The 111,569-nt window shown below is 44.3% G+C and carries 131 protein-coding genes, 1 tRNA gene and 1 pseudogene (2 of these 133 cut by a window edge); 33 read left to right on the top strand and 100 right to left on the bottom strand.

The annotated features are described in order from the left end of the window. The 5 genes from NL930_RS02755 to NL930_RS02735 all read left to right on the top strand — a co-directional run. On the top strand, nt 1-417 hold the 3' portion of the coding sequence (locus NL930_RS02755; protein ID WP_254377018.1) for a PhoU domain-containing protein. It extends 252 nt beyond the left edge of the window; the window shows 417 of its 669 coding nt (coding positions 253-669); its start codon lies beyond the left edge, outside the window; the stop codon is at nt 415-417. A 67-nt stretch (nt 418-484) separates the two neighbouring features. Beyond that, nucleotides 485-1,156, top strand: coding sequence for a response regulator transcription factor (locus NL930_RS02750; protein WP_039673360.1), 672 nt, complete (start codon nt 485-487; stop codon nt 1,154-1,156). Next, on the top strand, nt 1,156-2,550 hold the full coding sequence (locus NL930_RS02745) for an ATP-binding protein (RefSeq protein ID WP_354672761.1): 1,395 nt from the start codon (nt 1,156-1,158) through the stop codon (nt 2,548-2,550). The genes NL930_RS02750 and NL930_RS02745 overlap by 1 nt, the downstream gene beginning before the upstream one ends. 30 nt (nt 2,551-2,580) lie before the next feature. Next, nucleotides 2,581-2,997 (top strand): acyl-CoA thioesterase, encoded by a 417-nt coding sequence (locus NL930_RS02740; RefSeq protein WP_039673364.1) that lies wholly within the window; start codon nt 2,581-2,583, stop codon nt 2,995-2,997. Nucleotides 2,998-3,022: 25 nt separating this feature from the next. Next, nucleotides 3,023-3,433: a low affinity iron permease family protein gene (locus NL930_RS02735; RefSeq protein ID WP_039673366.1), complete on the top strand. Its 411-nt coding sequence runs from the start codon at nt 3,023-3,025 to the stop codon at nt 3,431-3,433. A 27-nt stretch (nt 3,434-3,460) separates the two neighbouring features. Here NL930_RS02735 and NL930_RS02730 read toward each other — a convergent pair whose 3' ends face one another. The 4 genes from NL930_RS02730 to NL930_RS02715 form a co-directional block, all read right to left on the bottom strand. Further along, a complete protein-coding gene (locus NL930_RS02730) occupies nt 3,461-4,051 on the bottom strand; it encodes a GDYXXLXY domain-containing protein (protein WP_254377020.1) in 591 nt (196 codons plus the stop codon). Continuing rightward, nucleotides 4,048-5,376 carry a DUF2157 domain-containing protein gene (locus NL930_RS02725; protein WP_254377021.1) on the bottom strand — a complete coding sequence of 443 codons (1,329 nt, stop codon included), beginning with the start codon at nt 5,374-5,376 and terminating at the stop codon, nt 4,048-4,050. Before NL930_RS02725 ends, NL930_RS02730 begins: the two co-directional genes overlap by 4 nt. A 192-nt stretch (nt 5,377-5,568) precedes the next feature. Next, a complete protein-coding gene (gene queC, locus NL930_RS02720) occupies nt 5,569-6,237 on the bottom strand; it encodes a 7-cyano-7-deazaguanine synthase QueC (RefSeq protein WP_254377022.1) in 669 nt (222 codons plus the stop codon). Further along, nucleotides 6,237-6,815 carry a 7-carboxy-7-deazaguanine synthase QueE gene (locus NL930_RS02715; protein ID WP_039673372.1) on the bottom strand — a complete coding sequence of 193 codons (579 nt, stop codon included), beginning with the start codon at nt 6,813-6,815 and terminating at the stop codon, nt 6,237-6,239. Before NL930_RS02715 ends, queC begins: the two co-directional genes overlap by 1 nt. A 123-nt stretch (nt 6,816-6,938) precedes the next feature. Here NL930_RS02715 and NL930_RS02710 point away from each other — a divergent pair, with 123 nt between their 5' ends. Further along, entirely contained in the window at nt 6,939-7,481 is a 543-nt protein-coding gene (locus NL930_RS02710; protein ID WP_039673373.1) for a 6-carboxytetrahydropterin synthase, read from the top strand. Here NL930_RS02710 and NL930_RS02705 read toward each other — a convergent pair. From NL930_RS02705 to NL930_RS02690, 4 genes are read right to left on the bottom strand one after another with little or no spacing between them, the layout of a single operon-like run. Beyond that, the gene (locus NL930_RS02705) at nt 7,478-8,176 is read right to left on the bottom strand and encodes a dUTP diphosphatase (protein WP_041962332.1); all 699 of its coding nucleotides are present in this window, start codon (nt 8,174-8,176) and stop codon (nt 7,478-7,480) included. The genes NL930_RS02710 and NL930_RS02705 overlap by 4 nt on opposite strands. Before the next feature lie 23 nt (nt 8,177-8,199). Further along, on the bottom strand, nt 8,200-8,973 hold the full coding sequence (locus NL930_RS02700) for a patatin-like phospholipase family protein (RefSeq protein ID WP_041962333.1): 774 nt from the start codon (nt 8,971-8,973) through the stop codon (nt 8,200-8,202). Beyond that, on the bottom strand, nt 8,958-9,731 hold the full coding sequence (locus NL930_RS02695) for a UDP-2,3-diacylglucosamine diphosphatase (protein WP_254377023.1): 774 nt from the start codon (nt 9,729-9,731) through the stop codon (nt 8,958-8,960). Before NL930_RS02695 ends, NL930_RS02700 begins: the two co-directional genes overlap by 16 nt. Continuing rightward, the gene (locus NL930_RS02690) at nt 9,728-11,125 is read right to left on the bottom strand and encodes a PhoH family protein (protein ID WP_254377024.1); all 1,398 of its coding nucleotides are present in this window, start codon (nt 11,123-11,125) and stop codon (nt 9,728-9,730) included. Before NL930_RS02690 ends, NL930_RS02695 begins: the two co-directional genes overlap by 4 nt. A 150-nt stretch (nt 11,126-11,275) precedes the next feature. Here NL930_RS02690 and NL930_RS02685 point away from each other — a divergent pair, with 150 nt between their 5' ends. The 4 genes from NL930_RS02685 to NL930_RS02670 all read left to right on the top strand — a co-directional run bounded on the left by NL930_RS02685 (nt 11,276) and on the right by NL930_RS02670 (nt 15,632). After that, nucleotides 11,276-12,160 carry an AraC family transcriptional regulator gene (locus NL930_RS02685; protein ID WP_254377025.1) on the top strand — a complete coding sequence of 295 codons (885 nt, stop codon included), beginning with the start codon at nt 11,276-11,278 and terminating at the stop codon, nt 12,158-12,160. 87 nt (nt 12,161-12,247) lie between these two features. Continuing rightward, nucleotides 12,248-13,420, top strand: coding sequence for an MFS transporter (locus tag NL930_RS02680; protein WP_254377026.1), 1,173 nt, complete (start codon nt 12,248-12,250; stop codon nt 13,418-13,420). A 228-nt stretch (nt 13,421-13,648) separates the two neighbouring features. After that, nucleotides 13,649-15,166: an MFS transporter gene (locus NL930_RS02675; RefSeq protein ID WP_254377027.1), complete on the top strand. Its 1,518-nt coding sequence runs from the start codon at nt 13,649-13,651 to the stop codon at nt 15,164-15,166. A 40-nt stretch (nt 15,167-15,206) separates the two neighbouring features. Further along, nucleotides 15,207-15,632: a bacteriohemerythrin gene (locus tag NL930_RS02670; protein ID WP_254377028.1), complete on the top strand. Its 426-nt coding sequence runs from the start codon at nt 15,207-15,209 to the stop codon at nt 15,630-15,632. Here the strand turns inward: NL930_RS02670 and NL930_RS02665 are convergent. After that, nucleotides 15,629-16,300, bottom strand: coding sequence for a rhodanese-like domain-containing protein (locus NL930_RS02665; protein WP_254377029.1), 672 nt, complete (start codon nt 16,298-16,300; stop codon nt 15,629-15,631). The two genes, NL930_RS02670 and NL930_RS02665, sit on opposite strands and share 4 nt — an antisense overlap. A gap of 95 nt (nt 16,301-16,395) precedes the next feature. On the opposite strand from NL930_RS02665, the gene NL930_RS02660 reads away from it, so the two are divergent. Next, a complete protein-coding gene (locus NL930_RS02660; RefSeq protein ID WP_254377030.1) occupies nt 16,396-16,806 on the top strand; it encodes a pyridoxamine 5'-phosphate oxidase family protein in 411 nt (136 codons plus the stop codon). Nucleotides 16,807-16,868: 62 nt separating this feature from the next. Here NL930_RS02660 and sstT read toward each other — a convergent pair whose 3' ends face one another. Next, nucleotides 16,869-18,077: a serine/threonine transporter SstT gene (gene sstT / locus NL930_RS02655; RefSeq protein ID WP_254377031.1), complete on the bottom strand. Its 1,209-nt coding sequence runs from the start codon at nt 18,075-18,077 to the stop codon at nt 16,869-16,871. A 95-nt stretch (nt 18,078-18,172) separates the two neighbouring features. Then, on the bottom strand, nt 18,173-18,676 hold the full coding sequence (gene luxS / locus NL930_RS02650) for an S-ribosylhomocysteine lyase (protein WP_254377032.1): 504 nt from the start codon (nt 18,674-18,676) through the stop codon (nt 18,173-18,175). Nucleotides 18,677-18,759: 83 nt separating this feature from the next. Here luxS and NL930_RS02645 point away from each other — a divergent pair, with 83 nt between their 5' ends. From NL930_RS02645 to NL930_RS02635, 3 genes are read left to right on the top strand one after another with little or no spacing between them, the layout of a single operon-like run. Next, nucleotides 18,760-20,583 (top strand): Na/Pi symporter, encoded by a 1,824-nt coding sequence (locus NL930_RS02645; RefSeq protein ID WP_254377033.1) that lies wholly within the window; start codon nt 18,760-18,762, stop codon nt 20,581-20,583. After that, nucleotides 20,580-20,819, top strand: coding sequence for a hypothetical protein (locus NL930_RS02640; RefSeq protein WP_254377034.1), 240 nt, complete (start codon nt 20,580-20,582; stop codon nt 20,817-20,819). Before NL930_RS02645 ends, NL930_RS02640 begins: the two co-directional genes overlap by 4 nt. Further along, nucleotides 20,812-21,573 (top strand): hypothetical protein, encoded by a 762-nt coding sequence (locus NL930_RS02635; RefSeq protein ID WP_254377035.1) that lies wholly within the window; start codon nt 20,812-20,814, stop codon nt 21,571-21,573. The genes NL930_RS02640 and NL930_RS02635 overlap by 8 nt, the downstream gene beginning before the upstream one ends. Before the next feature lie 9 nt (nt 21,574-21,582). On the opposite strand, the gene NL930_RS02630 is transcribed toward NL930_RS02635, so the two are convergent. Next, nucleotides 21,583-22,326: a ferredoxin-thioredoxin reductase catalytic domain-containing protein gene (locus NL930_RS02630; RefSeq protein ID WP_254377036.1), complete on the bottom strand. Its 744-nt coding sequence runs from the start codon at nt 22,324-22,326 to the stop codon at nt 21,583-21,585. A 178-nt stretch (nt 22,327-22,504) separates the two neighbouring features. Here NL930_RS02630 and NL930_RS02625 point away from each other — a divergent pair, with 178 nt between their 5' ends. Continuing rightward, nucleotides 22,505-22,699 (top strand): hypothetical protein, encoded by a 195-nt coding sequence (locus NL930_RS02625; RefSeq protein ID WP_039673401.1) that lies wholly within the window; start codon nt 22,505-22,507, stop codon nt 22,697-22,699. Nucleotides 22,700-22,756: 57 nt separating this feature from the next. Here NL930_RS02625 and nifJ read toward each other — a convergent pair whose 3' ends face one another. Together nifJ and NL930_RS02615 are read right to left on the bottom strand one after the other, a co-directional pair. Then, complete coding sequence (gene nifJ / locus NL930_RS02620) at nt 22,757-26,323, bottom strand: pyruvate:ferredoxin (flavodoxin) oxidoreductase (RefSeq protein ID WP_254377037.1); 3,567 nt, start codon at nt 26,321-26,323, stop codon at nt 22,757-22,759. Nucleotides 26,324-26,541: 218 nt separating this feature from the next. After that, nucleotides 26,542-27,186 carry an HAD family hydrolase gene (locus NL930_RS02615; RefSeq protein ID WP_039673405.1) on the bottom strand — a complete coding sequence of 215 codons (645 nt, stop codon included), beginning with the start codon at nt 27,184-27,186 and terminating at the stop codon, nt 26,542-26,544. Nucleotides 27,187-27,248: 62 nt separating this feature from the next. On the opposite strand from NL930_RS02615, the gene NL930_RS02610 reads away from it, so the two are divergent. Next, the gene (locus NL930_RS02610) at nt 27,249-28,043 is read left to right on the top strand and encodes a DUF4197 domain-containing protein (RefSeq protein ID WP_254377038.1); all 795 of its coding nucleotides are present in this window, start codon (nt 27,249-27,251) and stop codon (nt 28,041-28,043) included. Between the two features lie 7 nt (nt 28,044-28,050). On the opposite strand, the gene NL930_RS02605 is transcribed toward NL930_RS02610, so the two are convergent. The 3 genes from NL930_RS02605 to NL930_RS02595 form a co-directional block, all read right to left on the bottom strand. Continuing rightward, entirely contained in the window at nt 28,051-28,851 is an 801-nt protein-coding gene (locus tag NL930_RS02605) for a mechanosensitive ion channel family protein (RefSeq protein ID WP_254377039.1), read from the bottom strand. A 24-nt stretch (nt 28,852-28,875) separates the two neighbouring features. Beyond that, the gene (locus tag NL930_RS02600) at nt 28,876-29,886 is read right to left on the bottom strand and encodes an OmpA family protein (protein ID WP_254377040.1); all 1,011 of its coding nucleotides are present in this window, start codon (nt 29,884-29,886) and stop codon (nt 28,876-28,878) included. A gap of 85 nt (nt 29,887-29,971) precedes the next feature. After that, nucleotides 29,972-31,465: a peptide-binding protein gene (locus NL930_RS02595; RefSeq protein WP_254377041.1), complete on the bottom strand. Its 1,494-nt coding sequence runs from the start codon at nt 31,463-31,465 to the stop codon at nt 29,972-29,974. A 332-nt stretch (nt 31,466-31,797) separates the two neighbouring features. On the opposite strand from NL930_RS02595, the gene NL930_RS02590 reads away from it, so the two are divergent. The 4 genes from NL930_RS02590 (at nt 31,798) to NL930_RS02575 (ending at nt 34,243) form a co-directional block, all read left to right on the top strand. Next, nucleotides 31,798-32,373 (top strand): DNA-3-methyladenine glycosylase I, encoded by a 576-nt coding sequence (locus NL930_RS02590; protein ID WP_254377042.1) that lies wholly within the window; start codon nt 31,798-31,800, stop codon nt 32,371-32,373. After that, nucleotides 32,363-32,722 carry an MmcQ/YjbR family DNA-binding protein gene (locus tag NL930_RS02585; protein WP_254377043.1) on the top strand — a complete coding sequence of 120 codons (360 nt, stop codon included), beginning with the start codon at nt 32,363-32,365 and terminating at the stop codon, nt 32,720-32,722. Before NL930_RS02590 ends, NL930_RS02585 begins: the two co-directional genes overlap by 11 nt. Nucleotides 32,723-32,730: 8 nt before the next feature. Further along, a complete protein-coding gene (locus NL930_RS02580; RefSeq protein ID WP_039673416.1) occupies nt 32,731-33,021 on the top strand; it encodes a YciI family protein in 291 nt (96 codons plus the stop codon). Between the two features lie 76 nt (nt 33,022-33,097). Beyond that, on the top strand, nt 33,098-34,243 hold the full coding sequence (locus tag NL930_RS02575; protein WP_254377044.1) for an iron-containing alcohol dehydrogenase: 1,146 nt from the start codon (nt 33,098-33,100) through the stop codon (nt 34,241-34,243). Nucleotide 34,244: 1 nt separating this feature from the next. On the opposite strand, the gene NL930_RS02570 is transcribed toward NL930_RS02575, so the two are convergent. The 3 genes from NL930_RS02570 to purT form a co-directional block, all read right to left on the bottom strand. Next, nucleotides 34,245-34,727, bottom strand: coding sequence for a DUF523 domain-containing protein (locus NL930_RS02570; RefSeq protein ID WP_254377045.1), 483 nt, complete (start codon nt 34,725-34,727; stop codon nt 34,245-34,247). Continuing rightward, nucleotides 34,724-36,124: a chloride channel protein gene (locus NL930_RS02565; RefSeq protein ID WP_041962358.1), complete on the bottom strand. Its 1,401-nt coding sequence runs from the start codon at nt 36,122-36,124 to the stop codon at nt 34,724-34,726. Before NL930_RS02565 ends, NL930_RS02570 begins: the two co-directional genes overlap by 4 nt. 70 nt (nt 36,125-36,194) lie before the next feature. Beyond that, entirely contained in the window at nt 36,195-37,355 is a 1,161-nt protein-coding gene (purT, locus tag NL930_RS02560) for a formate-dependent phosphoribosylglycinamide formyltransferase (protein ID WP_254377046.1), read from the bottom strand. Between the two features lie 131 nt (nt 37,356-37,486). Between purT and NL930_RS02555 the strand changes: the two genes are divergently transcribed. Beyond that, a complete protein-coding gene (locus tag NL930_RS02555) occupies nt 37,487-37,771 on the top strand; it encodes a hypothetical protein (protein WP_254377047.1) in 285 nt (94 codons plus the stop codon). 31 nt (nt 37,772-37,802) lie between these two features. On the opposite strand, the gene NL930_RS02550 is transcribed toward NL930_RS02555, so the two are convergent. From NL930_RS02550 to NL930_RS02445, 22 genes are all read right to left on the bottom strand, one after another. Beyond that, on the bottom strand, nt 37,803-39,305 hold the full coding sequence (locus NL930_RS02550) for a tetratricopeptide repeat protein (protein ID WP_254377048.1): 1,503 nt from the start codon (nt 39,303-39,305) through the stop codon (nt 37,803-37,805). A gap of 146 nt (nt 39,306-39,451) precedes the next feature. Then, complete coding sequence (gene rpsI / locus NL930_RS02545) at nt 39,452-39,841, bottom strand: 30S ribosomal protein S9 (protein ID WP_060825289.1); 390 nt, start codon at nt 39,839-39,841, stop codon at nt 39,452-39,454. A gap of 1 nt (nt 39,842) precedes the next feature. Continuing rightward, nucleotides 39,843-40,271, bottom strand: a complete 429-nt coding sequence (gene rplM / locus NL930_RS02540) for a 50S ribosomal protein L13 (RefSeq protein WP_254377049.1) — start codon at nt 40,269-40,271, stop codon at nt 39,843-39,845. A gap of 81 nt (nt 40,272-40,352) precedes the next feature. Then, nucleotides 40,353-43,073: a RecB-like helicase gene (locus NL930_RS02535; protein WP_254377050.1), complete on the bottom strand. Its 2,721-nt coding sequence runs from the start codon at nt 43,071-43,073 to the stop codon at nt 40,353-40,355. After that, complete coding sequence (locus NL930_RS02530; protein WP_254377051.1) at nt 43,070-45,418, bottom strand: PD-(D/E)XK nuclease family protein; 2,349 nt, start codon at nt 45,416-45,418, stop codon at nt 43,070-43,072. Before NL930_RS02530 ends, NL930_RS02535 begins: the two co-directional genes overlap by 4 nt. A gap of 131 nt (nt 45,419-45,549) precedes the next feature. Further along, on the bottom strand, nt 45,550-46,044 hold the full coding sequence (locus tag NL930_RS02525) for a FixH family protein (RefSeq protein ID WP_254377052.1): 495 nt from the start codon (nt 46,042-46,044) through the stop codon (nt 45,550-45,552). Next, nucleotides 46,037-46,609 (bottom strand): TPM domain-containing protein, encoded by a 573-nt coding sequence (locus NL930_RS02520; RefSeq protein ID WP_231563857.1) that lies wholly within the window; start codon nt 46,607-46,609, stop codon nt 46,037-46,039. The genes NL930_RS02525 and NL930_RS02520 overlap by 8 nt, the downstream gene beginning before the upstream one ends. A 152-nt stretch (nt 46,610-46,761) precedes the next feature. Continuing rightward, nucleotides 46,762-46,974, bottom strand: coding sequence for a DUF4006 family protein (locus NL930_RS02515; RefSeq protein WP_039673444.1), 213 nt, complete (start codon nt 46,972-46,974; stop codon nt 46,762-46,764). Between the two features lie 10 nt (nt 46,975-46,984). Then, entirely contained in the window at nt 46,985-47,833 is an 849-nt protein-coding gene (locus tag NL930_RS02510; RefSeq protein ID WP_039673446.1) for a c-type cytochrome, read from the bottom strand. Between the two features lie 13 nt (nt 47,834-47,846). Further along, a complete protein-coding gene (locus NL930_RS02505; protein ID WP_373027981.1) occupies nt 47,847-48,071 on the bottom strand; it encodes a cytochrome c oxidase, cbb3-type, CcoQ subunit in 225 nt (74 codons plus the stop codon). Nucleotide 48,072: 1 nt separating this feature from the next. Continuing rightward, on the bottom strand, nt 48,073-48,738 hold the full coding sequence (gene ccoO, locus NL930_RS02500) for a cytochrome-c oxidase, cbb3-type subunit II (RefSeq protein WP_039673450.1): 666 nt from the start codon (nt 48,736-48,738) through the stop codon (nt 48,073-48,075). 15 nt (nt 48,739-48,753) lie between these two features. After that, nucleotides 48,754-50,220 carry a cytochrome-c oxidase, cbb3-type subunit I gene (gene ccoN / locus NL930_RS02495; RefSeq protein ID WP_039673452.1) on the bottom strand — a complete coding sequence of 489 codons (1,467 nt, stop codon included), beginning with the start codon at nt 50,218-50,220 and terminating at the stop codon, nt 48,754-48,756. Nucleotides 50,221-50,388: 168 nt separating this feature from the next. Beyond that, nucleotides 50,389-51,060, bottom strand: coding sequence for a response regulator transcription factor (locus tag NL930_RS02490; protein ID WP_039673454.1), 672 nt, complete (start codon nt 51,058-51,060; stop codon nt 50,389-50,391). Next, nucleotides 51,057-52,292 carry a PAS domain S-box protein gene (locus tag NL930_RS02485; protein ID WP_254377053.1) on the bottom strand — a complete coding sequence of 412 codons (1,236 nt, stop codon included), beginning with the start codon at nt 52,290-52,292 and terminating at the stop codon, nt 51,057-51,059. Before NL930_RS02485 ends, NL930_RS02490 begins: the two co-directional genes overlap by 4 nt. Next, the gene (locus NL930_RS02480) at nt 52,289-52,942 is read right to left on the bottom strand and encodes a sulfite exporter TauE/SafE family protein (RefSeq protein WP_280937468.1); all 654 of its coding nucleotides are present in this window, start codon (nt 52,940-52,942) and stop codon (nt 52,289-52,291) included. The genes NL930_RS02485 and NL930_RS02480 overlap by 4 nt, the downstream gene beginning before the upstream one ends. 43 nt (nt 52,943-52,985) lie before the next feature. Beyond that, nucleotides 52,986-54,116, bottom strand: coding sequence for a glutamine-hydrolyzing carbamoyl-phosphate synthase small subunit (gene carA, locus NL930_RS02475; RefSeq protein ID WP_254377054.1), 1,131 nt, complete (start codon nt 54,114-54,116; stop codon nt 52,986-52,988). Beyond that, nucleotides 54,113-54,667 carry a DUF507 family protein gene (locus NL930_RS02470; RefSeq protein WP_254377055.1) on the bottom strand — a complete coding sequence of 185 codons (555 nt, stop codon included), beginning with the start codon at nt 54,665-54,667 and terminating at the stop codon, nt 54,113-54,115. Before NL930_RS02470 ends, carA begins: the two co-directional genes overlap by 4 nt. A gap of 82 nt (nt 54,668-54,749) precedes the next feature. Then, complete coding sequence (locus tag NL930_RS02465) at nt 54,750-55,277, bottom strand: MotE family protein (RefSeq protein WP_254377056.1); 528 nt, start codon at nt 55,275-55,277, stop codon at nt 54,750-54,752. Beyond that, a complete protein-coding gene (locus NL930_RS02460) occupies nt 55,274-55,708 on the bottom strand; it encodes a flagellar export protein FliJ (RefSeq protein WP_041962375.1) in 435 nt (144 codons plus the stop codon). Before NL930_RS02460 ends, NL930_RS02465 begins: the two co-directional genes overlap by 4 nt. 20 nt (nt 55,709-55,728) lie before the next feature. Further along, nucleotides 55,729-56,976: an adenylosuccinate synthase gene (locus NL930_RS02455; protein WP_039673466.1), complete on the bottom strand. Its 1,248-nt coding sequence runs from the start codon at nt 56,974-56,976 to the stop codon at nt 55,729-55,731. Further along, the gene (locus NL930_RS02450) at nt 56,977-57,831 is read right to left on the bottom strand and encodes an ATP phosphoribosyltransferase regulatory subunit (RefSeq protein WP_254377057.1); all 855 of its coding nucleotides are present in this window, start codon (nt 57,829-57,831) and stop codon (nt 56,977-56,979) included. It abuts the gene before it with no gap. Nucleotides 57,832-57,834: 3 nt separating this feature from the next. After that, nucleotides 57,835-58,947 carry an alanine--glyoxylate aminotransferase family protein gene (locus tag NL930_RS02445; RefSeq protein WP_254377058.1) on the bottom strand — a complete coding sequence of 371 codons (1,113 nt, stop codon included), beginning with the start codon at nt 58,945-58,947 and terminating at the stop codon, nt 57,835-57,837. Between the two features lie 257 nt (nt 58,948-59,204). Here NL930_RS02445 and NL930_RS02440 point away from each other — a divergent pair, with 257 nt between their 5' ends. Beyond that, nucleotides 59,205-61,088, top strand: coding sequence for a methyl-accepting chemotaxis protein (locus tag NL930_RS02440; protein ID WP_254377059.1), 1,884 nt, complete (start codon nt 59,205-59,207; stop codon nt 61,086-61,088). Between the two features lie 126 nt (nt 61,089-61,214). Here NL930_RS02440 and NL930_RS02435 read toward each other — a convergent pair whose 3' ends face one another. From NL930_RS02435 to rpsJ, 38 genes and pseudogenes are all read right to left on the bottom strand, one after another. Beyond that, nucleotides 61,215-61,871 (bottom strand): HAD family hydrolase, encoded by a 657-nt coding sequence (locus tag NL930_RS02435; RefSeq protein WP_039673474.1) that lies wholly within the window; start codon nt 61,869-61,871, stop codon nt 61,215-61,217. Further along, nucleotides 61,849-63,843: a transketolase gene (gene tkt / locus NL930_RS02430; protein ID WP_254377060.1), complete on the bottom strand. Its 1,995-nt coding sequence runs from the start codon at nt 63,841-63,843 to the stop codon at nt 61,849-61,851. The genes NL930_RS02435 and tkt overlap by 23 nt, the downstream gene beginning before the upstream one ends. Before the next feature lie 8 nt (nt 63,844-63,851). Beyond that, complete coding sequence (locus tag NL930_RS02425) at nt 63,852-64,661, bottom strand: polyprenyl synthetase family protein (protein ID WP_173636949.1); 810 nt, start codon at nt 64,659-64,661, stop codon at nt 63,852-63,854. Between the two features lie 61 nt (nt 64,662-64,722). Next, the gene (locus tag NL930_RS02420; protein WP_254377061.1) at nt 64,723-65,802 is read right to left on the bottom strand and encodes a PDZ domain-containing protein; all 1,080 of its coding nucleotides are present in this window, start codon (nt 65,800-65,802) and stop codon (nt 64,723-64,725) included. A gap of 10 nt (nt 65,803-65,812) precedes the next feature. Further along, nucleotides 65,813-66,130, bottom strand: a complete 318-nt coding sequence (locus NL930_RS02415) for a YbaB/EbfC family nucleoid-associated protein (protein WP_039673480.1) — start codon at nt 66,128-66,130, stop codon at nt 65,813-65,815. Then, nucleotides 66,130-66,495: an aspartate 1-decarboxylase gene (gene panD / locus NL930_RS02410; protein WP_254377062.1), complete on the bottom strand. Its 366-nt coding sequence runs from the start codon at nt 66,493-66,495 to the stop codon at nt 66,130-66,132. The genes NL930_RS02415 and panD overlap by 1 nt, the downstream gene beginning before the upstream one ends. A gap of 40 nt (nt 66,496-66,535) precedes the next feature. Continuing rightward, the gene (locus NL930_RS02405) at nt 66,536-67,849 is read right to left on the bottom strand and encodes a UDP-N-acetylmuramoyl-L-alanyl-D-glutamate--2,6-diaminopimelate ligase (protein ID WP_254377063.1); all 1,314 of its coding nucleotides are present in this window, start codon (nt 67,847-67,849) and stop codon (nt 66,536-66,538) included. A 10-nt stretch (nt 67,850-67,859) separates the two neighbouring features. Beyond that, complete coding sequence (locus tag NL930_RS02400) at nt 67,860-68,423, bottom strand: tetratricopeptide repeat protein (protein ID WP_254377064.1); 564 nt, start codon at nt 68,421-68,423, stop codon at nt 67,860-67,862. A gap of 7 nt (nt 68,424-68,430) precedes the next feature. Then, nucleotides 68,431-68,703, bottom strand: coding sequence for a NifU family protein (locus tag NL930_RS02395; protein WP_039673487.1), 273 nt, complete (start codon nt 68,701-68,703; stop codon nt 68,431-68,433). A gap of 144 nt (nt 68,704-68,847) precedes the next feature. Next, nucleotides 68,848-69,198: a 50S ribosomal protein L17 gene (gene rplQ, locus NL930_RS02390; RefSeq protein ID WP_039673488.1), complete on the bottom strand. Its 351-nt coding sequence runs from the start codon at nt 69,196-69,198 to the stop codon at nt 68,848-68,850. 3 nt (nt 69,199-69,201) lie between these two features. Continuing rightward, nucleotides 69,202-70,215, bottom strand: coding sequence for a DNA-directed RNA polymerase subunit alpha (locus NL930_RS02385; RefSeq protein WP_039673490.1), 1,014 nt, complete (start codon nt 70,213-70,215; stop codon nt 69,202-69,204). A 15-nt stretch (nt 70,216-70,230) separates the two neighbouring features. Beyond that, the gene (gene rpsD / locus NL930_RS02380) at nt 70,231-70,857 is read right to left on the bottom strand and encodes a 30S ribosomal protein S4 (protein WP_039673492.1); all 627 of its coding nucleotides are present in this window, start codon (nt 70,855-70,857) and stop codon (nt 70,231-70,233) included. 72 nt (nt 70,858-70,929) lie between these two features. Then, complete coding sequence (gene rpsK, locus NL930_RS02375; RefSeq protein ID WP_039673494.1) at nt 70,930-71,322, bottom strand: 30S ribosomal protein S11; 393 nt, start codon at nt 71,320-71,322, stop codon at nt 70,930-70,932. Nucleotides 71,323-71,343: 21 nt separating this feature from the next. Continuing rightward, nucleotides 71,344-71,712: a 30S ribosomal protein S13 gene (gene rpsM / locus NL930_RS02370; protein ID WP_012857708.1), complete on the bottom strand. Its 369-nt coding sequence runs from the start codon at nt 71,710-71,712 to the stop codon at nt 71,344-71,346. Between the two features lie 2 nt (nt 71,713-71,714). After that, the gene (rpmJ, locus tag NL930_RS02365) at nt 71,715-71,828 is read right to left on the bottom strand and encodes a 50S ribosomal protein L36 (protein ID WP_060825270.1); all 114 of its coding nucleotides are present in this window, start codon (nt 71,826-71,828) and stop codon (nt 71,715-71,717) included. A gap of 161 nt (nt 71,829-71,989) precedes the next feature. After that, nucleotides 71,990-72,208: a translation initiation factor IF-1 gene (gene infA / locus NL930_RS02360; protein ID WP_012857710.1), complete on the bottom strand. Its 219-nt coding sequence runs from the start codon at nt 72,206-72,208 to the stop codon at nt 71,990-71,992. Between the two features lie 18 nt (nt 72,209-72,226). Then, entirely contained in the window at nt 72,227-72,985 is a 759-nt protein-coding gene (gene map, locus NL930_RS02355; protein WP_254377065.1) for a type I methionyl aminopeptidase, read from the bottom strand. 4 nt (nt 72,986-72,989) lie between these two features. Beyond that, nucleotides 72,990-74,252 (bottom strand): preprotein translocase subunit SecY, encoded by a 1,263-nt coding sequence (gene secY / locus NL930_RS02350; protein WP_039673501.1) that lies wholly within the window; start codon nt 74,250-74,252, stop codon nt 72,990-72,992. After that, nucleotides 74,249-74,653, bottom strand: coding sequence for a 50S ribosomal protein L15 (rplO, locus tag NL930_RS02345; protein WP_039673503.1), 405 nt, complete (start codon nt 74,651-74,653; stop codon nt 74,249-74,251). Before rplO ends, secY begins: the two co-directional genes overlap by 4 nt. 20 nt (nt 74,654-74,673) lie before the next feature. Further along, nucleotides 74,674-75,117, bottom strand: coding sequence for a 30S ribosomal protein S5 (gene rpsE / locus NL930_RS02340; RefSeq protein WP_012857714.1), 444 nt, complete (start codon nt 75,115-75,117; stop codon nt 74,674-74,676). A gap of 25 nt (nt 75,118-75,142) precedes the next feature. After that, a complete protein-coding gene (gene rplR / locus NL930_RS02335) occupies nt 75,143-75,499 on the bottom strand; it encodes a 50S ribosomal protein L18 (RefSeq protein ID WP_039673505.1) in 357 nt (118 codons plus the stop codon). Nucleotides 75,500-75,509: 10 nt separating this feature from the next. Continuing rightward, nucleotides 75,510-76,046 (bottom strand): 50S ribosomal protein L6, encoded by a 537-nt coding sequence (rplF, locus tag NL930_RS02330; RefSeq protein WP_254377066.1) that lies wholly within the window; start codon nt 76,044-76,046, stop codon nt 75,510-75,512. 73 nt (nt 76,047-76,119) lie between these two features. Then, complete coding sequence (rpsH, locus tag NL930_RS02325) at nt 76,120-76,515, bottom strand: 30S ribosomal protein S8 (protein WP_039673509.1); 396 nt, start codon at nt 76,513-76,515, stop codon at nt 76,120-76,122. Nucleotides 76,516-76,526: 11 nt separating this feature from the next. Then, nucleotides 76,527-76,712 (bottom strand): type Z 30S ribosomal protein S14, encoded by a 186-nt coding sequence (locus tag NL930_RS02320; protein ID WP_012857718.1) that lies wholly within the window; start codon nt 76,710-76,712, stop codon nt 76,527-76,529. 1 nt (nt 76,713) lies between these two features. Further along, a complete protein-coding gene (gene rplE / locus NL930_RS02315) occupies nt 76,714-77,262 on the bottom strand; it encodes a 50S ribosomal protein L5 (protein WP_039673511.1) in 549 nt (182 codons plus the stop codon). Continuing rightward, nucleotides 77,262-77,498, bottom strand: a complete 237-nt coding sequence (gene rplX / locus NL930_RS02310) for a 50S ribosomal protein L24 (protein WP_039673513.1) — start codon at nt 77,496-77,498, stop codon at nt 77,262-77,264. The genes rplE and rplX overlap by 1 nt, the downstream gene beginning before the upstream one ends. Continuing rightward, complete coding sequence (rplN, locus tag NL930_RS02305) at nt 77,498-77,866, bottom strand: 50S ribosomal protein L14 (RefSeq protein ID WP_012857721.1); 369 nt, start codon at nt 77,864-77,866, stop codon at nt 77,498-77,500. Before rplN ends, rplX begins: the two co-directional genes overlap by 1 nt. Then, nucleotides 77,866-78,117 carry a 30S ribosomal protein S17 gene (gene rpsQ, locus NL930_RS02300; protein ID WP_012857722.1) on the bottom strand — a complete coding sequence of 84 codons (252 nt, stop codon included), beginning with the start codon at nt 78,115-78,117 and terminating at the stop codon, nt 77,866-77,868. The genes rplN and rpsQ overlap by 1 nt, the downstream gene beginning before the upstream one ends. A 9-nt stretch (nt 78,118-78,126) precedes the next feature. After that, nucleotides 78,127-78,315 carry a 50S ribosomal protein L29 gene (rpmC, locus tag NL930_RS02295; protein ID WP_039673516.1) on the bottom strand — a complete coding sequence of 63 codons (189 nt, stop codon included), beginning with the start codon at nt 78,313-78,315 and terminating at the stop codon, nt 78,127-78,129. After that, on the bottom strand, nt 78,302-78,727 hold the full coding sequence (gene rplP / locus NL930_RS02290; RefSeq protein WP_039673518.1) for a 50S ribosomal protein L16: 426 nt from the start codon (nt 78,725-78,727) through the stop codon (nt 78,302-78,304). Before rplP ends, rpmC begins: the two co-directional genes overlap by 14 nt. Further along, nucleotides 78,727-79,440, bottom strand: a complete 714-nt coding sequence (rpsC, locus tag NL930_RS02285; RefSeq protein ID WP_039673520.1) for a 30S ribosomal protein S3 — start codon at nt 79,438-79,440, stop codon at nt 78,727-78,729. The genes rplP and rpsC overlap by 1 nt, the downstream gene beginning before the upstream one ends. A gap of 4 nt (nt 79,441-79,444) precedes the next feature. Further along, a pseudogene (gene rplV / locus NL930_RS02280) lies at nt 79,445-79,774 on the bottom strand (50S ribosomal protein L22); the annotation flags it as partial. A gap of 8 nt (nt 79,775-79,782) precedes the next feature. Then, on the bottom strand, nt 79,783-80,064 hold the full coding sequence (gene rpsS / locus NL930_RS02275; RefSeq protein ID WP_039673524.1) for a 30S ribosomal protein S19: 282 nt from the start codon (nt 80,062-80,064) through the stop codon (nt 79,783-79,785). Next, nucleotides 80,065-80,895 (bottom strand): 50S ribosomal protein L2, encoded by an 831-nt coding sequence (gene rplB / locus NL930_RS02270; RefSeq protein WP_039673526.1) that lies wholly within the window; start codon nt 80,893-80,895, stop codon nt 80,065-80,067. Nucleotides 80,896-80,897: 2 nt separating this feature from the next. Beyond that, the gene (locus tag NL930_RS02265; RefSeq protein ID WP_039673528.1) at nt 80,898-81,179 is read right to left on the bottom strand and encodes a 50S ribosomal protein L23; all 282 of its coding nucleotides are present in this window, start codon (nt 81,177-81,179) and stop codon (nt 80,898-80,900) included. 2 nt (nt 81,180-81,181) lie between these two features. Next, the gene (gene rplD, locus NL930_RS02260) at nt 81,182-81,796 is read right to left on the bottom strand and encodes a 50S ribosomal protein L4 (RefSeq protein WP_039673530.1); all 615 of its coding nucleotides are present in this window, start codon (nt 81,794-81,796) and stop codon (nt 81,182-81,184) included. Continuing rightward, a complete protein-coding gene (gene rplC, locus NL930_RS02255) occupies nt 81,793-82,371 on the bottom strand; it encodes a 50S ribosomal protein L3 (RefSeq protein ID WP_039673532.1) in 579 nt (192 codons plus the stop codon). Before rplC ends, rplD begins: the two co-directional genes overlap by 4 nt. Before the next feature lie 9 nt (nt 82,372-82,380). After that, entirely contained in the window at nt 82,381-82,692 is a 312-nt protein-coding gene (gene rpsJ / locus NL930_RS02250; protein ID WP_012857732.1) for a 30S ribosomal protein S10, read from the bottom strand. 171 nt (nt 82,693-82,863) lie between these two features. On the opposite strand from rpsJ, the gene NL930_RS02245 reads away from it, so the two are divergent. Beyond that, the gene (locus tag NL930_RS02245) at nt 82,864-83,943 is read left to right on the top strand and encodes an ATP-binding protein (protein ID WP_254377067.1); all 1,080 of its coding nucleotides are present in this window, start codon (nt 82,864-82,866) and stop codon (nt 83,941-83,943) included. Here the strand turns inward: NL930_RS02245 and NL930_RS02240 are convergent. Beyond that, nucleotides 83,929-85,179 carry a SpoIIE family protein phosphatase gene (locus tag NL930_RS02240; RefSeq protein ID WP_254377068.1) on the bottom strand — a complete coding sequence of 417 codons (1,251 nt, stop codon included), beginning with the start codon at nt 85,177-85,179 and terminating at the stop codon, nt 83,929-83,931. The two genes, NL930_RS02245 and NL930_RS02240, sit on opposite strands and share 15 nt — an antisense overlap. A gap of 90 nt (nt 85,180-85,269) precedes the next feature. On the opposite strand from NL930_RS02240, the gene NL930_RS02235 reads away from it, so the two are divergent. From NL930_RS02235 to feoB, 3 genes are all read left to right on the top strand, one after another. Beyond that, nucleotides 85,270-85,818, top strand: coding sequence for a ribonuclease HII (locus tag NL930_RS02235; protein ID WP_041962393.1), 549 nt, complete (start codon nt 85,270-85,272; stop codon nt 85,816-85,818). Nucleotides 85,819-85,945: 127 nt separating this feature from the next. After that, a complete protein-coding gene (locus tag NL930_RS02230) occupies nt 85,946-86,176 on the top strand; it encodes a FeoA family protein (protein ID WP_039673540.1) in 231 nt (76 codons plus the stop codon). After that, complete coding sequence (feoB, locus tag NL930_RS02225; protein WP_254377069.1) at nt 86,173-88,449, top strand: ferrous iron transport protein B; 2,277 nt, start codon at nt 86,173-86,175, stop codon at nt 88,447-88,449. The genes NL930_RS02230 and feoB overlap by 4 nt, the downstream gene beginning before the upstream one ends. A gap of 42 nt (nt 88,450-88,491) precedes the next feature. Here the strand turns inward: feoB and aroC are convergent, their stop codons facing one another. From aroC to NL930_RS02205, 4 genes are read right to left on the bottom strand one after another with little or no spacing between them, the layout of a single operon-like run. After that, complete coding sequence (gene aroC / locus NL930_RS02220; protein WP_254377070.1) at nt 88,492-89,571, bottom strand: chorismate synthase; 1,080 nt, start codon at nt 89,569-89,571, stop codon at nt 88,492-88,494. Beyond that, a complete protein-coding gene (rnc, locus tag NL930_RS02215; RefSeq protein WP_039673546.1) occupies nt 89,568-90,251 on the bottom strand; it encodes a ribonuclease III in 684 nt (227 codons plus the stop codon). The genes aroC and rnc overlap by 4 nt, the downstream gene beginning before the upstream one ends. Beyond that, on the bottom strand, nt 90,236-90,685 hold the full coding sequence (gene rnhA, locus NL930_RS02210) for a ribonuclease HI (RefSeq protein ID WP_254377071.1): 450 nt from the start codon (nt 90,683-90,685) through the stop codon (nt 90,236-90,238). Before rnhA ends, rnc begins: the two co-directional genes overlap by 16 nt. Further along, nucleotides 90,660-91,706, bottom strand: coding sequence for a tetratricopeptide repeat protein (locus tag NL930_RS02205; RefSeq protein ID WP_254377072.1), 1,047 nt, complete (start codon nt 91,704-91,706; stop codon nt 90,660-90,662). The genes rnhA and NL930_RS02205 overlap by 26 nt, the downstream gene beginning before the upstream one ends. 107 nt (nt 91,707-91,813) lie before the next feature. On the opposite strand from NL930_RS02205, the gene dnaG reads away from it, so the two are divergent. From dnaG to NL930_RS02180, 5 genes are all read left to right on the top strand, one after another. After that, nucleotides 91,814-93,475 (top strand): DNA primase, encoded by a 1,662-nt coding sequence (dnaG, locus tag NL930_RS02200; RefSeq protein ID WP_039673552.1) that lies wholly within the window; start codon nt 91,814-91,816, stop codon nt 93,473-93,475. Beyond that, entirely contained in the window at nt 93,453-94,436 is a 984-nt protein-coding gene (locus tag NL930_RS02195; protein WP_254377073.1) for an argininosuccinate synthase domain-containing protein, read from the top strand. The genes dnaG and NL930_RS02195 overlap by 23 nt, the downstream gene beginning before the upstream one ends. Nucleotides 94,437-94,497: 61 nt before the next feature. Further along, nucleotides 94,498-94,878, top strand: coding sequence for a response regulator (locus NL930_RS02190; RefSeq protein WP_039673556.1), 381 nt, complete (start codon nt 94,498-94,500; stop codon nt 94,876-94,878). A 1-nt stretch (nt 94,879) separates the two neighbouring features. Next, the gene (locus tag NL930_RS02185) at nt 94,880-95,476 is read left to right on the top strand and encodes a chemotaxis protein CheC (protein WP_254377074.1); all 597 of its coding nucleotides are present in this window, start codon (nt 94,880-94,882) and stop codon (nt 95,474-95,476) included. Nucleotides 95,477-95,479: 3 nt separating this feature from the next. Beyond that, nucleotides 95,480-96,502, top strand: coding sequence for a diguanylate cyclase domain-containing protein (locus NL930_RS02180; protein ID WP_254377075.1), 1,023 nt, complete (start codon nt 95,480-95,482; stop codon nt 96,500-96,502). Here NL930_RS02180 and NL930_RS02175 read toward each other — a convergent pair. The 11 genes from NL930_RS02175 to NL930_RS02125 all read right to left on the bottom strand — a co-directional run bounded on the left by NL930_RS02175 (nt 96,499) and on the right by NL930_RS02125 (nt 107,824). After that, the gene (locus tag NL930_RS02175; protein WP_254377076.1) at nt 96,499-97,785 is read right to left on the bottom strand and encodes a response regulator; all 1,287 of its coding nucleotides are present in this window, start codon (nt 97,783-97,785) and stop codon (nt 96,499-96,501) included. The genes NL930_RS02180 and NL930_RS02175 overlap by 4 nt on opposite strands. Next, complete coding sequence (locus tag NL930_RS02170; RefSeq protein WP_060825253.1) at nt 97,778-99,310, bottom strand: ATP-binding protein; 1,533 nt, start codon at nt 99,308-99,310, stop codon at nt 97,778-97,780. Before NL930_RS02170 ends, NL930_RS02175 begins: the two co-directional genes overlap by 8 nt. Before the next feature lie 4 nt (nt 99,311-99,314). Continuing rightward, nucleotides 99,315-100,340, bottom strand: a complete 1,026-nt coding sequence (locus NL930_RS02165; RefSeq protein WP_060825252.1) for a chemotaxis response regulator protein-glutamate methylesterase — start codon at nt 100,338-100,340, stop codon at nt 99,315-99,317. Then, nucleotides 100,333-100,803 carry a chemotaxis protein CheD gene (locus NL930_RS02160; RefSeq protein ID WP_039673567.1) on the bottom strand — a complete coding sequence of 157 codons (471 nt, stop codon included), beginning with the start codon at nt 100,801-100,803 and terminating at the stop codon, nt 100,333-100,335. The genes NL930_RS02165 and NL930_RS02160 overlap by 8 nt, the downstream gene beginning before the upstream one ends. Then, nucleotides 100,803-101,693, bottom strand: a complete 891-nt coding sequence (locus NL930_RS02155; protein ID WP_254377077.1) for a sensor histidine kinase KdpD — start codon at nt 101,691-101,693, stop codon at nt 100,803-100,805. Before NL930_RS02155 ends, NL930_RS02160 begins: the two co-directional genes overlap by 1 nt. A gap of 4 nt (nt 101,694-101,697) precedes the next feature. Then, complete coding sequence (locus NL930_RS02150) at nt 101,698-102,519, bottom strand: protein-glutamate O-methyltransferase CheR (RefSeq protein ID WP_041962407.1); 822 nt, start codon at nt 102,517-102,519, stop codon at nt 101,698-101,700. Further along, entirely contained in the window at nt 102,519-104,576 is a 2,058-nt protein-coding gene (locus NL930_RS02145; RefSeq protein WP_060825250.1) for a chemotaxis protein CheA, read from the bottom strand. Before NL930_RS02145 ends, NL930_RS02150 begins: the two co-directional genes overlap by 1 nt. Then, nucleotides 104,569-104,838, bottom strand: coding sequence for a hypothetical protein (locus NL930_RS02140; RefSeq protein ID WP_039673572.1), 270 nt, complete (start codon nt 104,836-104,838; stop codon nt 104,569-104,571). The genes NL930_RS02145 and NL930_RS02140 overlap by 8 nt, the downstream gene beginning before the upstream one ends. 89 nt (nt 104,839-104,927) lie before the next feature. Further along, entirely contained in the window at nt 104,928-106,925 is a 1,998-nt protein-coding gene (locus NL930_RS02135) for a methyl-accepting chemotaxis protein (protein ID WP_254377078.1), read from the bottom strand. 19 nt (nt 106,926-106,944) lie between these two features. Next, entirely contained in the window at nt 106,945-107,436 is a 492-nt protein-coding gene (locus NL930_RS02130) for a chemotaxis protein CheW (RefSeq protein ID WP_041962410.1), read from the bottom strand. 1 nt (nt 107,437) lies between these two features. Next, complete coding sequence (locus NL930_RS02125) at nt 107,438-107,824, bottom strand: response regulator (RefSeq protein ID WP_039673578.1); 387 nt, start codon at nt 107,822-107,824, stop codon at nt 107,438-107,440. 161 nt (nt 107,825-107,985) lie between these two features. On the opposite strand from NL930_RS02125, the gene NL930_RS02120 reads away from it, so the two are divergent. Both NL930_RS02120 and NL930_RS02115 read left to right on the top strand, forming a co-directional pair. Beyond that, complete coding sequence (locus NL930_RS02120) at nt 107,986-108,516, top strand: J domain-containing protein (RefSeq protein WP_254377079.1); 531 nt, start codon at nt 107,986-107,988, stop codon at nt 108,514-108,516. 61 nt (nt 108,517-108,577) lie between these two features. Further along, nucleotides 108,578-108,653 (top strand) — tRNA-Ala (locus NL930_RS02115). A gap of 48 nt (nt 108,654-108,701) precedes the next feature. Here the strand turns inward: NL930_RS02115 and NL930_RS02110 are convergent. From NL930_RS02110 to NL930_RS02095, 4 genes are all read right to left on the bottom strand, one after another. Beyond that, the gene (locus tag NL930_RS02110) at nt 108,702-109,031 is read right to left on the bottom strand and encodes an STAS/SEC14 domain-containing protein (protein WP_254377342.1); all 330 of its coding nucleotides are present in this window, start codon (nt 109,029-109,031) and stop codon (nt 108,702-108,704) included. Nucleotides 109,032-109,269: 238 nt separating this feature from the next. After that, entirely contained in the window at nt 109,270-109,395 is a 126-nt protein-coding gene (locus tag NL930_RS02105) for a hypothetical protein (protein ID WP_256497300.1), read from the bottom strand. A gap of 49 nt (nt 109,396-109,444) precedes the next feature. Beyond that, nucleotides 109,445-111,556: a heavy metal translocating P-type ATPase gene (locus NL930_RS02100; RefSeq protein WP_254377080.1), complete on the bottom strand. Its 2,112-nt coding sequence runs from the start codon at nt 111,554-111,556 to the stop codon at nt 109,445-109,447. Between the two features lie 5 nt (nt 111,557-111,561). Beyond that, on the bottom strand, nt 111,562-111,569 hold the final stretch of the coding sequence (locus tag NL930_RS02095) for a YtxH domain-containing protein (RefSeq protein WP_254377081.1). Its footprint extends 271 nt past the window's final position; 8 of the gene's 279 nt are visible here — the last part of the coding sequence; its start codon lies beyond the right edge, outside the window — the gene reads right to left on this strand; it ends in the stop codon at nt 111,562-111,564.

Below are 111,569 nucleotides of genomic sequence, written 5' to 3'. Positions count from 1 at the left end.
AAAATCACGAACGAATTGGTTAAAATCGCCGAAAATATTCGCAGCTTCAGCAAACGTATGATCGCTCATCTACAGGGCGAAATTCCCTTTACGACCCTCCACGAATACTCTATGCACCTTTGCAAAACGGCGATTCATGCGGTAACGCTTTCGATCGGAACATTAAGCGTCAGCGACCGCGAAGCCTTGGAAGAGACCTACCGCCGCGTCAAAGTCGAAGAGAGCAAAAGTGACGATCTTTACTCGATTTTGGAAAAAAATATTTTAAGCGACATCGCCAAATTGATCGACCAATCCGCCGATTTTATTCAGATTTTAAGTACGATGCGTAAATTAGAGCGTATGGCGGATCGCAGCGTGAGCATCGTACAACTGATGATTTTCGCACGCGTGGGCGGAGAGATGAAAACGTATTAAAAACATCGGGGCGCGCTTGGCGTGGTACGCACGCATCATGCCAAACGCGTAAACATTAAGAGGAACAATGAAACAAAGCATTTTGATTATTGAAGATGAAGAGGATTTACTAGAGCTTTTGGAGTACCATCTGCAAAAAGAAGGTTACGAAACGCTCGGATTTTTAAACACGAAAAACGTCGAAAAGTGTCTGAACGAAGAGCCGATCGACTTATTAATCGTCGATCGCAACCTTCCGGGAATCGAAGGTAGCGAATTTGTCGAGAGCCTACGCAAAAAAGGTTTTACCCAAGCCGTCATTTTCGTAACCGCCAAAAACAGCGATACAAACGTCGAAGAAGGATTTTTACGCGGCGGTGACGACTACGTCACCAAACCTTACAATATGAAAGAACTCCTCCTGCGCATCAAAGCGGTTTTAGCGCGGACTTCTCCGCAAAACAACGCTCTTTTGTCGTACCGCGATTTGGTCTTGGATTTGAACGCCCACACGCTTCATGTCGATGCCAAAGCCGTAGAACTCACCAAACTCGAATTTGATCTTTTGCGCACGCTCATCGAAAACAAAAGTTCGGTTTTAAGTCGCGAATTTTTGTTAGAGCACGTCTGGAAAAACGACGACTTTTTCCAAGATAAAACGGTCAACGTCGCCATCAACCGCCTCAAACAAAAGATTGACCCCACCAAAGAAAAAGAGTATATCAAATCGATTTGGGGCGTAGGATACAGTTTATGCTAATGCTTCATCAACACATCATTCGCTCGTTTATCGCCTTGTTTATCGCAACCTTGCTTCTGTGCGGCATCGTGAGTTACGTCGCGATTCAAAACGACAATATGGAACATTACCAAAGCCGCTTGGAATCGCACATCCAAATTTTGGTGCGCGAACTCCCCGAGATGGACGACCTCAACGCTTTTGCCAAACGTTTTAAAGAGGCGACGCAGATTCGCTTTACGCTCATCGACGCCAAAGGCGCGGTCATCGCCGACAGCGACCACGACAAAGAGACGATGGACAACCACCTTCACCGCGAAGAAATACTCAAATCCGAAAAGATGCCCTTTGGAACCTCTTCACGTTTTTCGGACACGCTGGGTAGCACCCTTTTGTACGTCGCTCACCGTTTTTCGATGCACGATCAAACCTATTTTTTACGCCTTGCGATCAACATCGATACGATTATGCACAACTTTTACGCTTTATGGACAAAACTGACGCTCATCTTCGGCAGTGCGCTTCTTGCGGGACTTTACGGCGCGTATCTTTTCAGTAAAAAAATACGCCAAGAGATCGATAAAATCGTCGAAAACCTTCAACAAATCGCCGATAAAGAGTACCGCATTACGATTTCGTCGCACTTTAGTTTGGAATTTTTTGAAATTGCCAACTACTTGAAAAAACTGGCCGCAAAACTGGAAAAACGCGCCAAACAAAAACGCAAATACACCGCCAAAATCAAGCTCATTTCCCAACAACGAAGCGACGTCATCTCCGCCATCAGCCACGAATTTAAAAACCCCATCGCCTCTATCGTCGGCTATGCACAAACGCTGCTTGACGATCCCAACGCGAACATGCAAATTAAAGAGCGCTTTTTAGGCAAAATCGCACAAAACGCGCAAAAAATTTCCACGATGATCGACCGCTTGACGCTGACGACCAAATTTGAAAACGGCGATTTTACCGCGCAAAACAGTACGTTCGACATCGTAAAAGTCCTCAACGACGTCGCGCAAAGCTTTCGCGAAAAAAACCCTTCGCGCAACATCGTTTGCGCTTTACCCGAAACCTATAGCATCTACGCGGACCGCACGATGATGGAGATCGTCGTCTCCAATCTCATCGACAACGCGCTCAAATATTCCGACGATACGATCAGCCTGAGCATTGAAGAAGACGTCTTACATGTCAAAGATCAGGGCATCGGCATCAAAGAAGAAGAGATCGAAAAAATTACCCATAAGTTTTACCGCTCCAACTCGCATTCATGGGACAATTCGATGGGGCTTGGACTCGCCCTCGTGAGTTACATCTTAAAATTGCACAACACCTCTTTGGAGATACAAAGTAGCTTAGGCGTCGGATCTGATTTTTCGTTTAAATTGCCTTCAAACAATTCTGTATTATGATACGCTCGAATTTGTTTATAAAGGTCAATGATGTACAACATGGGAGAACCCCGTATTAAAATCGTCGCGATGCCCAAAGATACCAATCCCGCCGGCAATATCTTCGGCGGATGGATTATGTCGCAAATCGACATTGCCGGCAGTCTTGCCGCACGCGATCTCAACGTCTCTCGCGTCGTCACGGTCGCAGTCAACTCCTTGGAGTTTAAAGAAGCGGTGAAAGTCGGCGATATTTTGAGCTGTTACGCTAAAATCATTAGGGTCGGCACGACGTCCATCACGACGCAAGTCGAAGTCAACTCCGAACGCTCGATCGAGGGCACGCGCCGCTGCTTACATGTTACGAGTGCCGTTATCACCTACGTCAACGTGGATAACGAAGGCAACAAAAAACCCATTCCGCACACCGCCAACGAACTTTTAGCTTTAGGAATCGAACAAAAATAATCCCCGAACGCGACAAGGAGGGACGATGAATTCGCATACATGGTACTCGCAATTTACGAAGTATATTGCTAAACTCACGGGAAAATCCGCGACGTTTGCGCTCTCGATCCTTCTTATCGTCGTTTGGCTTGTGAGCGGTCCTTTTTTTCACTACAGCGATACATGGCAACTCGCCATCAATACCTCGACGACGATCATTACGTTTATTATGGTTTTCGTGATTCAAAACACGCAAAACCGCGACACCGAGGCGATGCAAGTGAAACTTGACGAGCTGATTCGCGTTACCAAAGGCGCGCACAACGCCCTACTGGACTTGGAAGAGCTCGAAGAAGACCAAATCGACGCGTTTCGCAAACACTATGAAATGCTCGCACAAAAAGCACGGCAAGCACTTCAAAAAGGAAACATCGACACCGATACGCTTGACGAATAGGCTTACATGTCAAGACGCTTCGGGCGTTTAACGCGAACGAGCTTCTTCGTGTCGGCGCATCCATTCGACCAAAGGCTCGCCTTCTATCCAGAGATTTTCAATCACCGCTTTTCCGTTTAAAACGCGCAAAGAAGCTTTCACGTTTACGTTCACGTCGCGCATTCTCAAAATACGCTCGGCTTTGGGCGCTCTATCTTCTCGCAGGTAAAAACGATCAAACGGGAGTGAAAAATAGACCGTATTTGAGACATCGGCTTTTTGCGTCGCCATCGCAGAATACACGTTCACTTCCAAAAAATTTCCGCTTACGGGTCTTGAAAAACGCACCTCTTTGATGCGATCGCCCTCTTGCGAGTGCTCTAACATCGCATAGGCTTTGGAAAGATGCTCCTGCGGTGTCGTGTCGCCGGCGGGTGCTTTGTTCGCATTTTCAAAACGAAGCGTCACGTAACGCCCCCGAAACGCATCGTAAGGATCTAAGGGCAAAACGTTGAAAAAGTAGACTTCGCCTTCCTTTAAAATGCGCTCGTAACTCCAAATACTCCATCCGATCACGCCCAGTTGCACCGCGCATATGAAACCAAAAAGAATCCCTAAAAGGCGTTGCATTCGTTTCATGCCACACCCCTAAAACGGCGTTTCAAAAAGGCATTGAGGCTTAAAAAAAGAATGCCCGTGACGATAAACGCCATGCCTTTGGCAACCAGATCAAAGTTAGCATTGAAAAAATGAATCCAGATCACCAAGGCAATCACGATCATCCCTTGATTGACCAGTCCGAGCGTCGCCTCTTTGATCCCGCAGTAAATCATCCACCCTGCCCCTAAAATTACCGAAGCATTCACAAAGAGCATCGCACTATAGGGCATCGTGTGTAACAGGTTGTACCCTAACACGATGATAGGCGCGGCGCACACAAGCATTTCCGAGGGAAGCTTTTGCTCTTTGCGAATAAACAAAATCAACAGTACGCCAAAAAACAGCATGAGCAACAATCCCAAAAGGCTGTTGTAGCGCGTAGGCTCTAAGTCAAATCTTAAGAGCCATGTGCCGGCATTGAAAGAGACATGCGCCAACACAAGCACCAAAGCTCCTAGTTTACCCATACGCTCAAAAGGACGTTGCCATGATTTTTCTCCCCAAAAAAAATACATCTTCCCCAAAAGATAATAGATAGCAAAGAAAAGAGCAAAGAGCATACTGAGCATACGAACATTTTGCTCGGGATAGGTTGCCAGAAGCATTTCAACGGAACCTACCGCCAGAACGCACACGGCAAGTGCCCAACCAAGCAGAAGCGTTGCATAGGCATTTCTTTCTTTGCGGTACCGTAGCGCATAAAAACCCAACCAACTCAGAGCAAGCAAGGCAAGCATCCACGGGCTTAAAAAGGAGTGCTCCGAAGAAAACACTTCACGCATTTCATCCCGGCTTCCAAGCCATACGAACGTCCATAAAATCATCTGAAAAAATGCCGCGCCCGAAGAGGGAAGCACCCACGCAATTCCCAAAGAGAGTACAAGCCAGACGCTTAGAAAATCAAGCATCGAGCCGCCCAAATGATACGTCTGCCCGATGATCGCAAGCGAAGCCCCCGTCATCAAAAACCAAAAGACGCCGCTTCCCTCGCGCAGTGCCGCGTCACTTGCACGGTAACGCCTTACCCAAAATGCAAACGCTTGCGCGCCTACCAAAAGCAAAACCGCCAAAAGCGTTCGCTCCAAATGTCCAAGCTCATCCCAGTTATACGCAAAAATGGAGATGATCCCCAGTCCCACAAGGACAAATCCCAAAAGGCTAAACGCCGTACCCGAAGAGCGCGAAGAGGCTTTTTCACCTGCATAACGCTGTAAAAGTGCTTGCGCACTCCCCTCGCTAACAAGCCCCTCTTCAACCCACGAAGGAAGCTCTTTTGCAAGCCATCGGTAAGTTTCTTTGCTCATAAAAATCCTTACATGTAAAGATCAATCAACGATAAAATCTCTAAAATCGCTTGAGGTTCCACGGCGATAGACTACCGCGTCATCGCATCGCTATGAATTCTTTTTCTCGGTTTGGTATATGTCCTCAATCTTTAGGCACACTACTTTTTCCAGTTCATGCACCCTCGCTTGGTAACGCTTACATGTAAAGCTTTATCGGCCTTTGCAAAACGCCTCAAACCCTTGTTTTCGTAGCACGCACGCGGGGCATTCGCCGCAACCGTAACCCCATGCGTGTTTGTGCATATGCACGCCGTTGTAGCACGTATGCGACTCGTCAATCACCAAGTCCAAAACGCCCTCAACCTCTGAGAGTTCAAACGTTTGGGCTTTGGTGAGGTGCATAAGCGGATAGTGAAACGTGATGTTAGCCTCACTGCCAAGGTTAAGCGCAAGTTCCAACGCTTTGACAAACGGCTCTCTGCAATCGGGATAGCCTGAATAATCGGTCTGATTGACGCCGATGACCAAATGCTCGATGCCTTGTTTTTGGGCAAACGCATGCGCTAGCGTAAAGAAAATGGCGTTGCGGTTGGGCACGAACGAGGCGGGAAGATTGGTGTGCGTTTTGTGATGCGCGCTAATGTCTTGCGTCGCATCGATCAACGCCGAGTCGTTGAGCTGTGAAAAAGCATCTAAACTCAGTACCGTATTTTTAACATGTAAGATTTCGGCGATCTTTTGCGCCTGCGCGATTTCGACACGGTGCTTTTGCCCGTAGTCAAACGTAATCGTCTCAACGTAATCAAAACGATTTTTCGCCCATCCAAGGCAGGTCGTGCTGTCTTGTCCTCCGCTAAAAACGACCAAAGCTTTTTTCATTACTCGACTCCTAAAAATTTGTGCAACTGCGCACTAAACGTAAATTGAGGGTGTTGCATCACAAACTCAAGGCAAAAACGAACGTTTGACATGTCAGGCGCGTGCGGCTTATTTTGCGGTTGAATGAACATCGCTTTATCGCTTTGAAACGCCGCAATTTTTTCCACCGAAGCGTCCTTGTCGACCACAAACTTGATCTCGTCGTAACCGCTTAGAGCGATCGCGTCCCAATCTTTCGGGCTGTACGTGATCCAATCGGCATCGGCGATATGCGCGAAATTATACCCGTTCGTCTCGACGCCGACGCGGTACATGTGAGAATGCAACACGGCGATAAAATCGCGAAGGTCGTATAAACTCGGCTCGCCTCCGGTAATAATGACGTTTTTGGAAGGATACGCGGCGATGCGCTCCAAAACCGCCTCGAACGTCAAACGCTCGTACGCACCTTTATGAAGCTCCTCGTCGCAAAAAGAACACGCCAAATTGCACCCGTGCAAGCGAATAAAAACGCAAGGCACGCCGACTTGCGCACCCTCGCCCTGAATAGAATAAAATATTTCAACGACGTTTAACATACCGTTCTTTCTCTCATTTTGATACTTTTATCATAGTCTATTTTCACTAAAAAGCACGTCAAAAATTTTCTTTATATCTCTTTTTGGGTATCATTTCTTACTTTAAAATAAGGTGACATGTTTATGCTATGGCAAATCAGTAAAGAGTTTGATTTTTGTTACGGACACCGTGTTTGGTCGCAGCAGCTCGATTCGGAGTTTGCGCTTACGGGGTGTTTGGCGTGCCGTCATTTGCACGGACACCAAGGGAAAATCGTCGTTTACCTTCAAAGTACGAAGCTTCAAGACGGTATGGTGACCGACTTTCATCATCTCAATTGGTTTAAACGCTTTTTAGACGACACGCTCGATCATAAATTCATCATCGATATTCACGATCCTCTTTTTGAAACTTTATTGCCTCATTTTGCCGACAAGCAGCACCTCATCGAGCATGAAGCGGGCTATAAAATTCCCGATCTTACCCGCGTCAAAGACGAGCCCTCTTTTATCGTAGAGCTTTATGACGGTTATATTATCGTTGATTTCGTGCCGACGAGCGAAAATATTTCGACGTGGCTTTTAGGGATCGTTTCGCAAAAAATGAGCCGTTTAGGAGTGGAAGTTTCCCATATCGAATTTTTGGAAACTCCCAAAAGTAGAAGTATCGTTTACAATCAGGCTTAAGCTTTCGCGTAAGCCTTTTCAAGTCGTTTATAAAGGGCTTCCGTGCCCGGAACGTCTTGTGCGTCTAAAAAAGAGAGCATCACTTCGTTATCTTCCTTACCGTTCCACACTTTTTTATAGCTTCCCTCTTTGTAGCCGTGGTCTTGTCTAAATTGGTTCAAGACGTTTTTGGCGACGTAAAATTTGTACAGCACTTTGAGATTGATGCCGCATTTACGTGCCAACGCAAAATACTTGCGAAGCAACCCGTCGAATAAATCAACGTCAAATCCCGTCATCTCGTGGACGATGTTCTCGATGTCGTTGATCAGCTCCATCGGGTCGGTCGAAGCGGTCAGCAAAGGCTCTTTCGTAAACGCTTCAAAACCTTGAACGTCGAGTACGTCATGGATCAGCTGATCCAAATCGCCTTTGAGATTGGTTTTATACTCTTCCAGCAATAAACTCATCACAAAATGCCAAATATCGACGATCTCAACCGTCACGTTATCCCAATCGGTCTCTTTGTTGATGTTCTTCCAATGTTTCCAACTAAAACTATCGATGAGCTCCGCGCACTCCATGTAAATACATCGTTTCCAGTTAATCAGGCGGTTGTGTTTGGTATATCCGTTTTCCCAGCCGATGCCGTTGGTCTCATCGTTCAGTTTTTGCTGGAGGGAGAACATTTGAAATAAATACTCTTTGCTTGTCATCTCTTTTCCTTCTCTTAAAAACGTTAGATTATACTTTGTTGCTCCATAAAAGTCAAAATGGATTCGCTTCCGACGCGGTACCCTAGCTCAAAACAACGCATCATTTCGCTAAAAGTAAACAATCCAAAGTTCGAAAGCGAAGGGTCGCTCACGTAAAGATCGCTTTTAGCGATTTGCGCTTGAACCGGTGCCGTAAACGCTAAAAAGAGTGCTCTTTTCAAAATCGAATGCAAATCGTGTTTGGCTTTCGCGTCGATCGGATGAAGGTTAACGCCGATAATCGGATACTCCAATTCCAAAAGAGGCGAGATCGGAAGGTTGTCCATAAAGCCTCCGTCGATTAACATGTAATTCTCGTACGCAATCGGACGAAAGATCGGAAAAAGTGCGGAACTTGCAACGGCAAGCTTGGTCGCCTCGCCTTTGGAAAAGCAGACTTTGTTGCCGCTAAGCAGATCGACGCAGGTAATAAACATCGCTACAGGCATATCTTCCAGCCGCTCAATCGGTGCGATTTCACGTAAAATCGCCGCTTTTTCGTCAATCCGCAAAAGGCCTTTGCGAAAATAGTTGAAACCGAAAACAGCTCGTAAGGCATCGCTTTTAAACAAGCGTATCAGATCAAACGCGCTCATCCCAGAAGCGATTCCGACTCCGACGACCGCGCCGATACTCGTGCCTGAAATCGCGGCGATGTGAACGTCGTGACGCTCCAACGCCGCAATCACGCCCAGATGAAATGCGCCCCGTGCCGCACCGCCGGAAAGGGCTAAAGATACGCTTAGTGCCCCAGCCATCGAATAATCCTAAATTCGCCCTCATACGTCTCGACGATCGCCGTACACGACTCGACCCAATCGCCGCAATTGAGGTACTCGATACCGTCGATAGTGCGAATTTCGGCTTTGTGAATGTGCCCGCAAATAACCCCATCGTAACGGTGGCGTTTGGCATGCTCGCTTAAGATCGACTCAAAATCGGTAATGAACGAAACGGAACTTTTAACATGGTCTTTGACGTATTTGGAAAGCGACCAATGACGGTGGTAGCGCATTTTTTTACGGAACCAATTGAGGATTTGGTTAATGTTGAGCAGTAAATCATACCCCATATCGCCCAAAATCGCCAACCACCGTTTGGTCATCGTCACGCTGTCGAAAAAATCGCCGTGCGTGATGAAATAACGCTTTTGATTGAGCCCGATATACTCCGCTTCGTCGCAAATACGAATCGAATCGCCCAAGCCCAAAGGCAAAAACGAGCGCAAAAAGTCGTCGTGATTGCCCGTGATGTAGTAGACGTTCGTGCCTTTTCGGGCTTTTCTCAAAATTTTTTGAATCACGTCTGAATGCGATTGCGCCCATTTGAGTTTTCGCCTCATAGCCCAACCGTCGATAATGTCTCCGACCAAATAGAGATTTTCACACTGCGTGCGTCTGAAAAACTCCAACAATTCGCCTGCTTGCGAAAAACGCGTGCCCAAGTGAACATCGGAAATAAAGATAGAACGAAACGAGACAACCTCGTCTTCATGGGCAAACGAATATTTGGTCATTTGTGTTTATCGATATCTCCGAAAATTTCATCGGCAAAGTGCGAGAACTTCCCGCGTACCGATTTGTCTAGCTCGATGGCAAACAAAGAGATGTGCGTCTGCTCTTTTTTGGTTTGCTTCAAAAGCGACGTTAAGCCGTTATTGTACCGATTGAGGTACATGTTGTCGATTTGACGGTTGGAGCCGATGACGATGGCTTTACAGTTATTGTCCAAACGCGACAAGATGAGTTGCGTCGTGTTGTTGGAGCTGTTTTGCCACTCGTCTAAGATAACGATGGCATTGGAAAGCGTTCGTCCTCTCGCCTCTCCCGGCCAGAGCTTTTCGATGTTGTACTTGGTGATGAGCTCTTGCACCTTTTTCTCGATCGCCATTTGCGGCTCTTGCGTACTGTCGCGTCGCTTCATCTTCTTCTTGGCGATAAACTCTAACGTGTCGTACAATGCCATGTTGTAGATGCGAAACTTCTCGTCGTTGCCGGAAAGATAGCCGACATCCGCACCTTTATCGACGCTTTCGATGGAGTTGCGAACATAGACGATTTTTTCGTAACTGCCTTTGCTCACTAAGCGCATCGCCGCGACAAACGCCATCAACGTTTTACCGCTTCCCGCGCGTGCGTCGATGACGTGAATGTCGTACATGTTAGAAAGCAACGCTTTCATAAAAAACTTTTGTTTGAGGTTGATCGGTTTGACTTCCAAGCCCCTAAAATCGAGCTCTTCGTTTAACATGTGAATAATGCCGCCCGGAGAAATGATCGCATGGGCACTGTTTCCGTCCGTACTGATAAATTCGTAACTGTAATTGCCGCTTTTATGCTCGGGATCGTATTCGCCGATCAGCTTTTTATCGAGCGTGTTAAAGAGTGCCGAGTCCACGTTGAGCTGTTTGACGAACTCAAATTCGGGAACGTCGCTTCGATCTTCGCGTAAGGATTCGACCGTCACGTTGTGAAACAGTCCGAACATACGCGCGTAAACGTCTAAGGAGAGAAAAATGACTTTGTATTTTGTGTAATACTCTTTTGCCGCCGCGGCCGCTTCAACGATGCGCTTGTCGTTGGATTCGTTGAGAAACGTCGCGTTCATATCGGATTCGTAACTGTTTTTAGAGAAGAGATGAATAGCAATCGTATCTTCAAAACGCATCTTTACGACGCGAACGTCTTCGTTGCTATCGACTTCGACGACTTTACACGACGCGAGCATTCTCGCAAAACTTCGAGCTTGATAGCCCAGTTCGGTAAAGTTCTTTTTGAAGTCTTCCAGTTCGATCAGTACGGTTTCGGGGATAACGATGATGTTATTGCCGTTGTCGCACAACTCTTTAATGAAATTGGTATTGTGCAAGATAATGTTCGTATCGAGCACGTAAACTTTCTTGACTGACATCCGCTTCCTTTCGACACAATTGTATGCAAACATTATATCAACTTGGTAACAAAAGGGGTGCATTTTTAGTGAACAATGCTTGACATGTAAAAGGTAAAAATTTGCACCATCACCTCTTTTGAGTCGGGCTCTTTTTGAGTATAATGACGTATGGAAACACTTGAAGCCTTTTACCAACGCATCGCCAAACCACTGCCGCAAAACCTGGAAAACGGTATCGGGCACTTTAATGTCTTTACCAGACAAGAGTGCGCGCAAATTCCCTACAGTCGCAAGGATTATTTTAAGATCACTTTTCTAAAAGGCAAACACAAAGTGCATTATGCCGACAAGACCCTGCAAAGTGATCATTTTGCGCTGATGTTTTCTGACCCACTGGTGCCTTACAGTTGGGAGTCGCTCGATGGGAAAAAGTGCGGCTATTTTTGCATCTTTACCGAGGCGTTTTTTCACCATTACGGCGCACTGAGAAGTTACCCACTTTACCGTCCTGAGCATCCTAAACTTTTCTTATTAAACGAGGAAAGTGCCCACGAAGTGGAGACGATCTTTGAGAAGATGCTTTTGGAGATGAACTCAGACTATGCCTACAAAGACGATCTTTTGCGCGCCAAAACGCTGGAGCTCATCCACATAGCGCTTAAAATGCAACCCGCGGCCATCGCCGCCGAAGCGCAAAGCGATAAAAAGCGCAAAATCGATACACTCTTTAACGAACTCTTAGAGCGCCAGTTTCCCATCACCTCGCCCTATGAGAGGCTGGAGCTTAAAAATCCGAGCGATTTTGCGAGGCTTTTAAACATCCATCCCAATCACCTCAACCGAACGCTTAAAGAGCTCAGCGAGAAAACGACCACAGAGCGCATTGCCGAGCGCGTTTTGGAAGAGGCGAAGATCTTGCTCAAACACTCTTCGTGGAGTGTAAGCGACATTGCATACGCACTAGGCTATGAAGAGTCCGCACACTTCATCCACTTTTTCAAAAAGAAGCTCAATCAAACACCGCAAAATTACCGACAAACTCAAAATATTTGATTTGCGCAATCCTTTGTTTGAACCTAGCACCGAAGAAATGTGCTCTACTTGGTATGATTTCATCAGCATTCAACCAAGGAGAAAAGGATGATTTCACCCAAACAAATCTACGTGATGTCAGCGGTGGCTGGCATTAACGTTGCAACCATTTACTACAACCAACCCATCTTAAACACGATCGCTCAAGATTTACATGTAAGCGCACTGGCGGTGGGAAACTTGCCCACCTTTTCACAAATCGGCTACGGTTTAGGACTCTTTTTTGTAAGCCCTCTAGGCGATAAGATGGACCGTAAAAAACTGCTGTTGATCTCGCATCTACTTTTAGCGCTCTCTCTTGTGGGTCTTGGCATTGTGGAGAACCTCTACGCGCTGTATGCACTAAGCCTTCTTACGGGTCTTTTTGCGGTTTCCGCGCAGATCGTCATTCCAATGGCAGCGGCGATGAGCGGAAAAGACAAAGGCAGAGTCGTCGGTTCCATCTTTAGCGGCCTGCTCACAGGCATCTTGCTTGCTCGAACGCTCAGTGGTTATGTGACCGAGTGGTTTGGAAACTGGCATGGCATCTTTGCGCTCTCTTCGGTGTTGGTTTTTGCCTGCATGGTGGGCATCGCCAAAACATTGCCGAGTATCGAGCCACACTTTTCCCAAAGTTACGGCTCACTTTTGGCGTCATGCGTGTACCAGCTCAAACGCTTTGCTCTTTTACGTGCCAATGCGCTTCTTATTACCGTGTTATTTGGGGTATTTTGCTCTTTTTGGACGACGCTCACGTTTAAACTCTCGCTTGCACCGTTTAACTTTAACAGCGATGTCATCGGGCTTTTTGGAATTCTTGCTGTTGCGGGAGCACTGCTAGCGCCTTACATCGGAAAAATCGCCGATAAGATCAATCCAACCTTTACCAAAATTCTCTCCATAGCGATGATTGTTGTTAGCATCATCCTGATGAAAGTGTTTGAGGATTCACTTGCGGCGTTCATTATCGCTACGCTTTTGCTGGACATTGGTTTTCAAGCGGTGCAAATCAACAACCTCGCACAAATCTACACGCTGGATGAAAAAGCCCACAGCCGCATCAACACGGCATACATGAGCTCGATGTTTTTAGGTGGAGCACTTGGAACGGCTATTGGGGTTTACTGTTGGGAGCATGGCGGTTGGGCGTTGGTCAGCTTGCAACTGCTGAGCTTAAGTGTCATCGCTCTTGCCATCATTCTCTACAGTGCCCTTGATTCAAAACGCACCAAAACGCTCTAAACCTTTTTACATGTAAACACTCTCTCCCGCCAAGGATTCGTAACCTAAGCGAATCTTTGGTAGTATTTCTTGAGAAACTCTTGACACGCCTTTAAAGCAAAGCTCTAAAGACTACGTTAACACTGCGTTTTCTTCGGCAGAAAGCCCACGCACCTTTGGTGCTTTTCTTCTTACAAAATAAGTTTTGCAAGAAGGCTATGACACTTTTGAGAGACTAGGAAAATTACTATGCCTTATACCCACGAAAAAAGGTGGAAAGCCCTTGGGGTTCTCTGCCTTGCTATGTCGATCGTCACGTTGGACAACACCGTTCTTGACGTCGCATTACCCTCTATTTCAAACGACCTCTTGGCGAGCATGCGCGAACTTCAATGGATTGTCAACATCTACATTCTCGTCTTTGCGTCCATCTTAATCACCATCGGCGCTTTGGGCGATCAGTGGGGGCGCAAACGCTTTTTAAAAATCGGCATCACACTTTTTAACCTTGCTTCGTTGGGTGCGGGGCTTTCAAGCTCGACGGGAGAGCTTATCTTCTTTCGAGCCCTAAGCGGTTTGGGTGCGGCATTTATCATGCCCTCTACGCTTTCCATCATCACGCACATGTTTACAAACACCGACGAGCGCATGAAAGCCATCGGGCTTTGGTCGATGATCTTTGGGCTATCGCAAGGTTTAGGACCGCTGGTCGGCGGCATTATCATCGAATACGCGTCATGGCATTGGGTCTTTTTTATCAACCTCCCCATCGGGGTTACGGCATGGTATGCCGCAACGCGAATCCTGCCCGAATCGTCCAATCCCAACACAAAAGCCGACATCCTCGGTATGGTTTTGTGCATCTTCTTTTTGTTTGCGCTTACTTACGGCATCATCGAGGCGGGTGAGCGCGGCTGGAGCGATAAAAGCGTGTATATCAGCCTCTCATTCGGAGTGCTTTTTTGCGCTCTTTTTATCGTTTGGGAGAGACGTTGCACGCATGCGATGATCCCGTTTGAACTCTTTGAAAAACGCACCTTTACGATTCCCTCATTCGCCATTGCGCTCATCGTTTTCGGCATGGTCGGCTCCATGTTTTTCTTCTCCCAACTGTTTCAAACCGTACAAGGTTACAACGCTTTGGAAGCGGGACTCTTGCTAATGCCCATGACGCTGGGCGTGGCAATCGGCTCAAAGTCGGCTCCGCGTGCCGTCGCAACATACGGCATGCCTTTAAGTATCGGCGGCGGCATGATTATCTCAGGACTCGGTATGGCGATTTTTGTCGTCACAATCGACGTGCATATGCCGCTTTGGGCAATTTTAATCGGTTTTTTCGTTCACGGTTTGGGCATGGGACTCTCCATGCCGCCCTCCACCGACTCCATTATGGGCTCGATTCCTCCTCAAAAAGCGGGTGTGGGCAGTGCCTTAAACGACACGACCATCGAACTCTCCGCGGCGATGAGCATCGCCGTTTTGGGCAGTTACGTCAACCGCATTTACCTTTTACATGTCAAAGAGATTGAAGTCGACGCTTCACTTTCCAAAGCCCTTCAAACCTCTATCCAAACGGCACATCAAGCCATTAGCGCACTTTCCGATCTCGCCCTTCGCGAAAGCCTCTTTTTCCGCGTCGATCACGCTTTTATCGAGGGCATTTTTCATACGATGATAGTCGGATGTCTTTTTTCCATTTTGAGCGGGCTTTTAGCAATCTATCTTTTGCCTAAAAAGGCTTCTTCAAGAAAGGGAAAAACCGTTTAAAGCGTGCTACAATAGCACAAAAACTTTACGGGGAATCGTCGTGTTGATAGAATGGAGCGAAAAATTTAGCTTGCGTCACGCACTGTTAGATCGGCAACATCAAGAGCTTTTCGATCTGGCAAACGCCGTTCAAGCATTAACGCCCGAATCAGCGGACAAAGCGGAACTGGGCAGGCTTTTTAAAGAGTTTTTCGACTACATGGCAAAGCACTTCAAAGAAGAAGAGGCATACATGCAAAGCCTCGACTACCCGCTGTACGACAAACACAAGAAGTTTCACGAAACCATCATTGAGGGCATGACCAAAATCCTCAAAGAGAAAAAAAGCATCCCTGAACTTCAAAAAAGCATGAAAATGATCGCCAAAAAATGGCTGGTCGAGCATATCTTGGAAAACGATCTTAAGATCGAGAAGTGGCGTAAAAGCACTTGCGTGGAGGAAGAAGATTCCCACCACGCACTTTAAGGTTTGGTCGTACTAAAGCCAAAGAGTACCCAGTCTTGCAAACCGCCGCGATACCACAAAATTTTCTCTTTAGGATACCCTATCTTGATCAATTGATCGATCATCATACGTGATTGAGCGCACCACGAAGCGTTGCAAAAAATCAGAGCCGTTTTGGCATGCGAAAAGTCAAGCTTTCCTCCCCTTGAGGCAATACCGAGCAGTTTTTTGACACGCTCAAAATCTTCGGGAAAATCGGCATCGTACGCCACTTCGTCAAAAGGAATGTTCACGCTTGAAGGAATGCTCATCTGCTCAAACCAATCCCGTTTACGTGCGTCAACGAGCACATAACGACTCGGGTCTTTGGCTAATTTATGCTGAATAAAATCCAACACTTCCACTTCGCCGACGGTTACGATTTTGGGGTCTAACTGCATCGGCTGGATTTTTCCCACCGTCGTCACCACGCTCTTTTGGCACACGCTTGGCACATCTTTGCCCGCAAAATTTCCGCTGAAAATATCTTCAGGTGAGATATGCACGTTTAAACATTCGCGAGGAATGTTCCGCTCGATCGTGACGGATTTACCGTCGTGCGTCGTCTGAACACCCATATGTTCCAACACCTGAGGATTTTGCGCAAACGCGTACACGCCAAGCACGCTTAAAACCAACCATCGATACATTGCATCTCCTTTGAACGTTATGTGTTTATCATAATCGCCTTGCCATTTAAAAGCGAACAAAAAAATATGTTATACTTTTTTTCAAAGGAAAAATCATGCTTGATCCCAAAATAGAGGCGTTTCTTCGCGAACATCATCTGCTCACTCTTGCCACATCCCAAAACAACACTCCCTACTGCGCCAGCTGTTTTTACGCGTTTATCCAAGAGCCCGCCACGTTTGTCATCGCCACGGACGCACAAACCAGACACGGACGCGAGGCGTTGGAAAATGCGCATGTTGCAGGAACGGTAGCGTTAGAGACCAAGATCGTGGGGAAAATTCAAGGGGTGCAATTTACAGGTGTTTTTCAAAAAGCCAACGAGGCAGAGAAAAAAGCCTATTTGAAGCGCTTTCCTTATGCGATCGCGATGAATCCCGAGCTGTGGAGCATCGCTATTTCGTACCTAAAATTTACGGACAATACCTTAGGATTCGGTAAAAAGCTGGAGTTTTTTGCTTCGTAAAACGCAGGAAAAGTGGTTTACATGTAAAGCACTTGCGGGCAAAACCCGCAAGCACCTTTTTCTTACAAATTAATAGGTTCGTCCGAGCATGCCGCGGTAAACACGACGTCGGTTGAGCTGTTCAGTGCCGTCTCGGTCGAATCTTGAATGACGCCGATCAAAAAGCCGATAGCGACCACTTGCATCGCGATCTCATCGCTAATGCCAAAGAGTCCGCATGCCAAAGGAATCAAAAGCAACGATCCGCCCGCAACACCCGAAACACCCGCCGCGGCGATACTAGAAACGACACTCAACAATAAAGCCGTCGGAATATCGACCGAGATACCCAACGTATGGACCGTCGCCAACGTTAAAACCGTAATGGTCACCGCCGCTCCCGCCATATTTGCCGTTGCACCCAAAGGAATGGAAATGGAGTACGTATCTTCGTGAAGCCCTAGTTTTTTACATAATGCCATATTGACGGGAATATTCGCCGCGGAACTACGCGTAAAAAATGCCGTTACGCCGCTTTCTTTCAAGCATGTCAACACTAAAGGATACGGATTGCGTTTGGTTTTCACGTAAACGATCAGCGGATTCAGTACCAAAGCAACGAAAAGCATCGTTCCGACCAAAATAATCAGTAATTTACCGTAACCTAAAAGTGCCGTAAAGCCCGTTTCCGAAAACGTCTCCGCAACCAATCCTAAAATACCGAACGGCGCTAAACGAATAACCGCTTGAACGATCTTGGTCATGGCATCGCTGACGTCTTTCATAACCGCTTTCGTCTGAGCTCCGCTGTGATGAAGCGCGATACCTGCGGCAACTGCCCATGTTAACACGCCGATATAATTGCCCTTAGCGAGTGCGTTAACGGGATTGTCCACCATGCTGACCAAAAAGCCTTTGATGACCGCAATAATGCTTTGAGGCGGTGTTAAGCTCGCGTCAATGCCACTAGAGAGAACCAACGTTACGGGAAACGCAAAGCTGACGATCACCGCGATCAACGCCGACAAAAACGTACCGATCGCATAGAGGAAAATAATAGGCTTAATATTCGTCTGCGCCCCCACCTCTTTGGTTGCGATCGCCGTAGAGACGAGCACTAAAACTAAAACCGGAGCTACCGCTTTGAGCGCTCCGACGAAGAGTTTGCCCAAAATCGAAACGGCTTGTGCCGCCGTCGGAGAAATGAACGCGATGATAACGCCCAAAACCATACCTAAAAGAATGAGAACAATCAGATTGCCCTCTTTGTACCGCGCGACTAAACGCTCCATAAAAACCTTCCTTACTCATAAAATGTGTGTACTCTAAGTTTTTCTTTAAAAAAAGAGACTAATCATATAAAAAAGGTTCTTATGGATGTGTTAAATTACTGTATTTTCGACCTATCGAGCTTCAACGCTTCGTTGTCCATCACGCCGATGGACGTACTTAAAATCGTTGTGGCGATGTCGTGCGCTTCTTGCAAGGAGTGCATGGTGTACGTTCCGCATTGGTAAACGTTGAGTTCGGGAATATCATTTTCGCTCTTGACATGTAAGATGTCCTGCATCGACGCCGCCCATGCATCGACCACGCGTTGAGGTTCGGGCGTGCCGATCAAACTCATATAAAAACCGGTACGACACCCCATCGGCGAAATGTCGATGATCTCGACGCCCTCTCCATTGAGATGGTTGCGCATAAAGCCTGCAAACAGATGCTCGAGCGTGTGAATCCCACGTTCGGGAAGAATCGCTTGGTTGGGTTTGCAAAAACGAAGATCAAACACGGTGATGGCATCGCCGTGAGGCGTTTTCATCGTTTTAGCGACTCTGACCGCAGGGGCCGGCATTTTGACGTGATCTACACAAAAGCTATCGAGTAATGGCATTTGAAGTCCTTTTTTTGGGCAATTATACCGAAAAAAGTGTACAATAATTTAAGCTTCAACCCTTGACATGTAAAGGAAATTTCGTGAAACGCTGGCTACTTTTCGGTGCAATTATTCTGCTTTCCTATACATTTTTCCAAAGCAAAAACCTGCTTCTCATTGCCGCGGGCGTGGCGATTTTTCTTTTCGGAATGAAAAATCTAGAAGAAGGTTTTCGTTTTTTTATCGGCGGGATGCTCGATAAATTCCTTAAAACGATGAGCGATACGCTTTATAAAAATATTCTTTTCGGAACGATCATTACGACCTTAATGCAATCAAGCGGTTTGGTTGCCGTGATTGCCATCTCGTTTATCAGTGCCGGACTCATAGGGCTCGCACAAGGTATCGGCATTATTTTAGGAGCCAACATCGGCACGACGACGGGTATCTGGCTGATCGCGGGGCTGGGGTTAAAGATCAACATCGCGACCTACGCGCTTCCCATGCTGGTGTTTGGAATGCTCTTTATTTTTCAAGAAAGCAAACGGCTCAAAGGCATCGGTTACGCTCTTGCCGGACTCGGTTTTTCGTTTTTGGGTATCGCGTACATGAAAGATGGATTTGACGCGTTTAAGGAGACGATCGATCTGACCCAATACGCCGCCGACGGCTATACGGGCATCGTGCTTTTTGCACTGATCGGAGCGGGAATGACCGTCGTTATGCAGTCTTCGCACGCTTCGCTGGTGCTCATCTTAACCGCACTCTCGGCGTCGCAAATTACCTACGAAAATGCCGTTGCCCTGACGATCGGAGCCAATATCGGCACGACGGTAACCGCCGTTTTGGGAGCACTGGGTGCCGGAGACGACGGCAAAAAATTGGCAACCGCCCACTTTTTGATCAATACGCTTACCGGACTTCTTCTGGTCGGTTTTGTTCCGCAATCTATCCGTTTGATCGATCTGAGTGCGCCGCTGTTCGGTATTTCAACATACGACGAGACGCTCAAACTCGCTCTTTACCACACTTACTTTAACTTTACGTGCGTGCTTTTGTTCGCTCCGCTCGTACAAGGCTTGGTTCGCCTACTCGATCATTTCTTCAAACAAAAAGCAACCGATGAAAACGCACGGGACGATGTCTTGTTTATTAACGACGTCGCGCTCGATTTTCCCGATACAGCGTACGAAACCCTTTTTAAAGAGACCAAACACCTCTACAACAACGTTTGCGACATCATCGCGCAAGGTATCAGCGTCACCAAAGAAGATATTAGCTCAGGTATGGCAATCGACGATATTCTCACGCATCGCAAAGACCCCCTTTACGTCAATATGGACGCCTACTACGAGCGTCGCATCAAAGAGATTTACGGCAAAATTATTACCTTTGCGATTATGGCGCAAGGCAAATTTTCCGACATCAGCGAGCGTCAATTTATCCCGATAAAAAACGCTACCATCGGCATGGTCGAAGCGTTTAAAGCCTCCAAACATATGCAAAAAAATATGCTTCGCTACCTTGAATCGGATAACGAATACATCCAAAGCGAATACAACCATATTCGCAAAAACCTCATCAAATACCTCCGAACGCTTCAAATGATCTTCAATACCGCCGAAGACGACGTCACCGTTTTGCTCTTAAGCAAACTCAAACTCGATGCGCAAAACTACGACATCGCCGCCAATAAATCGCTCGATAACCTGATTCGTACCAACAAAATTACCTACACGATGGCAACGTCTTTAATGAACGATACCAACTACGCCTATACCGTCGCGTCCGAACTTTTCAAAGTCGCTCACGCTCTTTTCGTACATGCGAACACGGAATCGAGCGAAAGCAAAGAAGCATTGATCTTAAACGAAAACGAAGTAAACGACCTTACCCACGCCTCAAGCCAAAGGAGTTCCTCATGAACGGCTTCAAATTTGTACAAACGATCAAAGAGTTATTCGGCTTTATGCCTCAAAATGCGGAATCTACTCAAAAAAAATCCATTAAAGAACTGCTGAGAAAACTCAAATTTCGCCGCATTTTACTTAAGCAAGAGCTGAAAAACGAAACCGACCTTCTCAAACGCGAATCGATTCGCGACAGCATCAAAATTCTCAAAAAGCAGATCAAAAAAGGAAAAGACCTTGTCGATGATTAGAGGGATTGTGATTGCGTTGATCGTTTTTGCAGGATGTTCAAGCCCCAACCAAGAAAGCGTCTCGGAAGTTTTGCAAACCAAGGGGGCAACCGCTTTGCATTACGACTTTAAAAAAAGCGTCGAAAACCTCATCGCGTACAAAGAAAAGCTCGATCTTCGCAATCCTTCCAACTACAGCAAATCCTCGCAAGAAACGATTTTAAAGGAGATGCGAAACCGCACAAACGCGATTCGGCTGAGTTATAACGGCGTGACGCTGCACACCTACGACGATTATTTACGCATTGCTTTCGATAAAAGTGCGACGATTCCCGAACGCAACGACTTTTTGATTTTAGGGATGTATAAACTGCTTTGGGAGAGCTACCGTATCGGCGACGGACATCAAATCACGACGCTCTCCTACGACGAAGAGCGATTCAAAAAACTTTACTACTACCTTGAAGTCATTAAATGGAAGATCAAAACGGGCAAGGATGAAAAAGGACGCTACCTTTTTCTCACGTGGCAAAACAACTGGCAAATCGAACTGCAAAACCGCCTCAATGCCGGACAAATACCCTCATGGCAAATGCTCGAATCGCTTCCGAGCATTCAAAGCCGTAAAGAGAGTCTTTTCGATGCTTCCAACGCCAATTTTGAGGTACTTCTAAGTCAAATCGTTTTCCACGTCAAAAACAGTGCCCGCCTCGTCGGGAAAGAGCCCGTCGATATCGGTATCGACGCGATGATCAGCCTTGTTTTTTTCTTATAAAAATCGTTTTTATTCGCCGCTTTCGATTTCTCCGTTGTACGACATAATTCCGTTGCCGAGATTGACGACGGTTTGATAGCCTAAGTGTTTGAGTACGCGTTGGCAATACGCACTGCGGCTTCCGCTGTAACAATACACGATCGTCGGAGTTTTTTCGTGACCTTTGAGCTGTGCTAAAGCGTCGTAAAAACTCGTCGTAGGAACAAGATAGTCCGTCCCTTTAATACGGTATTGTGCCCACTCCATCCACTCGCGCGTATCGACCAAATTAAAACGCACGATGCCTCGACTTCGCGCTTCCAATAAAGCCTCAAGTTCATCCGCGTCAATCTCTTTTTGATGTATTAACGCTTCGCACTCTTCTTTGCTTAAACCTTGTGAATGCGTATGCGAAACCTCTTTGAGCCGCTCTTCTTCGGCAAGGGCGCACGCATGTTCGGGCGTACAAAAAAGCGTACAGTGGCATGCGCCGTTTTGAGGAATCTCCTCATTGAGTGCGGGCGTGCACGGGCAAAGACGATTGCCGGCTTTTGCTCTCTCCTCTTTCGTATTTCCGATAACCATAAAACAGGGACAATAGCGCTTACCGTAAATCAGTTTATTACGCGTTAAGCCTTGTTGTATCGACTCTTTTACGTCATGAAGCGGCGTATACGTTAAAGAAAATTGTTGACATACCTTATCGCTAAAAGCTTGCGTTCGTTCAAATTCCGCCATAAATTCGGCTGAGTTCATATCTATTTTCGTTATCACGCGCATTCCTTAATCTTATACGTTGAAGGATCGTATTATAAAGAGTTTGAATTGTAAAGAGATTAAATCTTAGCGTTAGATCGCAAGCACGTTTAATGAGCTAAGCCAAAACTTGATCTTGCTCAATCTTTTCGGGCATTTTTTTCATTATAATACGCCAAATTTCAAAGGAGTTTTTATGGAAATCAATAACGTACAAGTCTGTAACGTCTGTTTGCGCACGAGCGAAGAGAGCCCGAATGCCGTATTTATTAAAGCAATGAAAGGTGGAGAAGAGATTCACGTTTGCACGGGATGCATCCCGCATATCATTCACGGAAGCGGCGACGTTGCCAAATCAAATGCCCAAGTCGCGGCGGAGTTAAATCATTAAACACTACACAATGAAGGAGGAGGAAAATCTCCTCCTCTTCTACTTCGTTTCGCTTAATTAAGCTTCTTTTTCGTTGGAATAATCCGCTGTTGCTAAACGTTTGAGTTGTCTCCATCTGCGTTGCGCATCTTTTTTATTGTGTGCAAATAACGCTTCCGCTTCGACGGGATTTGACTTTTTAAGAGCCGCATAGCGTACTTCGTTCATCAAGAAGTGATCGTACATATCCCAATCCGGCTCTTTTCCGGTAATCTTGATCGGATTTTGACCTTCTTCTTCAAGACGCGGATCGTAGGTATAAATCGGCCAATAACCACATTTGGTTGCAAGCTCACCTTGATTGCCCGCTTGGCTTAGACCGCCTTTGATACCGTGTGCGATACACGGTGAATAGGCAATAATCAACGATACGCCCGGATACGCTTCAGCCGCTTCAAATGCTTTAATCGCTTGTGCCGCGGAAGCGTTCGAGTTAATTTGCGCAACAAAAACGTTACCGTACGTCATCGCGATATAACCCAAATCTTTTTTCTGAACCGGTTTTCCCGCAGCGGTAAATTGCGCGATAGAACCCGTACGTGAAGCTTTAGAGCTTTGTCCGCCAGTATTGGAGTAAACCTCGGTATCTAAGACTAAAATATTGACGTCTTCGCCGCTAGCAATCACGTGGTCAAGTCCGCCGTAACCGATGTCGTACGCCCAACCGTCGCCGCCGAAAATCCATTGTGATTTTTTAGCGATATACTGCTTAAGGCTTAAAATGACTTCCGCACCCGCCGCCGTCGGATTGGCTTCCAACAAAGGAACGAGAAGGTCACGAATTTGTGCGCTTTTTTCACGGTCGTTTCTAAATTCTAACCAATCTTTGTAGAGTGCCGCAATCGCGTTGGGCGCTTTGTCCAAAGAAGATTCCATAATCATTTGAATACGATGGCGAATCGTTTCCGCCGCGACATGCATACCCAAACCGAACTCGGCGTTATCTTCAAACAAAGAGTTACCCCATGCCGGACCGTGACCTTTGTCGTTTTTACGATACGGAGTCGATGGAGCAGAACCGCCGTAAATAGACGAACATCCCGTCGCGTTAGCGATCATCATACTCTCACCGAACAATCGCGTTGCAAGCGTAATATACGGTGTTTCGCCGCAACCTGGGCATGCCGCGTGAAATTCAAAGAGCGGTTGCGCAAATTGAGAACCTTTCACGCTACTTTTGCTTAAAATATCGTCTTTATAGCTTACTTTTTTGAAGAGGTAATCGGCATTGTCTTGCTCACCCGCATCAAGGCTCTCTTGAAGCGGAACCATCACAAGCGATTTTTCTTTGGTAGGACATGCTTCGGCACACAATTCACATCCCGTACAATCAAGCGAGGAAACTTGAATTTTAAATTTAAAGTTTTGATCTTTGAACTCTTTACCTTTGGCATCTAAAGCATGTACTTTGACGCCTTCAGGTGCCAAGGAAAGCTCTTGCTCGTTAATCAAAAACGGTCGGATAACCGCGTGCGGACAGACAAACGCACATTGATTACATTGAATACAGTTTTCTTCGATCCATTTTGGTACCGTAACGCCGATACCGCGTTTTTCATACTCGGTCGTACCGTGTTCAAACGTACCGTCTTCATAGCCTTTAAAGACCGAAACGGGAAGCGTATCGCCGCGTGCGGCATTGACCGGTTTTGCGATTGCTTCGACAAACGGAGTGCCTTTGTATTTGACCTCTTCTTGAACCTTAACCTCGTCAACGAGATTAGCCCATGACGGATCGACGTCGACTTTAATCAAGCCGTTGGCACCCACGTCAATCGCTTTATAGTTAAGCTCAACGATTTGTTCGCCTTTTTTGCTGTAGGTTTTGTAGGCTTGTTTTTTCATAAACGTTTGAGCTTGCTCAAAATCGATGATGTTGGCAAGTTTAAAGAAAGCCGATTGCATAATCGTATTGCTTCGATTACCGAGTCCGATGTCGCGTGCTAGTTTGGTTGCATTGATGATATAAAAGTTGGCTTTGCGTTTGGCAAGAATACGTTTGACTTTATTCGGGATTCGAGCGATCGTCTCTTGTGCATCCCAAATAGAGTTAAGAAGGAATGTTCCTCCCTCGCGAATACCGTCGACCACGTCGTAAAGCTCTAAATACGCGGCGACTGAACAGGCGACGAAATGCGGATTGGAAACAAGATACGTCGAGCGAATCGGTTTTTTACCGAAGCGAAGGTGAGAACGCGTAAAACCGCCTGATTTTTTGGAGTCGTAAGCGAAATAGGCTTGGGCGTACATGTCGGTTTCGTCACCGATGATTTTAATCGAACTTTTATTCGCGCCGACCGTACCGTCCGCACCGAGTCCGTAGAAAAGGCACTCTTTGGTTTCGGGGTCGCCGAGGCTGATTTTTTCTTTCACGTCTAAAGACTTAAACGTTACGTCATCGACGATACCGACCGTAAAGTCATTTTTAGGCGCATCGGCTTTGAGGTTTTCAAAAACGGCCAACATCTGTGCCGGATCGACGTCTTTTGAAGAAAGACCGTAACGTCCGCCGACGATAATCGGAGCATTGGCGTGTCCGTAAAAAGCCGCACGCATATCAAGATACAACGGCTCGCCGATGGAACCTGCCTCTTTGGTACGATCCAATACGGCAATTTTCTTAACGGAATCGGGCATAACCGCCATCAAGTATTTGACACTAAACGGTCGGTAAAGGTGCGGCGTAATAAGTCCTACTTTTTCACCTTTGCCGATTAAATAATCGATCGTCTCTTTCAGACATTCAGTCACGGAACCCATTGCAACGACGATACGATCGGCATCTTTCGCACCGTAGTAGGTAAAAGGTTTGTACTCGCGTCCCGTTTCTTTGGAAATTTCGTCCATATAGTTTGCTACGATATCGGGCAATGCGTCGTAAAATTTATTTTGCGCTTCTCTGCCTTGGAAGTAAATATCGTCGTTTTGAGCCGTACCGCGCGTTTTAGGAGACTCGGGGTTTAAGGCGTTATCGCGGAAGCGTTGAACCGCTTCTTTGTCGAGTAAACGATCAAAAACGGCATAATCCATCACTTCGATTTTTTGAATTTCATGAGAAGTTCTAAAACCGTCGAAGAAGTGTAAAAACGGAACACGCCCTTTAATGGCGCATAAGTGAGCAACGCCGGCCAAATCCATGACTTGTTGAACCGAACCGGAGGAGAGCATCGCATAGCCGGTTTGGCGTGCGGCGTAAATATCTTGGTGATCGCCGAAGATCGAAAGCGCATGCGTCGCAAGCGTACGAGCACTCACGTGGATAACGCTCGGTAACAATTCGCCTGCCATTTTGTACATGTTAGGAATTTTAAGCAACAAACCTTGAGAGGCTGTATAAGTCGTCGTAAGCGCGCCGGCTTGAAGCGAACCGTGAACGGTACCCGCAGCACCGCCTTCACTTTGCATCTCAACCACTTTAACGGGCATTCCGAAAAGATTTTTTTTGCCCTGTGCTGCCCATACGTCGGTAAAATCCGCCATCGGTGAAGAAGGCGTTATCGGATAGATACCGGCAACTTCGGTAAACGCATACGATGCATAAGCAGCAGCTTCGTTACCGTCCATTGTTTTCATGACTTTAGCCATTAAATTCCCCTTACTTTTAGTTTCGTTTATTTAAGAAAACTTCCCAAGAATCAGGCTTTGGAAGCATCAACCATACGCTGTAATCGATGATTATCTCATTCTACTTGGCGTTCTCTTAATAACTCATAAATGAAACTTCGGCTTCGATGATTTAATAAAAGTTTAACCAAGCTCTACTCAAAATCATAGTCTAAAAATATGATAAAGATATAACAATCTTAGCTTACTTGCGCAATAAGCTTAACCGCATCCAAAGCATCGCGAACGATACAATCGGTATGAGGACGGAGGTCGTAACGGCTTGCGTATCCGCACAAAACGCCGACGCTTTGAACACCCGCTTCTTTCGCACATAAAATATCCATCGGCGTATCGCCGACCATCCACGTACGCGACGGATCGCTACCGAGCGCGGCTAAGGCTTTTTGTATCGGTTCGGGGTGCGGTTTGGGGTGAGTCACGTTTTCGCGTCCGATCAAAACCTTAAAGTGATGCATCACACCCATATGCTCCAAAAGGTCTTGCGAATACCGTGCCGTTTTGGTCGTTACGATCCCGAGCGTTGCGATTTGACTCGCATAGGTAATCGCTTCGTACGCCAAGGGTAACAACGTCGTTTTTTGACGCGAAATCAGGCGATAATGCTCTTTATACGCCCCCACGTACGCATCGGCTTGCGATACGTCGACGCCGAGCATCGTAAACATCAAATCCAAAGGGTGCCCGATGAGTTTTTTAATGCTCTCGTCTTCGGGAACACTCGTTCCAAACGTCTCAAACGCAACGCCGAAACTTTCCAAAATAGCCTCGGTCGAGTCGATGAGCGTTCCGTCTAGATCAAATAAAATCGTTTTTGTTTTCACCTTAATCATCCTTTTACATGTAAAGCACTATTATAATCGCAAGAGCATTAAAAAGGAGATACATGTTAACCAAAAGTGTGATACTCATTGCCCCTCTACTGCTGTGCGCCGCTTCGTTTCAAGACACGTTGAATTCGGCACTGAGTACAAGCTCTTCGGCGCAAAAAAGCACCTCCTCCGCATCATCGAGCAGTTCGATTGCCGGCGTCAAAGAAGCATTGAGTCTAGGAGCCGATCAAGCCGTATCGCTCTTGGGAAAAGAGGACGGATTTTTAAAGAACTCCGCCGTTAAGATTCCGCTTCCCGCGTCGTTGAAACCGATTGCGACGGCGGCTGAAAAGGTGGGCGGAAAACGCTATGTCGATGATTTTGTAACGACGATGAACACCGCCGCTAGCAAGGCGATTCCTAAAACGGCTTCTATCTTAAGCGATACGATTTCGTCCATGAGCGTCGACGACGCCAATGCAATCATCAAAGGCTCCAACACTGCGGCAACGGACTATTTTAAAGCCAAATCGTACGATAGACTCTTAAACGCACTAATGCCGATCATTAAAGAGAGCGTAGCGCAAAACAAAGTTATGAGTTCTTATCAAAGCCTAAAAGAGTTCTCGGGTACGACGAATGCCTCATCGAAATTGGGAGACAATGCGCTAGTAGGACAAGCCTCGTCGATTGCAAAAGGGTTCGGTATGACGGATGTCGTTCCGGAAAATGACGAAAATATCGAAGCGTATATCGGTCGTAAAACCTTGGACGGACTTTTTTACATGATTGCCGAAAAAGAGAAAGCTTTGCGTAGCAATCCTTTAGCAAGCGGAAGCTCGATTATTCAGCAAGTCTTCGGTAAATAATCGGTCTTTAATACGTTTGAGGGGTTAAAGGAGGATGAGGAATACTGATCTTTTTCTCGTCAAACGTCAGTTTGACTTTTTCGATCAAGGAAAAACTAACGGCAGCAGCGTCTTCGTTTTGAACCCAAAAACGAACCGTCAATTTCACGCACGTTTGTGCCAGCTCGCTTACGGCAACAAGAGGAGCGGGTTCTTTTAAGACTTTATCTTCCGCCTCGATCAAGGATTGAAGCGTCTCTTTGGCAAGACGAAGATCGTCTTCATAGCCGATGTTAAACACCAAGTCGATACGCGAAGTCGGTTTTGCCGAAAAATTCGTAATATTTTTACCGATGACCGCAGAGTTGGGAATAATAATCTGTTTGTTATCCGCCGTTTTTAAAACAACGCTAAAGAGATTTAGCTCTTCGACCGTACCGTTTTCGCCCGCAATTTGAACCGAGTGTCCGATTTTAAACGGACGGAAAAAGACGAGTAAAATGCCGGCTCCGACATTGGAAAGCGTGCCTTGAAGCGCAAGACCGATCGCAAGACCCGCCGTTCCGAGAACCGCCAAGAAGGAAGTGGTGTTTATGCCTAGATTGCTAAGCGCGGCTAGGATAATCACCACTAAAAGGCCGAAGTAGACGACATTGGAAAAGAAACTGGTAACGGTTTCGTCGATTTTGGACTTGCGCATTCCTTTGACGACGATAGCCGTCAACAAAGAAGCGATCTTCTTCCCGACCCAAAAAATGAGTAAAGAAGCCAGTACCTTGACACCGTAAAGCGTCACAAAATTAACGACAACCGTCCAACTCAAATCCATATGCACGTACACGACCCTCTTAACTTATTTTTTGAAAATTGCGTCGACTCTTCTGTTTTCGGCACGACCCGCGTCGGTATCGTTCGTAGCGATAGGTTTACTCTCGCCAAATGCTTCCGTCGTTACTTTAGCACCGGAAACGCCAAGGGTTGAAAGTGCTTTTGCAACTGCTTTTGCACGTTGATCGGAGAGTTTCATATTGTAAGCGTCGCTACCTTTAGAGTCTGTGTGACCTTCAAGAACAACGTTGTAGCCAGGATTTTGTTTCATAAAGTCTGCGACTTTTTGGATTTCAGGCATATATTCTGGTTTGACGGTTGATTTGTCGAAATCAAATTTAACATGTAAACGGATAATTTTCGTACATCCGTCGGCATCGACTACGGTACCTTTTGGGGTATTCGGACATTTGTCTTTGTCATCGTAAACACCGTCACCATCGCTATCTTTTGGAGCTGCCGGTGCTACGACGGGAGCCGGTTTTACTTCGGGTTTAGCCGCTACGACGGGAGCCGTTTTAGCGTCGAAAGGAACGACGAAGCCGAGGGTATAGAACAAGTTGTTGTCGCCGCCGTGAAATTTAATACCGTGACGAACTTCGGCTTTCAATGCAAAATTGTCGGTGACCCAGTATTTAACGCCGCCGCCGTATTGTGCGAACATACTGTCTCTGTTTTCAAATTGCTCGTTTTTAACGTCTTCGTAACCGATACCCACTAAAGCGTACAATGCCATTTCGGGAGACATTTTGTACTCTTTAACCAAGTTACCGTAGTAGCGGTTAAAATCGGTGCTGTCGTTACCGATTTTGTAATCAACGTTATCGGATCGATCGTAACCCAATTCGAATTGGTCGAAGATGGTATTGTCAAGATTGATTCCAAATCGTAAACCGTACGTCAATTGCTCTTTAAGATCGAGATTTCCCTCAGGTTGAACGCCGCCGATCGTCGGTGTCACTTCGTAGTTGTATGCAGTCGGTGCCGCAAACGCCAAAGATGCCAATGCCGCCAATGAAAAGAGAGTTTTTTTCATTTCATATCCTTTTAAACTAATATTTCTAACATTTCATATGTAAGTTTTAAATTATAGCATAACTCTTAGTTGAGAAACATTAAATTTACGGCTTAATCCAATCGTTTTCGTTATGCATCACCCCGATCATCGACGTCGATACGGGCGTAATCTTCTTATTGACCGCCGTGATCTCGCTTGGAATCACTAAAAAGAGGTATGGATTGTCGGATACGATCTTGGCAAAAATTTCGCGATATAAAGCATCGAATTTCTCTTGATCGACGATTTTTTCGGCTTCTTTAATCAAACGATCGACCTCGGCATTGTCGTAACCGACGAAATTAAATCCGCCTTTACGGCTTGATTCGCTGTGCCAAATCGTATATGCGTCCGATTTGAGTCCTAACGACCACGCCATCAATACCGCTTCAAATTTGCGAGGGAAAATCACCGTGTTTAAAAAAGCTTGCCATTCAAGGGCACGCAGTTTCATAACGACGCCTGCTTTTTGCAACTGGTATTGCAATACCTGCGCCGCCGCCGTACGATTGGAACCGGTGGTGAGTTCAAATTCAAACGGATGATTTTCGTCGTAACCCGCCTCTTTTAAAAGGGCTTTGGCTTTGGCAATATCGTGTTTTGGGGCTTGAACTTCCGTATTAAACGCTCCCGTTCCGGGTAAAAAAGGTCCCGTGCACACTTTACCGTGACCGAAATACAAAATATCGACCAGCTCTTGACGATCGATTGCCAAAGAGAGGGCTTCTCTGACTCTAGGGTCTTTAAATTTTTCCGATCGGAGATTGAACCCCATATACGTATAGACATGTGAAATCTCTTCGTAAATCGTATAATAATCCCTAAAATCCGCATCGACTTGCCGCTCCAACTGCAAGGGCGTGAGCGTTCCGACATCGAGTTGACGAGATTTGAGCATCAAAAATTCCGAAGAGGGATCGGGAAGATAGTGAAAAACCATCGTATCGATCTTCGGGCTACTTTTAAAATACGTCGGATTGGCTTTTAAAACGGTATCTTTGGAAATTTGAAACTGATGTAAAACGTACGAACCTGTACCGATCGGAGCTTGATTAAACTTACTCGTCATCAAATCGGTTTCGCCCTTAAGCAGATGTTCGGGCAAAATCTCCATCATCCATACTTCCAAGGCTTTAAAGTAAGGGTATTTGTATTTAACCTCCACACTGAATTCGTCGAGCATCTTGACATGTGAGATGTGCATAAAGCCTGAAGCATAAGGAGTAAAAATTTTAGGAGACGTAATCGTCTCGTACGTAAAAAGCACGTCTCGTGCGTTAAAAGGCACACCGTCGCTCCATTTTACGTCGCGGCGAAGGTGAAAGACGAGCGTCGTATCGTCCTTAAACGTATAGCTTTCCGCTAGTTCGGGAACGATGTTGGCGTCTTTGTCGTATTTGACCAAGCCGTTAAAAATCCATTGCGTAACCGAAGAACTCGCCGAATCGGTGGAAAGAATCGGATTGAGTCGGCTCGGATTGGCGGATAAAGACAAGTGTAGCGTGCCGGCGTAGAGATGACATGTTACGAAAAAAAGGAACATTAAAAGTGTTTTCATGGAAAAATTATACCACACGGAATCGTTTTACCGAAGAGAAGAAAAGATTTGAAAGTATTGCTTGAACATAAAAAAAGCTTCCAGACCGGGCAATCTGGAAGCTGATTTTTAAAAAGGTTGAGTGATTCACAAAAAGGAGGTAATTGTCTTGGTAACGAAAGTATAAAGAAGTTGTTTAAACACTCTCTTAATCTTTCGTAAACAAAAAGTTAATAGGAGATATTTTCTCTTTTTTTAAAGCGTATCGACGAAACTATTTACGATCGATTGTCCGAGCGTTAACTCTAGTGCGCTACAATTTTACATGGATTTTTTGCTGAGGGAGTACCGAGATGAGTTCAGGTTTTTCACGTTGCGGTTGGGTAAAATTAAGCGATCCCGTGTATGTAGCATACCACGACGAAGAGTGGGGAAAAGCCCTGCACGACGAGCGCGCTTTGTTTGAACTCTTTTGCCTTGAGACGCAATCGGCGGGCTTAAGTTGGCTCATGGTGCTTAAAAAACGCGACGGTTATCGTAAAGCGTTTGCCAATTTTGATCTTGAAAGCGTTGCGAGCTTTGGAGAAGAAGAGATCGCTTCGATCCTGCAAACGGGAGAGGTCATTAAAAGCCGTCCCAAGATCGAAGCGATCATCGCCAATGCGCGTCTGTTTCAGCGCATCATCCTTGAACACGGCTCCATCGACGCTTACTTTTGGAACTATGTGGGCGGAAAACCGATCGTTAACGACGTAGCAGATTATAAACATGCCGCGTGTACTTCCGCCATTTCGGATACCATCACCAAAGATCTGAAAAAACGGGGGTTTAAATTTGTCGGATCGACCACAATCTACGCGTTTATGCAAGCGTGCGGTATGGTGAACGATCACGAAAACAACTGTCGGTACAAACACCATGACCTTTGAAATTTTAAACGACTATTGCCTCAGCCATATCGGCGCGATTAAAGAGTACCCTTTTGACGCCACAACCGCCGTTTATAAAGTCGGCAATAAAATCTTCGCCCTCATCGACGAAGAGAGCCTTCCGCCGCGTATCAACCTCAAATGCGATCCCTACTATGCTCGAGAATTGCGCGAAATGTACGTTAGCGTCATTGCGGGGTATCATATGAATAAAAAGCATTGGAACACCGTGATTTGCGAAGGCGAAGTCGACGACGCGCTTATTCTTGAATGGATCGACGACTCGTATGAGCTGGTCTTTGGCTCACTCTCTCAAAAAATGCAAACGTTTATTCGCAATTCACACTAGGAGTTTTTATGTTTATTATTTTTGTGTCCTACCAAAAACCTCTCGAAGAGGTCGATGCGCATCTTGAAGCACATATTGCATTTCTCAAAGAAAACTATGCTAAAGGCACTTTCTTAGCTTCCGGACGACAAAACCCTCGTACGGGCGGGATTATTTTAGCACGTGCGTCTTCCAAGCAAGAGATTGAAGCGTTGGTAACGCACGATCCTTTTTACGTTCATCGCGTAGCAACTTACACGGTGACCGAATTTACGCCTTCTATGACCGCGCCCGAGCTGACTTTTTTGGCCGACTGCTAAAAACGTTGACATGTCAAAAGGGGAAAATACCGTTTCCCCTTTACCCTAGCATACCACTCAAAAATAAGGAGAAACCATGGTCGATTTTACCTACCACAACCCGACAAAAATAGAATTCGGCAAAGGAAAAGAAGCTCTAATCGGCACGGCAATCGCACAGAATCATATCAACAAAATCCTGCTCTGCTACGGCAGTGAGCGCATCAAAAAAGACGGATTGTACGACACCGTGACCGCACACCTGAAAAAAAACGGCATCGCGTGGGTGGAACTTGGTGGCATCATCAGCAACCCCGTTCTCTCAAAAGTCAACGAGGGCATTGCCTTGGCAAAAAAAGAGAACGTTCAAGCCGTGCTTGCCATCGGTGGAGGCTCAGTCTTAGACAGTGCTAAAAGCATCGCGGCTGGAGCACTTTACGCGGGTGACGTTTGGGACTTTTTCATTGGCAAAGCGAGCATTGAAAAAGCCCTGCCCGTGTATGCCATCATGACGCTTGCCGCAACGGGAAGCGAAATGAACGGCTTTGCGGTCGTTACCAACGACGAAACACACCAAAAGTACAACATCGCCTCCATTCACGTCTACCCAAAGCTTTCCATTCTCAACCCAGAACTGACCCAAAGCGTACCCAAAAATTACCTAGCCTACTCCGCGGTCGACATCATCGCGCACGTAATCGAGGGGTATTTGACGGCGAGCGTTCAACCGCATTTCCAGTCGCGCATGGTTGAGGGCATCGTTCAAACCGTCATGGAAACCACGGAGATTTTACTTCAAAATCCAAGCGACTACAACGCCCGAGCGGAGTTTACATGGGCGGCAACCCAAGCGCTCAACGGCATCACAACGGCGGGGACTAACCCTTACGTTTTTCCCAACCACATGATCGAACACTCGCTCTCAGCCCTCTTTAACATTGCTCACGGAGCGGGCTTAGCCATCGTTATTCCTGCGTGGATGCGTTGGTATCACACGCAAAATCCTGCGCAATTTAAACGCTTTGCAAAAATACTTTTTGGGAAAGATAGCGCGGAAGAAGGTATCAACGCGCTTAAAAACTGGTTTGCTAAAATCGGCGCGCCCGTGAGTTTAAGCGAAGCAGGGATTCCTAAAGAGGCTATTGAAAAGATTGCTCAGAACGTGGCAGAAGCGGCAGAGCGCCAAGGAGTCAGTCACATCTACAGCCAAAGCGTGATTGAAGCGATTTTACGCAACGCCTAACTCAAAGGGGAGCATTCCCCTTTGAATGCCAAAACGCTTCGGCTAAACTCAACTCTTCTTCACTAAAAACCACAATGCCGCTCTCTTGCAAAAGCTTACATGTAATGCCCGAATCGTTCACGCGTGTGCTTGTAAACGTACCGTCGTAGATGATGTCTTTACCGCACGAGGGGCTTCTGGCTTTTAAAATCGCCATGCACACGCCCTCAAGTTTTGCGATGCGCAAGCTCTCTTTCGCCCCTTTCGAAAATGCCTCGCTTACGTCTTCGCCGATTCGATTGACGACACGGTTCGTTCCTTGGAGAACTTCGCAAGCAGGACGCGGCACACTAAGCCCACCAAGCACTTCAGGGCACAAAGGCACTAAAACGCCCTCGTCCTTCCACTGCTCTAGGATCTTTACATGTAAAGCATTATTGCCGCCGTCGTATTTCACGTTTTCGCCGAGTAAACACGCACTGATCACGATCTTTCGTCGGCTCATTTAAAATCGTCTTTGGCATTTTTAACTTGCCAGCGCAAGCGTTTATAGCGGAGGCGATTGCGCAGGCGCTTGACTTTATCGATGTCGCGCATATCGATGCTGATAGAGGTATCTTCTAAGTCGTTGCCTTTGCCGATCGTAATATTATCGGCTTTTCGCAGAGCCAACTTTTGCGACTGAAAAACGCTACGATGCCCCGTAATCAAGAAGGCGATTACCACGCTCAGTGCCGCGTAATTTGCCATATGCACGCCAAACAACTCCACTGCCATGATGATGGAAGCGATGGGAGAGTTGGTCGCACCCGCCAAAACACTGACAAACCCAAGCGCGGCAAAGAGTGCGACGTGATTGCCGCCGATGAGATCGCCAAACGCCGCACCGCTCGTCGCGCCCACGTAAAACAAAGGCGTAATAATACCGCCGCTTCCGCCCGAGCCTAAAGTAATCGCCGTAAAAAACGTTTTAAAAACAGCGTCGTACCAATGAACGTTATCCGAAATCATCGGATTGGGGCTGAGGGCGTCTTTAATGGTCGCAAGACCGAGTCCTAAGTAGCTTTCCGAGAAAAAGTACGAAACGAGTGCCATCACCAGTCCCGCAACAAAGGCTTTCAGGTAACGATTGTACGGAACGGCTTTGATGTACTCTTCGATTTTATTGACCGTCGTAATGAACAAATCGGCGATTAAGCCGAAAAAGACGCCTGCCAAAACGACATGTAAGATTAATGAAAAGTCCAAGTTAAACGAACGGTAGAAATTGATGTCGTAGTAATGGTATTTGACGCCTAACACCTGAGCCGTGATAAATGCCGCAAAACCGGAGATAAACGAGGGCAAAAGAACATCGTACATAATCGCACCGATAATTAAGACCTCGATTCCGAAAATTGCCCCCGCGATGGGCGTACCGAATACCGAAGCAAAGCCCGCACTAATACCGCAAATGACAAGCTTTCGGCGGTCGGATTTAGAAAATTTGAGTAGGGTTGCGACAAACGAAGCCGCTCCCGCACCGATTTGCGCTCCCGGTCCCTCTTTTCCGACCGAACCGCCCGAAAAAATCGTCAGTACCGTTGCGACCAGTTTAACGGGGATCACCTTTGCATTGATGTAACCGTCGCGTTTATGCACCGCTTCGATGACTTTTTCCGTACCGTGTCCCGTCGCGTTTTGATCGAACGTTCGCACGATCCACGTCGTTAGCATCAACGCAAAGGGCAACGTGAAATAAAACGGAAACGGGAGTAAACTCCGTGTCTGTTCGGCAGTTGAGAGGATGTTCAAAAAGACGGAAATCAAGCCGCCGATCATAATCCCGACGGCAGAAGAAAGAAGCAACCATTTGGAGACGCTAAAAAAAATGACTGTTTGTTCAACGACATGTTTATTCATAAAAACTCTTTACGTTTGGGCTACTTTTATTATAGCCCACTTTGATAAATTTTTTATCAATACTAAAGCGTTATCCAACCATCGATGCGACAATTTCTCTTGCACGTTTTTTCGCCGCTTCCACCTCATCGAGCACCAATGCCACAGCCATACGACGTCCCACATGGCTCACAGGCTTTCCAAAAATACGAACATATGAGTTTTTCGAAAACGCACTCTCAGGGATGGTAAGAGTTGGTACATGCTCTTCATTCATACTTTTAAACGCCCCACTCGCACCCGCTCCATAAAAAGTAAAATCAAGCGGCAAGCCCAAAACCGCTCTTACATGTAACGCAAATTCGCTCTGGCTTTGCGTGATCATCGTGACCATTCCCGTATCGTGCGGACGAGGACTCAGTTCACTAAAGTACACTTCATCATCTTTAACAAAAAATTCCACGCCAAAAAGACCTCGACCACCCAAGCCGTCTGTCACCGCTTTTGCCATCATCTGCGCTTTGGCTAGCACCTCAGGTTTCATCGGCACAGGTTGCCAACTCAGCACATAGTCGCCGTTTTCTTGGATATGCCCGATCGGCTCACAAAAAACCGTCTCTTTGCCGTTGCGCACGGTTAAAAGTGTGATCTCATAGTCAAAAGGTACAAACGCTTCGACGATCAGCTCGCTCGCGTCACCTCTGGCCTCTTTGGCGATCTCCCACGCTTTTTGGATGTCTGCCTCACTTCGGATGACACTTTGACCATGCCCTGAAGAGCTCATCACAGGCTTGACCACACACGGAATGCCAAGCACTTTTGTCGCTTCTTCTAATGCCTCAAGCGTTTTCACAAAGACGTAGCCACTGGTTTTAAGCCCCAAGGTCTCCGCGGCAAACTCACGAATGTTTTTGCGGTTCATCGTCTTTTTCACCGCGTCCGCATTGGGGATGACGCAAAAACCCTCTTTCTCAGCCTCTATCAACGCTTCAATGCTGAGCGCTTCCACTTCAGGCAAGATAAATGTCGGCTTTTCAAGGCGAATCACCTCCAAAAGCTCCTCTTTGTTTTTCATATTAATCACATAACTTCGATTGGCGACCAAGTGCGCAGGCGCTTTGGGGTATGAATCAACCGCAACGGTCTCAATGCCCAAACGTGAGGCTTCGATAACGACCTCTTTGCCCAGTTCGCCACTGCCAATGAGCATAATTTTGGTGCTATTGCTTTTAAGGGGAGTTGTAAAGTGCATGATGTCCTCTTTGTGTTAGTTTAAGAGATTTTACACAAAAACGGTTTAAGAAATGAAAGAAGTCTAAATTTTATCACTCGTAGTTGGATATACTGTTTGTCTAAAATCTGTTTTACATGTAAAGGTTAGTTATGGATTTTTTACCTCAAATTCTTCTCCTAAGTTCGATCTTGGTTTTTGTCTATTTTTGGCTCAAACCACGCACCAAGCCAAAACCAAGTCCACAAAAACAAGAAGAAATTCGTGAAATGTACCGACAAAGACTGCAAACGGAACTTTCAACAATCGACGATCCAAGCGAACGCCAAAGCAAAAAAATCGCTCTGCTCAAAGTATTTTCTAAAGAATTAGAGTTCAATCTCTTTTTCGATAAAAACGATGTTCAAGCCTTGATGCAAGAGTTAGCGGGATATTAGGGAAGCGTAAAAGCTATTCTTCCCTTTTATGTTATTTAGGATTCTCAATAACTTTCACTTTCTTATCAAACACAGCCTCACATGCTTTATGAATTTGTCCGTCTTTAATGTAAGAGACTTCATAAAATTGACCTTCTCTCTCTTGTAGTATTTCTTTATTTCTGAACTTTGATTCAAAATAAACAATACCATTATATTCGAACCACCCAACTTCATTATCTGGAGCATGATAAGGATAAAATTTTGTTCCAATCTTTATATAGCATTCAACGTAACCTGAACGATCCTGCTCTAACTCATTTTTCAGATACTGCATATTGAATAGTAGTTGTGCCTTTTTCGATATGCACTGCTCAGCAATATCTTGATTTTCTTCATCCCATTTATAATACGAATAATTTAAAGCTCCATGTTGCATTATGCGCAAATATAAATGCTCTTTTTTTCCATCATTGTCAAAATCTATCTTTACTTCTCTCTGCTCAAATTCAATAAAAGGTGGATGCTTATCTGTTTCAAGCAATGGGCATAAAACGGGATCTGATTGAGGTGAAAATTTATACGAAATTTCATTTTTAAAAACACATTTTTTAGCCTCTGGATATCTCTTTCCTATAGGGAGCACACTATCTACAAATTCTCCATTAGCAGCAAAAAGCAGATACTGTTGATCATAAAAAGGTACGGGATTCGTATCGTTTGAACTAGCGTATTGAGAATTATCTATTTCATCACCTACAGGTATTTCTTTATCAGTTGCTTTATCAAAAAAATGTGCATATTCAAATCCCAAACTTCCAGCTGGTGCAATTTCGACTTGAAAAAATCCATCACCATTTTCTTTTTCCACTGATCTACCACTCCCATATACCTCTTTCAGCCGTCCTTTGTTGGCATAATCTGCTATATAGTCACAAATATCGTGAGGTGGGGTATCGACAAGATTAAAACGTAAAAAATCTTCTATCCAAGATGTTGTTTTTTGACTCAGCTTCTTATACTCAAGATAGGCTTTTTTAATCTCTTTTGTAAGTTCTACCTTTTCTTGATAGGTATTGAGCGTTGAGAGTTTTTTACGCAATGTATCGGCTAAATTGAAATAGGCAATAGCACGCAATGGGTCTTCTGCAATTGCTTTTTGATAAAGGGCTATTGCATCGTCATACTGCCCTGTCTTAATAAAAAAACTTTGATTCCAAGGATAAGCATCTTTTACAGGGTGAGAAATTTCACTTAATCTATCTCTTGATTGGTCAATTTTCTTTGCAAGAAAAAAAGCATAATCATTTAAAATGTGTGCAAATCGTTTCGATGAAAGTTTTTCAGGTCTTTGAATATGCAATAAGTCAAAAGATTCAAGAGCTTCGATAGTATTCGATAAACGATTATACGCATACGCTTCGTCGGTACGAGCGTACTCTTGCAACGCTTTTTCATGCGCCGCAATAAGCTTTTCAGCAGAAACACTATTTGGGGTATCACTTGCAAAAAGTGAACATATTAGGAAGATAAAACTACTGTATCGAAGTAACATCATTACCCTTATTGGTGAATATATATTGATGTTTTAAATAATACTCTTTTTGAAGTTAAAGTTTTTGAAAGATTGAAACGAAGCAATGCAAGGGAAAATCCCTTGCAAAAGCGTAAAAGCCCCAAAAGGCTTTTACATGTAAACGATTAACGTTTGGAGAATTGTGGGCTACGGCGCGCTTTTTTCTTACCGTATTTTTTACGCTCAACAACACGTGAGTCACGTGTAAGTAAGCCGTGTGGTTTTAAGATCGCTCTAAAGTCTGCGTCCATAGAAGCAAGTGCTTTAGAGATACCGTGGCGAAGCGCGTCAGCTTGTGCTGAGTAACCGCCGCCTAATGTGTCAGCTTTGATGTCAAAACTTGTCTCTTGTTTTGTAAGAGCAAGGGGTTGACGAACACGTTTTTTAATGGTCTCATGACCACCAAGCCACGCTTCAAAATCAATACCATTCACAACAATGCTACCTTTACCTGGAGTAACCCATACTTTAGCGATTGCTGTTTTTCTTTTACCGGTTGCGTATACTTTTGCCATATTACTTTACCTCTGCTTTAACTTGCGCTGTGTGAGGGTGCTCACTACCGGCATAAACTTTTAGCTTTTTGATCATCTCTTTAGCAAGATTTGTTTTAGGTAACATGCCTCTTACCGCAAGTCTGTACAATTTTGCTGGGTTGCTGTTCAAAAGATCACCCAATTTTTCAGTTTTAACACCACCGAAATATCCTGTGTGTCTGTGATACAATTTTGTGTCTAATTTTGTTCCACTAAACTCTACTTTTTCCGCATTGATGATGATAACGAAATCGCCACAATCAACGTTTGGAGTAAAATAAGGTTTATGTTTGCCTCTGAGCAGTGTTGCTACTTCTGTAAGGAGTTTTCCAAATCGCTTACCAGCAGCATCCACTACGATCCAGTCGCGTTTAACTTCGCTTGGCTTAATCGCAAGTGTTGCTTTCATGTGTCATAACCTTTGACGTATTTATTTAACGAAGTGCAAGTGTAATCAAATAATACTTAAATAACGCTGAAATTAAGTGTATTATAAGCTTTTAAGAAGTTCCACGCCATCGTTTTGCAAATAGCAAATATACGCCTCCACGGGCAAGTTGTAAATCTGCGTCAGAGCGTCTTGGTAAAGCTTGATTTGCGTTTGATGTTTTGCACTCTGCTTTTTGGAACTTTTGTAGTCCACAACAACGATACGATCTGGAAATTCAAGCAAAAGGTCGATCTGCTTGCGCTCTTTTTGGTAAATCAGCGGTTGTTCTTTATAGACTTTCGCCCCCTCTATCAAATCCAAAAAGGCTTTACAAGAAATGAGCTTTTCTCCGCGCTGATAGATCGCTTGCAGAGTTGACTCATCCAAAAGCGGTGTAAAACGGTTTTGCAGTGCGATGTATGCACGCTTCAGTGAAGCCTCATCAAAACGCTCCATCATCTCAAGCAGATAGTGCTGTGCGATTCCAAATGTAATGGAGGCGATCTCAGCACTCTCTTCTTCATCAGGAGTGCTTGCCACCTCTTGTGCGCCGTAACGCTTAGGCGCATACACGCGCATCGTACTTGTCGTAACGGCGACTTCTTTTGTGGAGGCGCTGATGGCACCTCGCTCAGTCGTGCTCAGCTCTAACATTTCAAACGCACTGTTTTGCGCTTTGGCACAGACAAACAGTGACCGCTTGGCTCGTGTGAAAGCCACATACAACGCATTGAGCCTGTCTTCGACCATTAAAACGCTCTCTTGCTCTTTGGCTTTAGCATAGACCGCATCAACCGATTCTCTGCCAGCCATCGTGAGGTAAAGCCCTTTGATGTCCACCTCATCGTAACTAAATAAAATCGTATCGCTTCGATTGTTATCGCGGCTCAAACGATCGCACACGATGACATGCTCAAACTCTAAGCCTTTGGATTTATGCACGGTGAGAACACGCAGTCCATCGACATCTTCGCTTTTGGCTTCATCATTCAACTCATCCATCTCAAATAAAAAGCTCTCGATCTCTTCATAACGACTCGCAACTTCAAGGAAACTGAGCAGATCGGCACTTCCATCAAACAATCCATAGGTTTTAATGATCTTATCCACCAAAACCAACGGCGTTGTGCCCAAATCCCAACCACTTTTGGAAAGCGGTGTATCCCACGTCTTACCGCACAGCACAAGAAACGTTGCTTTGTAGAGTTCATCGCCAAAATAAAGATACTTCAGCAGTGCAATAATCGCTTTGATGGAGCGCACTTCAATAAGTTTCAGCGTCGCCTCAAGCCTTACATGTAAGGCGGGAAACTGCTCTTGCACCAACGCTTTAAAGACCTTGGCATCTTTGTTCGTATGCACCAAAAGCGCAATATCTTTGGGCTTTACACCCTCTTTAAGAAGCAAAGCAATCGCCTCTAAAACAGAAGGCTCAATCGCTTCTTCAATGCGCACATTGATATACCCCTCACCTGTCGCCTTAGCAACCTTTTGGGACTCATACCCTTTGATTTTACATGTAAAGATTTCATTGACAAAATTCACGACCTGCTCGGTGCTTCGATAGTTGGTATCGAGCGCATTCACGTCCAAATGCAAGCTCTTTTTAGCGTACCCAAACAGCTCTTTAGCCCCACCGCGAAATCGGTAGATCGACTGCTTCACATCGCCCACAAAAAAGAGCGTTTTAAAGTCTTTCACGCCTTTTCCTGCGCGTATCTCTTCAATGAGTGGCAGAAGAATCTGATACTGCACGATGCTCGTGTCTTGAAACTCATCGATCAACAGATGTTCTATCACCCCATCAAGGCGAAAATAGAGAAAATCTTTGCTGATCTCTTGGCGTAAAAGGGTATAAAGCAGATTGGTCACGTCATCAAAACGAAGTTCGCCATATTCACCCATCAAAGATCTCAAACTCTCATCGTAGATCGCAAAGAGTTTTCCTAGTTGTCCTAAAAAGTATGCCTCTTTGGCATTGACATGTTCGTTTAGAGCCTTTTTGAGCTCACGCAAAAGCGCATCGGTTGTTTCGTTAGCATACTTTTTATAATCCCAATAACCAAAATCTTCACGCTCCAAATACTTCTTGGAAAGCAGATCGCTCAGTGTGTCCGCTTTGAGTGTCGCAAGCCCACGCACAGAGAGCCCACTTTGCTCAAAATAGTCTCTTATTTTCCCTAAAATATCTAAACACGGTTTTAAGGATGGGTAATGTCCCTCATCCAACGTGCTGATGTCAAGCTCTGATTTTTTCTGATAGAGCATATCGAGCAGACTAAAAAGATCACTCAGTTTTTTATCTTCATTGATGCTAAAAGCGATTAAGGCATGGTAAAGATTTTTGCTTTTGCATCCTTTAATGAAACGCTCCACCAACTCCTCATCCAGTCCATTTTGCCCCACTTTGAAGTCGGGTTGCAAACCTACATGTAATGCGAAATGACGCAAAATCAAAGAGAAAAAAGAGTCCAGTGTCGAGATCTTGATGTCGGCCTGTAGCAAGGTTTGCATGACACGCTCTTTCTCAAAGAGTAGTGTCTCTTTGGACTTGCCAGTCTGTACGCAAATCGCGTCTAACTCGTCTTTGTCTTCCAGATGTTTGAGCGTCTCAAAAATGCGCGTTTTCATCTCTGCCGCAGATTTGTTCGTAAACGTGAGTGCGACGATCTTTTGCGGGTTTGCGCCCATAAAGAGAAGTGAGAGGTAACGAACACTCAGCGCAAAGGTTTTTCCACTTCCTGCACTGGCTTCGAGTGCTAAATAAGGACTTAGATTCATATCTGCTCCTCCCGTCCGCACAACTGCACGTAAGGACAAAGCCTGCAATGCTTTATCTCGTCGCACAGCTCGTAGCCATTGATCGGTTTGGAAAGTTCTGAGAGCTTTACATGTAAAAGGGTTTTCTTCTCTTCAAGGAAGTTTTCAGGGACTAAAACGCCTTCTTTGAGATCGTAATAATAAACGCCGCCAACCTTGCCTAAAGTGCTTGCAATATACGCGTAAAAGACCAGTTGAAAATCAACCGTGCTTTCTAGTGTTCGCTCACTCGTCGTTGGCACCTTCCCACTTTTATAGTCGATGACAAACAGCTCATCTCCTTTTTGGTCGATACGATCAATTTGCCCTTCCAATATAAAGCCTTCATACGGCACGGCATGCACAAACTCTTTTTTAAAAACGCGAAAGCCCTCATCAAAACGACGGATTTCAGTTTGCATAAACGGGCGAAGTTTTTGAAGCCATACATCGACAAAGTAACCCCAGACTTCATGGTGATTGTTCTCTTTTAAAAGCGTTTCAAGTTTGGCATGGAAACTTTTTTCATCCTTTAACGCTTCATCGCATATCGCATCTTCAAGCACTTTATGGAGCGCAATGCCTATTGTTTGCTCATCAATTTGAGTGCTTGGCATCTTCGCCTCTTTGAGCCTTGCGATGTAACGAAAATAAAACTGGCGTTTACATGTAAGAAGCGTTTTGAGCTTTGTTGCGGAGAGGGGAAACGCTTTAAGATCGTAAGGTGCGTCAATAAAGGGCTGATCGTAAAGCGTTTTGGAAGCATTAAGCTCAAACAGAAGCGGTTGCAGTGCTTTTTCATCCGCCATAATGGTTGTAGTAAAGCCAAGCTCATCCAAAAAGCGTGAAGGCATACTTGTCTCATTTTTCACATAAGCGATAGCGATTTTTTCGGCTTTGGAGAAGAGCTGATGGTAGTAGTAGCGTTGCAAATTCTCGCGATCCCTTTTTGTTGGGAGTCCTGCATGAGCGCGAACTGCAGAGGAGAGAAAAAGGTCTTTTTGACTGCGCTTGGGTACAAAGTCATCGTTAAAATCTAAAACGATCACCCCTTTGTAGGTCACACCTCTGGTTTCAAGCACACCGAGTACGGTGACCTTTCCACCTCTAACATCATCTTGGCTCAATACAGAAAGACGGTTTAACAAGAGTTTGACGACTTGTTCAAAACGAAGTGCTGGGGCATGTTTCAAAAAGTGCGTAAAGGCAAAAAAGGCCTCTTGAAAGAGAGGATTTTGTTGCTCTTTAGCATCGAAAGCAAGGAGCTTTTCAAAGAAACTCATCGCCGTTTCAGGAGAGACTTTTTGATGCCAAATCTCTTTACATGTAACCATGATTTCAGGCTCAATTTTTAAGCGCGTAATGCGGAGATGATCTTCGATCTCGTCATTGCGCATTGCTTTTTCAAGCGCACTTAGCTTTTGGTAAAACTGGCTCTGCTTGAGGCTAATTCCCATCGCAAAGTTGAGATTGTGCCACGTATCAAAGGGACGCAACACTTCCGCAAAACGCTCATCGGGTAAAATCACCACGATCTCTTCTGGACGCAAACCCTCTTCCACAAATTGGGCAATGGCACTTTGTACATACCCCATTTGCGCAAGGCGTGAGGAGAAACCGTAAACTTGAATATCTTGTTTGGAACTGTTTTGGGGCTTTACATGTAAAATCTCTTTTGTGGAGAGATTGATCTCATAGGTGTTGTTTTGCACAAGCTCTATTCCAAGATCAGCAAACAGTAACGCCATTTTTTGATTATAAGCATTTATGCTAACGGTTACATGTAAAGGAATCAGCGCGGCTATTTGGCTGAGCAGTTCCACTTCAAAACGACTCAAAAAGCCTTCTAAATGAATGCGAATAGATCCTAGGGAGCGAATATACGCAGCATTGAGTTCATAGCATTCGGGAAGTGTGATACGATCGTATAATGCGTGTTTGGAAAGAATTGCTTTGTAGTGCTTCAGAAGTGTTTGCAGTACCTCTAAATGCTCGGCATAGTGCTCATAGGTGTCAGCACTCAACAACGCATCCAATGCCACTTTTTCATGGCTAAGCTCTTCAAAAAATCGAAATAAGTACGTAGAATTTTTCAAAAAGGTAAAAAATTCACGCTCAATATAGAGAAGTTCAAACTTGGTAAAGCGAGAGGCTTCTTGCATCAGAAGTACTCGCATATCTTCATCAACCAATGAGTGATGTGGTACAAGAACCGCTTTTTGCTCAAGTTCTGCAATCGTAATGGCTTTAGGAAGAAGCGTGTTGGCGTCTAAAAAAGTATCGTAAAAAGAGCGTATGGCACGACTCGTTGCAAAAACTTCTAACATTTTCCCTCACTTCATCTGATAATACATATTATAACAAAGCAAAGATTTAAGAGGGTTTTTTATGTCAGAATGAAATGGCGGTAAGACCACACAACTTATCTTACCGCCTGTTATTAGGAGAAAAGGGGGAACTATTGCGCTGCGTAGGCTTCGTTTTTATGATAACCTTTAAATTCGCCTACTTCTATTTTACTTAAGATCTGCCAGCGTCCGGGCTTGGTAATCTCAAAAGGTCCAAAAGTGTAATTGCCGTTTTGAACGTGAGAGGGTTTCATCTCTTGGTTTTCTTTGTTGCTGTCCGGTCGTGAGAGCATGAGCGTCACATCGGCATTATCGATAGGTTGACCGCTTTTATCGGTTAAACGCAAGGTAAAACTGTTTTTTCCTATCTCGAATTTTTCCGTCGAATACGCAAGATCAAACTTTGCATCAAATTTTGCCTGAAGATCTAAAATTTTATTGATGTTATGATCGACTTTTTGATACTTTTCCATATAAAACGTATCCATTTCGACCGGATTGCTCACGGCGATTTTAATCACCCAACCGCATGCAACGACCATTCCTAAAATCATACCGATAACGGCATGCGGATAATAATTTCTTTCACTTTTCGTTTTAGCCACGGTTTTTCATCCTTCTATAAAGCATTAAAACAACCAAAAAGCCTACAAATCCGTAAACTCCGAGGCGCACAAGATTGATCGTCGTTTTGTTAGAACTTCCGATCGCGCTTTGTAAATCAACCTTTTTAAATGCCGCAATTTGCTCCACAATGTCGGCATAGCCGTTGAGTAACGCGGCTCCCGCGCTGACGTCGTTTTTCTTCGTCGTCAAAAGCGGAATAATCGTCCCTTTCCACGGAAGCGGCGATAAAACCGCCTCTTTGTCAAAGGCTTTTTCCATATCGCTTGAAGCGTAAATATCGACTTTCTTTTGCTCTAAAAAAAGCGTCAATAAAACATAAGAACCGTTAAGGTCTTTGGCAAAGTTTTTTTCAAACGCCACGATCTCTTCATCGCTGTTTTGTTTTGCGATCAAAAAGACTTGAACCCCGCTTTTGGCAAAAAGCTCACTGCCCATCTCTTCAATTTTCTGAGCGGTTCTCTCTTCTAAAATCGAATCGTGTACGACAAAATCTTTGGCAAAAACGATCTGCGGACAGACTAAGGTCAAAAAGCAAAGGAGCATGAGCCCCTTTACTTTTTGAATCATTACTAAGCTTTTCATTAGCCAACAAAAAGATGATGAGGCGTTAACACTGCCCAAGCCGTTACAAGAGCAAGCACGACCAATCCGAACGTTATGATTTTATCCATATTTTCAGCCATTTTACTTCTCCCTTACTTTGCGATAACTTTTTGATTCGCATTCGCGGCGTCTCGCATTTGAAGCGCTTGCGGATCCGTTAGCTTATAAGGTTTATCAGCAACTGCTTGTTGTGCCTTCAAGCCAAAAAACGTCAATACGCCTAAAATCGAGAGCAACAACACCGTCGCAATCAACATTCCCGTAATGCCGTTGAGTCCAAATACGTTACGATTTGTATTTTCCATCGACTGATCCTTATTTCGCTAAAGAGCTGACATACGTGCCAACCGCTGTTTTTTGAATATTGGTTAAACGTCCGTCGTTAAATTGAGGCATATTTCCGATTGTGCCTTTTTTGCCCATATTAAGGACGTTAGCAACAAATTTCGCCGTGCCGTACGTACTAAGATCCGGAGCACTGCCGTCCATACCTTTACCGTCTTCGCCGTGGCATGCCGCACATGTTGCCCAAAGAGCACGACCGCTTTCAACCAAGGCAGGGTTTTTGCTCTTTTTAACCGAAGAAACTTCTTGCATAACGTAAGCGGCAACCGCTTTTGCGCTCTCAGCGTCAAGTAAACCGGAGGGCATTTCGCCAAGAGGATAGCTTGAGCCTTTCGCACCGTTTAAAATCGATGCGACGATTGCTTCTTCGTTACCCCATTTCGCAAAGTTTGCCGCTTTGCCGTTCATACCGTCACCCGTCACGCCGTGACACGGTGCACATTGTACCAAGAAAACACCCTCTCCCATACTCATAAGCGTTGCTTGATCGGGATTGGCAAATTTTTTCTCGAATTGAGCGTTATAGCTTTTCACTTCTTCGTTGTACTCGCCGATTTTGTTATAGCTTGCCAAAGGATATCCCGCTAAGAAATACCACAAAGCCCATACGATCGTTCCGACGAATGAAAGTGCCCACCCGATAGGAAGTGCGTTTTTATATTCGCCGATGCCGTCCCAATTCTCTTTCGTTAATTCTCCGGTACTCTTATCGGTTTTCATCTGTTTGATATATTTTAAAGAAACACCGATGCTGAGAATTAAAATTGCTGCTGCACCAAGCAATGCTAATGCATTTACATTATCATTCAGCCAATTCATATATTGCTCCTCTTTATTCTTTCTCTTTGTTGGACGGTGTTCGAGATTCAATCGGAGCATCGTCAATATTGTCGTTTAAAGCAATATTGGCATACTGCTCATAGTTCCTTGTGCCTTTTTTTTCGGCTTTATAAAGATGGTACAAATAACTGTACATAATGACCGATAAAAAAATCGTAGCAAAAATATAACCATAAGCCTGTAATTCTCTGATTGTTTCCATTTCCACCGTTGACACCTTATTTTAAGCTATTGAGATAGGCGATTAATGCAACAATCTCTTTGATCTCACCGCGTTTAAATGCCTCTTTCACTTCCGTACTTTTCATATCGGCAACGATAGCAGCCGCTTGTTCCATGACCGCTTTTTTCGATTCGTCGTACGTTCCGAGTTGTGGCATATCCGCTTGATCGTAAGGAACATTGAATACTTTTTTCACGGTTAAGGCTTCCGCATACGCCGTTTCAATGTCTGCATTGTTGCTAAACATATGTTTGTACGCCGGCATGATAGAGCCCGGAACAACGCTGATCGGATCTAACATGTGATATTCGTGCCAGTCCGTCGTTCTATAATTACCGACCCTCATCAAGTCAGGTCCCGTTCGTTTAGAACCCCAAAGGAACGGTCTATCATACGCATACTCGCCGCTTAAAGAGTACATACCGTAACGGTCTGTCTCAGATTTGAAAGGACGGATCAATTGTGAATGGCAGGCATTACAGCTGTCTTTAATATACACATGTCGACCTGCAAGTTCCAATACCGTATACGGTTTTGTTCCCGTAACGGGACGTGCGCTTTCCATAAAGTCAGGAAGGATGGTAACGATACCGGCATAGGCAATGACCAAAAAGACGCCTACCGCAAAAAAGAATGGGTTTTTTTCTAACCAATGAAACATAATTTTACCCTCCCCTTACGCTGCCATAGGTGAAGCATTTTGAGGCTCAGACTCAATTGCTTTACTTGCAGTCATGGTTTTGTACATATTATACGTGAACATAAAGAAACCGATTAGATACAACAAACCGCCCGTCGCACGAAGCGCGTAGTAAGGAATTAAAACGGTTACGGTATCGATAAATGAATAGGCGAGGTTACCGAATTGATCCGTCGCTCTCCACATCATACCTTGCGTAATACCGGCAATCCACATGCTTGAGAAGTACATAACGATACCCGTCGTTTGAATCCAAAATTGTGATTCCATCAATTTTTTACTGTAAAGCTCGCGTTTATACATACGTGGAGCCATATGATACAATGCCGCCATCGTCATAAAGCCAACCCAACCGAGCGTACCGTCGTGAACGTGTCCGGGAATCCAGTCGGTAAAGTGTGCCAAGGCGTTAACGGATTTGATAGATTGGATCGGTCCTTCAAGCGTACTTAACATGTAGAACGTTGAAGCAAATACCATGAATTTAACCAATGGATTTTCTTTGAGTTGACCCCATTGTCCTTTCATCGTAAGAAGCATGTTAATCGCACTACCCCAAGACGGAAGAATTAAGACGATAGAGAAGATAGAACCCATCGTTTGAACCCAATCGGGAACCGTTGAATAGATAAGGTGGTGTCCGCCGGCCCAAAGGTAAACAAACATCAAACCCCAGAAAGAAAGAAGTGATAATTTATAAGAGAAAACCGGTTGACCGGACTCTTTCGGCAAGAAGTAATAGATCATCGCGATGATAGGCACCGTGAAAACAAATGCAACCGCATTGTGACCGTACCACCATTGAACCATTGCGTCGTTTGAACCCGCGTACATGGAAACGGAGTGATACCATTTACCCATACCGGCAACAAAATACGTCGGAACTTCCATATTGTTGAAGAGGTACAACATCGCAACACCCAAGAAAGTTGCAATATAATACCACATGGAGATATAAAGCGTTTTTTCGCGGCGAATACCGACTAAACCGAAAATACTAAAACCCCATAATACCCATACGACAACGACGAGAATATCAAGAGGCCATTCAAGTTCGGCATACTCTTTTGACGTACCGATACCCATAAATAAGTTAACGACGGCAATCGTCATTAAGATCATGTAAAGCCAGAAGTGCAGCTTTCCGACGATCATCAAGAACGGTGATTCCGCCATTGAAACTTTGAGTACCCTCTGCCCGACATAGTACCACGTTGCAAAGATTCCGCTCAATAAGAATCCAAAAATTACTCCGGAAGTATGCAACGGTCGTAAACGACTGTATGTACCGTATTCACCCGCCAAGTAATTCAACTCAGGAAAAGCCATTTGATAGGCGATAACCACGCCTATTAACATACCAACGATTCCAAACAGGATCGCTGCGTAGGTAAAACATTTGGCTACCGAATAGTCATAGTTCAATGCATCTTTAGCCTGCATCAATTCCTCCTAACATGTGTTTTTATGTCACAAAAATATCACATAATGGGAAATTATAGTGCACCAAATCTACAACGAAGCTTAAGAAGATTAAATTTGTGTTAAATAAAAAAGTTTAAGAAGATTTTAAAAATAGCAAAAAACATAAGAACGATGCAACGATCGTTCTTACGTATTGATCTTATACCCGAGCCCCGGAATATTTTTGATAAACTCTTTATCGGTTTTTTCGCGAACCCGCTTAATAAACGTACGAATCGCTGAATCTGTTACTTTTTTATTTGTCCAGACATACTTCTTGATCTCTTCATGAAGCACAAAAACGCCTAGATTTTTCACTAAGATAGAGATAAAAAGTAACTCTTTTTTCGTCAAAAAGATCGTTTTACCCTCTTTAATCAAAACACGTTTGCTTTTATCGAACTGATAAACGCCGCCTAAATCAACGACATCCGTTTGATCCAACATCTCTTTCGATACCAATTGTAACGTTTTCATCAACTGATCGGGGTCGATCGGTTTAATCAAATACTTATCGATTCCGACATCGATCGCTTCCAATAAGCGTTCTTTCTCGCTAAACGCACTTAAAATAATGATCGGAGTTTGTTTGGAAATGTGTTTAATCTCTTTAGACATCATCAAACCGTCGACGACCGGCATCATAATATCCGTTATAACGATGTCCGGTTTAAACTTTTTAAATTTTTTTAACCCGTCGTCACCGTCGCGTGCCGTGATAAATTTGGCAAATTCGTCCCCGATTGCGCTTTCCAGCGCGTTTCTAAGATCTTCTTCGTCTTCGACAAACAAAACCGTCAATTTCGATAATCCGCTCATTCCTCTTCCTTTAGAACCGTTTTTACGGGTATCTTGATCGAAAAACAAACACCGTCTTCGTGGTTATATGCCTCAATGGTGCCCATCATACTATTTTTAATAATCATTTTACTCATATAAAGACCGAGTCCCGTTCCGGCACTCGCATGCTTTGTCGTAAAATAAGGCTCGAAAATCTTATCGAGAATAGTCGCGTCGATACCCCCTGCATTATCGCAGACTTTTATTATAGCATCTCCCGCGCTTAATGTGTCAATTTCAATATAAATTAATCTACTTTTTATTTTATTATGAGAAAAAGCGTCTATCGTGTTGTTGAGAAGATTAATCAACACTTGCGAAAATTCGTTAAAATATCCTTGAATGTCGGCGTCACGAACGATGTTAAGCCGAATTTGTACTTCGTTGCGCTCCAAAGTACCTCGCATAATATCGATTGCTTCTTTGGCAACGCTGCTGAGTGAAAAAAGTTCCGTTTCACGATTCGGGCTGAAAAAATTACGAAAATCTTCGATCGTCTCCGACATCTTGACGATAATTTTTTTCGCATGTTCGTAGCTTTCTTCAAATCCGCCTTCTTTATTCCTACAGGCTTGGTACAGTTTATTCATTTTATAGAGCGTAATGTTCAGTTCCGAAAGAGGCTGACGCCATTGGTGAGCGATATTGGCGATCATCTCGCCCATCGAAGCCAAGCGTGCTTGTTGAAATAAAAAACGGTCTTTCTCCCGGTTTTTTTCAACCTCTTCTTTGACGCGTTCTTCAAGGGTTTGATTCAGTTGCGTTAACGCCTTCGTCTGCTCTTTGACGCGTTCTTCCAACGTTGCGTTGAGCTCTTCTAACTCTTCGTCTTTGGTAATCAACGCTTCGCTTAAGCGAACGCTTTCGGTCACGTCGTAGCGAATAGCGATAAACTCTTCAATGTCTCCGTTTTCATCTAAAATAGGACATACGGTCGTATTGACGTAAAAGGTGCTACCGTCTTTTGCCAAATTTTTAACCGTCGATTTGTAGGTTTGCTTTTGTAAAATCGTTTGCCAAAGCTGTTTGAAAGTGGAAGGCGGAACTTCGGGATGTCGTACGATATTGTGATTTTGCCCGATAAGTTCTTCTTTGGTATAGCCAGAAATTTTGCAAAATTCATCGTTAACAAACGTAATAATGCCGTTAATATCGGTTTTAGAGATAATATTGCTACTCTCAATGGCGGTTTGATACTGTTCGAGTTTCATGCAATAACCGCGCTATACCCTAAATACGCCATATAAATGCCGTAAACGATAATGATAAGAGAAGCAACCTTAATCATGACTTCCCGAAAGTTACTTCCTTTGAGAAAACCTACCACAAAACCAAGACCCAACATCGAGGGCATCGTAGCGATACCGAAAAGTGCCATCTTAACGCCTCCTAGCCAAAAAGAGCCCGACGTCGCGGCGGCCGCTAAAAAGAAGTAGACCAAACCGCACGGCAAAAAGCCGTTTAATAAACCTAAACCGTAAAAACTACCCAAGGTTTTGGAATGAATGAGCTGCGAAAAAAGCTTTTTGATCGTCGGATTAAATGCTATCGTCGATTCAAGCGAGGTCAAAAATTTAATTTTTCCCATCATCGACAAGCCCATCAAGACCATCACGATACCGATCACAAAATAAAAATAACCGTTAAGATGCGCCGAAAATGTAAAAATAGAACCGAGTGCACCGAAAAACATTCCTAAAAACGTATACGCGCTGATGCGACCGACGTTGTAGGTTAAGTGTGCTAAAAACTGCGACGAAGACGAAGCGGTAGGGTCTATTTTGGCACTGCTGTATGCCATAACAAACCCGCCGCACATACCGATACAATGTCCAAGGCTTCCTAAAAAAGCTACGCTGATAATCGTCGTAATATCGATGGCGTTGATGACCTACTCCGTTACGTTAAAGTCTGTTGGCAAACTCTTGAAAAATATAGCGACTCTCTTGCGGGCCGGAGCTTGCTTCGGGATGATGCTGTACCGAAAAAATCGGTGAATCGTTGTATTCCAACCCCTCAATCGTGTTATCGAAGAGATTGACATGTGTGATTTTTGCAATTTTACAAATCGAATCGGGAACGTTGTAATTATGGTTTTGCGTCGTAATTTCCACGACATGATTCGTCATATTTTTGACCGGATGATTGCCGCCGTGTTGTCCGAATTTTAGCTTATACGTCGGGTATCCGTGTGCGATCGAGAGCAGTTGATGGCCTAAGCAAATCGCAAAAATAGGCACTTTCGCGTCAATAAGCTTTTTAACCTCTTGCGCTTCGCTCTTTAAAATCAAAGGATCTCCCGGACCGTTGGACAAAAAGAGTCCGTGAATCTCACCTTTTTTATAACGAGCGATCACCTCATCGCCGTTAAAATTATGCGGAATGACTTCAACGTCCAAACCTACTTCGCACAGTTCGTTGAGGATATTGCGTTTGATGCCAAGATCGACCGCTAAAATCTTTTTTCCTAAACGTTTCGGGGAAGCGTTATAGCTTTGCGTCTCCGCATTCCACGCTCCGTGCGTGTGTCGATAACTCTCAGGCGTACTCACTTTTTCGATATAGTTTACCTCTTCGATGCGAGGACTTTTACGAAGCATCTCTTTGAGTGATTCGACATCGCTCACTTCGGTAGACGCGATCATCATCTGAGGACCGCCGTCTCGAATCATCTTTGTCAAATAGCGCGTGTCGATATCGCAAATTCCCATGCTTTGGTGCTGTTTCAAAAAATCGGATAAACTAGCTTGCGATCGGAAATTGGAAGGCGTAAGATTCAAACTTCGAACAAACATTCCGCTTGCGTGGATCGTACGGCTTTCCATGTCATTATCGTTGGTTCCGACGATACCGATTTCGGGCATCGTAAAAACGATAAACTGACCGGCGTAACTAGGATCGCTTAAGATTTCTTGATAGCCGCTCATCGACGTATTGAAAACGATTTCGCCCGTTTTCGTTCCTTCAAATCCAAAACTTTTTGCCTCTAAAAATACGCCGTTTTCAAGATAAATCCATACCGGTTTTAGCGTCATGATACCATTCCTCTTTTACGTAACTCTTCCTCGTAAAGCTTTTCAAAAATCAAATCGTACTCTTCCGAACCGGGAACCAATTTTCGCTTATAATGCGAAATTCGTTCGGCGACATCGTCTTCAATGGCTTGAAAATGCGAAATATACGTCTCAATCGCATTGTAGGCAATATTTTTCACACGGTTTTCGGAGACGTTGTATTCGATCAGTCCCATTTTCCATGAAGTCTCGAGTAGTTTGTGGGCAATGGCGTTGTACCTGTCTTCGTACGACAAAATCACGCCGTACTCGGAAGAGAGCTTTTTCTTAATCAACCAAAACATATTGCGTCGATCGACTCTTTGAAATTCCATTTCGTCTTCATTTTGCTCTAAAATTTCCGTAACACGCTCTTCAAGAGCGATCTCTTTTTTAATATCTTCTAAAATCAAATCCTCTGCAACCTTCATGACGGGTTCTAGCCCTTTAAGCATGGTTACAAATCCACAATTAAAAAGATCGATTGCTATCTTGTTGGCAATATAGGGGGCATGCGGCAATCTGATTTTCATCCATGTACCTTACTTCTGAATTTTTCACATTGTAACCAAAGTAAGGTAAATATCTGTTTAGAGTAAGCTTAGAGCCTTTTTGTCACTCTTTTGTTTGATTGTCCTCGACAAAAGGAGGCCCTTTTTTGAGCCGTTGCGTAATTTCGGACGCCGTTTGAGGATTCATTTTGGCAAAAATTTGAGATATTTTCTTTGCCGGCAATCCAAAAAGAATGGAAGCACCTTCGTGCGGAGGTAATTTTTCGATAATGGCGGCTGCGGCACCGTCTTTCATTTTGACGTATGTTTCATCGACTTTTTCGCTCTTTTTCGCTTCAACGAGCTCTAAGAGTTTTTTATTTTCATCTAGCATCGAGGCGATACGTCGCTCTTTTTCTTCGATCGCTTCTTTGGTTTTTGCTAATTCCGCCTCTTTCGCTTTTAACGATGCTTTTTGCTTTTCAAAAAGTGCGTTGGTCGCCGCTTGGAGCGCTTCAAACGATTGGCGTGCTTCGTCGATTTTCTCGACCTCTTTGAGAAGTTCGCTTTTACGCTCTTCAAAGACTTTCGTACAATCAATCGTCTCGGCATACAACAAGGTGCTCAAAGCTACGATCCACAACCGTTTCATGATTCTCCTCTTTTATGAAGTTCTCCGGCGAACAAAAGGGTTGACACCTCGTCCAAGTAGAGTTGTTCTTGTTTTTTCATCTTCTCGATCATCGCTTGAAGTTCTTGCTCTTCGAGATATTTGATTTTTTCATATTCGATATGTGCTTTTTGATAATCGACTTGAAGTTGTTTGGTTTGACGTTGCGTAACGATCAACTCTTGCTCGTAGCGTTTTTTTTCACGCCCCATTACCGTTTTTTGTTCGCCGATCATCACCAAAAGCGACACCGTTCCCTCTTTGGGAAGCGTCATGGCGGCAATATCTTCGTAAATCGACGCAATCTTATGCGTGATCAGCCGTTCTTTGTTTTGACTTTTAATCAGTTCTCGCTCAATCGCATCGCGTTTTTGTTTGCGAATTTTGGCAATTTTCGAGAACTGACTTTTCATGGCCGCCCTTACATGTAAGTTTATAAAATAATCGTATCGTTTCGATCGGGACTCGTGGAAATAAGACCGATTTTCGTACCGGTTAGCGCTTCAAGGCGTTTGAGATATGCTTTTGCCGCTTCGGGTAAATCCTCAAATTTTCGACATCCTACGACACTTTTCCAGCCCGGAAGCTCTTCGTAAATCGGTTGAATATTTTCTAAATCCTCCGGCAAAGTTTCAAGACGCTTACCGCCCGCTTCGTATGCCACACATACTTTGATTGTCTCAAAACCGTCTAAAACGTCAAGTTTCATAATGGCAAGCTCGTCACATCCGTTGATACGACTTGCGTAACGGCAGGCAACCGCGTCAAACCAACCGCAACGGCGCGCGCGTCCGGTCGACGTTCCGTATTCATGCCCTTTTTCGCGAAGCGCATCACCGTCCACACCGAAATCTTCGGTCGGGAAAGGACCGTTACCCACGCGCGTGCAGTACGCCTTGACAATTCCCGTCACTTTTCCGATATCTTTAGGATTGAGCCCTAAACCGATGCAAGCACCCGCGCTGATCGTATTGGAGCTGGTTACGAACGGATAGGTTCCGTGGTCGATGTCAAGCATCGTACCTTGCGCACCTTCCAACAAAACTTTTTTCTTTTCGTCTAAACATTTCCAGACCATTTGCGTCGTATCCGTCAAGAACGGAAGCAGAGCTTTGGCGTACACGTCCAATTCTTCTTTGAGCGCCGCTTTGCAAGGCGTTTGGATACCGAGTGCTTCAAAAAGCGCATGATTTTCGGTGTAAAATTCGATCAACGCATCGGCCAATTTTTGCGTATCGCGCAACTCGCCCAAACGATGTCCGCTACGCTCGATCTTACTGCCGTAGCTTGGTCCAATGCCTCGCCCTGTCGTACCGATCGCTTTATCGCCGCGCAATTTCTCTTTGGCCTGATCGATTAAAATATGGTGGTTTAAAATCATATGCGCTTTGTCGCTGACGAACAAACGACCTTCTAGTTTATCAAACTGCGCCATCTCTTTGATCAGTGCTTCGGGACAAACGACCACGCCGTTGCCGATCACATTCAAGGCTTTTGGATTTAAAATACCTGAGGGAATCAGATGCAACGCATAACGAACGCCGTCCACCCAAATCGTGTGTCCTGCGTTATGTCCGCCTTGATAGCGGCAAACAACGTCATAGTGTTGCGCCATCAAATCGACGATTTTTCCTTTACCCTCGTCACCCCATTGAATGCCTACGATCATATCTGCTTTCATTTACTTACCGTCTCTTTTAATTAATATTTCGATTAAATTATCCGTATACAATCCAAATCCGCTGGAAGCGATTCCTTCGCAATCGTAGCTTCCGCCCGATCCTAGCGTAAAATTATGATGGATAAATCTAAAAAATAACGCATTATAATAGCGCATTTTCACATAATACAAAGGCGCGAACACGACGTTTTTCGTCGGCAAGGCGCACGAAAGCGCTTTAAGCTTTTGCAATTCGCTTTGAAGTTCAAAGGGAACTTCGTCTAAAATCGCTTCCAATTCCTCTAAGGTTTCAAGGCACGTTAACTTCGTCAACCACGGAATATTTAACGCTAAAAGCTTTTGCAGCTCGCCTTTTTCAAAGACGCTTAAATCGACATGTAACATGGATGAGAGAATTTTAGGGATATTGATATTGCTGATATGCAACAACGAATCGATACGAAACTTGTCAAAAAGCGCCAAGCAAGTCTGAATGCTTAAGTTTAAATCCGCTTCACCGATCATTTCCGCGCCGATTTGATGCACTTCATGGCTAGGATAACGAAAAACGGGTTGAACGTAAAACCATTTTGCATGGTTTGTACTGCGCTCGACGCGTTTGGTGATGAGACGTACGACGTCCATCGTACTGTCCGCGCGCAACGAGACGATGTGGTTTGCCTCGTCCGAGAAACGCAACAACTCTTTTTCGTCGATACTTTTATGCTGATGGTACGAGAAAAACGGTGTTACGATCTCTTCAAAACCGGCATCGTAAAAAAGTTCACTGGCGACTTTTTCGAGTTCGCGTTTTAATTTGGCACTCTCTCCAAAGTAGAGCTTGCTCCCCGTGGGTATTTCGTGCTCGTAAATCATACCTTAGCCTTGATAAAATTCTTGCGTAAAAACGCGATTGGCGCTACCGTCGTAAGGACGACGTCCCAGTTCGGACAATGCCATTTCGACGGCATTCAGCGTCCATGCCGTTTCGTAAACGTTCACGAGACCCATGTGGTTAATACGGAACAAAGTCTCTTTAATATGATCTTGTCCTCCCGCCATATTGACGCCGTATTTGCTTTTCAAAAGCTTACGGATTTTTAACGCATCGTCGTCCAAAACGGCACTCATCGAAGGTGCCGGAACTTTCGGATAAATACGCAAACCTAAAGCTTGAAGTGCCGCGTTTGACGCACGCGCTCTTTTTTGCGTATCGGCGTACAGTGCTTCCAAACCGCCCTCTTTTTCGATCAATTCGCACATCGCGACAAGACCGATGACCAGCGTCGTCGCCGCCGTCCATGCGGTTGTATTTTTGCGTTGGTTTTTCAATTCGGTTTTGAGATTAAAATAGTATCCAACCCCCTCACCGCTTTCAATCATTTCCAAAGCGCGTGCGCTTAGCCCGATAAACGCGAGTCCGGGAGGAAGCATTAGGGCTTTTTGGCTACCGGAAATCAATGCGTCGATCCCCGTCGTATCGATCTTTTCGACGCCGACCGCCGTGATACCGTCGGCAATAATCATCACGTCGGAACGAATCGCTTTGACCGCTTTGGCAATCGCTTCAAGCGGATGACGCAGTCCGCCGGCACTCTCGCACACTTGAAGGCATACCGCATCGATAGTCGTATCGTTTTTGACAAGATCGACGATTGCTTCGACGCTAACCGGCGTATCCCACTCATTTTTAATTTCGACAAACGGTTTATTGTATGCAGCACAAATTTTGCCAAAACGCTCGCCGAATTTTCCCGAATTGACGACAATGGCTTTGCTTTGACACAAATGAAGCACGCATGCTTCCATCGCACCCGTGCCGCTTGATGCCAACATCAAAACGTCTTCCATGGCAAAAAGCTCTTTTAAATACGCTCTTGCTTTTCCAAAAATAGCCTCAAATTCGGGTGTTCGGTGATGAATCGTCGGCGTGCTCATCGCAACGCGAACCGCTTCGGGAACGGGAGTAGGACCGGGCGTTAACAATAACATAAAAAATCCTCAAAAAATGTAGTTTTATAGGCAATTGTAACGCAATCTTGCTTGTTGTTTCTTTAGCGGTAGCGTCAGGTTTCATGCAAGCGGGCTTAAAAACGTATCGATTTTCGCGACAGAACGGTCGATTTCTAAAGTATCGGCATTATGTTATAGAAATTTTTCTATTTTACGCTATGATTGATTGTATAAAATTCGATTATCTTACGTCCCGATGCATTTGCTTCCCACCTTGACATGTAAGGAGCTTTCTCATGCATTTTCAAACCAAAGTCACCTTAACCCTCGCCCTTTTGATGGGATCGGCGTTGTCTTCTTTCGGCGTTTTGAATTATTTAGAGACGCAAAAGCACAGTATTTTGCAAGTCGAATCCAGCTTAAAGGCTACCGCCGATGCGTTAACCGATTACGTCGATTTGTGGGTTTCCTCGAAAAAAGAGGTGCTCATGGCAACGGCGTTGAAATTAAGCTCCATCGAAAGCATGGACCCCGAAACGCTTGACGAACACTTGGTTCATCTCGCCAAGAGTATCGACGGTTTAGACGCATTTGTCGGCTTGGAAAAAGACGGCAAAATGATCTACGGCGGCGGTAAAAAAGCTCCGCCCGATTTTGACGCACGCGTTCGTCCGTGGTATAAAGACGCAAAAGAAAAAGCCAAAGCCGGAGCGACCAACGCTTATATTAGTGCTACGCTCAAAAAATACGTCGTCGCAATTTACGCACCGATCGTAAAAGATAATCGCCTTGTCGGCGTCGTGGCGGCTTCCGTGGCACTTGATTCAATCGTTCATGCAATCGAGTCGATGCAATTTAACGGCGGTTACGCCGCTTTATTGGACTCAAGCAACGTCATGTTAGCCCATCCCAATAAAGAGCTAATCGGTAAAGAACTGAAGTCGCTCGTACCTGCTTTAGCCGAAAAAGTCGATCAAAAACAAGAAGGCATTTTGCAATACGAATACCAAGGCAAAACCAAAATCTTTGCCTACAAACAATCCACGCAAACAAACTGGAAACCGAGCCTCACTTACGATAAAGAAGTCGCTTACGCCTTTTTGACGGCGCAATCGCAAAAACTTCTTTTGATCGGCTTTGCTATGTTGGCATTTTCCATCGTCGTCATGATCGTGCTTATCAAGACGCTCTTGCGACCGCTCGGAAATCTGAACGCGATGGTCAAGGATCTTTCCAGTGCCGAGGGAGATTTAAGCCAAAGACTCCCTATCGGATCTAGCGACGAATTCGGCGACGTTTCGCGCAACATCAACCAGTTTATCGAAAAACTACATCTCATCGTTAAAAAGACCAAAGAGATTAGCCATGAAAACGCGTCCATATCCGAAGAGCTCTCACGCACCGCATCCGAGGTCGTCCGCAACGTGGACAACGAAGCCAACATCGTCGCGAAAGCCAAAGATAACGGACTAAAATTGACGAACGTGATTGAAAATTCGGTGCAAAAAGCCAACCGATCACAAGAAGCGTTGGCACAAACGCAAGGCGATATTTTTCGCGTTAAACAACAAGCCGAACAGCTCGAGACGACGATGCAAGCAACCGCTTCTAAAGAGCAGAGTTTAGCCGAACGCCTCAATACCGTTAGCCATAACGCCAATGAAGTGAAAGCCGTTTTAAATATTATCCGCGATATTGCCGATCAAACCAATCTTTTAGCCCTCAATGCCGCCATCGAAGCCGCGCGGGCGGGAGAGCACGGAAGAGGTTTTGCCGTGGTTGCCGACGAAGTGAGGAAACTGGCAGAGCGTACGCAAAAAAGCCTTGTGGAAATCGACGCGACCATTAACGTCGTCGTTCAATCCATCATGGACGCCAATACCGACATCGCACACAATGCGCATGAAGTAGGCGAATTAGCGCATATCTCCGCCGCTTTGCAAGACGGTATGAACGCTATCGATACGACGATTCAAGAGACGCTTCAAGAGACGCGCGTCACGCTTGAAAGTTTTGTCGATACCGCTGCGCAAATTAAAGCGATGGTCATAGAGATCGAGAAAATCAACACCCTATCCAAAGAGAATACGCTCAGCATCGACAACGTTTCTCAAGCGTCCGAACACTTACATGTCATGACCGAAAACCTCAACAACGAACTGGGGAAATTTAAATCCTAATCGCAAATCGACCTTGTGCCGTGACAAACACGCCAAGGTCGCTTTTTTACGATCAAATGGAAGATTAGAGAGAAATTGTCTTAGACGCTTCAAGGGCTTCGCCTGAAACGTGAGGTGACTTTTGTGTTAAACCGCGGCGAGCAGTTTGATAACATCACCGGGCGTTTTGGCAAGATGCGCCGCATGATTTTCGCGTAATTCTGCTTCGTCACGAAATCCCCATAACGCTCCGATGGCCTTCATTCCCGCACGATTGGCGGTTTGCATGTCGATCATCGTATCGCCTAAATAAAAACACTCCTCAGGCAGCGCAGAAAAACGCTCGCAAATCTCTAAAACAGCCGTAGGATCGGGTTTGCGAGGCACGCCCTCGCGGACGCCGAAAACCGCTTCAAACTTCCACGTTCTAAAATATTTTAAGGCGCATTTTTTCGTAAACGCATCGGGCTTGTTGGAAAGAATCGCCATTTTAAACCCTCGTGCCTGTAAAAAACTCAAAAGTTTACCGATGCCCTCGTAAGGTTGGGTGTGGCGATCAAATTGCGTTGCATAGTGCGCTTCAAAAAGTTCGACCGCACGAAGGATCGTTTCGTGCGACTGTACGTCTTGGGCAAAGATATTTTCAAACAGTTTAAAAACACCTTCACCGACGTAATAACGGTAACACTCGATAGGACGCGCTTCAAAACCCAAAGTTTTCAAAGCTTCATTCGCGCTAATCGCAATATCTTCTAGGGTATCAAGTAGCGTACCGTCCAAATCAAACACAATGTTTTTTTTCATTATCTCGCTCTAACTCGGCTTTTAACGCATCGTAATTGAGGTTCAAAAATTCACATGCCGCTTTGGTTGCTTCGTGCGCTCTAAAACCGAATTTTTCAAACAATAACTCTGCAGGTCCGCTCGCTCCGAAACGCTCCATTGCGATCACTTTGTCGGCAAAACGGTACCACTCCAAGCCCGCTCCCGCTTCGATCGCGATTACTTTCGTTTGCGGCTCAATAATGGTTTGCAGATAGGTCTCGTCTTGCTCGACCAAAAGATCGAAACACGGAACGCTCACAACGTTGCTTGGGATACCGAACATCGAAAGATAACACGCGACTTCCAATGCCAAATAGACTTCACTACCGCTCGCCATGACGGTTACTTTGGCGTTTTCGCGCTTTTTAAGCAAATATCCGCCGTTTTCCACGTCGCCGAAATCGCGCGTATCTTTCAGGGCTCTTAATTTTTGGCGTGAACAGACAAATGCGCACGGAGCGTGCATACGGAGTGCTTTTTGCCATGCTTTAACGTTTTCCCTTCCGTCACACGGACGGAAAACATAGAAATTCGGTAATGCTCTAAATTGCGTTAATTGCTCAATGGGCTGATGCGTAGGGCCGTCTTCGCCTACACCGATACTGTCATGCGTCCAAATGTAAAAATTTTTGAGTTTCATCAACGCCGCTAAACGGACGGCGGGTTTCATATAGTCGCTAAAAATAAAAAAGGTCGCCCCATAAGGGATAAACAGACCGTACAACGCAAAAGCATTGCAAATCGCGCCCATGGCATGTTCACGAATTCCAAAGTGAATATTGCGTCCTAAAGGAAAATCGCCCATCTCTTTTAATTCGCTTTTATTGGAAGGTCCAAGATCGGCACTTCCGCCTAAAAAGCCGGGAATCGCTTGTGCAATCGCATTTAAAATCTGCCCGTTGCTGTCGCGCGTGGCAATATCTTTATCGAAAACGGGCCATTGAATACGTGAAAAATCGGGATATTGCAACGCCTCAAGCAACGCTTTTTGTTCTGCACTCGCTTCGGTTTGAAGACGTTTGTTCCATGTCGCTTCGGCAAGGTCGCCTTTCTCGCGAGCACATTCAAAACGTGCTTTAACCTCTTCGGCGACAAAAAACGTTTTTTCGGGATCGAAACCCGCTTTGATTTTAGCGTTTTTAATCTCTTCAACACCCAATGGCGCACCGTGAGCGTGATGACTACCCTCTAAAGCACATGCACCTTTGGCAATCGTCGTATCGGCAATAATTAAATAGGGTTTGCTTTGCTCTTTGGCTTGCTCCAAAACGGCATTAATTTCATCGTAATCATGTCCGTCGATACGTGAAACTTCCCAACCTTGTGCTTCAAAACGGTGTTTCACGTCTTCGCTCCATGCAATCGACGTGTCGCCTTCGATCGTAATTGCATTGCTGTCGTAAATGACGACAAGGTTATCCAACCCCAAATGTCCCGCTAAAGAACATGCTTCATAACTAATCCCCTCTTGCAAATCTCCGTCACCGCATAAACAATACACTTTATGCGTAATTAAAGGCGTTGCAGGCGTATTAAGAAGCGTCGCCGCATATTTGCTCGCCATCGCAAAACCGACCGCATTGGAGATGCCTTGTCCCAAAGGCCCCGTCGTGACTTCTACGCCGGGAACGTCGCCGTATTCGGGATGTCCGGGCGTTTTACTGCCCAATTGTCGAAATTGTTTAAGATCGTCCAAGCTAATGTCGTAACCGCTTAAATGCAAAAACGAATACACTAACGCCGAAGCATGTCCACCGCTAAAAACAAGGCGATCGCGGTTGAGCCATTTGGGATTTTGAGGATTGTGCGTGATATGGCGCGCCAAAATCGTCACGATATCCGCGAGTCCCATCGGCGCACCGGGGTGTCCGCTGTTGGCTTGTTGTACCATATCGGCCGCCAAAAATCGAATCGTATCGGCTTGTTTTTTTAATAAAGATTCATTTTCCATAGTTTATTTTATCCTTTGAAATAATCGTTCACGATGCTTTTGAGTTTTTGAGACAAGGCTTCGTCTAAAGTATTCGCCTCGCGATTTAACTCTTCTAAGAGTGCTCTTTTTTGCGCACGTGCGCCCTCTAGCCCCAAAAGGTTGACAAACGAATTTTTATGCCCGTCGTTTTGCGTCGGTTTTCCCGCTTCTTCGCTGGAGAGCGTCGCATCGATAATATCGTCTTGCACTTGGAACAAAAGCCCCAATTTTAACCCGAAGCGGTATAGGGCGTTTTGCGTCGCTTCATCTAATTCACAAATGACTGCCCCCATTTGAAGCGATGCGGCAATCAATTTAGCTGTTTTATGAAGGTGTAAAAACGTTAATTCATCGATCGAAAGAGGTTTGTCCTCGAAAAAACAATCGATGGCCTGCCCTAAAACCATACCGTAAATGCCGGCATCGCTTGAGAGAATCGACACCAGTTTTACTTTGATCGCATCACTCAAAGGCGCGTTTGAAAGTACATAAAACGCATGCGTGTTTAACGCGTCGCCGATGAGTACCGCCGTCGTTTCGTCATACGTGACATGTAAGGTCGGATGGCCTCTTCGAAGCGCGGCATTATCCATACACGGAAGATCATCGTGAATCAACGAATACGTGTGCATCATCTCTAAACCGAGAGCTACATGTAAGGCATTTTCCACCAAAAGCGGCTTACATGTTTGCACTACGCTTAAGAGTAATAAAGGACGAAATCGCTTGCCTCCCACGTCGAGCATTTCGCGAAACGCGTGGTTGAAGTGCGGATGAAAACTCTCTATCGAAGGCATAGCTTCTTGCAAAAACCGTTCAAATCGGCGTAATAAATCTACGGAGTTCAAAATAACCTTTCTAGCGTTTGATCGTTACGAAAAATTGAAAGTCGCTTCGATCGAACAAGAGATGATGTTCTCCCGAAAACGCTTTAGCCATGTACGCATCGGCCTGCAAAACGGTTTCGATCGGCGTCGTATCGATCTGCATCAAGCGATCGCCCGCCTTAAGCCCGCTTTGGTCGGCAAACGATCCTTTGGAGACATTGATAATATTCAAATTTTTATCAAACGCAAAACCTTTCGCTTGGAAAAAACTCTCTTGTTTGGCTTGCGGTAACGGTACTTTTTTCGGTACGCTCTTTTTCGCGATCGGTTTGGAAGCTAAGAGGCTGACTTCGAGCGATAACGTCCCTCTTTGAATTTGCGCGTTCCATTTGGGAGCTTCTTTTAAGCTTTTAATCACATCGTTTAAATCCGCCAACGTCTTCACGCGGATACCGTTGAGCGATTGTATTTTATCGCCGACGTTGAGCTTTGAATCTTTAAAAGTAGGATCGATAAAGTCGACCGTAATACCTTCGTTATCTTCGCTAAATCGCGCACCGAGTTCTTTAAATGAGGCCGATTTACCGGCAATGAATTTTTCCAATACTTCCGAAGCGATAAAAGCACCTTCGCCGATACCCAATCCGTACATGTCGCAACAAAGACCGCCTACGATGCTGTTGATTTCACCTTTACCGGCAAATTCAAAAAGCTCGTCGGGCGTTTTACCGACTTTTGAGGCATTAACGACCAGCAACGAATTATCGGTTAGGGATTCCAACCATTCGCCGAGTTTCAAATCGACGGTCGGTTTAAGCTTAACGGGAATCAGCGGTTTAGACGATTCAAAAAGGTAGAGATTGGAAAGGTAATCGTGACGCACGAAAGCTTCGTTCGGTTTTTCTTTAAGGTACGCAACGGCTTGTTTTTCATTGACGGCAACGGCGCGCGTTTTACCGAAATAGACGATGGATTGTCTGTTTTTTTCGTAACATTGCGTAAAGTCGGGGTAAACAAATTCCGCTTTTGAGGCTGCGACGGGAGCGACGGGAGCGTCGGCCGCGATGAGAGAATATGCCAAGCATCCTAAAACAAAGCCTATATATTTCACGTGCTACTCCTTAGCTTTTCGTACCGAATCCTCCAATGCTTGAGAGCATTTGAGTCGTGGCTAATTTTTTATTCTCTTCGACCATTTTTAACACGTCGTTGATCGCGCTCATCACTAAAATTTGCAGCGATTCTTTATCGCTTAAAAGCGAATCGTCGATACCGATATCGATCACTTCGCCCGAACCGTTCATACTCACGCGAACCAATCCGCCGCCGCTTTTAGCCGTAAACTCTTTATTTTGAGCCTCTTCTTGCATTTTTTGCGCTTGTTTTTGCGCCTCTTCAAGCATTGCGGTCATTTTCGATAAATCAAAATTATCAAACATCAGATATAATCTCGCACTTCAACCAAAGCATTGGTTTCATCGACTAAGGCAACCGTCGGTTTAAACGTTTTGAGCTCTTCTTCGCTCAAATGAGCATAGGCAATAATAATGATTTTATCGCCGACATGGGCTTTGCGTGCCGCCGCTCCGTTCAAACAGATATCTTTTGCGCCGGCTTTTCCTTCGATCACGTACGTCGTAAAACGCTCTCCGTTATTAATATTGACGACTTCGACTTTTTGTCCGACTCTTAAGCGGCTGGCGTCAATCAGTTCTTTATCGATCGTAATGGAACCGACGTAATTTAAGTTGGCGTCCGTGACCGTCGCTCGATGAATTTTGGCGTACAGCATCTCTAGGGTCATCGCTTTGTAATCCTCATGAATAAAATTATTTAATTTTACCCTATTTTTGCTTAGGCAATTCGGCGATTAATGTTTTGACGATTTCACGATCGTCGAACGGATATTTTTTTCCGGCGATCTCTTGGTAGGTTTCATCCCCTTTTCCGAGGATTAAAAGCACCTCGTTCGGTGCTTGAAGGCGTAACGCTTTTTCAATGGCGCAAGCGCGGTCGGCTTCAACGTAAATCGGTCGGGAACCGTGCATACCCGCTAAGATTTCGTCGATAATGCTTTGAGGTTCCTCCGAGCGAGGGTTGTCGCTCGTAACGATAATTTTCTGAGCGTAGCGCTCTGCGACTGCTCCCATCTTCGGTCGCTTCGTGCGGTCTCGATCGCCGCCTGCGCCGAAGACGACAATCATATTTTGGTCTTTCATGCTTTCCATCACTTTTTCCATACCATCGGGCGTATGCGCAAAATCGACGATGACCAAAGGCTCTCGACTCACGACTTCCATACGTCCTTCCACACCGCCGAAGTTTTCCACGGCTTCGCAAATGGCTTCCATAGAGGATACACCCAGACAATCGATCGCGCTTACGGCGGCAAGAAGGTTATAGAGATTAAAAAAACCGTGCAGAGGCGATTCGAATTCGTACACCGAATTGTTTTTGGCAACCGCCGCGCTAATGCCGTCTTTAAGAGCATATGCAAGAATTTTATACGTGGCGGGATGCTCGATACCGTAACTAAACGCTTGCGTACGGTTGTAGCGAATATTACTTTCGTCTTTGTTGATGAGTTTTAAACCCTCGTCTTCAAAAAAACGGCTTTTCACGGCAATATATTCGTCGATCGTTTTATGAAAATCCAGATGGTCTTGAGTCACGTTCGTTAGAATTTTCAAAGCAAACGGGAGTCCGTCGATACGATTTTGAACAATCGCATGCGAACTAACTTCCATCACAAAATACTCGCATCCTGCGTCTAGTGCCGTTTTCAAATTTTTAATCGTTTGTAAAATAGGCGGCGTCGTTAAACTTTTGTCTTCGATACGGGTTTCGTTGATAAAACAACCGCGCGTACCTTGCAAACCCGCTTTCTTTCCCAAATCAAGCAAAATCGAATAAATCGCGGCTGCCGTCGTCGTTTTGCCGTTCGTACCGGTAATACCGATAATTTTAATACGGTCATTGATTCCTAAAAGCTCCAAGCATGCCTGCGGTGAAATAACTTTTGTACAACCGCGATCCAACGCGCTTTGGCGATACGAAGCGTTCAAATCGGTGACGACAAAGATGCTAGAAGCATCGCACTCGTTAGAATTATCCGTTACATGTAAAAACGGTGCTGAATTTTTTAACTCGATTTTCACGATAGGCTCTTTATTTTTGAACTTTTTTGATTAAAGAGAGAAGTTGCTCGTCGTTCGGGAAGAGCGTTACGGCACTCTCAAGGTAGTTAAGCGACATTTCGATAAATCCGTTGTCGATCAATTTTGCAAGAAAGTCGACAAAATCCTCTTTTTTCGAAATAATTACTTTCGTAGAGAACATAATGTCTTCAAACGCCTCTTTAAAACTCCCGCGTGATTCTATCAACGCCATAAAATCTTCGTATTTAATACCGTTTTCCGCATTAATACGCGCCTCTAAATCTTTGTGATTAAAAAGATGTGCGATTTTATCGCTATTTTCTTCGACGGAATTAATAATCTCTTCCATGACATCTTCACAGTCTTGCGCACCGTTTTGTTTCGTCAGTAAATAGTACTCGAAAAGTGCCATTGCCTGCTCTTCGTTGCTCGATGCCATATCGCATAAGATAGCTCCTATGCGAGCCTCTTTATCTTGCGGATTGTCGCTAAGTGCTAGCGCAAAATGGCGCATAGCCTCCATAAAACGACGTTCGTAAAAGTACTCGATACCTTGTTGGAAATGCGGATTCATTCTGCTCCTATTGATCGAATTGATCTTCCGATCCGGGTAAAATATTTACCACTTCGAGTTCGGGATGAATATCAATGCGAAGTTGTCTCTCAATGCCGTATTTGAGTGTCTGTCCACTAGAAGCACACCCTTGACATGCACCTTGTAATTGCACAAAAACACGACCGCCTTTAATGCCTAAAAGCGTTAAACCGCCTCCGTCAAGTGCAAGCATCGGCTTAATTTTTTCCAATGATTTTTCGACAACGGGAAGCAACTCTTCGTCACTAAATGGTATCATAAATTCTCCTATAGCAAATGTTTCTAATTTAACAATAGTTTGCGTTAAAAATGACTTAATGAAGAAGGAATAAAAGTAGGAAAGGACAAATTTTTTTAACGTAGAGAAGGAAAGAAAGAGGATCTTTCTTTCCCGAATACAGATTTAGACGAGTTCTAAAAATGCCATTGCGGCCGCATCGCCTTTTCGGATTCTTGTTTTAACGATACGGGTATATCCGCCGTTTCGCTCTAAATATTTAGGAGCAATTTCATTCACGAGTTTTTTCGTACACTCTTTATCTTGAAGTGCCGCAAAAACGAATTTGTGTGCATGATCGCCACCAACTCCAGCTTTTGTGATCAATTTCTCAACATAGCCTCTTAGCTCTTTAGCTTTAGGAAGCGTCGTCTCGATTTTCTCATATTTAATAACCGCTATAGCCAAGTTCTTGAGCAATGCCGCTCTGTGTGAAGAACTACGACCAAGCTTTCTATATCCATGCTTATGTCTCATAAATTAACCCTCGTTGGCTTCAGATTTTAAATCTTCAATTTTTTTCTTGAGCAAGCTTGCTGCATCGTCCGGGAAGTTAAACCCGACCGGATATCCGCTCTCTTCCATGACGTCTCGAATCTCTTCTAACGATTTTTTGCCGAGATTTTTAAGGTTTTTAAGCTCTAACTCGCTCATTAAAGCAAGTTCGCCGATGTACTTCACTTCGGCACGGTCTAGGCAGTTAAAGCTGCGTGCGCTTAGGTTTAACTCTTCAATACTTTGGAGCAATTTCCCAAACTCGACGCCGTCGTTCGAGTTATCGCTTTTTGGAGCTACTGCAATATCTAAAATACCGTTAAATACGGACATTTGCGCATACATCGCTTCCAAAGCGTTTTTAAATGCTTCAATCGGAGAGACCAAACCGTCCGTTTCAATCGTAAAAACGATTTTTTCATAGTTGGGATTGTCTTCGACTAAAACGTTTTCAATATCGTAAACGGCTCTTTTAACCGGTGTAAAGAATGCATCGAGTGCTATATAATCGTCTCCGACTAACCCTCGAATATTCTCGCTCGGTACGTAACCGATTCCTTTTTCGATAATCAAAGAAAAATTTAGCTCCGCATCTTCATTAATCGTCGCCAAATACGTATCAGGCGTAACGATTTCGATTTGTGCGTTGGCTAAGTCGCTTCCCTTAATCTCTTTTGGACCGCTAAACGAGTAATTGACTTCCACGCGTTTTTCATCGCCTTTAATTCTAAAACGAATATTTTTAAGATTAATGATAAAAAGTGCAACATCTTCAAGCATACCGCGCATGCTATCAAATTCATGGGTTACGCCTTCAATCTTTACAGCCGTTGGAGCAGATCCGACGGTACTGCTTAAAAGCAATCGACGTAACGGATGTGCCAATGTAATCGCAAATCCTGATTCAAACGGATATGCACTTACCTGAACTTTATTGGCTGCAATATTCTCTACCTCAATTTCAGTTGGCATGTAAGCTGATGTATTGATTTTTTTCATTTACTACCTACTTTATTATTTAGAGTAAAGCTCAACGATTAATCTTTCTTCAACCGGAATTACTACTTCGTCTCTCTCTGGGATACGTGTAAAAATACCCATTGCTTTTTCTCTCTCAACGTCAACCCACGGTACGATACCGGTTTGTTGCGTCAATTCAAGAGAGCGTTTAACTTGTGGGTTATTTTTTGATTTTTCACATACTTCTACTTTATCGCCGGCGCGAACTACGTAAGACGGAATATCTACGCGAGCTCCGTTGACTAAAATATGTCCGTGCGTAACTAACTGACGTGCAAATCTTCGCGTCGTCGCAAATCCCATACGGTAAACAACGTTGTCAAGTCTTCTCTCGATTAAAAGAACAAGGTTAATACCCGTGTTTCCTTCTTTGCGAGCTGCTTCGTCAAATATACGTCTGAATTGTTTTTCAGAAACTCCATACATAAATTTAGCTTTTTGCTTCTCTCGTAATTGAAGCCCGTATTCACTAATTTTTGCTCTTCTTTGTCCGTGTTGACCCGGGGCATACGGTCGCTTGTCTAGTGCGCTCTTACCAGCAAGTCTGCGCTCACCTTTAAGGGCCAAGCTAACACCAAGTCTTCTCTCAAGCTTTTCGACCGGTCCTCTATATCTTGCCATTTTTTCTCCTAATTATTGCGTAAACGAAAAAATTATTTTGTTTTATCTCTAGCCAATATCTCCGAAAAGAAATTAGACTCTTCTTCTTTTTGGAGGTCTACAACCGTTGTGCGGGAGAGGCGTAATATCTTTTAAGAAAGACACTTTGATACCCTCTGTTGTACCGGCACTTTTGACGGCTGTTTCACGACCGCTGCCCGGGCCTTGAACTTTAATACCGATTTCTTTGAGACCATGTTCTTTTGCTTTAGTGAGTGCATCTTCTACGGCTTGTTGTGCGGCATAAGGAGTCGATTTTTTACTTCCTTTAAAGCCTAAACTACCGGCACTACTCCAAGCAATGACATTTCCCATCTCATCGGTGACAGTTACGACAGTGTTATTAAATGTTGCTGAGATAAAAATAATCCCTTTCGCAATATTCTTTTTAACAACTTTTTTACGTACTACTTTTCTTTTTGCCATCTGTTTCCCTTTGAGACTTCGTTATTTAGCTTTAGCGCCGACGGTGCGTTTTTTACCTTTACGGGTACGTGCATTCGTCTTCGTTTTTTGACCGCGAACCGGTAAGCCTTTTCTATGTCTAAGACCTCTGTAGCTTCCCATATCCATCAAAGCTTTAATATCCATCGCTACTTTTTTACGAAGATCACCTTCTACTTGGAATCCGGCTTGGATCTCTTTACGAATAGCGGCAACGTCGTCTTCGCTTAACTCATGAACTCTCTTATCGAATGAAATTCCGGTTGCGGTTAAAATCGCTCTAGAACTTGTTAAACCGATACCGTAGATATACGTTAACCCGTACTCTACTCTCTTTTTCATTGGAAGGTCTACACCTGCAATCCTTGCCATGCTTATCCTTGTCTTTGTTTATGTTTTGGATTATCGCAAATGATTCGAACGATACCTTTTCGTTTAATCACTTTGCATTTATCACACATCTTCTTTACAGAAGGTCGTACTTTCATTGTGACTCCTGAACTTTTTTTCCACTGGAATTTTGAGTTAAACTGTCACAGGTTTGACGAGTAATATCAAACCAACAATCGAAAAAACAGTGGTCTTTTTTCGATTATTCTTCACACAGCTTTACAAAAGGGGTAAATTATACAGAATTTAAACTAATAATTTACTTATATCTGTAGGTTATGCGCCCTTTATCCAAACTATACGGGGTCAACTCTACTTTAACGGTATCTCCCGGCATTATCTTAATATAATGCATTCTCATTTTACCGGCAATGTGACATAAAATCACATGGCTATTTTGTACTTCAACTTTAAACGTAGCATTGGGTAAAGCTTCTATTACCTTACCGTCAATCTCTATCACATCGTCTTTTGCCATTTTACCTCCCTAGTGAATTTACGCTTTTGATAAAATTTCGGCTCTACCGTCTATTATCGCTACGGTATGCTCGTAATGACTACCTCTCAACCCGTCTTTTGAAACAACCGACCATTTATCCGCTAAGATTTTTGGCGTACCGTCTTTATGGCAAATCATCGGTTCTATGCAAAACACCATCCCGTTTTTGATCTTCGGTCCGCTTTTAGGGTTGATCCCTTCCAAATAATTAGGTAGCTCCGGTTCTTCATGCGGCTTTCGACCTATTCCATGACCGCAAAACCCTCGCAAAGGTACAAACCCTTTTTGGAGAATAAATTGCTCTATTGCATAACTCAGTTCTTTAAAGCGCATTTCTGGTTCAATAATATCGATCGCGAAATAAAGCGCGTCTTTGGCACATGCAATCAAAGCTTCGTCTGTTTTTGAAATGGTACCGACACCTAACGTTACGGCAGAGTCACCGTACCATCCGTCAATTTCCGTTCCAATATCCAAACCGATAATATCGCCTTCTTGCAATTTATAATCCGTGGGAATACCGTGAATAATCACTTCGTTGACGGAAGTACACACCCCGGCGGGGAAACCGTAAAGACCTTTAAACGCAGGTCGTGCTCCGTGAGAGTGAATAAAAGATTCACCCATAGCGTTTAATTCTTTCAAACTAAGTCCGGGGTGAATCTGTGTAGAAAGATACTCTAACGTTCTTGCAACGATTTGATTTGCCACCGAAAGTTTTGCGATCTCTTGCGGTTTTTTTATCGTAATAGCCATTGCATTAAAGTCCGACGGCACTCAATGTTTCATATTTATTCATGTACATTTGTGCCTCAATTTTTCGCATCGTATCCAGTGCCACTTGCACGACAATTAAGACAGCCGTTCCACCGAAATAGAAAGGAACGCCCATAAATTTTACAAGAACCCATGGAAGAGTCGAAATCAGTCCTAAATAAATAGAACCCCAAAGCGTCAATCGTCCGGCCACTTCGTTTAAGAAAAGAGCCGTACTTTCACCGGGTCTAACACCGGGAATAAATCCGCCTTGTTTTTTCAAATTTTCGGAGATATCTTTTGCATTAAAAACTATCGATGCATAAAAATAAGCAAAGAAAATCACGAATAAGAACGTAAGGATATTAAAAACATAGCTATTCGGATTTAAAAAATCGTGAATGGCTTGAACGATTGGATTAGTACTTGCTTGCATGATCGTTGAAGGAAACATCAAAATCGCACTGGCAAAAATTGGAGGAATAACACCGCTCAAATTCATTTTAATCGGTACATAATTCATAATACGTTTATGCTGATTTTGAAGTACCACTTTACGTGAATATGAAATCGGTATACGACGTTCGCCCATTTCAACGTAAATAATGGAACCTACCGTTGCAAGAATAACCGCTAAAATGCCTATAACGACGAGGAAGTTGAGCTCACCCGTATTCACAAGGTTAATCGTGCCGCCGATAGCATGAGGAATACCCGATACGATACCCGCAAAAATAATCAAGCTAATACCGTTACCGATACCGCGTTGCGTGATTTGTTCGCCGATCCACATTAAAAGCATTGTGCCGGTTAACATACTAGCCGCTGCAATCGCCGTAAAAACCGTCATATCGATCATAATAGCACTTTCGCCTGCGCGTCCCGTTAAGCCACCCAAACCAACCGATACGCCGATTGCTTGAATAATCGTAATACCGATCGTTGCATAACGAATAATTTGCATGTATTTAACCATACCGTCGCGTTCTTTTTTCATTTTTCCAAGTGCGGGGAAGGTGGCTGCGAGAAGTTCCATAATAATCGAAGCAGTAATATAAGGCATAATTCCAAGAGAAATAATGCTAAGGCGTTGAGCAGCATTGCCGCTAAACATATTAAACATTCCAAGAGCGTTAGAGCTGTTAGAATCGAAGAACTCTTTAATAACATCAAGATTTACGCCAGGAACCGGCACGTATGCCAGTATCCTGTATGCAAAAATAAAACCAAGCGTTACTAAAATCTTCTTAGTAAGTTCTTGGCTCATTTACTCATTCCGGTAAAAACGACGTTTTCGTCTTTAATCTTAGCGGCAAGCTCTTTTGCACCCGCACCGATTAATTTAACTTTGACGACGGTACTTGCCATCTTATGAACGGTACGAATCGCATCAACCGTAATTTCGTTTAAATCGGCAACGGCTTTAATTTTGTCGATATTGATAACGTAAGGTTTTTCGATTTTAGAAGTAAAACCGACTTTCGGCAATCTTCTTTGAAGCGGTTGTTGTCCGCCCTCGAAACCTCTTTTTTGCTTATAACCCGTACGAGATTTTTGACCGTTAGCACCGCGGCTAGCCGTTTTACCCATACCGCTACCTTGACCGCGACCTACGCGTTTGATCTCTTTGGTAGAATTTTCTGCGGGTGTAAGATTATCTAATGCCATGTTTCGTCCTTTTGTGCCGTTTAGCTTTTAATCATGCTAAGAGCTTTAATCGTTGCTCTTACCACGTTAGAAGCATTATTTGAACCGAGTGACTTAGTCAAGATATCTTTAATACCTGCAAGTTCAACAACCGGACGCGTTGCACCACCGGCGATTACGCCGGTACCGTCGCTTGCCGGTTTAAGAATAATACGACTTGCATTAAATTTTACTTCAACGTCATGAGCGATCGTAGAACCTTTAATGTTCACTTTAACGATGTTTTTAAACGCATCGTCAACCGCTTTACGAATTGCATCGGGAACCTCTTTTGCTTTTCCGAAACCAAAGCCAACAAGACCTTTCTTATTTCCAACAACGACCAGTGCTGTAAATCTAAAACGTCTACCGCCTTTAACAACTTTTGTTACGCGGCCGATGTTAACGATGACTTCTTCAAACTCTTCTCTGTTATATTTTTCCATTGAATCGTTTTCCTCTTTTTGATCTTTACAGCACTATGCCGTTTTCACGAAGACTATCTGCAAAAGCAGCAATGACGCCGTGATACAAATAACCGTTTCTGTCATAAACCACTTGCGTCAAGTTCTTAGCCTTAAGTGTTTCGGCAAACGCTTTTGCTACTTCTGCCGCACCGGCTTTACTTGAATTAAATCCTAATTTTTTACCGTCAACGCTTGCAAGCGTTACGCCGCTAAGATCGTCAATGGCTTGTGCGTAGATATATCGATTCGATTTAAATACGGAAATTCTAGGTCTTAATTCCGTACCGGAAATATCGGCTCTAATTCTTCTTTTGCGTTTAACGCGTAATGCAAGTTTACGTTTTAAAATATTTGCTTTCATTCCCTACCCTTTACTTCTTAGAAGTTTTTCCGGCTTTACGGATAATAGTTTCATCAGAATATTTAACACCTTTACCTTTGTAAGGCTCTGGAGCTCTAAAACTTCTAATCTCGGCAGCAATCTGACCCACGACTTGCTTGTCGTTACCTTGAACCGTAATAACGTTTTTTTCAACGACGATTTGAACGTCTTTTGGAAACTCATAGTTAATCGGATGCGAAAAACCGAGTTGAAGCTCAAGGACGTTACCGCTAACGGCAGCTCTGTAACCAACGCCGTTAATCTCTAGTTGTTTTTTAAAGCCTTCGGTTAAGCCGATAACGATATTTTGACCGAGTGCGCGATAAGTTCCCCAAAAAGCACTGCTTTGTCTATCGCTACCTTTTGGAGCGAATACGAGTTCACCGTCTTCGACCTTAGCCTCAACATTACCTTTTGTATCCAATATTTTTTGGACACTTCCTTTTTTAAACTCTACCAAATCACCGCTCACCGATACTTCGAGACCGGCTGGTATCTTAACAGGTTTTTTACCGATACGTGACATTTTCTTCCTTTTACTTGTCTACGATAAGCTTACATCTTAGAATGGATATCGAATACCATAAAAGAAGCGCTAATTACCAAATACTGCAAATAACTTCGCCACCAAGCCCTGCTTTGTGCGCGTCGTCATTGCTGAGAACACCTTTTGACGTACTAACGACAATCGTACCGTAACCGTTTTTAAAGCGTTTGATCTCATCGGAGCCCTTATAAACGCGGCGACCCGGTTTAGAGATTTTTTTCACTTCATTGATAACTTGATTGCCTCTTGCGTCATACTTTAATACGACATTAATGAATTTTTTAGGACCTTCTTCAACAACGTTAAAACTTTCGATATAACCCTTGTTTTGGAAAATCACTAAAATTGCTTCCACAAGCTTAGAATGCATTAATTTTGTTACGTCAAGTCTTCTCATTGACGCATTTCTGATTCTTGTTAAAGAATCTGCTACGAGATCATTAATCATGCTCTTTTTCCTTACCAGCTTGCTTTTTTGAGGCCGGGAATTAGACCTTCATTCGCCATTTTACGTAAACAAATTCTGCAAATACCGAAATCTCTGTAAACCGAGTGTGGGCGTCCGCAAATTTGGCAACGCGTGTATGCTCTTACTTGAAACTTAGGCTTTCGTGCAGCCTTTGCAATCATTGATTTTTTAGCCATCTTATTTACTACCTTTTACGAACGGTAAGCCAATAAGCTCAAGAAGTCTGAATGCTTCTTTGTCATTATTAGCGGTGGTTACGATTGTAATATTCATACCGTGAGTTTTCATAATATTATCATACACGACTTCCGGAAACATCAATTGTTCGTTTAAACCGAAATTGTAGTTTGATCGTCCGTCAAAACCCGTTCTAGGAAGTCCTCTAAAGTCTTTTACTTTGGGGAGGGCAACACAAATGAGTTTATCGAGAAATGCATACATTTTATCTTTACGCAATGTTACTTTAACACCGACGGGATAACCTGCACGCACTTTAAAACCCGCAACGGATTTTTTAGCGTTGGTAATAACCGCTTTTTGTCCTGCAATCAAGGAGATCGTATCGGCAATATTTTGCATAAGTTTGCTATCTTTGCCTTCTTCACCCGCACCGACGCTGATGACGATTTTTTCAATTTTAGGAGCTAACATAGGGTTTGTAATATTAAACTCTTTAACCAATGCCGGTTGCACTTCGGCATTAAATTTTTCTTGCAATCTATTCATTATTTACCCTCTACTTTAGCCACGTTAGAGACATGAATCGGCTTTTCGACATTCGCGAAACCGCCTTTTGGGTTGCTCTCGCTCGGCTTGATGGCTTTTTTTACTACTTTGCAACCTTCAACAACGACTTGAGACGTTTTAGGCATTACTTGAAGTACTTTTGCCTCTTTGCCCTTATCGTCGCCCGCGATAACTTTTACGGTATCGCCTTTTTTAATTTTCATCTTTGTCGCCATTATAATACCTCCGGTGCCAAAGATACGATTTTCATAAAGTTTGCATAACGAACTTCACGACCGACGGGTCCAAAAATACGCGTACCGATTGGCTCTCTTTTATTATCGAGAATGACGGCTGCATTTTCATCGAAACGAATCAATGAACCGTTTTCTCTTTGGATCTCTTTTTTGGTTCTAACGATAACCGCTTTAACCACTTGTCCTTTTTTCACTTTACCGCTAGGGAGTGCTTTTTTAACGGAAGCGATAATGACGTCGCCGACTGTCGCATAACGACGTTTGCTACCGCCGAGAACTTTAATACACATAATCTCTTTAGCACCGCTATTATCAGCTACGGCTAATCTTGTAAAACTTTGTATCATTATTCAACTCCCACTTTAACGATTGCGCTCAGTCTAAAAGACTTTCTTTTTGAAAGTGGTCTGCACTCGATTGCGCTTACCGTGTCGCCGATTTTTACTTGGTTGCTCTCGTCATGGACTAAGTATTTTTTGAAACGCTTAACGAACTTACGATATCGTGGGTGCATAACGCGTCTCTCTACCAAAACAGTGATGGTTTTATCACCCGTTTTCTGAACAACTACGCCTTGAATCTCTCGTTTTAAAGCCATTAGTTACTCCTACTTGTTTTGAGCAGAAATTGCCGTATGAATACGTGCGATATCTCTTCTAACTTCTTTAATCTCATTCGGATTAGTCAGTTGCATTGTTTTTAGCTTTTGTCTTAACGTAAACAAAAGAACCTTTTTCTCTTTCAACAACTCTAAAAGCTCTGACGTGCTTTTGCCGTTTAAATCAATATACTTCATTTTCGCTCTCTCGAGTTACGATCTTGGTTTTGAAAGGCAATTTATGCATTGCAAGGGTTAACGCTTCGCGCGCCAACTCTTCGGGAACGCCTGCCATTTCGAAAATAATTCTGCCGGGTTTGATATTCATAACCCATTTATCTACCGAACCCTTACCTTTACCCATCCTGGTCTCAAGCGGCTTTGCCGTTAAAGGTTTGTCAGGGAATACGCGAATCCATGTTTTAGCTTGACGCTTTACATGTCGTGTGTAAGCAATCCTCGCCGCCTCAATTTGGCGTGAATCGATACGTCCGGCTTCGACGGCTTTTAAACCGATTTCACCGAAAGAGATAGATGCGCCGCTACCGGCTTCACCGCGATTGCGGCCTTTCATCTGCTTTTTATATTTCGTACGTTTGGGCATTAACATTAGTTTTTACCTCTCTCTCTACGTGCTCTTGGCTTACGCGTATTTTCTTTTTCAGGTGCATCGTCTTTTTCCGGAGCAAGCCCTTTTACAAGAACCTCACCTTTAAAAATCCATACTTTTACACCGATAACACCGTATGTCGTGTGCGCTTCAGCAAAACCGTAATCAATTTTTGCACGAAGCGTATGAAGAGGAACGCGTCCTTCAAGGTACCATTCCGTTCTCGCCATCTCAGCACCGCCAAGACGTCCTGCAACTGAAATTTTAATACCTTTTGCACCTGATTTTTGGGCACCTTGGATCACTTTTTTCATCGCACGTCTAAACGCTACACGACGCTCAAGCTGCATTGCAACGTTTTCGGCACAAAGTTGTGCGGAAGATTGAGGACGTCTCTCTTCTTTAATGTTGACGTTGACGTCTTTATCGATTAATTTGCTGAGTTTAACTCTTAATTTTTCGATGTCAGAGCCTTTTTTACCGATAATAATACCGGGACGTGCGGCAACGACCGTTACTCTAAGCTTTTTAGCGGTTCTCTCGATCAAAATTTGACTCACGCCCGCATAATAAAGCTCTTTTTTCAAAAATGTTCGGATTTTATAATCTTCACCAATACTTGTTGCTAAGGTTTGTTTACCCGGAAACCAGCGTGAATCCCAGTTTCTGTTGATACCAAGTCTTAAACCAATCGGATTTACTTTTTGACCCATCTTAGTCTTCCTTCTTTGCTGCTTTTGCTACTTCAACCATAATATGAGAAGTTGGTTTACGAATACCGCCTGCGCTGCCTCTAGCTCTTGGCATAAAACGTTTAAGTACCGGACCTGCATCAACACGGCAAGAAGCAACAACGACTTCATTCGGTTCAAATCCACCGTTAGCAACGGCAGAAGCGATCACTTTAGAGATAACTTTCGCACCTTTATTTGGCATGAACTCTAAGCTTGCCATAGCAAATTCGGCATTCATTCCTTGAACTTCACGGGCAATGAGTCTTGCTTTCGTAGGTGATAAACGGATAAATTTTAATACTGCTTTACTCATCTTCTTACCTACTTACCGATTTTTTTCTGAACAGAGCCTTTGTGACCCTTAAACGTACGTGTTGGAGCAAATTCGCCCATTTTATAACCGATATGGTTTTCCGTGACGTATACGGGAACAAAGTTTCTACCGTTATGAACATTAAACGTTAAACCGATCATATCAGGAATAATAGTACTTCTACGAGACCATGTCTTAATCGGCTTACTGGATTTTGTCTCTTTTGCTTCGAGTGTTTTTTTCAACAAATGAGCGTCAACAAAAGGACCTTTTTTTAGCGATCTAGCCATCTATTTTCCTTTTCTTCTAGAAATAATCAGTTTGTCGCTCGCTTTTTTCTTACGAGTTTTTCTACCTTTAGTCGGTTGTCCCCATGGCGTTACAGGATGACGTCCCGAGTTAGTTTTACCCTCACCACCACCGTGTGGGTGATCCACTGGGTTCATCGCAGAACCACGTGTTTGAGGACGAATACCACGATGTCTGTTACGACCGGCTTTACCGATCACAACGTTTGCCCAATCTTCATTTCCGACGACGCCGATTGTAGCCATACACTCAGCCAAAATTTGTCTCATTTCACCGCTTGGAAGTCTAACCATAACGTATTGCGTCTCTTTACCCATAAGTTGAGCATAACCGCCGGCACTTCGTGCCATTTGTCCGCCTTTGCCGGGTTTAAGTTCAATGTTATGTAAAATCGTACCGACCGGGATACTTTTGAGCTTCATTGCGTTACCCGGTTTAATATCCAAGCCTGCCTCTGCTGCTTGAACTTTATCGCCTACCTTTAAGCCCGATGGTTGAAGGATATAACGTTTCTCACCATCTGCGTAATTGATAAGCGCAATTCTACAGTTTCTGTTCGGATCGTACTCGATTGCGGCAACAGTACCTTCGATGTTAAATTTTGTACGTTTAAAATCGATAATTCTGTAGAGTTTTTTTGCTCCCGCTTCTTTATGGCGAGATGTGATTCTACCATTGTTATTTCTACCCGCAGTTGCTGCGATTTTCACAAGAAGTGAAGGAACGCTTGCTTTTGCGGTAATATCGCCGGAATCAAGACTTGTTAAAAATCTACGACTCGGAGTGTATGGTTTAAATGATTTTATTGCCATGATTACGCCTCCACATTCTCTAGTTTAGCGCCCTCTGGCAACTGAACATAAAACTTTTTAAAATCATTACGTTTGCCTTCAATGCCTTTAAACTTTTTCACTTTACCCATAACGCGAAGAGAATTGATTTTAAGCGGCGTAAAACCGAAGTAATTTTTCAAAACCTCTTTAAGTCCGTTTTTCGTCATTCTTACGGATGTTTGGATGACGACCGTGCCATTCTCTTGAAGGCTCAAGCTCTTTTCAGTATAAAGGATTGCTTTAATATCAGTAATATCAGCCATTCTTAGCCCTCTTTCGTGATTGTTTCAAGCACTGATTTTTCGATAACAACCGCATAAAATGCCGTTGCTAAATATGCATTGAGTTCGTTTGCTTCTACAAGGTAGCAGTTTTGAATGTTTCGAAACGCTAACAATGTTTTTTCGTCAACCAACTCTTTTACGATCAACGCATCTCTGGTTCCAAGCGTTTTAATGATTTGCGCCGCTTCTTTGGTTTTACCGGATTCTACGCGAATCGAATCGACAACAAATAACGCATTGTTCGCCGCTTTTTCGTTTAAAGCGTATTCAAGTGCTAGTTTTTTTTGTTTTTTGTTTACTTTTTGATCGTAATTTTTATTGGCTTTGGGACCGAATGCCGCACCGCCGCCTACCCATACGGGGCTTCTTCTACTACCCGCACGCGCGCCGCCTCGACCTTTTTGTGCCCAAGGTTTTTTACCGCCGCCGCTTACTTCGCCTTTGGTTTTCGTGTTTGCCGTATTTGAGCGAAGCGCTGCTTGGTATGATTTGACATACAAATATAAGTTATGTGAGTGAATGTCGCCGTATGTCTCCGGAAGAGCCATCGTGCCGGCATTTTCAAATTTTTCGTTTAATACGATTGCGCTACTCATTTAACAATCCTTGCTTTACCTAATGATCCATTGGCACCGGGAACGGAACCTTTAACGGCTAAAATACCGTTTTGAGCGTCAAAAGAAACAATTTCGTTTTTGACCGTTACTTGGGTGTTACCGTAGTGTCCGGGCATTTTTTTACCGCGTTGAACGCGACCGGGCCATTCGCGGTTACCGATTGAACCGGGAGCTCTGTGAAAACGGCTACCGTGTGCACCTGGACCACCTTGAAAATTGTGACGTTTGATGACACCCGCAAAACCTCTACCTTTTGTTTTCAAAGACACTTTAAGCGTTTTTGCTTCGCCCAAAGGTGCCGTATCTAAATCACCGGCTTCTTGGTTTGCAACGTCAAGCGTTACAAAGCGGTTATATTCAGCAGAAAGATTGTATTTTTTTTGCTGACCCGCAATGGCTTTGTTCATTTTTTTGCCACTAACATATGAAACTAAAGCACGTTTGTTCTCATCGACCGAACATACTTTGGCATCCAATACTCTGAGTAACGTGACAGGAACGCTTGGTACTGCAATTGTTCGGCTCATGCCGATTTTTTCAATAATATATTCCATCATTACCCCTTATTTACCCATTGCTCTTACTTCAACATTGACTTCAGGCGCAAGATCAAGTTTCATGAGTGAATCAACGGTATCTGTGGTCGCAGACACGATGTCAATCATACGTGCATGAATTCTCATCTCAAATTGCTCTCTTGAAGTTTTGTTTACGTGCGGTGATCGAAGCACCGTATAGCGCTTGATTTTTGTAGGCATAGGAATTGGTCCGACGATCTCGGCTCCAGTTCGTTTAACAGCTTCGACGATAGCTGCAACAGATCTGTCTAAAACTCTATGGTCATACGCCTTGAGTTTAAGTCTAATTTTTTCCATTCAGGACCCCTGTAAAGAACTTGTCATCGTGATGATGACCTAATTAAAGGACTGTGATTTTACTATATTAGATAGCAAAAGTCAAGAAATATAGGGCTTTTTGATAGAATGAAGTCTATTTTATTTCCTTTTAAAAAGGAAAGTTATAAGATATTCATCAAGGAGTCGACCATGCAATCTTTACAATTTTTATACGAAATACCTCATAAAAATCCTTTGTTTATTGATCGTAAAATTTCAATTCAGTCTAAAAAAGTCGTCTTAGACGGTCCTCGTAAAAGCGGGAAAACCTCTTTAATACTTGATCATTTAAGCCATTACGAACTCAAAGAGTATTTGTATCTCGATTGGGCAGACGAACGCATCGATAAAAATGAAATTATCGAACATTTAAACGATTTTATCCGCCGTCATTCTATCCGGTTGTTGATTGTGGAAAATTTTGATTTTTCCTTTGAATTGCCGCGCGTCGAAGAGACGATTATTTCGACTTCCACTTCTACATGTAAGCCTCTTCAAGGTTTTGAGACGCTCACGCTTTATCCTCTGGATTTTGAAGAATTTTTGGCATTTGACAAGAAACACTCCAATGTCGAACATCTTTTCAACCTCTTTACCAATCAGGGCACGTTTCCTTTTTTGATTCAACAAAATGAAAGCGAACATGCTAAACTGACGCAAGAGATGTTGCATATCGTCTTGAGAGATCCTTTAGAGTATGTAATCTATAAACGCTTTTGCGAATTGCAAGGCTCAAAAGTTTCGCTGTTTCAAATCTACAACTATCTCAAAAGTATGACGAAGATTTCCAAAGATAAACTCTATGTGCTCGCGACGCACCTCATAGATCAAAAATTGCTTTTTTTAGTGGAAAAGTATCGTCAACCTAACGCTAACAAAAAAGTTTATTTGATCGATTTTACTTTTAAAGACGCACTGAGTTTTAAAAAGGATTTTTTGAAACGCTTTGAAAATATGGTCTTTTTAGAGCTTATCAAACGCGATAAAATCATTTATTACGAAGAAGGTATCGAATTTTATCTGCCCGAAGAATCTTTGGCGATTTTGTGTGCGGGATTTTCCACCACGCAAGCCATCGAAGCAAGGCTTCAAAAACTTTTACCCTCCTTTTGGGCTTTACATGTTAAACGCGTCGAAGTGGTAACGCTCAGCAGCGAAAGTGCTCAAGACATCGAAGGGCTGAGCTTTTCGATCATCCCGTTTTGGGAATGGGCACTACAACTCTCGTGAGGGCGTGATAAATTTTTGAATCGTAATCGCGTTTCCTTTTTTGTTAAAATAAAAATGGTCTAAAAGCTTTCGAATAATCACAAAACCGCGTCCGTTGAGTTTATGAGGATTGATGACGATGTTTTTGAGCACCATCGTGTCAAATCCCTCACCTTGATCGCTAATCGTTGCTTCAAAAAGCTCGCGATTGCCGTTGAGGAAAAGTCCGTAAACGATTTTAATTTTTTTGCGACGGTGCAAAGCTTCAAGACGTTGCATCTCGTCGTCAAATAAATTGTGCTCTATCAAATAATTTTTTCGCATTTTATCGACACCGAAACTTCCGTGTTCCAGTGCATTGAGTAAAAGCTCCGAACATGTGAGTAAAATTTGACTGGACGTTTTAGGATCGATAGCGGCCCTTTTGAGATCATCCGCCACAACCATTAACGCTTGGTCGATCGCTTCGTATGTGCTCTCGATACGTAAAGTCTTAAACGCTTTGGGGACTTCGAGTCGTTGAATAAAGATATAGGTTAAATCGTCGTCGCCTTTACCGATGCGCGTATTGACCTTGTCGTGAAACTCTTTTACGCAAAAGGCTTCGATAAAATCTTGCTTGACGCACGAAGCGTACGCTTTTTCGTCATTTAAAAGACTTTCGCTCAATCCGTCGCTGTAACAGAGCATTTTAACGATAGCATGCGTTGAAAGCGTGTCGATACGAATCGATTCGGTAAAAATGCTTAAAGGCGGGTTATTGCTTCGAATCGATTGACATGCTTGATTCTCTTCCATCATAAAAAAAGGCGGCATACCGCATGAAGCATACTTGAGCGTCGAAGTGTGAACGTCGTACTCCATAAGCAACACCGAAAGAATCTCCTCGTCAAAAAGATTGGTTTGCATAAACTTTAATAATTTTTTCGTCCAAATTTCCAGATGAAACGCAGAGTCTTCTTCCATTTCGTCAAAAAAGTAGTTCAAAAAACGCGTCGTAGCCATCGCCGTCAAAGCCGCCGTGATGCCCTTGCCCATCGCATCGGCGATAAATCCGACCAAACGCCCGTCTTTCGTTTTTCGCAAAGAGTAAGTATCGCCGCTAAGCGTGCTGTGCGGTTTGTACGAAATATCGACGCGCAAGAGCTCTTTTTTCCCGTTTTTGTGAAGATCGATTTGTTGGTAATACAGATCGTTTTTGATCACGAAAAGTTCTTTGTTAAACGCTTTGTCCAAATCTTCTTTGACATGTAACATACGCTCTCCTTGTCGGTATACCTTTGCAAGGTATCTCGTGAATTTTAGCAAATCTATATTAAACTTCCTTAGCTTGGATAAGGAGATGATATGTTATGCGGAATTGACGAAGCGGGTCGCGGATGTTTGGCGGGACCTCTTGTCGTGGCGGGCGCGGTACTCAAAGAACCCGTTGCAGGACTCAACGACTCCAAACTGTTAAGCGAAAAGCACCGTGAAGCTCTTTTTGAAACCCTTTTGGAAAAAAGCGAATCCAAAATCGTCTTTTGCGATCACGCTATGATCGATACCCGAGGACTCAGTTTTTGTTTACGCCATGCGATCGAAACCATCAAAGCACACTTTAGCACGCACGACATTCTTATGGACGGCAATTGTACGTTCGGCGTGGAGGGCATCTCAACGATGGTCAAAGCCGACGCGCTCGTTCCCGAAGTCAGTGCCGCCAGTATCCTTGCCAAAGTCTCGCGTGATCGTTACATGTACGAACTAGCACCGCTTTATCCCGAATACGCTTTTGAAAAGCACAAAGGCTACGGTACGGCTTTACATGTCGATCGTATTCGTCAATACGGTTATTGCGACATTCATCGCAAAAGCTTCAAACTCAAACAGCTTTCCCAACCGACGCTTTTTTAAAACAATTTGATAGCAACTATTAAAATTAAAGTATACGAAAGCTTTATTACTCTATTATTTCAATAACTATTATCAATGCCTCGCTTCAAGGGCATTGATCAATACTTTAGAAATGAAGGAGAACGTGATGGTTGATCTATCGCAGATCGATAAAAATCAAAAAGCATTCATTAAAACTATCCACGCACAACATAGTTTAAAAAAACGCTTACAGTCGCTCGGTCTTAGTGCCGGACAGGAAGTTCAAGTCGTCGAGACGAGTTTACAAAAAAATACGATTAAAATCGCACTGGGTTTTAGTTCGGTCGCTTTACGCTTAGACGAAGCCAAAACAGTCGAAGTGGAGCTTGCTTCATGAAAAAAATCACCATTGCCCTCGTCGGTCAGCCTAACGTCGGAAAAAGCCATTTAGCCAACGCCATCAGCGGTTCCAACCTTAAAATCGGTAACTTTGCGGGCGTTACGGTCGAAAAAGCGACCGCCAAACTTCGCACGGACGATTATGCGATCGAATTTATCGATTTACCCGGTCTTTATTCGCTTGAAGATTTTTCCGCCGACGAAAAAGTAACCAAAGAGTTTTTAAAAAAAGGCGACTACGATCTCATCGTCAACGTGTTAGACTCGACCAATCTTGAGCGTAACTTGATGCTCACGACGGAACTGTTGGAGTTAAATAAAAAAATCGTTTTAGCTCTCAATATGGATGACGAGGCCGTCAAAGAAGGCATCAATATCAATGCCCAGAACATGAGTAAAATTCTTTCCGTTCCGTGTATTCGCGTCTCTTCCAAAACCAAATACAATATCGAAACATTGGTCGATACGATTATCGACGTTCACGAAAAAGCCTTGATACCTTCCAAACTGATTTACGGTAGCGAAGTCGAAGATCAACTGCAAACGATTGCGCGCTTTTTAGAAGAGAAACACTTTACCATCGAAGGTCTAAGCTACCGACAAATCGCCGTCGGACTGTTATGGCAAAAAAGAGAAATCTACGCCATCGTACACGAACACCCGCTTTACGTCGAACTTCAACCCATTCTTAACAACGCCTTGGGACATGTTTACATGTACTGCCAATGCGACGAGATCGACGAAGTCATTCACCGCCAGCACGCGGCGTTTGCCAAGGGTTTATGCACCGAAGTCTTGAGCGTTTCCAAAATCAAAGCGCAAAGCGTAACGCAAAAAATCGATGCCGTTTTGATCCATAAATTTTTAGGTCTCCCTATCTTTGTTTTTTTAATGTGGGCACTGTTCCAACTCACGTTTACGTTAGGTCAATTTCCGATGGATTGGATCGAAAGCGGTTTCGGTTGGCTCGGTGAAACGCTAGGCGAAACCATCGACAACGAAGCACTCAAATCGTTGATTGTCGACGGTATTATCGCGGGTGTGGGCAGCGTTTTGATGTTCTTACCGAACATTATCATTCTCTTTTTAGGCATCGCTCTTTTAGAAACGACCGGCTACATGTCAAGAGCCGCTTTTTTATTAGACGGCTTTTTCCACAAGTTCGGTCTACACGGTAAAAGTTTCGTTCCGCTCGTCACGGGCTTTGGTTGTTCCGTTCCGGCTTACATGGCGGCACGAACGCTTAAAAATAAAAAAGATCGTTTGCTGACGATGTTTATTATCGGATTTATGAGTTGCGGCGCGCGACTTCCCGTTTACGTTCTCTTTGCCGGAGCGTTTTTCGACGAAAGCGTCGCCGGAAACGTTTTATTTGCCATTTATATTTTCGGAGCGATTTTAGGGCTCATTGCCGCTAAAATTTTACGCGTTACCGCCTTTAAAGGCGAAGACGAACCGTTTGTTATGGAAATGCCCAAATACCGTCTTCCGAGCCTTAAACTGCTTTGGTTTATGGTTTACTCCAAATCGGTTCTTTACCTTAAAAAAGCGGGAACGTTTATTTTACTCGCTTCGATGTTAATTTGGTTTATCAGCTCTTATCCGAAAAACGACGTCATTGAAGAAGAATACGGCGCAAAAATAGAAGCCCTTCAAGCGACGCAAGAAACGCAAGCAACGGATAAAGAAGCCTTAACGGCTCAAAAAGACGACACCGCTCAAGTAAAAGAAACCGCACCGAGCGACGATAAAGTCACTTCTGCCGAAGCCGACAAAGAAGCCCCCGTAGCAGATCCAAAAGAAAAAGAGAGCGCGGAAGAAGGCACAAGCGTTGAGGATCAAATCGCCGCGTTGGAAAACGAAAAACATGAAAAAATCATGGAGCAAACCTATCTCGGTATGGCGGGAAAAGCGGTAGAACCGTTTTTTGCACCGCTCGGATTTGACTGGAAGATGGGTGTTGCAACCCTCAGCGGTCTTGCCGCAAAAGAGGTTATCGTTTCAACGTTGGGTGTTTTATACGCGCTAGGCGATGAAGTGAGCGAAGACGACGCATCGTTACGCGATATTATCAAAGAAAATATCAGTTTCGCCTCCGCTATGGCGTTTATCGTTTTTGTTATGGTCTATTTACCGTGCCTTGCGGCAACCGCCGTTTTCTACAAAGAAGCGGAGAGTCTCAAACACACCGTTTTATTGGTGCTCTTTACGTTTGCGACCGCATGGGTTTTAGCGTTTATTACCTACCGCGTTTTACTGCTCGTCGCATAGATACTAAGGGCGTACAATCGCTTGTACGCCCTTACCTCATACTTACATGTAAATTTTTTTCACATGCTCCATTTGCGAACCGAGATTTAACAACACCATATCGGCGACGACCAAAGCCGCCATCGCTTCGGCAACCACGCTTCCGCGCACCGCGATACACGGATCGTGTCGCCCTTTTAGCTTACATGTCAGCTCTTTTCCTTCGGTATCGATCGTCTCTTGCGCGACAAAGATGGAAGGCGTGGGTTTAAAATAGACCTTACATGTCAACGTATCGCCGTTGCTAATGCCGCCTAAAATACCGCCGCTTTTATTGGTTTTAAACCCGTTGCTATCGATAGCGTCGTTATTTTCGGAGCCTTTGAGCCTTGAAGCCTGAAAGCCTTCTCCGATCTCAACGCCTTTGACGCCGTTGATACCCATCATCGCTTCGCACAAAATAGCGTCTAATTTATAATACAACGGCTCTCCCAAACCTTTGGGCATACCTAAGACGTGCACCAACGCAACACCGCCGATCGAATCGTGTGCATTTTTGGCTTCCAAAATCGCCTCTTTTTGTGCCGCTTCGACGTTCGCGTCAAGTGCGTAAATCTCGCTTGCGTTGACGCGATCAAAATCGTATGAGCGCGCTTCGATTCCGCCGATCGCACAAATACCGCTTTGAACTTTGACATGTAAAGCATTTAACATCAACTTTGCAATCGCACCCGCCGCAACGCGCGCCGCCGTTTCCCGCGCACTGCTACGCCCGCCACCGCGATAATCGCGCAAACCGTACTTGTAAAAATAGGTAAAATCGGCATGTCCGGGACGGAAGAGGTTTTTGACGTTTTCGTAGTCGCCGCTTTTTTGATTTTCGTTAAAGATAACCATCGCAATAGGCGTTCCGGTACTTTTCCCTTCAAAGACGCCGCTTAAAATTTCAACTTTATCGCCCTCTTTCCGTGCGGTGGCAAAAGCATTTTGACCGGGACGGCGTCGATCTAACTCGCTTTGAATAAACGCCTCGTCGATCTCAAGTCCCGAGGGTACGCCATCAACCACGCATCCGATCGCGCGTCCGTGCGACTCGCCGAATGTCGTAAAACAAAACTTTTTGCCGAACGTATTGCTGCTCATCGTGTCTCTTTTTTCAAAATTTCAAGTGCCAACATCGCCGCTTTTTGTTGTGCTTCTTTTTTGCTTTTTCCGCTCGCAAGGGCCAAATCGCGCCCGCGCACGCTAACGGCGATTTCAAACTCTTTTTTGTGATCCGGTCCGAACGAACGAACGAGCCGATATTCGGGCGTCATCCCGAAATGCGCCTGCGTCAATTCCTGCAAAGTCGTCTTATGGTCGTGAAAAATAGCGTCCATATCGATTTTCGGATACGCTTCTTCTAAGAGTTCGACCGCCAAACGTCGCGTAAATTCCAATCCTGCTTCCAGATACAATGCCCCCATAATCGCTTCAAACGCATTGGAAAGCAAAGAGGGTTTTTCCCTGCCGTTGTTATTTTCCTCGGCTAAGGAGATAAAGATGCATTCGCCCAAACGAAGCAAGCGCGCCAAAACTTCAAAACTTTTTTCATTGACCAACGAAGCGCGAAGTTTGGAGAGCTCGCCCTCGGCAACCTCTTTAAATTCGAAGAAAAGATACTCCCCGACGATCAAATCCAACACCGCATCGCCTAAAAATTCCAAACGTTCGTTATTGTAGGGTTGTTTGGAACTTTTATGCGTCAGTGCCTCGATTATCAGGTTTTGATCCTTAAACTGATAACCCAAACGCTTTTGTAACGCTTCTAATCTTTTTTGCATAGTGTCGACTCCGTAGACTGAATTTTAAGAGCTTCTTCTTTAGCGATTTTATCGCACATTTCGTTTTCAAGATGCCCAGCGTGACCTTTGACCCAAATACCCTGCACGCGATGCGGCTTAGCGACGCTGAGATACCGTTGCCATAACTCGGGATTTTTGACTTTAACAAACGCTTTACGCCGCCAACCGTCCAACCACTCGTTAATACCGCGAATCACGTAACTCGAATCGCTGATCAGCGTCACGTCGCACGGCTCTTTGAGTGCCGCAAGCCCTTCAATGACGGCAAGAAGTTCCATTTGGTTGTTCGTGGCGCAGGCTTGTCCTCCGCTGATGATCTTCTCTTTATCGCCGTACCGCAAAATTGCACAATAACCGCCCGCTCCCGGATTTCCCAAAGAAGAGCCGTCACAGAAAAGAGATATTTTCTTCATTCTCTGTTTGAATCAATTTGGATTGAATCGATGCGGTATGAACGCTATGGCATTGAGGACATCGGTAAAAATGGATCGGGAAAATTTGTTTGCACTCGCGACACACGTACTCAAACCCGACGGTCGCTTTCGTAAATTCAAGCGTCCGTAACCGCATCATGATGTCCAAGGCAAAAGGAACGTCCGCATCTTGGGGAGCATAAGGCACTAAGCCTCGCGCCATCGCGACGTAGCGTACCAAAGGCTCTCTCGAGGTCGTAATATCGTACACCATAGGATCGACGTACCACAAAAGATCGACCATCTCTTCAAAAGGAAGCGTCTCAAAAAAACGCTTTTCGATAGCGATACCGTTTTCTTGCATGTGCTCAAAAAGTTTACGGCGTAAAAACGGCGCTTGTTCGCACAACGCTAAAACACGTTCGATTTTGTCGTTTTCTTTGAGGTTTTTATCCTTTAAAAGCCCGAGTGCTTTCAAATAAGTCCGTTGAAGCGCGACGTTCGCGCCGAGTTCTTCCAAAGAGTCCAAAACTTCTTCGGCTTTAACGTACTCTTGCAATTGTTCGTAAGCGACGCTTAGGTATTTCAAAGACTCTTCGTTTCGAGGATGCAGGCGTAAAGACTCTAAAAACACTTCGGAGCTTCGACGCAAAAAACCCGCTTTAAAGTAGGTTTTCCCGAGCGTCGAGAGCAAATACTGCTTCTCGTCTTTGCCTTTAACGCGTTTGAGCGTAACCAAATAAATATTGATCGCTTTTTCGTAATCGCCGCCTTTGGAATACGCATGCGCAAGCAACGCCAAAGACTCTAGCGGAATCGAAGCGTCTTCAAGGAGCTTTTTGTATTCGTTTTCGTCGGTTACGATCTCAAATTTTTTGACGAATTTTTCGATGCTTTGTTTCTCTTCTTTGTTTTTAAAAACACCCCACCAATAGTTTGCGAACGAAATCACGAACACAATCGCACACAAAATAATCACGCCGAATAACGGATCGCGATACGCTATAAAAAAATTATCCAAATTCAACCCTTTACATGTACGGTGCCGACACCGACAAAAATACGCGATGAGAGATCCCTACTTTTTAGAAAAGAACTCTATTATACCAAACTTGCTATAATTTACTTATGATAGATAAAACATCCATAGAAAACCTCAAACAACGTCTTGATATTGTCGATGTGGTCGGTTCGTACTTGGAACTGAAAAAAAACGGCGCCAACTACAAATGCGTCTGCCCGTTTCACAACGACACCACGCCAAGCCTCGTGGTCAGCCCCTCCAAACAGATTTACCACTGTTTTGCCTGCGGGGCGGGAGGAGACAGTATCAAATTCGTGATGGAGTACGAAAAACTCTCCTACCCCGAAGCCATTGAAAAACTGGCACGTATGGTCAATTTTTCGCTTGCGTATACGACTGACGAAGGCGGCGTCAAACGCGAAGATCGAAAATTGATGGAAAACCTCAACCTTTTTTACGTCAAACAACTTGACAAAACGCCTTTTGCCAAAGAATACCTTTTTAAACGCGGCATATCGGACGTTTCGATCGAAAAATTCGAACTCGGCTATGCGCCCGCATCGTTTGCGACGTTGGATTTTTTAAAAATGCGCGGCTATGCGATGAGCGAAGCGATGGAGTACGGCGTTGCGGGCCTTGGCGAAAACAATCAACCCTACGCGCGTTTCATCGAGCGCGTCAGCTTTCCTATTTACAGTCCGACGCATCGACTCGTGGGATTTGGCGGACGTACCCTTTCCAACCATCCCGCCAAATACGTCAATTCGCCGCAAACCAAACATTTTAACAAATCGCAACTGCTTTACGGCTATCACCTTGCCAAAGAGTCCGTTTTTAAAGAGAAAAAAATTATCGTGACCGAAGGCTATTTGGACGTCATTATGCTCCACCAAGCCGGATTTACCCAAGCGGTCGCAACCCTCGGAACGGCTTTAACTTCCGAGCACATTCCTTTACTGATGCGAGGCGACCCCGAAATCATCGTCGCGTACGACGGCGATAGTGCCGGTATCAACGCCGCGCTGAAAGCTTCCGTACTTTTAAGCACGCACGGTCTGAGAGGAGGCGTCGTGCTCTTTAGCAACGGTATGGACCCTGCGGATATGGTTCAAAACGGCCTTATCGATACGCTCAATCGCCTCTTTTTATCCCCACAACCGTTTATCGAATTTGCGCTGGAGCGCATCGTTAAAAAGTACGATCTCAAAGATCCTCTCGTAAAACAACAAGCCCTTAACGAAGCGACCGCTTACCTCAAAACGCTTCCCAAAGCCGTTCAGGAAAGCTATACGGGATTGCTCTCCGGTACGCTCAATATTTCCCAAAATCTCGTCAAAATCCAAACCCATAAACCGACCAAACAAGCCCCTAACGAGCGAAGTTTTGAAGACATGTTGGAATTGACGATTATTAAAACGATTTTGAGCCAACCGGGGCTTATCGACACCGTTTTAGATACGATCGACCATGCGATGTTCAAAACGCATCAAGAAGAGTTTTTGCTTTTACTTGAAAACCGTTTGGACCATCCCAAACTCCGACGTATTTTGCTTTGGGACGACGTCAAAGTGTATGACGAAAACGAGTTGATCGCCTCAATGGCGGCGTTTTTATACCATTTTTATAACGAAAAGTTTCAAGCCATCAAAACCTCGAAAACGCTAAGTTACGAGCAAAAACAGTTTATGATTCGTAAAATTCAAGAAAAATTAATGAAATTAAAAAAAGGTGAATTGGTTCCGTATGAAAGCATTAGTCCTCTTTAGCGGCGGTTTGGATAGCATGTTGGCTATCAAACTGCTCACTGCCCAATCAATCGACGTTATCGCCGTTCATATCCGTATCGGATTTAGCGGCAAAGAAGATCATGAAGTGTTATTACGTAAAAGAGCCGCGATGGCGGGAGCTTCGCTCGAAGTCGTCGACGTACAAAATCGCTACCTTCAAGAAGTGCTTTTCTCGCCGCGTTACGGTTACGGCAAACAGTTCAATCCATGCATCGATTGCCACGGGTTTATGTTCAAAGTCGCCAAAGAGCTATTGGCACCTTTCAACGCATCATTTATCGCAACCGGTGAAGTGATAGGACAACGACCGATGAGCCAAACGCGAGACGCATTAAAACTGGTACGCAAATTGGCAAACGATCTTGAAGACGGGCTGATTTTGCGACCGCTGAGCGCACAACTTTTAGATGAGAGCAAAGCCGAACGCGAAGGCTGGGTCGATCGAAGTCTGCTTCTGGGGCTCAGCGGTCGGGGTCGCCATGCCCAACTTGCATTGGCGGCACAGTTTGGTTGGGAGGATTATCCCACGCCTGCAGGCGGATGCTTGTTGACCGATCAGCAGTTTAGCCTCAAACTACGTGATTTTATTGCCCACGACACGCTTTGCAAAGAAGATATTCCTTTGCTCAAATACGGAAGACATTTTAGGCTTCCAAGCGGCGCAAAACTAATCGTCGGGCGCAACGAAGAAGAAAATGCCGTACTCGAAAGCTTTCTCAACCCTAAGTTTGCGCCCATCATCGTCGAAACATCGATCGGTGCTCCTTTTTCACTCATCTCCGTACAAGCGAGCGAAGACGATTTACAAACGGCGTGTCGTATTATTTTGAGCTTTACCAAAGCGGATCCCGCCGCTTTTTACACGTTAGAAACACAAGGTCGTAGCCTTTTAGCGGCTGCGTATCCTGAACGGGAAGACGCTAAAAAATATCTTATATAGTTTTTTAAAGATACTTTTTGTATTATTAAAACAATGCAATTTAAAATGTTAGGATTATGAGATGAGTTTATCGGAAAAAATGATTTTTTTAGTCGTGGACGATTCAAAAATTTCACGTAAATGGCTTATTGAAATGATCCCTAAAAAAATTGCCGAGTACACGCAAATTATCGAAGCCGAAAACGGCGAAGAAGCCGTAGCACTTTTTAAACAATACGCTCCCGATATCGTTTTTCTCGATATTACGATGCCGATCTTAGACGGATTTGAGGCTCTTCGACAGATTCGTGCCGCTAATAATGAGGCTTTGGTCGTTATGATTTCGGCCGACCGACAAAAAAGCACCAAAGAAAAAACTTTAGCTTTAGGTGCTTCTGCGATTCTCTCCAAACCGATCGACGCGGAAGAGTTTCGCTCAACGCTTTTAAAATTGGTTTTTTAACATGGTACAACATTTTAGTTCTCAACAAGAAGATATTTTAAAAGAGTTGATTAACGTCTCTTTCGGACTTGCGGCATCGTTAATCGGAGATATGTTGGATAACTATGCCAAGTTACACCTCCCCGAAATTTCAAGCATCGATATTTTAAACCTTAACGGTAAAATCATCGAAGTCTTAGGAAGAGAAAATGAATTTTACCTTACGAAACAACGCTTTTTAGGCTCGTTTAACGGAGAAGTTTTATTTGTATTCAATCCTTATTCCGCGCATGTTTTTACGCATCTGTTGCTCCAACAAGCAACATGCGACGATAACGATATTAAGTCGTCGATTTTAGAGCTGACCAATATTATTACGTCCGCATGTATCGGTAAATTTTGCGAAATTATTCACGGAGAAACGATTTTTAAAGTTCCTTTGATTGAAAAACGCGACGTCTTAGAAATGGATAAATACGATAAAATCGAAGGCTACGACAACGTGATCGTCATTAAAACGGCTTTGGACATTGAAAAAGAGAATATCTTAGGTCACATGTTCATTCTTCTTAATAATGAGATGCTCGAGCAGCTCAAACAAACTATCGACCAACTGTAAGCTATGTCTATTCATTACGAAACCCTCATCGACTCGATCAACGTCGGGATCATTACCGTCGATGCGAATTTAACGATTCACTATATTAACAAATGGGTAGCGGTGCATAACAATATCCATCCCGATGAAGTTCAAGGTCAAAACCTCTTAAGTGTTTTTGATATTCCCGAAGAAAAGCTTAAATCGCTCAAACGCCACATCAAAGCCGCTCTTACGCTTCATAGTCCCTCTTTTTTTACCGCCGACGCTAACGGTTATCTCTTAGCGATGCAAAACTCGATGACGATTAAGTCGGTCTTTGAATTTATGCAGCAAGACGTTACGATCGTCCCTTACGATTTAGAACAAAAAATTGTTACGATGCTGATTTACGATCAAACGACGTTGATGGAAGAAAAAAGCAAATGCAATAAAGAAAGTGCCGAGCTTGCCAAAGCGATCAAAATTGCTAATGCAACGATTCGAAAGTTGGAAACGGCACGTAATAAACTGGTCAAACAACAAGACATGATCTACAAGCAAGCCCACTACGACCACCTCACTTCGCTTGCCAATCGAACGCTTCTGCATCAACGTCTGCAACTTCTTATCAAAAGCAATCTAGCAAGCGGTAAAAAATTCGGCGTTCTCTTTTTAGACCTTGATAATTTTAAAGAGATCAACGACTCCTTAGGCCACGACATCGGCGATATGATTTTAATTAACGTTGCAAAAACCTTGTTGCTTGCCACGCGAAAAACCGATACGGTAGCACGTTTCGGAGGCGATGAATTTATTATTTTGGTCGACGACATCGAAAGCGGGGACGTGCTACGCCATATCGCTTCCAAACTGGTCACAAACTTACAACAACCCATTCGCGTGCATCATATGGACATCGGCGTTACGACGAGTATCGGCATCAGCCTCTTCCCCGATCACGGTAAAGATTTCAATCAGCTTATTAAAAGTGCCGACGTGGCTCTTTACGAAGCCAAATCGGCCGGACGCAATACCTACAAAGTCTTTGCGCCTTCTAAACTTTAAAAAAATTCGATTTCGTCATCATCCGTTACGGAGCCTTTCTCTTCAAAAATAGCCTCTATTTGCAAGCACGAGCTTAAAAGCGAAGAGTCTAAATAGTGGATATCGCGTGCGACTTGCGTAATAAAAACATTTTCGCGCCATGAAGCCAAATCGCTTAAAAGGCTAAAAAGCATCGTTGAAAGTCGCTTGATTTTTTCACTCTCAAATTGATCTTCGGTTAAAGTGCTCAAAAAATTAATCAAGGTCTGAACCGCAAATCCCAAGTGTTCAAACGCCATTAATTCGGCAAGAACGTCGGCGTACTCTTGAAGATTCTCGTAAATAATTGCCAAACGTTGTTTGCTCGGCTCTTTTTCAAACGCCAAAATGGCACTGTCCGTTTCCTCGTTGAGTGCTTCAAGCGCATCAATTTTCGGCATAAGCGAAATAGCGGTCGACTGGACATAATCTTGCGCGCTTAAAACATCGTCGTGCGTTTTAGAGAGAATTTTTTGAGCCTCTTCGCTCAAGCTCGAAACGCTCAGTTTCTCTTCGATGCGCCCCTTATCGAGTTGGATCGAAAGCATATCTTGACTTAAAATATATTTGGCGTTGGAAAAGTGTTTCAAAAGAAGATTTTTAATCACCGCACTCTTTAACGGCCTTACATGTAAGAGCATCATAAAGAGTTTATCTTCGTTTTCTTCGACGATGATCGTACTTTCAAAATCACGGTGCGTGAGCCATAAACAAAAACCGAAAAAGAGACGTACGCAATCGCTTAAATCGATAATATTTTTAGGAGCATTGAGCCAATAGTCCCAAAATTCGCTTAATGCTTCTTCGCTATCGATGCGAAACGTGATCGTACGGTGAAAAACGCGACTGTTGAAAGGATTGATCGCGCGCTGATTTTTGCGAAGTTCTTGCTTACGAAATTCGATAATGCGTAAATACTGTTTGACGCGTTGTAAAAAATGTTCCGAATACAAAGGCTTTGTGAGATAATCTTCCGCTCCCAAAGCGAGCATTTTGTGCTTGGAGGTCTCGTCGTCTAAAGCACTTAAGGCGATAATCATCGTTTTTTTGTCGACTTGTTTGATGTAACGCGTTGCCTCAAAACCGTCTAAATTGGGCATCATAATATCCATAAAAATCAAATCAAAATGATTTTTGACGCACATTTCAACGGCAACTTGCCCGTCTTCGGCTTCTTGTATTTCTATTTCTTCAACCTCTTCGAGTAAGAGATTGAGCGTTAAACGGTTGTTATCGTTATCGTCGACGATCAATATTTTATACATATTTTGGCTCCTTTAATCGTTTCGTTAAACTAAATTTGACGCCGCCTAAGTGCGCGGAATCCTCTAAGCGATACTCAAAGCCTAAGCCTTCGCATAACAATTTCACAAAATGAAGTCCGATACCCGTCCCCTTTTTTTCCATGCTACTCGGTTTAGAAGCACTTTGATTGTACAGCTCAAAAACTTCTTCTTTATCTTGATCTCGGATACCTTTACCGTCGTCTTCGATCGTAATTACGAGAGTCTCCTTGCTCGAAGAGAGCGTGATCTCGACGGTCGACGTACCGTATTTAATCGCGTTGGAGAGAACGTTGGAGAGTATTTGCTTAAAGCGATACTCGTCGCTGCTCAAAAACGGCTCGCTATCGTCGCTATGAAATACCATCGTGCGATGATATTCTAACGCCAAGGCACCGTGTTTTTCGATCACGTCTAAAATGCTCTCTTTAGCGTTAAAAAACGTCAGATTGTAGTGCAACTTTTGATGGCGAAGCTTGCCCAAATCTAAAATATTGCTCACGTTTTCCAACATTGAATGCGCGCTTTTGTAAATTTGCTCCAAAAGATGCATCCGCTTTTCTTTGGGAATCTCTTCAATATTCGGCATATGCTTGTACAGGTATTGCGAAAAGTTCATAATGGCATTGAGCGGCGTCTTTAATTCATGCGTAAATAAAATCAAAAAAGCGTCTTTGGCTTCGGAAAGTTTCATCTGTTCTTGCGCTTGTTTTTCCTGCGCCTGCACGGCGCGCTTTTCAAGCAGCATCTGCGTAATGTCCTGCCTGACCGCTAAGTATTGTACGATTTTTCCGGTATGCGTGTCTTTAAAAGGGATAATAATCGTATCGCCCCAAAAATCACTACCGTCTTTATTTTTATTTAAAACCCGCTCTCGCCACACTTTCCCTTGCGTAATCGTTCTCCACATGTCTTGATAAATTTCCGTACCGTTAGCGGGATGGCGTAAAATACGATGGTTTTTCCCGATAACCTCGGCGGGAGTATATCCGGTGACTTTGGTAAAATTATCGTTAATGTAGGTAATATTGCCTTCCGTATCCGATTGCGATACGATCGAAGCGTCCAAGAGTGCTTCAAAATACTGCATATCGCTTAAAAAAATGTCGCTTTGCGACAACTCTTGGATGGCAGATTTAAGATGTACCGCCGCTTTGTCTTTTTCCGTTTCCAAACACAAATAACGTTCGCATTGCAACATCAAGACTTCATTCAAATTAAATGCATCCTCGGGACTTATAAAGATGATGATCGCAAGATCGAGATTGTGTTGTTTGATGCTCTGAAGCGTCGAGAAATAGGACGTTCCTTGATACGAAATCGTACCGAAGATAAGATCGAAGCGCGTGTGCGAAGCCAACTCAAAAATCGACGCGGCATCGGTTTCCCAATAGAAACGATGGTGCGTCAACGAAGCGACATGTAAAAGTTCTTGATGCGCTACCATCTCACCGATCACTAAAATATTCAACGATACGTTATGCGTGTGTAAGACGGAAGCTTCCATGGTGCTATGTCTCCAAAAAGCTTAAGACCGATTGCGAAATTTCTTCAAGCGGTACGACGGCATCGACGCCTCTTAGTTTGATAGCCTCTCTTGGCATACCGAACACGACGCAACTCTCTTCAGACTGGGCAATTGTTTTAGCACCGTTTTGATGCATATGAAGCATCCCTTTTGCCCCGTCGTTTCCCATACCGGTTAAAATCACTCCGATCGCATTGGCTCCGGCCACTTTCGCAACGGAATTGAACATCACGTCGACGCTCGGACAATGCCCGTTGATTTTGCGACCTTCTCCGATTTCGACGTAATAACGTGCTCCCGAACGACGCAACACCATGTGCAATCCTCCGCGTGCAACGTAAGCCGTACCGATTTCCAAAAAAGCTCCGTTTTGCGCTACTTTAACGTCGATAGCGCACAATTCGCTCAGGCGTGCCGCAAACGTAGCAATGAACGTATCGGGCATATGTTGCACGATAATGACTGCCGGAGAATTTTTAGGCAGCCCTCTTAAGACGACTTTCAAAGCCTCCGTACCTCCCGTACTTGAGCCGATAGCAATGACTTTTTTCGTCGTCTCCGCAATGCTGAGTTGATTCGCGATCACCCGTTTAAGCGGTACGATTTGACGCAATTTTGCGTACGATGCATCGACGACTTTTTGAATCAATTCTTCTCGAATCTCTTCTTTACCGTCGTAAATATTTGAATGCGGTTTAGCCACATAATCGATGGCACCAGCCGCCAAAGCATCGAGCGTGACTTGCGCGCTTTTGCGCGTCAACGAAGAGACCATCACGACCGGTGTCGGCATATGGTTCATCAGCTTTTGAAGAAACGTAATGCCGTCCATTCGCGGCATCTCGACGTCTAAACAAATCACGTCCGGTCGTTTTTCGACGACCATATCGCGTGCGATATAAGCATCTGCGGCAAGACCTACGACTTCGATACGCGGATCGCTTTGTAAAATCTCTTGTAAAATATGGCGTGCCGTGGCACTGTCGTCCACGATAAGAACTTTAATCATGCATGATCTCGTTTTGAACGTATTTGAGCATAATACGATTGGCATCGCTGATCATCATAATGCGCCTTCCGTTATTTCCGCCCGTATCTTCGGCTTTAATGGGAATGCCGAGCGATCGTAACGTCTCTTTAGCAATCATAACGTTTTTGTGCCCGATCATTTGCGCTTCGCTATTGGCAACGTGAATATTAGCTCCGCCGAAAATCTTCGCTTCGATATTGCGGCGCAAACACCCGATATTTTCCATCGTTTCTAGAAGCCTCGGTATTGCGATATTTCCGAATTTCGGGCTTTCCAAACCGTTTCCGTTCCACAAAGGCAGTAAATAATGGTTCATTCCGCCGATCATCGTAACCCTATCGTAAAGGCATACCGCAACGCACGATCCAAGTACCGTGACGATTTCCGTAGCTTCGACTCCTATGAAAATCTCACCGACATGGATAAACTTACGCGGTAGCATTAAAACTCTTTCATCTCGAAATCGTCAAACATAAACTCATTGGCACTCTCGCTCGCAACCGACTCCGAAGCACTTGCTTCTTGAAGCTTCAATGCCACTTTAAAAACCGTCAACGCTTCGGAAGAGTCGTAATTGATCGAACCTTCCAGCGATTCGACCAAGGCATTAACGACGCTTAAGCCCAGCCCCAATCCGTCGACCGATTCGCGCGCTCGGCTTTGTTTATCGACTTTTTTAAAGCGATTAAAGACCTCTTTTTTATGCTCTTTGGCAATGACGTCTCCGGTATTGCTGATCTCCATGACGACGGTATCGTCTTGAATGTAGGCTCGAAACGAAACGGTATTTCCGCGAAACGAATATTCGCAGGCATTGGAAACCAAGTTCATTAAAATCGTGTGCAACTTCTTGGCATCGCTAACGATTTTGCTCGGCATTTCGATTTTTTTAACGACATGTAAGGATTTATCTTCGATCAAGTAGCCCAAAAGTTTACACACTTCTTCAAAAAGCATATCAATGTCTACGCTGCTCAAATGGCTTCCGATCTCGCCTGCTTCAATCTCGGCGGCGGTAAAAATATTCCCGAGCTGAAAATTGAGTTTTTGAAGCTCTACGTCCAACAAAAGTTTCATGCTTTGCGTACGCGGCGAATCATCGTTTTTCAACATCATGGACGAAAGATTGAGAAGCGAGCCGATCGGATTGTTGAAAACATTTTTAATTAATGAAAGAAATTCGCCTTTAACTTTATCGGTTTCACGTAGCTTTTCATTGAGGTCGTAGAGTTTTTTGGTTAAAAATTCCAACTCTTTGAGCGTCTCGTTTTTTTGCTCGAAGCGTTTTTTAACTTCTGCCAATAACCGCGCATCGCTTATATCGTCCATCATCGTCTTACACCTTCTGATAAATTGAAGCCCCTTTAGATTTAAAGCCTTGTTTCATATCGGTAAGGGCTTCGGAACTTCCGATAAACAAATACCCCTCTTTCGTAAGAAGCGTATGAAATTTTTTAACCAATTGTTCTTGCGTAGGCTTATCAAAATAGATCATAACGTTGCGGCAAAAGATAATATCGAACATCCCTTCTTTAAAAAGAGCGTAATTTCCCGTCACCAAGTTGTACTCGCGAAACGTTATCATAGACTTTAAACGTTCGTTTATCCTAAACGACTGCGTTTGCGCTTCGTACGTAAAATAACGTTGTAGCAAACTAGGATCGATCCCTGCACATGCTTTTTGCGTATACGTTCCCGTTTGCGCCGCTTTTAAAACGCGCGGCGACACGTCCGTCGCTAAAATTTTAATATCCCACGCACCGCTTTTGGCTAAATGCGTATCTAAGAACATCGCAAGGCTATAGGGCTCTTCGCCGCTAGAACACGCCGCCGACCAAATGCGTAGCTTTTTAGCCGGATGTTCCGCAAGTGCGGCACTGTACGTTTTTAAAAACTCCCACTGTTTGGCTTCGCGAAAAAAAGAGGTCACGTTCGTCGAAATCAACGAGGAGAGGTACGCAAACTCTTCCCCGCTCGTATCGTTACACAAACGATCGTAATACTCTTTAAAACTGACTAAACCAAGCTGTTTTACGCGTTTGGCAAGGCGCGCTTGCACCAAGTAGATTTTTTGTGCGCCTAAATTAATCCCTAAATGGTCATAAATATAGTGTTGAAAAAGCGTAAACTCTTTTTGGCTGAGCACCAAATTGCTCATTAATACAACTCTTCAACATTTAAAATCAATGCCACCTCGCCGTTACCCATAACGGCACCTCCGCTGACGCCTTCCGTTTTAGCGAAAAATTCTCCCAAAGTCTTAATGACGACTTGCTGACGACCGACCAATTCATCGACCAATAAAGCGAATTTACCTTTTTGGTTTTCGATACACACTAAGGTAGATTCCCACGCATTCGGCTTTTGAGTGTCGAGTTCAAGCACTCTGTTTAAGCGAACGATCGGTAAAAGCTCCGATCGGAGTTGCACGAACTCTTCTTTACTGCCGGCAACATGGACTTCATCCTCGGCAGGTCGAAACGACTCGATAATACACAACGTCGGGATAATAAAAATCTTTTCGCTCGAACGTACAATCATACCGTCGATAATCGCTAACGTTAAAGGCAAGATAATCAGAAACGTACTGCCTTGATTCGGAACGGAAGAGATTTCCACTTTTCCGCGAACGCTTTCAATCGCCGTACGAACAACGTCAAGTCCAACGCCGCGCCCCGAAAGATCGCTGATGACGTCCGCCGTCGAAAATCCGGGTTGCATAATCAAGTTGTAAATCTGTGCCTCGTTGAGTTCGTCTTCGGGTTTTACCAAACCTCTCTCCAAGGCTTTTTGGTACACTTTTTCTTTATTGATGCCTCGACCGTCGTCTTTGACTTCGATGATAATATTGCCGCCTCGATGGTATGCACTGAGCGTCACGATACCCTCATCGCTTTTGCCCGCTTTGCGGCGTTCTTCGACGTTCGTTTCGATCCCGTGGTCGATCGAGTTGCGAATAATATGAATCAAAGGATCGGAAAGTGCTTCCACCATCGTTTTATCGATCTCGGTATCTTCGCCCTGAAGAACGAGGTGTATCGGTTTTCCGACTTTTTTCGAAGAATCGCGCACGACGCGTTTCATCTTTTCAAACGTATCGCGAATCGGGATCATACGTAACGACATAACCCGATTTTGGATCAATTTGGTAATTTTTGAAAGGTTTTCGATGGTCTTTGTGACTTCGGCATCGCGTACCGCTTTAATTTTCCCGTTTTCGCCCAGATAATTTTGAGCAATAACCAACTCTCCGATCGAATCGAACAACTCGTCGAGCTTTTGCGCATCGATTTTTAAAAACGTTTTTTGAACCAATGCGGCTTTGATCTCTTTGTTTTCCTCTTTGGCAAGAGGCACACTTGCGACTTCTACAGGCTCCTCAGAAACGACGTTTAGTATCGGTTGCGCGACGGTAGGTCTTGGTGTAGCAACGATACGGTACTCCTGCGGCTCTAAAAAATCAAAAATCTCTTCGATTTGCGCTTGCGAACTTTGGGTCGCGTACATAATCTCGACTTGCCTAAAGTAATTGTATTCGCTATCAAACGTCTCTAGCGTACATGTGTCGATCGGACTCCAAAAAGAGGCCAAAATGCGCCCGACATGTGAAAGATTTTTGAAAAATAAAAAGTGGTCGAATCCGCGTAAATAGATATCGCTATCCAACGTTAGAATAATCGTATAAAGCGTTTCTTCACCCTCAAGTCGTTCAAAAAAAGATGCTTCATCAGGGCGTTGAACCGGCATCGGTTCGTCAAAAATCTCATTACCGAACTCTTGCGCAAGATCGTTACATGTTATTGTCGCTTGTGCGGGTTCGGGAGTCGTTTTCAACGTCGAAATAATCTTTTGGATTTGATTGAGGCATGCTTCGTAACCCTCGGGATGACCGCTACGCTCCGAAATTTCAAACTCAAGCGTCTCTTTGATCAGGTTGACGCTTTCCAAAAAAAGATCGACGTGGCTTGCGCTCGGCGTTATATCGGAACTTCTAAAAAAGTCTAAAACATCTTCGAAATGATGCACAAACTCCCCAAGACGCGAAAAATTAAACGCGTTAGCACTCCCTTTTAAGGTATGAACGCCTCGAAAAATTTCATTTAAAAGGGCTTTATTACTCGGCGACTCTTCGTAATTTAAAATATCGATATCCATCTTTTCGATAATATCGTTTGCTTCTTCGATAAAAATCTGTTTTAGTTTTTCTTTACTCATGGCTGTTCCAATAAAGCGTACCGAAAACACCCAAGTCTAAAGGTATTTTATCGATTGCATCGATTTTAAGGCTCGGTTTTTCCTGTTTCAAGCACCATAAAAGTGCCCATAAAGAAGAGCTCGTCGGTAAGCCTTCTTTGGAAGGGAAAATCACAATCTCTTCAATATAGGCTAATCGGTCTTTGACAAAAAGCGTCAGAGCTTTGATCTCTTCCAAATCCATATCAAAATCAAGCTCCAGTACATCACCGTCTATACACATATCCTACCCTTCTTACAAGCTTGGTACACAATGCACTACATGTCACTTTTGATGCAGCACTTTTTCGTACGGAAAAAAGAGTTTTTTGTTTAAAACTCTTTTAGATCGTCTTCGCCTAAAGGAAAGACATCTTCATTACTACGCTTGGAGGCGGTTTGCGAAAAGGAAGGCGTTTTAGCTTTTTTTGCACCGGAAGCAACCGACAAACGTTTCGGCGCGGGAACAACCGGTGAAAGACGTTTTGTTGTGCTTGCTAAACTTGGACGAGGCGAATCTTTACCCATATCAAACCCGGCTAAAGCCGCCATTTCCGCAACGCTTTGAAGCATTGCCAACGCTTGTGCGTTGAGTTCTTCGGCCGCCGCCGCCGTCTCTTCGGACGCGGAAGCGTTTTGTTGGGTAATCTGATCGACCGATCCCATCGCCGTTGCGATTTGGTTCATTCCTTCGGCTTGTTCTTTAGCGGAAATCGCAATCTCTCCGATCAGATCCGACGTCTTTTTGATGCCGTTGAGGATTTCGGTAAACGACTCTTTCGTTTTATTGGCGACTTCGGTTCCCGCTTTGACTTGATCGATACTTGCTTCAATAATGCCCGTAATCTCTTTAGCGGCACCCGCGCTACGCTCCGCCAGATTTTTAACCTCTTCGGCGACGACGGCAAAACCAAGACCGTGTTCACCCGCACGCGCGGCTTCTACGGCGGCATTAAGTGCTAAAAGATTGGTTTGAAACGCAATTTCGTCGATTGTTTTAATAATTTTGGCAATTTTTTGTGAAGAATCGGTAATTTTTTCCATCGCGACCATAAGATCTTGAACACGTTGATTGCCCTCTTTTGCCGCATCGTTGGAGTGTTGCGCCAAGATGTTCGCTTCGCGTGAATTTTCCGCGTTTTGGTTGTTGCTCGCAGTGGCTTGCTCGATCGTCGCGCTAACTTCTTCAACGCTACTCGCTTGCGAACTTGCACCCTCTGCTAAAGAAACCGACGCCGAGCTAATTTGCTCACTGGCACTCACGACTTGCGTCGTACCTTCAGAGAGCGACTTCACGGATTCGACGACGACTTTGACGATACTACGAATAATGAACACTGCGGTTAAAAGACTGATGATAACGGCGATAATCAAACCTACGAGCATCACGACAGAGGCAACGCTTAAAGAATCGGAAGCATTATCGGAAACTTCTTTCGTATTGCCGACGCCCAGTTGCATCACAGAAGACGCCGCATCTAAAACATCGGCGGCGGCTTTCACGCGAATCGCATTTTCCGTTGCGGTTTCTTGCATAACGCTTATCATTCCTTTTAAGGAAGATTCGTAAACTTTAGCGGCATTTTCAATGTTCTTTAAATCTTCAAGATTATTAGCTTGAACGGTATTGGCTTTGATTTCGGTTAATAATTTATAGATAGCATCGAAAGAGGCGACGGCATTTTCAAGCATTTTCAAATCCCGTTTGAGTTGCGCACGCTGACCTAAGACGCGTGTATTGTGCGCAAGATCGATAACTTCGTTAATGTGGCTTATTTTATTCAGACGTGATACCAATTTTGCACCGTCTTGCTTCGTGTTAATTTCTTCTTTAAGTTTGCTTTCTTGATTATCGAGGTATTTGGAAGCATTTTTCATAAAAATCGTTGCATTTTCAACCATCGCAGCGTCATACTGTTTTTTACGCTCTAAAATTTTTTCGGAACGATCATTCGATGCGATATATTCTAAAGTGCTTTTTGAAGCTTTTTGTTCGCCTTCAATCAAATTGGTTAAATGGTATTTTTTCCCGTGAACTTGCGCTTCGTTCAAATATTTTTGAAGGTTAATAAACTCTTTTTTGGCATTTGCAAGAGACTGTTCATTGTCCTGCATGGTAAAAGCGCGAACATCGTAACGAATTTGATTGGCTGATGCAAAAATCTTACTCGCTATTTCAACTTCCGGAGCATAAACTTCTGCAAGTTTTGCGGAATCTTGAGAAGCATTACGCATATTGACAATAGCCAAAATACCTAACGCCAACGTAATGAACAATAAAATACCGAATCCGATAGAAATTCTTTTGCCCAATGTCATAGTCTTATTCATCCCCTATCCTTTTATAGTGCTACGCAGTTTTACTTAATGCTTGTACGACACCCAATTCGTCTTCGCCGAAAAGAGCTACTAAATCCAAAATCATAATGACTTTATTTTTCTGTTTTGCCATATTTTTAATAAATTTCGTATCCACGTTAGATCCAAATTCCGGAGGCAAAGAGATATTTTCATCGTCTACGTTCACGACTTCTTCAACCTTATCGACGATAAAACCTATGTTCTTTCCGTCGATCGTAATGATCACGATAGAGGTATACATGTGAGGTTCGATTTCGGGCATATCAAATTTGATACGCATATCCACGACAGGAATAATATTTCCGCGAAGATTCATAACGCCTTTAATAAAATGCGGCGTTTTCGGTACAGGAGTCGTTTTCATCATCGCGATGATCTCTTTTACGTCAAAAATATTGACACCGTATATTTCATCTTGCAAATAAAACGTCAGAAACCGATTGGCGGTTAGTCCGACTCCTTTAGCATGCTTCTCTTCCATGTTACAGTCCTAATACCATCGTAATCGCTTTGATGAGTTTATCGTCGCTAAAAGGCTTTACCATCCACCCCGTCACTCCGATAGCCTTACCGCGTGCCTTCATATCCGGAGAACTTTCCGTCGTCAAGATGAGAATGGGTCTGTTTTTAAATTTATCATGGGATTTAAGTTCGGCCGCAAGATCAAGTCCACTCATTTGCGCCATATTAATATCACTAATTAAAAGATCGTAATCTTCTTTGCCGCTTAAAAGGGCTTCAAGCAGTTCCGCAGGGTTAAGGTACGTCGAAAACTGAATCGTTCCCCGCCCGATCATCTCTTCAAGAGCCATCTGTGCCGTTGCAAGAATCGTTTTAGAATCATCTACTAAAATGACTTTTTTACCCACACTATCTCCTTTAATTACCACGAGTTTTGTGCTCTATGGTAATAGCAATCTTCGTTAATATAGCTTAAAGAATATTAAAGAAGTGTTAAAAATATCGGGAAAATACGTACGCTAATCCATTATGGAACTTCTTTTGCTTTTTAAGGTAAAAAGGAGAGATTATGCAACTTCGTTTGACGCCGCATTGTATTTGTATTTACCTCTCAAAAACTTCGTCGCATTATGAAACCGTGATGCATACGCTCAATCAAACTTTCGGACAACCTTTTTGGATCAAAGAGACACTCATTAATATTGCTTTGCATCATGAATTAGAGCGACGAAAAGCATTTTTAATCTCTTTATATCGCCATTGCGCTTTAGCTTCAAAGACGCACAACGCACTTTTTTTACAAAAACTGATCGCTTTTTGCGCCAAACCGATCAAACTGATTATTACACACGAAACAACAAGCACCTCTTTAGAAAACATCGAAACTCGGACGGATCCTTATCGCTTGCTTCGAGCCAATAAATACGAGAGTTTTCACTCGATTCGCCGTAAATACCTCCGCTTGGCAAAAGCCTATCATCCCGATACGCTTCAAACGAATGACGACGCCTTGCGCCAAACAACGACACTCAAGTTTCGTCAAATACAAGAAGCCTACGAAGTCATTAAAGCAGAAAAAAAGAGACAAACCGCCGCATAAAAATCTTTTTTAAGGTTTGATTGGTACAATACTCTTCTTAATTTTCTTCCCGATCCGAAACGGGGTGTTAGCTCAGCTGGGAGAGCGCAACGCTGGCAGCGTTGAGGTCAGGGGTTCGATCCCCCTACACTCCACCATTCCCTTATGTACACTCTTTTATAACGATAACGCCTTAATGAAAATCGTTAAACGATTTTTGTATCCAACAGCCATTCCCTTGCCAACTCAACGGTTTCGAAATAGGCCATTTGAGGTTTACTGATCAATGCTTTTGTGAGGGAAATAGAGAGTTTTTCAAGTTTACTTTGTCCGACGATTGCTACTTTTTGCATTTCGGGGTGTTTTCCGAAACCGCGTAAAAGATCATGCCAAATCACGCCCGTTTCAATGGTTTCTAATGCTCGTACGTCCATTAAAAGCAAGGTAGAAGGTTTATCGTAAGAGGAAAGAAGCGCATCCAAGCGCGATTCGAACCTTTCGACCTCTTCATGCGTTAAAACGCCCGAAAGGCTCATCGATGCGTAAACTTCCTGAAAGTTAAGCGCGTTGACGCAAGGTTCTTTAGAAGCCAAAGGCTCTTTTTTCGTTTTGGAAGGTTGATACAAGAAATGATGCCAAAGCGAAAAACCCACTAACGCGGCACCCGCACCGACATGTAAGTTTTTCATCGTTTTCGAGTTCATCGCAAACGATGTGGCGACAACCGCAACCATTGAGGCGGTCATACCGATTTTTGCGACCTCTTTTTTGGTTTCAAGATCCCATTGAACGCGAAATGGACTTGGCTCTTTTTTTATCGAATTTTCGTTTTGCATTTTTTCCCGTTTCATACGTTAACGCCAACGTTAAAACAGCGGCAACTCCAAGAATCAGAGGCATGGACAACTCCTTTAATGATAAAAGTTATCACAATTATAAAACCACTCTTCTAAGAATCGGCTGAAACGCGTCGTTTGATTTTTTGCATCGAATTTAACAACAATCCAATCGTCGTACCGTTATGTAAAATAGCCGTTGCAATCGGGCTTAAAAGCCCCGTTGCGGCTCCGGCCAAGATTACGCTGTTAATCCCTACGGTTGCGTTAAAATTGGCGTGAATACGCTCCATCGTCTTGTTGGCTAAAATCTTTGCTTCGACAACCGCTTCGATATCGTCTTTTAACAAACTAATATCTGCCGTCGCTTTAGCAATATCCGCACCTTTATACATACTAATACCTACATGTGCGTTCATCAACGCCGGCGCATCGTTGATGCCGTCTCCGACAAACGCAACCGTTTTTCCGCTTTGTTTCAAAGTCTCTACGATACGCGATTTATCGGTCGGCAACAGTTTGGCGTAAACCGTGTCGATGCCGAGTTCTTGTGCCAACGCATCGGCTTTTTCCTGCACGTCTCCGGTTAGCAAGACCAACTCTTTTGCGCCTAAACGACGCAACTGGGCTAAAGCGTTTTTAGCATTTTCGCGTACGCGATCCATCATACCGATCGTCCCCAATAATTTTTTATCGTAGGCGATATACAGTAAAATTTTACCGTCTTGCATGTACCGATCGATCGTCTCCTGATGCCCTTCAAAAGAGACCTGTTCGTCGTCTTCTAAAAAGTGTCGACTACCGATAATGACCTCTTTGCTGTTAATCTGCGTTTTAACGCCGTGCGCGACGATAAACTCGACCTCTTCGTGGTGCATATGCACAAAACCGCGCTCTTTTGCCGCTTTGACGACCGCTTCGGCTACAGGATGAAAATAGTGTTCTTCCGCGCTGGCGGTCAGGTTTAAAATCGCCTCTTCACTCCAGTGCGGACTAAAAGAGTGAATGCCTACGACTTCCAACTCGCCGCGCGTTAGCGTTCCCGTTTTGTCAAAGACAAACGTATCGACGTGGGAAAGCTGTTCCAACGCTTTGGCACCTTTAATCAAAACGCCCTCGCGTCCGGCAATTGAGAGCGAATTTTTAAACGCGACGGGGGTCGCTAATTTTAAAGCACACGAATAATCCGCCTGTAAAACGGCGGCGACGCTTGCCATATCGCGACGAATCGCATACGAAAGTCCCGCAAGCCCCAAGGTAATCGGTACGAGTTTATCCGCTAAGCGCGTCGCTTTAAGACCGATGGCCGATTTTTCGTCCAACGAACTTTTAATATAATGTTTAATACGCTCCGTCGCCGTATCGCTTCCGACATGTTCGGCCCATATGCGAATACGTCCCGCTTCGACGACCGTTCCGGAAATAACGCGATGTCCGCGCTCTTTGCGAACGGGTTCGGCTTCTCCCGTCATCGAAACTTGATTGATCGAGGCGGTTCCGTCCACGATATGTCCGTCCACGGGAACCGTATCGCCTGCTCCGACGATGACGATATCGCCTATTTTAATCTGCTCGGTCGGTAAACGTTTTTGCGTCACGTTTCCCTCAACCTCGACCTCTACCCATGCCTCTTCGACATTGGGCTTAGCCAACTCTTTGATCAAATCGTCACTTTTTTGAACCATGCTCTCTTCGATGTATTCGCCGATTTCAAGCATGACGTTGGTACCGTTTGCCGCACTGTAATCGCCGCGCGCCAAAGAGACGCTTACCGCCATGGCTTCAAGAACTTTCGAGGTTAAGCCTTCGCTAAAAAGCTCTTGAACCCCTTTTTGCAAAAGCGGCAGGCTCGCCAAAGCACTAATGGCCAACTTCAGATTGGGCTGGGGAATGAACGGCTGAAACAATAACGCACTGCTAGCACGCGCAATGCCCCGCATACTCGGCGGCTCTTGCGTATCGTGAAAACATGCGTTCAATTCGGTATCGCAAACCCTATACGCGTCAAGGTTGAAACTCAAAAGCCGCTCTTTGATCTGCGCCGCATCGACAGGTTCTTCAAACATCAGAATTAACGAACCGAGTTTTGCGTTCATACGAACGGTTTTTGCCTCTAGCTCCGTTTTAAGGGCATGCGTCAACTCGTACGAATCAAGCCCTCGAAGATCGGGCGATACAAACCGTAAGCGGCGGGTACTTTGATGCGCTAAACTCAAAGATTGCATCGTCGTTACGACT

This window comes from Sulfurospirillum sp. hDNRA2 (assembly GCF_024206095.2).
GTDB lineage: Bacteria > Campylobacterota > Campylobacteria > Campylobacterales > Sulfurospirillaceae > Sulfurospirillum.
Note: the sequence above shows the minus strand (reverse complement) of the source record. Positions and strands in the feature narration are given on the sequence as shown.

Excerpts from the sequence above, each read along its gene's own strand:
- NL930_RS02730 (WP_254377020.1), bottom strand. The coding sequence starts at position 4,051 with ATGAAACGAATGCAACGCCTTTTAGGGATTCTTTTTGGTTTCATATGC.
- rpsC (WP_039673520.1), bottom strand. The coding sequence starts at position 79,440 with ATGGGTCAAAAAGTAAATCCGATTGGTTTAAGACTTGGTATCAACAGA.
- NL930_RS02455 (WP_039673466.1), bottom strand. The coding sequence starts at position 56,976 with ATGAAAGCAGATATGATCGTAGGCATTCAATGGGGTGACGAGGGTAAA.
- NL930_RS02195 (WP_254377073.1), top strand. The coding sequence starts at position 93,453 with ATGAAAGCATTAGTCCTCTTTAGCGGCGGTTTGGATAGCATGTTGGCT.
- NL930_RS02135 (WP_254377078.1), bottom strand. The coding sequence starts at position 106,925 with ATGAATAAGACTATGACATTGGGCAAAAGAATTTCTATCGGATTCGGT.
- NL930_RS02585 (WP_254377043.1), top strand. The coding sequence starts at position 32,363 with ATGACCTTTGAAATTTTAAACGACTATTGCCTCAGCCATATCGGCGCG.
- NL930_RS02425 (WP_173636949.1), bottom strand. The coding sequence starts at position 64,661 with ATGCCTTCGATAGAGAGTTTTCATCCGCACTTCAACCACGCGTTTCGC.
- NL930_RS02685 (WP_254377025.1), top strand. The coding sequence starts at position 11,276 with ATGGAAACACTTGAAGCCTTTTACCAACGCATCGCCAAACCACTGCCG.
- rplR (WP_039673505.1), bottom strand. The coding sequence starts at position 75,499 with ATGAAAGCAAATATTTTAAAACGTAAACTTGCATTACGCGTTAAACGC.
- NL930_RS02165 (WP_060825252.1), bottom strand. The coding sequence starts at position 100,340 with ATGATTAAAGTTCTTATCGTGGACGACAGTGCCACGGCACGCCATATT.
- NL930_RS02550 (WP_254377048.1), bottom strand. The coding sequence starts at position 39,305 with ATGTTACTTCGATACAGTAGTTTTATCTTCCTAATATGTTCACTTTTT.
- rplD (WP_039673530.1), bottom strand. The coding sequence starts at position 81,796 with ATGAGTAGCGCAATCGTATTAAACGAAAAATTTGAAAATGCCGGCACG.
- NL930_RS02435 (WP_039673474.1), bottom strand. The coding sequence starts at position 61,871 with ATGAAAAAAAACATTGTGTTTGATTTGGACGGTACGCTACTTGATACC.
- NL930_RS02190 (WP_039673556.1), top strand. The coding sequence starts at position 94,498 with ATGAGTTTATCGGAAAAAATGATTTTTTTAGTCGTGGACGATTCAAAA.
- rpsE (WP_012857714.1), bottom strand. The coding sequence starts at position 75,117 with ATGGAAAAATATAACAGAGAAGAGTTTGAAGAAGTCATCGTTAACATC.
- NL930_RS02570 (WP_254377045.1), bottom strand. The coding sequence starts at position 34,727 with ATGAGCCGACGAAAGATCGTGATCAGTGCGTGTTTACTCGGCGAAAAC.
- rpsQ (WP_012857722.1), bottom strand. The coding sequence starts at position 78,117 with ATGGCTTTAAAACGAGAGATTCAAGGCGTAGTTGTTCAGAAAACGGGT.
- feoB (WP_254377069.1), top strand. The coding sequence starts at position 86,173 with ATGAAAAAAATCACCATTGCCCTCGTCGGTCAGCCTAACGTCGGAAAA.
- rplP (WP_039673518.1), bottom strand. The coding sequence starts at position 78,727 with ATGTTAATGCCCAAACGTACGAAATATAAAAAGCAGATGAAAGGCCGC.
- NL930_RS02625 (WP_039673401.1), top strand. The coding sequence starts at position 22,505 with ATGGAAATCAATAACGTACAAGTCTGTAACGTCTGTTTGCGCACGAGC.
- rpsD (WP_039673492.1), bottom strand. The coding sequence starts at position 70,857 with ATGGCAAGATATAGAGGACCGGTCGAAAAGCTTGAGAGAAGACTTGGT.
- NL930_RS02640 (WP_254377034.1), top strand. The coding sequence starts at position 20,580 with ATGAACGGCTTCAAATTTGTACAAACGATCAAAGAGTTATTCGGCTTT.
- NL930_RS02100 (WP_254377080.1), bottom strand. The coding sequence starts at position 111,556 with ATGCAATCTTTGAGTTTAGCGCATCAAAGTACCCGCCGCTTACGGTTT.
- NL930_RS02160 (WP_039673567.1), bottom strand. The coding sequence starts at position 100,803 with ATGCTACCGCGTAAGTTTATCCATGTCGGTGAGATTTTCATAGGAGTC.
- NL930_RS02515 (WP_039673444.1), bottom strand. The coding sequence starts at position 46,974 with ATGGAAAATACAAATCGTAACGTATTTGGACTCAACGGCATTACGGGA.
- rplC (WP_039673532.1), bottom strand. The coding sequence starts at position 82,371 with ATGGAATATATTATTGAAAAAATCGGCATGAGCCGAACAATTGCAGTA.
- NL930_RS02520 (WP_231563857.1), bottom strand. The coding sequence starts at position 46,609 with ATGCTCCTTTGCTTTTTGACCTTAGTCTGTCCGCAGATCGTTTTTGCC.
- NL930_RS02735 (WP_039673366.1), top strand. The coding sequence starts at position 3,023 with ATGAATTCGCATACATGGTACTCGCAATTTACGAAGTATATTGCTAAA.
- NL930_RS02145 (WP_060825250.1), bottom strand. The coding sequence starts at position 104,576 with ATGAGTAAAGAAAAACTAAAACAGATTTTTATCGAAGAAGCAAACGAT.
- rplO (WP_039673503.1), bottom strand. The coding sequence starts at position 74,653 with ATGGCATTAGATAATCTTACACCCGCAGAAAATTCTACCAAAGAGATC.
- NL930_RS02460 (WP_041962375.1), bottom strand. The coding sequence starts at position 55,708 with ATGAAAAGTCAGTTCTCGAAAATTGCCAAAATTCGCAAACAAAAACGC.
- NL930_RS02440 (WP_254377059.1), top strand. The coding sequence starts at position 59,205 with ATGCATTTTCAAACCAAAGTCACCTTAACCCTCGCCCTTTTGATGGGA.
- NL930_RS02245 (WP_254377067.1), top strand. The coding sequence starts at position 82,864 with ATGCAATCTTTACAATTTTTATACGAAATACCTCATAAAAATCCTTTG.
- NL930_RS02240 (WP_254377068.1), bottom strand. The coding sequence starts at position 85,179 with ATGTTACATGTCAAAGAAGATTTGGACAAAGCGTTTAACAAAGAACTT.
- NL930_RS02400 (WP_254377064.1), bottom strand. The coding sequence starts at position 68,423 with ATGAATCCGCATTTCCAACAAGGTATCGAGTACTTTTACGAACGTCGT.
- nifJ (WP_254377037.1), bottom strand. The coding sequence starts at position 26,323 with ATGGCTAAAGTCATGAAAACAATGGACGGTAACGAAGCTGCTGCTTAT.
- NL930_RS02690 (WP_254377024.1), bottom strand. The coding sequence starts at position 11,125 with ATGTCAGTCAAGAAAGTTTACGTGCTCGATACGAACATTATCTTGCAC.
- NL930_RS02230 (WP_039673540.1), top strand. The coding sequence starts at position 85,946 with ATGGTTGATCTATCGCAGATCGATAAAAATCAAAAAGCATTCATTAAA.
- aroC (WP_254377070.1), bottom strand. The coding sequence starts at position 89,571 with ATGAGCAGCAATACGTTCGGCAAAAAGTTTTGTTTTACGACATTCGGC.
- NL930_RS02510 (WP_039673446.1), bottom strand. The coding sequence starts at position 47,833 with ATGAATTGGCTGAATGATAATGTAAATGCATTAGCATTGCTTGGTGCA.
- NL930_RS02595 (WP_254377041.1), bottom strand. The coding sequence starts at position 31,465 with ATGAAAACACTTTTAATGTTCCTTTTTTTCGTAACATGTCATCTCTAC.
- rnc (WP_039673546.1), bottom strand. The coding sequence starts at position 90,251 with ATGCAAAAAAGATTAGAAGCGTTACAAAAGCGTTTGGGTTATCAGTTT.
- rplE (WP_039673511.1), bottom strand. The coding sequence starts at position 77,262 with ATGAATAGATTGCAAGAAAAATTTAATGCCGAAGTGCAACCGGCATTG.
- NL930_RS02605 (WP_254377039.1), bottom strand. The coding sequence starts at position 28,851 with ATGGATTTGAGTTGGACGGTTGTCGTTAATTTTGTGACGCTTTACGGT.
- rplQ (WP_039673488.1), bottom strand. The coding sequence starts at position 69,198 with ATGAGACATAAGCATGGATATAGAAAGCTTGGTCGTAGTTCTTCACAC.
- queC (WP_254377022.1), bottom strand. The coding sequence starts at position 6,237 with ATGAAAAAAGCTTTGGTCGTTTTTAGCGGAGGACAAGACAGCACGACC.
- NL930_RS02465 (WP_254377056.1), bottom strand. The coding sequence starts at position 55,277 with ATGAAACGGTTGTGGATCGTAGCTTTGAGCACCTTGTTGTATGCCGAG.
- tkt (WP_254377060.1), bottom strand. The coding sequence starts at position 63,843 with ATGGAAAATGAATCTTTATTAAAAAAACAAGCCGATACGATTCGATTT.
- NL930_RS02660 (WP_254377030.1), top strand. The coding sequence starts at position 16,396 with ATGCTTGATCCCAAAATAGAGGCGTTTCTTCGCGAACATCATCTGCTC.
- NL930_RS02740 (WP_039673364.1), top strand. The coding sequence starts at position 2,581 with ATGTACAACATGGGAGAACCCCGTATTAAAATCGTCGCGATGCCCAAA.
- NL930_RS02415 (WP_039673480.1), bottom strand. The coding sequence starts at position 66,130 with ATGTTTGATAATTTTGATTTATCGAAAATGACCGCAATGCTTGAAGAG.
- NL930_RS02635 (WP_254377035.1), top strand. The coding sequence starts at position 20,812 with ATGATTAGAGGGATTGTGATTGCGTTGATCGTTTTTGCAGGATGTTCA.
- luxS (WP_254377032.1), bottom strand. The coding sequence starts at position 18,676 with ATGCCATTACTCGATAGCTTTTGTGTAGATCACGTCAAAATGCCGGCC.
- rpsH (WP_039673509.1), bottom strand. The coding sequence starts at position 76,515 with ATGATTAATGATCTCGTAGCAGATTCTTTAACAAGAATCAGAAATGCG.
- rpmC (WP_039673516.1), bottom strand. The coding sequence starts at position 78,315 with ATGAAGTATATTGATTTAAACGGCAAAAGCACGTCAGAGCTTTTAGAG.
- NL930_RS02610 (WP_254377038.1), top strand. The coding sequence starts at position 27,249 with ATGTTAACCAAAAGTGTGATACTCATTGCCCCTCTACTGCTGTGCGCC.
- rnhA (WP_254377071.1), bottom strand. The coding sequence starts at position 90,685 with ATGAAGAAAATATCTCTTTTCTGTGACGGCTCTTCTTTGGGAAATCCG.
- NL930_RS02530 (WP_254377051.1), bottom strand. The coding sequence starts at position 45,418 with ATGTTAGAAGTTTTTGCAACGAGTCGTGCCATACGCTCTTTTTACGAT.
- secY (WP_039673501.1), bottom strand. The coding sequence starts at position 74,252 with ATGAGCCAAGAACTTACTAAGAAGATTTTAGTAACGCTTGGTTTTATT.
- dnaG (WP_039673552.1), top strand. The coding sequence starts at position 91,814 with ATGATAGATAAAACATCCATAGAAAACCTCAAACAACGTCTTGATATT.
- NL930_RS02180 (WP_254377075.1), top strand. The coding sequence starts at position 95,480 with ATGTCTATTCATTACGAAACCCTCATCGACTCGATCAACGTCGGGATC.
- NL930_RS02680 (WP_254377026.1), top strand. The coding sequence starts at position 12,248 with ATGATTTCACCCAAACAAATCTACGTGATGTCAGCGGTGGCTGGCATT.
- NL930_RS02600 (WP_254377040.1), bottom strand. The coding sequence starts at position 29,886 with ATGAAAAAAACTCTCTTTTCATTGGCGGCATTGGCATCTTTGGCGTTT.
- NL930_RS02185 (WP_254377074.1), top strand. The coding sequence starts at position 94,880 with ATGGTACAACATTTTAGTTCTCAACAAGAAGATATTTTAAAAGAGTTG.
- rpmJ (WP_060825270.1), bottom strand. The coding sequence starts at position 71,828 with ATGAAAGTACGACCTTCTGTAAAGAAGATGTGTGATAAATGCAAAGTG.
- NL930_RS02590 (WP_254377042.1), top strand. The coding sequence starts at position 31,798 with ATGAGTTCAGGTTTTTCACGTTGCGGTTGGGTAAAATTAAGCGATCCC.
- NL930_RS02675 (WP_254377027.1), top strand. The coding sequence starts at position 13,649 with ATGCCTTATACCCACGAAAAAAGGTGGAAAGCCCTTGGGGTTCTCTGC.
- NL930_RS02725 (WP_254377021.1), bottom strand. The coding sequence starts at position 5,376 with ATGAGCAAAGAAACTTACCGATGGCTTGCAAAAGAGCTTCCTTCGTGG.
- NL930_RS02120 (WP_254377079.1), top strand. The coding sequence starts at position 107,986 with ATGCAACTTCGTTTGACGCCGCATTGTATTTGTATTTACCTCTCAAAA.
- rpsM (WP_012857708.1), bottom strand. The coding sequence starts at position 71,712 with ATGGCAAGGATTGCAGGTGTAGACCTTCCAATGAAAAAGAGAGTAGAG.
- NL930_RS02170 (WP_060825253.1), bottom strand. The coding sequence starts at position 99,310 with ATGGAAGCTTCCGTCTTACACACGCATAACGTATCGTTGAATATTTTA.
- ccoN (WP_039673452.1), bottom strand. The coding sequence starts at position 50,220 with ATGCAGGCTAAAGATGCATTGAACTATGACTATTCGGTAGCCAAATGT.
- rplM (WP_254377049.1), bottom strand. The coding sequence starts at position 40,271 with ATGAAAGCAACACTTGCGATTAAGCCAAGCGAAGTTAAACGCGACTGG.
- sstT (WP_254377031.1), bottom strand. The coding sequence starts at position 18,077 with ATGGAGCGTTTAGTCGCGCGGTACAAAGAGGGCAATCTGATTGTTCTC.
- NL930_RS02565 (WP_041962358.1), bottom strand. The coding sequence starts at position 36,124 with ATGAATAAACATGTCGTTGAACAAACAGTCATTTTTTTTAGCGTCTCC.
- rplX (WP_039673513.1), bottom strand. The coding sequence starts at position 77,498 with ATGGCGACAAAGATGAAAATTAAAAAAGGCGATACCGTAAAAGTTATC.
- rplF (WP_254377066.1), bottom strand. The coding sequence starts at position 76,046 with ATGTCACGTATCGGTAAAAAACCTGTTAAGATACCAGCCGGTCTCGAA.
- NL930_RS02710 (WP_039673373.1), top strand. The coding sequence starts at position 6,939 with ATGCTATGGCAAATCAGTAAAGAGTTTGATTTTTGTTACGGACACCGT.
- NL930_RS02665 (WP_254377029.1), bottom strand. The coding sequence starts at position 16,300 with ATGTATCGATGGTTGGTTTTAAGCGTGCTTGGCGTGTACGCGTTTGCG.
- rplN (WP_012857721.1), bottom strand. The coding sequence starts at position 77,866 with ATGATACAAAGTTTTACAAGATTAGCCGTAGCTGATAATAGCGGTGCT.
- NL930_RS02235 (WP_041962393.1), top strand. The coding sequence starts at position 85,270 with ATGTTATGCGGAATTGACGAAGCGGGTCGCGGATGTTTGGCGGGACCT.
- NL930_RS02155 (WP_254377077.1), bottom strand. The coding sequence starts at position 101,693 with ATGATGGACGATATAAGCGATGCGCGGTTATTGGCAGAAGTTAAAAAA.
- NL930_RS02485 (WP_254377053.1), bottom strand. The coding sequence starts at position 52,292 with ATGAAACTCGAACAGTATCAAACCGCCATTGAGAGTAGCAATATTATC.
- NL930_RS02445 (WP_254377058.1), bottom strand. The coding sequence starts at position 58,947 with ATGTTATTGTTAACGCCCGGTCCTACTCCCGTTCCCGAAGCGGTTCGC.
- rpsI (WP_060825289.1), bottom strand. The coding sequence starts at position 39,841 with ATGGCAAAAGTATACGCAACCGGTAAAAGAAAAACAGCAATCGCTAAA.
- NL930_RS02555 (WP_254377047.1), top strand. The coding sequence starts at position 37,487 with ATGGATTTTTTACCTCAAATTCTTCTCCTAAGTTCGATCTTGGTTTTT.
- rplB (WP_039673526.1), bottom strand. The coding sequence starts at position 80,895 with ATGGCAATAAAATCATTTAAACCATACACTCCGAGTCGTAGATTTTTA.
- NL930_RS02575 (WP_254377044.1), top strand. The coding sequence starts at position 33,098 with ATGGTCGATTTTACCTACCACAACCCGACAAAAATAGAATTCGGCAAA.
- NL930_RS02535 (WP_254377050.1), bottom strand. The coding sequence starts at position 43,073 with ATGAATCTAAGTCCTTATTTAGCACTCGAAGCCAGTGCAGGAAGTGGA.
- rpsS (WP_039673524.1), bottom strand. The coding sequence starts at position 80,064 with ATGGCTAGATCGCTAAAAAAAGGTCCTTTTGTTGACGCTCATTTGTTG.
- carA (WP_254377054.1), bottom strand. The coding sequence starts at position 54,116 with ATGACGCTAAAACCGGTATGGATTTATCTTGAAAACGGCGTATTTTTA.
- NL930_RS02265 (WP_039673528.1), bottom strand. The coding sequence starts at position 81,179 with ATGGCTGATATTACTGATATTAAAGCAATCCTTTATACTGAAAAGAGC.
- NL930_RS02395 (WP_039673487.1), bottom strand. The coding sequence starts at position 68,703 with ATGATACCATTTAGTGACGAAGAGTTGCTTCCCGTTGTCGAAAAATCA.
- NL930_RS02580 (WP_039673416.1), top strand. The coding sequence starts at position 32,731 with ATGTTTATTATTTTTGTGTCCTACCAAAAACCTCTCGAAGAGGTCGAT.
- NL930_RS02150 (WP_041962407.1), bottom strand. The coding sequence starts at position 102,519 with ATGAGCAATTTGGTGCTCAGCCAAAAAGAGTTTACGCTTTTTCAACAC.
- NL930_RS02450 (WP_254377057.1), bottom strand. The coding sequence starts at position 57,831 with ATGATTTACGAGCACGAAATACCCACGGGGAGCAAGCTCTACTTTGGA.
- NL930_RS02695 (WP_254377023.1), bottom strand. The coding sequence starts at position 9,731 with ATGACCAAATATTCGTTTGCCCATGAAGACGAGGTTGTCTCGTTTCGT.
- NL930_RS02700 (WP_041962333.1), bottom strand. The coding sequence starts at position 8,973 with ATGGCTGGGGCACTAAGCGTATCTTTAGCCCTTTCCGGCGGTGCGGCA.
- NL930_RS02715 (WP_039673372.1), bottom strand. The coding sequence starts at position 6,815 with ATGTTAAACGTCGTTGAAATATTTTATTCTATTCAGGGCGAGGGTGCG.
- NL930_RS02705 (WP_041962332.1), bottom strand. The coding sequence starts at position 8,176 with ATGACAAGCAAAGAGTATTTATTTCAAATGTTCTCCCTCCAGCAAAAA.
- NL930_RS02105 (WP_256497300.1), bottom strand. The coding sequence starts at position 109,395 with ATGCCTCTGATTCTTGGAGTTGCCGCTGTTTTAACGTTGGCGTTAACG.
- infA (WP_012857710.1), bottom strand. The coding sequence starts at position 72,208 with ATGGCAAAAGACGATGTGATAGAGATTGACGGTAAGGTAATAGAAGCT.
- NL930_RS02385 (WP_039673490.1), bottom strand. The coding sequence starts at position 70,215 with ATGAAAAAAATCAATACATCAGCTTACATGCCAACTGAAATTGAGGTA.
- purT (WP_254377046.1), bottom strand. The coding sequence starts at position 37,355 with ATGCACTTTACAACTCCCCTTAAAAGCAATAGCACCAAAATTATGCTC.
- map (WP_254377065.1), bottom strand. The coding sequence starts at position 72,985 with ATGGCTATTACGATAAAAAAACCGCAAGAGATCGCAAAACTTTCGGTG.
- NL930_RS02490 (WP_039673454.1), bottom strand. The coding sequence starts at position 51,060 with ATGAGCGGATTATCGAAATTGACGGTTTTGTTTGTCGAAGACGAAGAA.
- ccoO (WP_039673450.1), bottom strand. The coding sequence starts at position 48,738 with ATGTTTCATTGGTTAGAAAAAAACCCATTCTTTTTTGCGGTAGGCGTC.
- panD (WP_254377062.1), bottom strand. The coding sequence starts at position 66,495 with ATGACCCTAGAGATGCTGTACGCCAAAATTCATCGAGCGACGGTCACG.
- NL930_RS02745 (WP_354672761.1), top strand. The coding sequence starts at position 1,156 with ATGCTTCATCAACACATCATTCGCTCGTTTATCGCCTTGTTTATCGCA.
- NL930_RS02320 (WP_012857718.1), bottom strand. The coding sequence starts at position 76,712 with ATGGCTAAAAAATCAATGATTGCAAAGGCTGCACGAAAGCCTAAGTTT.
- NL930_RS02130 (WP_041962410.1), bottom strand. The coding sequence starts at position 107,436 with ATGGAAGAGAAGCATGCTAAAGGAGTCGGACTAACCGCCAATCGGTTT.
- NL930_RS02110 (WP_254377342.1), bottom strand. The coding sequence starts at position 109,031 with ATGAGCCTTTCGGGCGTTTTAACGCATGAAGAGGTCGAAAGGTTCGAA.
- NL930_RS02175 (WP_254377076.1), bottom strand. The coding sequence starts at position 97,785 with ATGTATAAAATATTGATCGTCGACGATAACGATAACAACCGTTTAACG.
- rpsK (WP_039673494.1), bottom strand. The coding sequence starts at position 71,322 with ATGGCAAAAAGAAAAGTAGTACGTAAAAAAGTTGTTAAAAAGAATATT.
- NL930_RS02750 (WP_039673360.1), top strand. The coding sequence starts at position 485 with ATGAAACAAAGCATTTTGATTATTGAAGATGAAGAGGATTTACTAGAG.
- NL930_RS02470 (WP_254377055.1), bottom strand. The coding sequence starts at position 54,667 with ATGAAAATCAGATTGCCGCATGCCCCCTATATTGCCAACAAGATAGCA.
- NL930_RS02140 (WP_039673572.1), bottom strand. The coding sequence starts at position 104,838 with ATGTGTATAGACGGTGATGTACTGGAGCTTGATTTTGATATGGATTTG.
- rpsJ (WP_012857732.1), bottom strand. The coding sequence starts at position 82,692 with ATGGAAAAAATTAGACTTAAACTCAAGGCGTATGACCATAGAGTTTTA.